This window comes from Bradyrhizobium archetypum (genome assembly GCF_013114835.1).
GTDB classification, from domain to species: Bacteria; Pseudomonadota; Alphaproteobacteria; order Rhizobiales; family Xanthobacteraceae; genus Bradyrhizobium; species Bradyrhizobium archetypum.
This window is the reverse complement of sequence record NZ_JAAVLW010000004.1, coordinates 564950-680292: the sequence shown is the minus strand read 5'-3', so window position 1 is coordinate 680292 and position 115343 is coordinate 564950. Positions and strand designations below refer to the sequence as shown.

Annotated in this window: 106 protein-coding genes and 5 pseudogenes (2 of these 111 running past the window's edge); 52 read left to right on the top strand and 59 right to left on the bottom strand. The window is 58.4% G+C overall.

Annotated elements, in window-relative coordinates; genetic code table 11:
• From HCN50_RS15945 to HCN50_RS15925, 5 genes are all read right to left on the bottom strand, one after another.
• Positions 1-399, bottom strand: partial view of an alpha-hydroxy acid oxidase gene (locus HCN50_RS15945; protein ID WP_171710582.1) — the 5' end (the start) only. Its footprint begins 735 nt before the window's first position; only the first 399 of its 1134 coding nucleotides appear in the window; the start codon lies at positions 397-399; its stop codon lies beyond the left edge, outside the window.
• Positions 400-542: 143 nt separating this feature from the next.
• The gene (locus HCN50_RS15940; RefSeq protein ID WP_171710581.1) at positions 543-1805 is read right to left on the bottom strand and encodes a CaiB/BaiF CoA transferase family protein; all 1263 of its coding nucleotides are present in this window, start codon (positions 1803-1805) and stop codon (positions 543-545) included.
• A 304-nt stretch (positions 1806-2109) separates the two neighbouring features.
• Positions 2110-2532 (bottom strand): GFA family protein, encoded by a 423-nt coding sequence (locus HCN50_RS15935; RefSeq protein WP_171710689.1) that lies wholly within the window; start codon positions 2530-2532, stop codon positions 2110-2112.
• Between the two features lie 36 nt (positions 2533-2568).
• Positions 2569-2949: a methyltransferase family protein gene (locus HCN50_RS15930; protein ID WP_376700284.1), complete on the bottom strand. Its 381-nt coding sequence runs from the start codon at positions 2947-2949 to the stop codon at positions 2569-2571.
• 257 nt (positions 2950-3206) lie between these two features.
• Complete coding sequence (locus HCN50_RS15925) at positions 3207-4259, bottom strand: hypothetical protein (RefSeq protein WP_171710580.1); 1053 nt, start codon at positions 4257-4259, stop codon at positions 3207-3209.
• A 326-nt stretch (positions 4260-4585) separates the two neighbouring features.
• On the opposite strand from HCN50_RS15925, the gene bamA reads away from it, so the two are divergent.
• The gene (gene bamA / locus HCN50_RS15920; RefSeq protein WP_311968059.1) at positions 4586-6841 is read left to right on the top strand and encodes an outer membrane protein assembly factor BamA; all 2256 of its coding nucleotides are present in this window, start codon (positions 4586-4588) and stop codon (positions 6839-6841) included.
• Here the strand turns inward: bamA and HCN50_RS15915 are convergent.
• Positions 6822-7397 carry a DUF6456 domain-containing protein gene (locus tag HCN50_RS15915; RefSeq protein ID WP_171710579.1) on the bottom strand — a complete coding sequence of 192 codons (576 nt, stop codon included), beginning with the start codon at positions 7395-7397 and terminating at the stop codon, positions 6822-6824. The genes bamA and HCN50_RS15915 overlap by 20 nt on opposite strands.
• 48 nt (positions 7398-7445) lie before the next feature.
• Positions 7446-8144 (bottom strand): GcrA family cell cycle regulator, encoded by a 699-nt coding sequence (locus tag HCN50_RS15910; protein WP_171710578.1) that lies wholly within the window; start codon positions 8142-8144, stop codon positions 7446-7448.
• Between the two features lie 131 nt (positions 8145-8275).
• Here HCN50_RS15910 and HCN50_RS15905 point away from each other — a divergent pair, with 131 nt between their 5' ends.
• From HCN50_RS15905 to HCN50_RS15895, 3 genes are all read left to right on the top strand, one after another.
• Positions 8276-8911: a S24 family peptidase gene (locus HCN50_RS15905; RefSeq protein WP_171710577.1), complete on the top strand. Its 636-nt coding sequence runs from the start codon at positions 8276-8278 to the stop codon at positions 8909-8911.
• Between the two features lie 162 nt (positions 8912-9073).
• Positions 9074-9349 (top strand): hypothetical protein, encoded by a 276-nt coding sequence (locus tag HCN50_RS15900; protein WP_171710576.1) that lies wholly within the window; start codon positions 9074-9076, stop codon positions 9347-9349.
• A 159-nt stretch (positions 9350-9508) separates the two neighbouring features.
• Positions 9509-10699 carry an OpgC domain-containing protein gene (locus HCN50_RS15895; protein ID WP_171710575.1) on the top strand — a complete coding sequence of 397 codons (1191 nt, stop codon included), beginning with the start codon at positions 9509-9511 and terminating at the stop codon, positions 10697-10699.
• A gap of 42 nt (positions 10700-10741) precedes the next feature.
• On the opposite strand, the gene HCN50_RS15890 is transcribed toward HCN50_RS15895, so the two are convergent.
• Together HCN50_RS15890 and HCN50_RS34475 are read right to left on the bottom strand one after the other, a co-directional pair.
• A complete protein-coding gene (locus HCN50_RS15890; RefSeq protein WP_311968055.1) occupies positions 10742-11743 on the bottom strand; it encodes a glycoside hydrolase family 3 N-terminal domain-containing protein in 1002 nt (333 codons plus the stop codon).
• A complete protein-coding gene (locus HCN50_RS34475) occupies positions 11689-12243 on the bottom strand; it encodes a hypothetical protein (protein WP_311968054.1) in 555 nt (184 codons plus the stop codon). The genes HCN50_RS15890 and HCN50_RS34475 overlap by 55 nt, the downstream gene beginning before the upstream one ends.
• Before the next feature lie 89 nt (positions 12244-12332).
• Between HCN50_RS34475 and HCN50_RS15885 the strand changes: the two genes are divergently transcribed.
• From HCN50_RS15885 to HCN50_RS15875, 3 genes are read left to right on the top strand one after another with little or no spacing between them, the layout of a single operon-like run.
• The gene (locus HCN50_RS15885) at positions 12333-13823 is read left to right on the top strand and encodes a DUF4153 domain-containing protein (protein WP_171710574.1); all 1491 of its coding nucleotides are present in this window, start codon (positions 12333-12335) and stop codon (positions 13821-13823) included.
• Positions 13824-13856: 33 nt separating this feature from the next.
• On the top strand, positions 13857-14561 hold the full coding sequence (locus tag HCN50_RS15880; protein ID WP_171710573.1) for a response regulator transcription factor: 705 nt from the start codon (positions 13857-13859) through the stop codon (positions 14559-14561).
• Positions 14558-16150: an ATP-binding protein gene (locus HCN50_RS15875; protein WP_171710572.1), complete on the top strand. Its 1593-nt coding sequence runs from the start codon at positions 14558-14560 to the stop codon at positions 16148-16150. The genes HCN50_RS15880 and HCN50_RS15875 overlap by 4 nt, the downstream gene beginning before the upstream one ends.
• Positions 16151-16197: 47 nt before the next feature.
• Here HCN50_RS15875 and HCN50_RS15870 read toward each other — a convergent pair whose 3' ends face one another.
• From HCN50_RS15870 to HCN50_RS15835, 8 genes are all read right to left on the bottom strand, one after another.
• Positions 16198-17055, bottom strand: a complete 858-nt coding sequence (locus HCN50_RS15870) for an HpcH/HpaI aldolase/citrate lyase family protein (RefSeq protein ID WP_171710571.1) — start codon at positions 17053-17055, stop codon at positions 16198-16200.
• A 5-nt stretch (positions 17056-17060) separates the two neighbouring features.
• On the bottom strand, positions 17061-17516 hold the full coding sequence (locus HCN50_RS15865) for a MaoC family dehydratase (RefSeq protein ID WP_171710570.1): 456 nt from the start codon (positions 17514-17516) through the stop codon (positions 17061-17063).
• Positions 17516-18292 (bottom strand): enoyl-CoA hydratase/isomerase family protein, encoded by a 777-nt coding sequence (locus HCN50_RS15860; RefSeq protein WP_171710569.1) that lies wholly within the window; start codon positions 18290-18292, stop codon positions 17516-17518. The genes HCN50_RS15865 and HCN50_RS15860 overlap by 1 nt, the downstream gene beginning before the upstream one ends.
• Before the next feature lie 79 nt (positions 18293-18371).
• On the bottom strand, positions 18372-19088 hold the full coding sequence (locus HCN50_RS15855; RefSeq protein WP_171710568.1) for an ABC transporter ATP-binding protein: 717 nt from the start codon (positions 19086-19088) through the stop codon (positions 18372-18374).
• On the bottom strand, positions 19085-19843 hold the full coding sequence (locus tag HCN50_RS15850; protein WP_171710567.1) for an ABC transporter ATP-binding protein: 759 nt from the start codon (positions 19841-19843) through the stop codon (positions 19085-19087). Before HCN50_RS15850 ends, HCN50_RS15855 begins: the two co-directional genes overlap by 4 nt.
• A gap of 2 nt (positions 19844-19845) precedes the next feature.
• On the bottom strand, positions 19846-20871 hold the full coding sequence (locus HCN50_RS15845; RefSeq protein ID WP_171710566.1) for a branched-chain amino acid ABC transporter permease: 1026 nt from the start codon (positions 20869-20871) through the stop codon (positions 19846-19848).
• Positions 20868-21770: a branched-chain amino acid ABC transporter permease gene (locus HCN50_RS15840; RefSeq protein WP_171710565.1), complete on the bottom strand. Its 903-nt coding sequence runs from the start codon at positions 21768-21770 to the stop codon at positions 20868-20870. The genes HCN50_RS15845 and HCN50_RS15840 overlap by 4 nt, the downstream gene beginning before the upstream one ends.
• A gap of 97 nt (positions 21771-21867) precedes the next feature.
• A complete protein-coding gene (locus tag HCN50_RS15835; RefSeq protein ID WP_171710564.1) occupies positions 21868-23127 on the bottom strand; it encodes an ABC transporter substrate-binding protein in 1260 nt (419 codons plus the stop codon).
• A gap of 166 nt (positions 23128-23293) precedes the next feature.
• Between HCN50_RS15835 and HCN50_RS15830 the strand changes: the two genes are divergently transcribed.
• The 5 genes from HCN50_RS15830 (at position 23294) to HCN50_RS15810 (ending at position 29290) form a co-directional block, all read left to right on the top strand.
• Entirely contained in the window at positions 23294-24790 is a 1497-nt protein-coding gene (locus tag HCN50_RS15830; protein ID WP_171710563.1) for an AMP-binding protein, read from the top strand.
• Positions 24787-25443, top strand: coding sequence for a TetR/AcrR family transcriptional regulator (locus tag HCN50_RS15825; protein WP_171710562.1), 657 nt, complete (start codon positions 24787-24789; stop codon positions 25441-25443). Before HCN50_RS15830 ends, HCN50_RS15825 begins: the two co-directional genes overlap by 4 nt.
• On the top strand, positions 25433-26206 hold the full coding sequence (locus HCN50_RS15820; RefSeq protein WP_171710561.1) for an SDR family NAD(P)-dependent oxidoreductase: 774 nt from the start codon (positions 25433-25435) through the stop codon (positions 26204-26206). The genes HCN50_RS15825 and HCN50_RS15820 overlap by 11 nt, the downstream gene beginning before the upstream one ends.
• 14 nt (positions 26207-26220) lie before the next feature.
• Positions 26221-28131 (top strand): flavin-containing monooxygenase, encoded by a 1911-nt coding sequence (locus HCN50_RS15815; protein ID WP_171710560.1) that lies wholly within the window; start codon positions 26221-26223, stop codon positions 28129-28131.
• A 529-nt stretch (positions 28132-28660) separates the two neighbouring features.
• Positions 28661-29290, top strand: a complete 630-nt coding sequence (locus HCN50_RS15810; RefSeq protein ID WP_171710559.1) for a 2-hydroxychromene-2-carboxylate isomerase — start codon at positions 28661-28663, stop codon at positions 29288-29290.
• A 60-nt stretch (positions 29291-29350) separates the two neighbouring features.
• Here HCN50_RS15810 and HCN50_RS15805 read toward each other — a convergent pair whose 3' ends face one another.
• Positions 29351-30505, bottom strand: coding sequence for an epoxide hydrolase family protein (locus tag HCN50_RS15805; RefSeq protein WP_171710558.1), 1155 nt, complete (start codon positions 30503-30505; stop codon positions 29351-29353).
• 2108 nt (positions 30506-32613) lie between these two features.
• On the opposite strand from HCN50_RS15805, the gene HCN50_RS33090 reads away from it, so the two are divergent.
• Together HCN50_RS33090 and HCN50_RS15795 are read left to right on the top strand one after the other, a co-directional pair.
• Positions 32614-33156 (top strand): hypothetical protein, encoded by a 543-nt coding sequence (locus tag HCN50_RS33090; protein WP_210264972.1) that lies wholly within the window; start codon positions 32614-32616, stop codon positions 33154-33156.
• 68 nt (positions 33157-33224) lie between these two features.
• The gene (locus HCN50_RS15795; protein WP_171710557.1) at positions 33225-34130 is read left to right on the top strand and encodes a hypothetical protein; all 906 of its coding nucleotides are present in this window, start codon (positions 33225-33227) and stop codon (positions 34128-34130) included.
• 86 nt (positions 34131-34216) lie between these two features.
• Here HCN50_RS15795 and HCN50_RS34785 read toward each other — a convergent pair whose 3' ends face one another.
• The 6 genes from HCN50_RS34785 to HCN50_RS15765 all read right to left on the bottom strand — a co-directional run bounded on the left by HCN50_RS34785 (position 34217) and on the right by HCN50_RS15765 (position 40690).
• Positions 34217-34765 carry a cold-shock protein gene (locus tag HCN50_RS34785; protein WP_171710556.1) on the bottom strand — a complete coding sequence of 183 codons (549 nt, stop codon included), beginning with the start codon at positions 34763-34765 and terminating at the stop codon, positions 34217-34219.
• Positions 34766-35170: 405 nt separating this feature from the next.
• Positions 35171-36304, bottom strand: coding sequence for an acyltransferase family protein (locus HCN50_RS15785; RefSeq protein ID WP_171710555.1), 1134 nt, complete (start codon positions 36302-36304; stop codon positions 35171-35173).
• Positions 36305-36417: 113 nt separating this feature from the next.
• Positions 36418-37728, bottom strand: coding sequence for a DUF4910 domain-containing protein (locus HCN50_RS15780; protein WP_171710554.1), 1311 nt, complete (start codon positions 37726-37728; stop codon positions 36418-36420).
• A gap of 15 nt (positions 37729-37743) precedes the next feature.
• Positions 37744-38286, bottom strand: coding sequence for a dTDP-4-dehydrorhamnose 3,5-epimerase family protein (locus tag HCN50_RS15775; RefSeq protein ID WP_171710553.1), 543 nt, complete (start codon positions 38284-38286; stop codon positions 37744-37746).
• A 71-nt stretch (positions 38287-38357) separates the two neighbouring features.
• Complete coding sequence (locus HCN50_RS15770; protein WP_171710686.1) at positions 38358-39620, bottom strand: class I SAM-dependent methyltransferase; 1263 nt, start codon at positions 39618-39620, stop codon at positions 38358-38360.
• 26 nt (positions 39621-39646) lie between these two features.
• Positions 39647-40690 carry an NAD-dependent epimerase/dehydratase family protein gene (locus tag HCN50_RS15765; RefSeq protein ID WP_171710552.1) on the bottom strand — a complete coding sequence of 348 codons (1044 nt, stop codon included), beginning with the start codon at positions 40688-40690 and terminating at the stop codon, positions 39647-39649.
• Between the two features lie 321 nt (positions 40691-41011).
• On the opposite strand from HCN50_RS15765, the gene HCN50_RS15760 reads away from it, so the two are divergent.
• Positions 41012-42349 carry a glutamate-1-semialdehyde 2,1-aminomutase gene (locus HCN50_RS15760; protein ID WP_283812082.1) on the top strand — a complete coding sequence of 446 codons (1338 nt, stop codon included), beginning with the start codon at positions 41012-41014 and terminating at the stop codon, positions 42347-42349.
• A 58-nt stretch (positions 42350-42407) separates the two neighbouring features.
• On the opposite strand, the gene HCN50_RS15755 is transcribed toward HCN50_RS15760, so the two are convergent.
• The gene (locus HCN50_RS15755) at positions 42408-43835 is read right to left on the bottom strand and encodes an apiosidase-like domain-containing protein (protein WP_171710550.1); all 1428 of its coding nucleotides are present in this window, start codon (positions 43833-43835) and stop codon (positions 42408-42410) included.
• Positions 43836-44618: 783 nt separating this feature from the next.
• Between HCN50_RS15755 and HCN50_RS33085 the strand changes: the two genes are divergently transcribed.
• Positions 44619-44954 carry a methyltransferase domain-containing protein gene (locus tag HCN50_RS33085; protein WP_210264933.1) on the top strand — a complete coding sequence of 112 codons (336 nt, stop codon included), beginning with the start codon at positions 44619-44621 and terminating at the stop codon, positions 44952-44954.
• Between the two features lie 160 nt (positions 44955-45114).
• Here the strand turns inward: HCN50_RS33085 and HCN50_RS15745 are convergent, their stop codons facing one another.
• Positions 45115-46347 carry a polysaccharide pyruvyl transferase family protein gene (locus tag HCN50_RS15745; protein WP_171710549.1) on the bottom strand — a complete coding sequence of 411 codons (1233 nt, stop codon included), beginning with the start codon at positions 46345-46347 and terminating at the stop codon, positions 45115-45117.
• A gap of 175 nt (positions 46348-46522) precedes the next feature.
• Here HCN50_RS15745 and HCN50_RS15740 point away from each other — a divergent pair, with 175 nt between their 5' ends.
• The 4 genes from HCN50_RS15740 to HCN50_RS15725 all read left to right on the top strand — a co-directional run bounded on the left by HCN50_RS15740 (position 46523) and on the right by HCN50_RS15725 (position 51533).
• Positions 46523-47455 (top strand): glycosyltransferase family 2 protein, encoded by a 933-nt coding sequence (locus HCN50_RS15740; RefSeq protein WP_171710548.1) that lies wholly within the window; start codon positions 46523-46525, stop codon positions 47453-47455.
• Between the two features lie 167 nt (positions 47456-47622).
• Positions 47623-49128 carry an oligosaccharide flippase family protein gene (locus HCN50_RS15735; protein WP_171710547.1) on the top strand — a complete coding sequence of 502 codons (1506 nt, stop codon included), beginning with the start codon at positions 47623-47625 and terminating at the stop codon, positions 49126-49128.
• Between the two features lie 120 nt (positions 49129-49248).
• Positions 49249-50379, top strand: coding sequence for a glycosyltransferase (locus HCN50_RS15730; RefSeq protein WP_171710546.1), 1131 nt, complete (start codon positions 49249-49251; stop codon positions 50377-50379).
• A gap of 293 nt (positions 50380-50672) precedes the next feature.
• Positions 50673-51533 (top strand): sugar phosphate nucleotidyltransferase, encoded by an 861-nt coding sequence (locus tag HCN50_RS15725; RefSeq protein ID WP_171710545.1) that lies wholly within the window; start codon positions 50673-50675, stop codon positions 51531-51533.
• 104 nt (positions 51534-51637) lie between these two features.
• On the opposite strand, the gene HCN50_RS15720 is transcribed toward HCN50_RS15725, so the two are convergent.
• The gene (locus HCN50_RS15720) at positions 51638-52903 is read right to left on the bottom strand and encodes a glycosyltransferase family 4 protein (protein WP_235976984.1); all 1266 of its coding nucleotides are present in this window, start codon (positions 52901-52903) and stop codon (positions 51638-51640) included.
• Positions 52904-52918: 15 nt separating this feature from the next.
• The gene (locus HCN50_RS15715; protein WP_171710544.1) at positions 52919-53560 is read right to left on the bottom strand and encodes a PIG-L deacetylase family protein; all 642 of its coding nucleotides are present in this window, start codon (positions 53558-53560) and stop codon (positions 52919-52921) included.
• A gap of 382 nt (positions 53561-53942) precedes the next feature.
• Here HCN50_RS15715 and HCN50_RS15710 point away from each other — a divergent pair, with 382 nt between their 5' ends.
• Positions 53943-54575, top strand: coding sequence for a methyltransferase domain-containing protein (locus HCN50_RS15710; RefSeq protein ID WP_171710543.1), 633 nt, complete (start codon positions 53943-53945; stop codon positions 54573-54575).
• A 73-nt stretch (positions 54576-54648) separates the two neighbouring features.
• Here the strand turns inward: HCN50_RS15710 and HCN50_RS15705 are convergent, their stop codons facing one another.
• Entirely contained in the window at positions 54649-56445 is a 1797-nt protein-coding gene (locus HCN50_RS15705; RefSeq protein WP_311968053.1) for a glycoside hydrolase 5 family protein, read from the bottom strand.
• Positions 56446-56502: 57 nt separating this feature from the next.
• Positions 56503-56741, bottom strand: a pseudogene (locus tag HCN50_RS15700) (transposase); the annotation flags it as partial.
• 719 nt (positions 56742-57460) lie between these two features.
• On the opposite strand from HCN50_RS15700, the gene HCN50_RS15695 reads away from it, so the two are divergent.
• Positions 57461-58438: a glycosyltransferase family 2 protein gene (locus HCN50_RS15695; RefSeq protein ID WP_171710542.1), complete on the top strand. Its 978-nt coding sequence runs from the start codon at positions 57461-57463 to the stop codon at positions 58436-58438.
• Positions 58439-58477: 39 nt separating this feature from the next.
• Here the strand turns inward: HCN50_RS15695 and HCN50_RS15690 are convergent.
• The 3 genes and pseudogenes from HCN50_RS15690 to HCN50_RS15680 all read right to left on the bottom strand — a co-directional run.
• Positions 58478-59168, bottom strand: a pseudogene (locus HCN50_RS15690) (IS630 family transposase); the annotation flags it as partial.
• A gap of 35 nt (positions 59169-59203) precedes the next feature.
• Positions 59204-60607 (bottom strand): hypothetical protein, encoded by a 1404-nt coding sequence (locus tag HCN50_RS15685; RefSeq protein WP_171710541.1) that lies wholly within the window; start codon positions 60605-60607, stop codon positions 59204-59206.
• Between the two features lie 67 nt (positions 60608-60674).
• Positions 60675-61667, bottom strand: coding sequence for a glycosyltransferase family 2 protein (locus HCN50_RS15680; protein ID WP_235976983.1), 993 nt, complete (start codon positions 61665-61667; stop codon positions 60675-60677).
• A gap of 295 nt (positions 61668-61962) precedes the next feature.
• On the opposite strand from HCN50_RS15680, the gene HCN50_RS15675 reads away from it, so the two are divergent.
• Entirely contained in the window at positions 61963-63066 is a 1104-nt protein-coding gene (locus HCN50_RS15675) for a glycosyltransferase (RefSeq protein ID WP_171710540.1), read from the top strand.
• A 44-nt stretch (positions 63067-63110) separates the two neighbouring features.
• Here HCN50_RS15675 and HCN50_RS15670 read toward each other — a convergent pair whose 3' ends face one another.
• A complete protein-coding gene (locus tag HCN50_RS15670) occupies positions 63111-63917 on the bottom strand; it encodes a metallophosphoesterase family protein (protein ID WP_311968052.1) in 807 nt (268 codons plus the stop codon).
• 291 nt (positions 63918-64208) lie between these two features.
• Here HCN50_RS15670 and HCN50_RS15665 point away from each other — a divergent pair, with 291 nt between their 5' ends.
• The 6 genes from HCN50_RS15665 to HCN50_RS15640 all read left to right on the top strand — a co-directional run bounded on the left by HCN50_RS15665 (position 64209) and on the right by HCN50_RS15640 (position 71071).
• Complete coding sequence (locus HCN50_RS15665) at positions 64209-64832, top strand: hypothetical protein (RefSeq protein ID WP_235976982.1); 624 nt, start codon at positions 64209-64211, stop codon at positions 64830-64832.
• A gap of 59 nt (positions 64833-64891) precedes the next feature.
• Positions 64892-67156: a polysaccharide biosynthesis tyrosine autokinase gene (locus HCN50_RS15660; RefSeq protein ID WP_171710539.1), complete on the top strand. Its 2265-nt coding sequence runs from the start codon at positions 64892-64894 to the stop codon at positions 67154-67156.
• 264 nt (positions 67157-67420) lie between these two features.
• A complete protein-coding gene (locus HCN50_RS15655) occupies positions 67421-67885 on the top strand; it encodes a hypothetical protein (RefSeq protein WP_171710538.1) in 465 nt (154 codons plus the stop codon).
• A 723-nt stretch (positions 67886-68608) separates the two neighbouring features.
• Positions 68609-69289: a sugar transferase gene (locus tag HCN50_RS15650; RefSeq protein ID WP_171710537.1), complete on the top strand. Its 681-nt coding sequence runs from the start codon at positions 68609-68611 to the stop codon at positions 69287-69289.
• Between the two features lie 325 nt (positions 69290-69614).
• Complete coding sequence (locus HCN50_RS15645) at positions 69615-69827, top strand: hypothetical protein (RefSeq protein ID WP_171710536.1); 213 nt, start codon at positions 69615-69617, stop codon at positions 69825-69827.
• 599 nt (positions 69828-70426) lie between these two features.
• A complete protein-coding gene (locus tag HCN50_RS15640) occupies positions 70427-71071 on the top strand; it encodes a transglutaminase-like cysteine peptidase (RefSeq protein ID WP_235976980.1) in 645 nt (214 codons plus the stop codon).
• A 14-nt stretch (positions 71072-71085) separates the two neighbouring features.
• Here HCN50_RS15640 and HCN50_RS15635 read toward each other — a convergent pair whose 3' ends face one another.
• A complete protein-coding gene (locus HCN50_RS15635; protein WP_235976979.1) occupies positions 71086-72474 on the bottom strand; it encodes an O-antigen ligase family protein in 1389 nt (462 codons plus the stop codon).
• Positions 72475-72583: 109 nt separating this feature from the next.
• Positions 72584-73876: a polysaccharide biosynthesis/export family protein gene (locus HCN50_RS15630; RefSeq protein WP_311968051.1), complete on the bottom strand. Its 1293-nt coding sequence runs from the start codon at positions 73874-73876 to the stop codon at positions 72584-72586.
• Positions 73877-74434: 558 nt separating this feature from the next.
• Here HCN50_RS15630 and HCN50_RS15625 point away from each other — a divergent pair.
• Positions 74435-74686, top strand: a complete 252-nt coding sequence (locus HCN50_RS15625; RefSeq protein ID WP_171710534.1) for a hypothetical protein — start codon at positions 74435-74437, stop codon at positions 74684-74686.
• A 473-nt stretch (positions 74687-75159) separates the two neighbouring features.
• A complete protein-coding gene (locus HCN50_RS15620) occupies positions 75160-75444 on the top strand; it encodes a hypothetical protein (protein ID WP_171710533.1) in 285 nt (94 codons plus the stop codon).
• Positions 75445-75491: 47 nt separating this feature from the next.
• Here HCN50_RS15620 and HCN50_RS15615 read toward each other — a convergent pair whose 3' ends face one another.
• A complete protein-coding gene (locus HCN50_RS15615; protein WP_171710532.1) occupies positions 75492-75719 on the bottom strand; it encodes a hypothetical protein in 228 nt (75 codons plus the stop codon).
• A gap of 1338 nt (positions 75720-77057) precedes the next feature.
• Here HCN50_RS15615 and HCN50_RS15610 point away from each other — a divergent pair.
• Complete coding sequence (locus tag HCN50_RS15610) at positions 77058-77324, top strand: hypothetical protein (RefSeq protein ID WP_171710531.1); 267 nt, start codon at positions 77058-77060, stop codon at positions 77322-77324.
• A gap of 947 nt (positions 77325-78271) precedes the next feature.
• Here the strand turns inward: HCN50_RS15610 and HCN50_RS15605 are convergent.
• The 3 genes and pseudogenes from HCN50_RS15605 to HCN50_RS15595 form a co-directional block, all read right to left on the bottom strand.
• Positions 78272-79387, bottom strand: coding sequence for an acyltransferase family protein (locus tag HCN50_RS15605; RefSeq protein WP_171710530.1), 1116 nt, complete (start codon positions 79385-79387; stop codon positions 78272-78274).
• Positions 79388-80349: 962 nt separating this feature from the next.
• Positions 80350-80418 (bottom strand): annotated as a pseudogene (locus HCN50_RS34780) (hypothetical protein); the annotation flags it as partial.
• A 262-nt stretch (positions 80419-80680) separates the two neighbouring features.
• Positions 80681-81568, bottom strand: a complete 888-nt coding sequence (locus HCN50_RS15595) for an invasion associated locus B family protein (protein WP_235976978.1) — start codon at positions 81566-81568, stop codon at positions 80681-80683.
• Between the two features lie 44 nt (positions 81569-81612).
• Here HCN50_RS15595 and HCN50_RS15590 point away from each other — a divergent pair, with 44 nt between their 5' ends.
• Positions 81613-81957 (top strand): curlin repeat-containing protein, encoded by a 345-nt coding sequence (locus tag HCN50_RS15590; RefSeq protein WP_171710529.1) that lies wholly within the window; start codon positions 81613-81615, stop codon positions 81955-81957.
• A gap of 23 nt (positions 81958-81980) precedes the next feature.
• On the opposite strand, the gene HCN50_RS15585 is transcribed toward HCN50_RS15590, so the two are convergent.
• From HCN50_RS15585 to HCN50_RS15575, 3 genes are read right to left on the bottom strand one after another with little or no spacing between them, the layout of a single operon-like run.
• On the bottom strand, positions 81981-82427 hold the full coding sequence (locus HCN50_RS15585; RefSeq protein WP_171710528.1) for a hypothetical protein: 447 nt from the start codon (positions 82425-82427) through the stop codon (positions 81981-81983).
• Positions 82424-82843 carry a helix-turn-helix domain-containing protein gene (locus HCN50_RS15580; protein ID WP_171710527.1) on the bottom strand — a complete coding sequence of 140 codons (420 nt, stop codon included), beginning with the start codon at positions 82841-82843 and terminating at the stop codon, positions 82424-82426. The genes HCN50_RS15585 and HCN50_RS15580 overlap by 4 nt, the downstream gene beginning before the upstream one ends.
• Positions 82824-83309, bottom strand: coding sequence for a hypothetical protein (locus HCN50_RS15575; RefSeq protein ID WP_171710526.1), 486 nt, complete (start codon positions 83307-83309; stop codon positions 82824-82826). The genes HCN50_RS15580 and HCN50_RS15575 overlap by 20 nt, the downstream gene beginning before the upstream one ends.
• An 834-nt stretch (positions 83310-84143) precedes the next feature.
• Here HCN50_RS15575 and HCN50_RS15570 point away from each other — a divergent pair.
• The 5 genes from HCN50_RS15570 to HCN50_RS15550 all read left to right on the top strand — a co-directional run bounded on the left by HCN50_RS15570 (position 84144) and on the right by HCN50_RS15550 (position 88375).
• A complete protein-coding gene (locus HCN50_RS15570) occupies positions 84144-85862 on the top strand; it encodes a beta strand repeat-containing protein (protein WP_171710525.1) in 1719 nt (572 codons plus the stop codon).
• A gap of 60 nt (positions 85863-85922) precedes the next feature.
• The gene (gene csgH / locus HCN50_RS15565; RefSeq protein ID WP_171710524.1) at positions 85923-86312 is read left to right on the top strand and encodes a curli-like amyloid fiber formation chaperone CsgH; all 390 of its coding nucleotides are present in this window, start codon (positions 85923-85925) and stop codon (positions 86310-86312) included.
• On the top strand, positions 86297-86797 hold the full coding sequence (locus HCN50_RS15560) for a hypothetical protein (RefSeq protein ID WP_171710523.1): 501 nt from the start codon (positions 86297-86299) through the stop codon (positions 86795-86797). The genes csgH and HCN50_RS15560 overlap by 16 nt, the downstream gene beginning before the upstream one ends.
• A 254-nt stretch (positions 86798-87051) precedes the next feature.
• Positions 87052-87348, top strand: a complete 297-nt coding sequence (locus HCN50_RS15555) for a curli assembly protein CsgF (protein ID WP_171710522.1) — start codon at positions 87052-87054, stop codon at positions 87346-87348.
• Positions 87349-87448: 100 nt separating this feature from the next.
• Positions 87449-88375 (top strand): CsgG/HfaB family protein, encoded by a 927-nt coding sequence (locus HCN50_RS15550; RefSeq protein ID WP_171710521.1) that lies wholly within the window; start codon positions 87449-87451, stop codon positions 88373-88375.
• A gap of 686 nt (positions 88376-89061) precedes the next feature.
• Here HCN50_RS15550 and HCN50_RS15545 read toward each other — a convergent pair.
• Positions 89062-89244, bottom strand: coding sequence for a hypothetical protein (locus HCN50_RS15545; RefSeq protein WP_171710520.1), 183 nt, complete (start codon positions 89242-89244; stop codon positions 89062-89064).
• A gap of 375 nt (positions 89245-89619) precedes the next feature.
• Here HCN50_RS15545 and HCN50_RS15540 point away from each other — a divergent pair, with 375 nt between their 5' ends.
• From HCN50_RS15540 to HCN50_RS15530, 3 genes are all read left to right on the top strand, one after another.
• On the top strand, positions 89620-90333 hold the full coding sequence (locus tag HCN50_RS15540; RefSeq protein ID WP_235976977.1) for a sugar transferase: 714 nt from the start codon (positions 89620-89622) through the stop codon (positions 90331-90333).
• A gap of 370 nt (positions 90334-90703) precedes the next feature.
• A complete protein-coding gene (locus tag HCN50_RS15535; RefSeq protein WP_171710519.1) occupies positions 90704-91123 on the top strand; it encodes a hypothetical protein in 420 nt (139 codons plus the stop codon).
• Between the two features lie 1123 nt (positions 91124-92246).
• Positions 92247-92513 (top strand): hypothetical protein, encoded by a 267-nt coding sequence (locus tag HCN50_RS15530; RefSeq protein ID WP_171710518.1) that lies wholly within the window; start codon positions 92247-92249, stop codon positions 92511-92513.
• Between the two features lie 173 nt (positions 92514-92686).
• Here the strand turns inward: HCN50_RS15530 and HCN50_RS15525 are convergent, their stop codons facing one another.
• Positions 92687-93064, bottom strand: a complete 378-nt coding sequence (locus tag HCN50_RS15525) for an H-NS histone family protein (RefSeq protein WP_171710676.1) — start codon at positions 93062-93064, stop codon at positions 92687-92689.
• Between the two features lie 536 nt (positions 93065-93600).
• Between HCN50_RS15525 and HCN50_RS15520 the strand changes: the two genes are divergently transcribed.
• Positions 93601-94056: a hypothetical protein gene (locus HCN50_RS15520; protein WP_171710014.1), complete on the top strand. Its 456-nt coding sequence runs from the start codon at positions 93601-93603 to the stop codon at positions 94054-94056.
• Between the two features lie 840 nt (positions 94057-94896).
• Here the strand turns inward: HCN50_RS15520 and HCN50_RS15515 are convergent.
• The gene (locus HCN50_RS15515; protein WP_171710517.1) at positions 94897-95184 is read right to left on the bottom strand and encodes an acyl-CoA dehydrogenase family protein; all 288 of its coding nucleotides are present in this window, start codon (positions 95182-95184) and stop codon (positions 94897-94899) included.
• Positions 95172-96248: a YeiH family protein gene (locus HCN50_RS15510; RefSeq protein ID WP_171710516.1), complete on the bottom strand. Its 1077-nt coding sequence runs from the start codon at positions 96246-96248 to the stop codon at positions 95172-95174. Before HCN50_RS15510 ends, HCN50_RS15515 begins: the two co-directional genes overlap by 13 nt.
• Before the next feature lie 86 nt (positions 96249-96334).
• Here HCN50_RS15510 and HCN50_RS15505 point away from each other — a divergent pair, with 86 nt between their 5' ends.
• A complete protein-coding gene (locus tag HCN50_RS15505; protein WP_171710515.1) occupies positions 96335-97243 on the top strand; it encodes a LysR substrate-binding domain-containing protein in 909 nt (302 codons plus the stop codon).
• Here HCN50_RS15505 and HCN50_RS15500 read toward each other — a convergent pair.
• From HCN50_RS15500 to HCN50_RS15490, 3 genes and pseudogenes are all read right to left on the bottom strand, one after another.
• Positions 97240-97458 carry a hypothetical protein gene (locus HCN50_RS15500; RefSeq protein WP_171710514.1) on the bottom strand — a complete coding sequence of 73 codons (219 nt, stop codon included), beginning with the start codon at positions 97456-97458 and terminating at the stop codon, positions 97240-97242. The genes HCN50_RS15505 and HCN50_RS15500 overlap by 4 nt on opposite strands.
• Before the next feature lie 213 nt (positions 97459-97671).
• Positions 97672-98435: pseudogene (locus HCN50_RS15495) on the bottom strand (SDR family oxidoreductase).
• Positions 98436-98599: 164 nt separating this feature from the next.
• The gene (locus HCN50_RS15490; protein ID WP_171710513.1) at positions 98600-98764 is read right to left on the bottom strand and encodes a hypothetical protein; all 165 of its coding nucleotides are present in this window, start codon (positions 98762-98764) and stop codon (positions 98600-98602) included.
• A 149-nt stretch (positions 98765-98913) separates the two neighbouring features.
• Here HCN50_RS15490 and HCN50_RS15485 point away from each other — a divergent pair, with 149 nt between their 5' ends.
• The 5 genes from HCN50_RS15485 to HCN50_RS15465 are packed head-to-tail and all read left to right on the top strand — an operon-like array spanning position 98914 to position 104644.
• Entirely contained in the window at positions 98914-99744 is an 831-nt protein-coding gene (locus HCN50_RS15485) for an alpha/beta fold hydrolase (RefSeq protein WP_171710512.1), read from the top strand.
• Entirely contained in the window at positions 99744-101033 is a 1290-nt protein-coding gene (locus tag HCN50_RS15480) for an acyl-CoA dehydrogenase family protein (protein WP_171710675.1), read from the top strand. Before HCN50_RS15485 ends, HCN50_RS15480 begins: the two co-directional genes overlap by 1 nt.
• Position 101034: 1 nt before the next feature.
• A complete protein-coding gene (locus HCN50_RS15475) occupies positions 101035-102570 on the top strand; it encodes a class I adenylate-forming enzyme family protein (RefSeq protein WP_171710674.1) in 1536 nt (511 codons plus the stop codon).
• Entirely contained in the window at positions 102567-103661 is a 1095-nt protein-coding gene (locus tag HCN50_RS15470) for an NAD/NADP-dependent octopine/nopaline dehydrogenase family protein (protein ID WP_171710511.1), read from the top strand. The genes HCN50_RS15475 and HCN50_RS15470 overlap by 4 nt, the downstream gene beginning before the upstream one ends.
• Positions 103658-104644 (top strand): 3-hydroxybutyryl-CoA dehydrogenase, encoded by a 987-nt coding sequence (locus HCN50_RS15465; RefSeq protein WP_171710510.1) that lies wholly within the window; start codon positions 103658-103660, stop codon positions 104642-104644. The genes HCN50_RS15470 and HCN50_RS15465 overlap by 4 nt, the downstream gene beginning before the upstream one ends.
• 125 nt (positions 104645-104769) lie before the next feature.
• Here HCN50_RS15465 and HCN50_RS15460 read toward each other — a convergent pair whose 3' ends face one another.
• The 6 genes from HCN50_RS15460 to HCN50_RS15435 all read right to left on the bottom strand — a co-directional run bounded on the left by HCN50_RS15460 (position 104770) and on the right by HCN50_RS15435 (position 110972).
• Entirely contained in the window at positions 104770-105816 is a 1047-nt protein-coding gene (locus HCN50_RS15460) for a 2,5-dihydroxypyridine 5,6-dioxygenase NicX family protein (protein WP_171710509.1), read from the bottom strand.
• A gap of 10 nt (positions 105817-105826) precedes the next feature.
• Positions 105827-106594, bottom strand: a complete 768-nt coding sequence (locus HCN50_RS15455) for an ABC transporter permease (RefSeq protein WP_171710508.1) — start codon at positions 106592-106594, stop codon at positions 105827-105829.
• Entirely contained in the window at positions 106591-107358 is a 768-nt protein-coding gene (locus HCN50_RS15450; RefSeq protein WP_171710507.1) for an ABC transporter permease, read from the bottom strand. The genes HCN50_RS15455 and HCN50_RS15450 overlap by 4 nt, the downstream gene beginning before the upstream one ends.
• 5 nt (positions 107359-107363) lie before the next feature.
• Positions 107364-108131 (bottom strand): ABC transporter ATP-binding protein, encoded by a 768-nt coding sequence (locus tag HCN50_RS15445; RefSeq protein WP_171710673.1) that lies wholly within the window; start codon positions 108129-108131, stop codon positions 107364-107366.
• Between the two features lie 147 nt (positions 108132-108278).
• Positions 108279-109988 (bottom strand): dihydroxy-acid dehydratase, encoded by a 1710-nt coding sequence (gene ilvD / locus HCN50_RS15440; RefSeq protein ID WP_171710506.1) that lies wholly within the window; start codon positions 109986-109988, stop codon positions 108279-108281.
• A 27-nt stretch (positions 109989-110015) separates the two neighbouring features.
• Positions 110016-110972, bottom strand: a complete 957-nt coding sequence (locus HCN50_RS15435; protein ID WP_376700292.1) for an ABC transporter substrate-binding protein — start codon at positions 110970-110972, stop codon at positions 110016-110018.
• A gap of 193 nt (positions 110973-111165) precedes the next feature.
• On the opposite strand from HCN50_RS15435, the gene HCN50_RS15430 reads away from it, so the two are divergent.
• Positions 111166-112371: an MFS transporter gene (locus HCN50_RS15430; protein WP_171710504.1), complete on the top strand. Its 1206-nt coding sequence runs from the start codon at positions 111166-111168 to the stop codon at positions 112369-112371.
• Positions 112372-112405: 34 nt separating this feature from the next.
• Here the strand turns inward: HCN50_RS15430 and HCN50_RS15425 are convergent, their stop codons facing one another.
• Positions 112406-112777, bottom strand: coding sequence for a hypothetical protein (locus HCN50_RS15425; protein ID WP_171710503.1), 372 nt, complete (start codon positions 112775-112777; stop codon positions 112406-112408).
• Positions 112778-112919: 142 nt separating this feature from the next.
• Between HCN50_RS15425 and HCN50_RS15420 the strand changes: the two genes are divergently transcribed.
• Positions 112920-113420 carry a 4'-phosphopantetheinyl transferase family protein gene (locus tag HCN50_RS15420; RefSeq protein ID WP_171710502.1) on the top strand — a complete coding sequence of 167 codons (501 nt, stop codon included), beginning with the start codon at positions 112920-112922 and terminating at the stop codon, positions 113418-113420.
• 2 nt (positions 113421-113422) lie between these two features.
• Complete coding sequence (locus HCN50_RS15415) at positions 113423-113740, top strand: 4'-phosphopantetheinyl transferase family protein (protein WP_171710501.1); 318 nt, start codon at positions 113423-113425, stop codon at positions 113738-113740.
• Here HCN50_RS15415 and HCN50_RS33635 read toward each other — a convergent pair.
• A pseudogene (locus tag HCN50_RS33635) lies at positions 113730-114606 on the bottom strand (SidA/IucD/PvdA family monooxygenase). The gene HCN50_RS15415 and the pseudogene HCN50_RS33635 overlap by 11 nt on opposite strands.
• Before the next feature lie 100 nt (positions 114607-114706).
• Positions 114707-114865: a SidA/IucD/PvdA family monooxygenase gene (locus HCN50_RS34260; protein ID WP_283812081.1), complete on the bottom strand. Its 159-nt coding sequence runs from the start codon at positions 114863-114865 to the stop codon at positions 114707-114709.
• Between the two features lie 71 nt (positions 114866-114936).
• Here HCN50_RS34260 and HCN50_RS15400 point away from each other — a divergent pair, with 71 nt between their 5' ends.
• Positions 114937-115343, top strand: the beginning of a protein-coding gene (locus tag HCN50_RS15400; protein WP_171710498.1) for an AMP nucleosidase. The gene runs 1093 nt beyond the window's last position; the window shows 407 of its 1500 coding nt (coding positions 1-407); its start codon is at positions 114937-114939; its stop codon lies beyond the right edge, outside the window.

Genomic DNA, 115343 nt, shown 5'->3' with positions numbered 1-115343 from the left:
CTCCAATCCTGGTTCGGACACCGAACTCAGCATGTGGGCGGCGCCGAACCGTCCCGCCCCGCGCGCCACCGCAGCACCCGACTGAGCGTCGAAAATCTCCAGCGCGCCGACCGGTGCGATCATGACCGGCAGACGCAAGCGGCGGCCGAAAACCTCAACCGAGGGATCGACGTCGACGACATTGCGCAGCACGCGGGGCCGGAATGCGATCTCATCGAGTGCCATGCGGTTACGGCGCATGGTGGTCTCCGTCTCCGAGGCGCCGACGATATAGTCCCAAGCGTTCTGGTTAAGGCGGGCGCGCGCTTTCCGGATAAATTCGTGGAGGTTCTGGAATTCTTCGCCGCTGGCGCCGAGTTCGACATTCCTCGCCGGCCGAATGGGCGTCCCGTCGTTCATGATGTTTCTCTCCCGCGTTGGCTGCACATTAGCCGTAGATGATCGGGAAAGGCTACTGCTTTGAACGAGTTAGGCGCCATGCAAACGCAGAGATGTTATTCGTTTACGCGATGCCCCGAGGCAAAGCCACTGCTCAGTACCACTCAGGCCGTATTGCCCGCCTTGCCAAAAGCTCCCGCCTCGGCCAGAGCCGCAATGCGCCGCTCATCGTACCCGAGCGTCTTTCGGAGCACCTCTCTGGTATGCTGGCCCAGCAGCGGCGCCGCGACAGGATCGACGGTCGGCGTCAAGCTCATCTGCAGCGGGGTTTCAATATTGGGAACGGCGCCCGCGGTCGGATGCGAAATCCGGCTGAGACGATGACGATCCCGCACCTCGGGCGCGTTGAAGCCTTCCTCTACGGTGCGCAGATAGCCGACCGGTATGTTGGCCTTCTTCATCTTTGTCATCCAGTTCTCGAGGCTATCGCCGGCAAAGACGCCCGCGATGATGGCGCGCAATTCTTCCCTGTTTGCGGTTCGGTTTTTCCTGTGGGCAAATCGGGGATCGGTGACGAGGTCCGGTCGATTGAGCACATCCACGACGAGCCGGCGGTACAAGCGGTCGTTGGCACAAGCCATATAGAGCGGGCCGTCGGATGCCTGATAGACGCCGACGGTGGGTGAGCCGTTCGGCGAATTTCCGAAGCGGCCCGGATTGGTGCCGCTGATCAGGTAGGCCATGCCATAAAAACCTGTCATCGCCACCGCGGTGTCGATCAGCGCGACCTCGACCTGCTGGCCGCGGCCGAGCCGATCGCGGGCGATCAGCGCCAGCAGGATCGCGTTACATGCCGACATGCCTGTCGCCATGTCGACAATCGGCGGGCCGGTCCGCACCGGCTCCCCATCCGGGAAACCGTTCAGCGACATGAAGCCGCTTTCAGCCTGTGTGATCGGATCGAAGCCCGGACGCAAGGCGAACTCGCCCTTGCGGCCATAGGCCGAGATCGAGCAATAGATCAGCCGTGGATTGGTCGGCGCGACGGAGGCATAGTCGAGACCAAACTTCTTCATCACACCGCCGGAGAAATTCTCCACGACGACGTCCGCTTTCGCGATCAGCTCGCGCGCGACTTCGAGCGCTGCAGGATTGTTGAAATCGAGCGTGATGCCGCTCTTGTTGCGATTGAGGCTGAGGAAGGCCGCGCTCTCGCCGCCGATTTCCGCGTGCTCATAATGTCGGGTATCGTCGCCCCCATCGGGGTTTTCGACCTTGATTACTTCGGCGCCGAAATCGGCCAGCGTTTGCGTGCAGGCCGGGCCGGCAACGACCCGGGTGAAGTCGACGACCAGCAGACCATCCAGCGCGGTCGGTTCGCCCTTTGCGCGCGGCGTTCGCTCCGGCAACAGGGGTTTGGCGGTCATCCGGCATTTCCTCTTTTTTATCTTGCCTGGCGAAATGAAGCTTTCCGCCGCGACTTCAAGGCTTTCTTAGCGGAACCGGATGGATAACGCCAAACCTCGATTTTGCAGGGCGGGACCTGCGGCCGACATAGCTTGAATGGCGCGCGCGGCCCTCGCATTCAGCAGGCCCAGACGCGAAAATGGCCGGCTGCAAAAAGACGCCGCCCACTCGCCGGGTGGTCCGGAAGTCGAGCAGTGCCCATATCGATTACCGGCGCCGCAAACGATGTCGCTGCATCGCAACTTCAGCGTAGACCCGCTTTTCCTACTCGGCGATCACCTCACCGGAGCCGCCAAGCTCGGCGGGAAAGTCCTTCAATTTAGGAAGCCCATCCCGCATCGGCAGCACCGTCTCGGCGTAATTAACGTGCACGCCGGGCGTGAAGGGGAGCGTCGGCAGGGTCGCGGCGAAGACGTCAACCAGTCCAAGCGTCGGATGATTGGTCATCAGATGACCGCCGCACTTAGCGCAGTACTTGCGCTGGCTCATCGGAGTCTTCTCGAAGGTCGCAACATGTTGCGCGCCCGCCGTGATCCGTACCGCTTCCGGTTTCCAAAGCGTGAACGCATTCACCGGTCCTCCCGACCACGAGCGGCAGGAACGGCAATGGCAATAACCCATTCCTTCCGGCGCGCCCGTGACCTGCACTTCGACCGCACCGCAAAAACAGCTTCCAGTATGCTTCATCATTTGTTCGTTTCCTCTCCGGCCATTGAAAAGTGGTTAGGTGGGTTTGTACCACGGGAACAGCACCGACACACGCTCCCGATAGCGGCGATACTGGTCGCCGAACATGGCGATCAGGTCGCGCTCTTCCAGCCTTGTCCCGACGAAGATATAGGTCGTGGTGACTGCGGCAAACAATAGATGCCCCGCGCTCATCGTCGGGGCCGCCCAGAAAGCGATGATGAAGCCAAGACAGATCGGATGCCGGACAAACCGGTAGAAGAGCGGGGTCCGGAAAACCGGCGCCGGCATCTCGCGGCCCACCAGATTGTTGGCAACCTGATGCAATCCGAACAGTTCGAAGTGATTGATCAAAAAGGTGCTTGTGAACACGATCAGCCAACCGACGAACGACACGGTCGCGATCACCATGGCCATCTCGGGCTCCTGGACGCTCCAGACAACGACTGGCATCGGACGCCATTGCTAGAATAGCAACAGAAGGGTCAGGCTTGCGTACAAAACATAGGTGCTGCGCTCGACAGACCTCGGAATAAACTGCGTCCACCAGTGTTTGAAAGATCGCTCGCCTGGATCGCGACACAGCTACCCTGGAAGCATCACGTCGACCGCGACCACTATCTCGAAGGCTTCGCCGCGCCGGGTTGGAATGAGCTGCGACGACTGGTCCCCGACTACTGTTGTTTTTCCCAGAACGATAGCAATCCCTGCGAGGCCGAGCCTCCGATCACGCACGGGATGCCGACAGCGACCTGCCCTAGCGCAGCGGCCGAGACGCAGCCGAGCGCGACCGCACCGACACCGACCTGCCCCCAGAAGCTGAGGTCGCGACGACTATCGGAGCCCTTCGTCTTGAGTTCATCCACGGCGGCCAGCGCATCTTTACGAAGCGCTGCAATCTGCACGGTGTCCGCCGCTTCGACCACCTCGGCAAGCGGCGCCTTGACCGCCGCTGGTTGCCTCGCAAGTTCGCTGCGCAGATATTCACGCAGACTTGCGTCGCGGATCGCATAGCTCGCTAGTGTATAGCGAGCCATGCTTCCGACCGTCAGCTTGTCGACCGTATCGCGGCTCTTGCTCCACGGTAGCATCTGGACGATGCGCTGGATCGGTGCATGCGAACCGGTCGCAAAGTAATAGCCCCACAGCGTATCCAGCAAATCCTGGTTGCTGGCAAAGGTAAGCGTCATGTTCAGCTTGCGCTCGTCCTTGGCGAAGGGGTTCCTGGTGAAGGCTCCGCGCAGCTTATCCATGATGCCGGGCTTGGCCTCCTCCAGCGGAATGTCGGTCAAGGTCGGCAGCTTGCCGGCCAGATAGCTGTCGATCATCACTCGCCGGCCCGGCATTCGTGGGCCGACGCGGCGCAAAACGTTTCTCCAGTCGGGAAGCCCCGAATAGGCGATGGCGCGAACGATCACCCATTCGTCCTCGGGCCGAACGGGAAAGAAGCTGGCAATGAGTTGTTCGGCCTTGGCCGGGTTCGAGCCGATCGCGCCGGCAACGAAGCCGAGATAGATTCCGGCGTTCTCCGGCTCCTTGAACGTCTGGGAATGAAACAGCACACGGACGGCCGCTGGGACATGGGCGTAGTCCGGCTTGGCACGGTAGTTGTAGATCCATCGCTGGACCACGCCGAGTGAGGCGCTCGGATCGACCTCCGGCGTCTTCTCTGCATGCGCGGGCTGAATCAGCACGAGCGCGGCGACAACGAAAGCTGCATAACGCATGTGAAGCTCCTGCGAGCGTCGACGCCTGCGCGATCCGCGCACGAGCGCCTTGGGCTCTCTTAGGCGAAGCATGAAGAGTGTATTGCGACAATTCTGAGAAAATCGGCCTTAACAAAAGACGCCAAAATTGTGGCGCACTCCGAGAAACTCGCCTGCAACTCACCTTATCCCAGACATTTTTTCGCCCAGCGTAGGCAATTCGATCCTAGCCGATCAACTGGGAGTCCTGCAGGGACGTGGAGATCAGGCGCATCACGCAACGCAACCGATCGCTTCGATCGGGGGCAGCGGTTTGTCGGCTTGCCGGCATCTTCGGCTTGATTTTCGTGACACCGGTCGTCGCCGACCCCGCATCGACTTCGCAACCATCGATCATTGTCGAAGGTAATCGCCGCGTCGATGCCGAGACCGTTCGCTCCTATTTTCGCACCTCCTCCGACGGGCATTTCGACGAGGCCGCGCGTGACTCCGCCTTGAAGGCGCTGATTGCAACGGGTCTGTTTGAGAAGGTTGCCATCGAGCGCGCCGGTGACCGACTCATCGTGCATCTGTCCGAAGCGCCCGTGCTCGACCGCGTCGCATTCGAAGGCAACAAGAAGGTCAAGGACAGCGATCTTGCCGCCGCCATAGAATCGAAGCCGCGCGGCTCGCTGCAACGCGCCGCCGTGCAGGCCGACGTTGGCCGCATCATCGAGGCATATCGGCGTGTCGGCCGAGCCGAGGTCCGCGTAGATCCGCAAATCATTGACCGCGGCAATGGTCGGGTCGACCTCATCTACGCCATCATGGAAGGAGCCAAGACTCCGGTGCGGCAGATCAGATTTACGGGTAACAAGGCCTTCGGCGAACGCCAGCTCCGCGCCGTGATCAAGACATCCGCCACCCATATACTGAGCTTTCTGACCGGCGGTAACGCCTACGACCCCGACCGCGTCGCGCAGGACCAGGAACAGCTACGGCTCTATTACCGCAGCAAGGGTTATGCGGATGTCAGCGTCGCATCGGCAAAGGCTGAGTATGATCCTGCGACGAAGGGCTTCACGCTGACCTTCGCAATCGACGAGGGGCCGCTCTATCACTTCCGCGAAGTCAGCGTCGGCTGTAACGTCCCGGGCATGGATTGCGACAAGCTTCGATCCCTCCCCACCGCGCACGCAGGCGCGGTGTTCGACGGCAACGCCCTGGACAAGTCCACTGAGCTCCTGGCAATCGAAATGGCAAAGCTCGGCTATCCTTTCGCTCAGGCGACTCCCCGCCTGACACGCGATGCCGCCGCGCAATGTATCGATGTCGCCTTCGTCATCGAACAAGGACCTCGCGCCTACGTCGAACGGATCGAGATTCACGGCAACACGCGCACCCGTGACTATGTGATCCGTCGCGAATTCGATATCGCTGAAGGCGATGCCTACAACAAGACGCTGATAGATCGGGCCGAACGCCGCCTGAAGAATTTGAACTACTTCAAGACCGTGAAAATATCGAACAGGCCAGGTTCGGCACCGGATCACGTCATCCTCGATGTCGAGGCGGTTGACCAGGCAACCGGCGATTTCAACGTCGCCGGCGGCTACTCGACCGTCGACGGCGCGCTGGTCGAGGTCAAAGTGGGCGAGCGCAATTTCTACGGCACGGGCAAAAATATCCAGGCCACCTTTACCTACGGCCAATATGCGCGCGGGATCAATCTGGCCGCATCCGAACCTTACTTTCTCGGTACCAAGGTAGCAGCCGGCATCGAACTCTTCGGCCGTCAGAGCGACACCAGCAGCTATCAATCCTATGGCAGCACCACCTATGGTGCGAGACTGCAGCTCGGTACGCCGGTTACCGAGGAAATCGGCGTGCAGTGGCGTTACTCGGTCTACAATCAGAACATCACGCTATCGCCGAACAGTTCGGGCCTGACGCCTTCGCTGGCCGTCCGGCAAGCGGCTGCAGCGGGTCCGACCTGGGTGTCTGCCCCGGGCAGCACTACAATCTACAGCACACTAGACAATACAAAGAGTCCGACGAGCGGAATCAGATCGCAGCTAAGCCAGGACTTGGCGGGATTGGGTGGCGACGTAAAGTTTCTGAAGACGACGGAAGACGTGCGGTACTACAAGTCGCTCGGCAGCGACCTCGTTGGCATGGTTCGCGCCCAGGGCGGCTATGTTACCGGGTGGGGTGGCCAGCAGGTGCCGCTGATGAACAATTTCTTCGGTGGCCCGACCATGGTGCGTGGATTTGCTCCTAACGGGTTCGGTCCACGCGACCTGACGCCGGGCACCACGATGGACAATGTCGGCGGCAGCGCCTATTGGGCAACTACCGCCGAACTGCAGAGCGCGATTCCCGGTGTGCCCAATGAATACGGCCTCAGGGCCACGACCTTCGTCGATGCCGGCAGCGTATTCCGCTACAGCGGATCGACGGCATCGCTTCAGGTTGCCAACAAGAACGTCGTACGCTCGTCGATCGGCGCGGGCTTGACCTGGGCCTCGCCGTTCGGCGCCTTGACCGTCGACTACGCCGTGCCGCTGACCAAGGCCGCCTATGACGTCGTGCAGCCTCTGCGGTTTAGCGCGGGAGGGTTTTGACGGGAACGGGATGCTCCGTCGCGAACCCGTACAACAGCGCCAACCGATCCAGGCATTCGCGGAATCGCCTTGAAAAATAGTCGTGCCATCGCTTGGTGCGCAGTCCCCTCCGTTCACCGACCTGTTCCATGGTCATTCCCTGGACCAGGACGTCATGCACCAGCGCCGAGCCGTCCGCGCCAAGCTCGCGTTCGGCCCGGTTCAACCGCAGCACGGCCTTGCGCTGACCTTCGGTGATCGGCTCACGTCCCTGCCCGCCATCAACATATTCGCGGGTTGGATCGACCGCACGCGGCCCGCGCTCGGCCTTCTCCCAATCGCTCTGGAATGCGCGGCCTGCTTGAAACTGCGCTTCATCAATCTGCCGGTGGGAATGCAATCGGGCTAGCGGGTCGTTGCGGATCGAGCGCAGGGCGACGATCTTTTCTCCGGGCTCCAGCGCCAGAGGATTGTCGACTTCGACGGTTGCGACCTCGGCATGTCGCGGCAAGTCGCGGGACCTTCGATCATGCACCTTGGCGGGATCGTACGGCTTTCGGCGTTTGGCTCTCGGCATCAGATGGTCTCCTTGAAAACGGTGGAATTTGGCTTTCGGCCGGAAGATCTATTCGATTGGTGCGTCCGACATTTCGTCGCGCAACAATTCGGACAATTCGTACCAGCGGCCGTAGCCCTTCGGCTGAAGCCCGATCAGCGCACGCAGATGAGCGATCCGATGGCGGCGCGGCAGCCGCCTCAGCCGGTTAGCTAGGCCCGCGACAGCGGGGTTCATCATATCGTCTCCACTACCTGCAACAGGGCCGTGCCCATCACTTTCAAGCGGCGCGACCGGATTGCGACTCAAGTGAAAATGCGGCGTGCAGTAAGCCGACCCCGGGCGGCGCGGATGGCCGCAGAAGGTAATGGTCTCGCCCTCTTCATCGCCGTCATATGGATAGCGGCAGTCACCGGCCTCCAGTTCGATTAGGGAGAGATGCCGTGGTTCGATGGCCACGCAGCGCAGCTTGACCGGCTTGGTTCCTCTGAACGGCGGCACCGGCCAGACCAACGCCGGTGTCCTGACATCATGGACACGAGGCTCTGCGATGTTCTGCAGGTCTGCCGGTTTGGTGGGCAGCGACGGTTGCAGCCGATCATCAGCCCCCAATCCGAGGCGCCGGGCGCGCCCGAGCGCGGCGCTGCGAGTATATGACGTATTGAATCGCGAATTGATCGCCTGCGCGGCTTCCGAAAAGCTCAAGCCTTTGGCAATAAATTCCCGCAGCGCGTCCGAATGCTCGGGCGCCCAGTTCGATAGTTCCATTTGCTGTCCTTGCTCTTGTCAACGCCGCCCGACGCCGGACCATTAATTTCTGATATTCCGAAATCGGAGTCAAGCTTGATTTCCGATAATCCGAACTGCTATGGTTTGCGAAATTCGAAAGGGATTCGACCATGCTGGATGTGAGATTGATCGAGCGGGGGCTGGAGAAGCCAGGCAAGACCAAAGGGGGGCTGGCCGCCGCAATGGGCGTTCGTCCCGGCGCCGTATCCGAAATCCTGTCGGGGTTACGCTTGATCAAGGCGTCCGAAATCGCGCCGATAATGGAATATCTCGAACTGAACTCGGTGCCGATCATGGGCCGCGTCGGCGCCGGCGCCTCGATCGAGCCGGAATACGAGCAGGTGCCGCCGGAAGGGCTCGGCGAAATCGAACTGCCCTTCCCGATCGCCGAAGAGACCATCGCCTTCGAGGTGGCCGGCGATTCCATGCTGCCCAAATATGAGAACGGCGACATCATCGTCGTTTATCGCGAGCAGCGCCACCCGTTGTCGAGTTTCTACGGCGAGGAGGCCGCCGTCCGCCTGAAGACGGGAGAGCGGTATCTGAAGACGATCGAGCGCGGAAAATCTCCGAGCTCCGTCAATCTCACGAGTTTCAACGCCAAACCAATCACCGGCGTGAAGCTGGAGTGGATCGGCGAGATCTGCGTTACCCTGCCGAGAGGACAGATCGAACGATTGCGCAGCAAGGCTGCAGCCCGGGCCCGCAAGGCAAAGGCGACGGGCGGACGTACGCTGGACAAATAGCGACCACTGTCCCTAATTTCCGAACTCCACCCTGCTCCATTGAGGCGCGGCGACGTTTCGACCCGCCGCCACTTCTGTTTTTCCGAATTCGCTTGACATATTTCTGATTTTCAGAAATACTCTTGCCGGTTCCGACACGCGGGATGAGGTAAGGTCTCCAGCATGCAGTATTTCGTCGTGATGATCGACTACGGCCGCCGTGGCCGCGAAGCCATTGTCGATCCGGAGATCACGAGGCGTGAGGTCATCTCCCGGGTCGCGTCGGGTGAATACAGCAATATCAGCTTCATCCATGAAGTCGCAGATTGCTCGGTCGAGGACATCACGTCCGAGATTCTCAGCGAGGCGGCGCTGCCGGAAATCGGTGCGACCGGAGCCGATCTGCAAGCCAGCCATTTCGATCATGTCCGCGACCTGCGTAAGCACGAGCGGGCATGACACCGGTCGTCGTCTCTCAAAACATTGTGATCGTTTGGCCTGCTTGATTTGCCGACGGCCTGATCAATTATTCTTCACGCAAACTCTATTCCAACGGTGCGGGCAATCGCGATATTGTCGCGATTCGCTTCCTCCGTTCTGCAAAGTTCTTAATCAACAATGTATCCGTCAATGAAGACTGAGCTCGCTGCGCGCGACGGCGACCTCCGACTCTGTCTGCTGCTTGGTATCGCGGCCTGGTTTCTCTTTCTGGATCACATTCCGCACAATGCGGTCAGCCTGCTGACCATGCGCAATTTCGGATTCAGCGGTGCCGCCGATCTGTTCGTGTTCATCGGCGGCTATACTGCCGCGATCCTCTACGGAAGGATGATGCTGGAGCGCGGGTTCGTCGTGACCGCAACCCGTATCTTCAAGCGGCTGTGGCAGCTTTACGCCGCCTATATCGTTTTGTTCGTGATCTATATCGATCTGATCGGATATGTCGCGCGCAAGTCCCACGCATCCGAGCTCATTGGTGATTTCAATGTCACGGGAATCGTCGATCACACGATCCGGACGCTGATTCACGGCCTGCTGCTGCAGGCCAAGCCGCTTAACCTCGATGTCCTGCAACTGTTCATTGTGTTGATCGCGATCTTTCCGTTCGTCCTGCTCGGCATGGTGCGCCGGCCGAACGTCACGATGGCAGGCTCGATCGGTCTCTACGCCGCGGCCCGCCATTTCGACTGGAATCTTTCTTCGTTTCCGGATGGCAAGTGGTATCTCAACCCGTTCTGCTGGCAGCTTCTGTTCGTGCTCGGTGCCTGGCTGGCGTTGAGCAGCGCGAGTCAAGTGCGCGCCCTCCGTTCACTACAGGAGATCCCGATCCTGCGTGCCGCGGCGTGGCTATACCTGCTCTTTGCCCTGGCGGTGACGTTGGCGGCGAAATTTTCCCACAGCGGCGGCATCGTTACCGACTTGCTTCGCGATGTCTTCCTAACCCACAACAAGGACAATCTTGCCCCACACAGGGTACTTCATTTTCTCGCGCTGGCTTTTCTCTTTGCCTACATCGTGCCACGAAACTGGCCCGGATTCCGATGGCGGGTGTTGCAGCCGGTTATCACATGCGGTCAGGAGTGGCTGACGGTCTTCTGTGCCGGTGTGTTTCTTTCGTTTGCCGGACACCTCGTTCTGATTACCGGGCCGGACTCACTCCTCATGCACATCTTGGTCAGCGTCGCCGGACTTTCGATCATGACGGGCGCAGCCTATTACGTGTCGTGGTCCAAGCGGCAGGACCACAGGCCCGCGTTCCGATCCCATGCCATGGCGGGACTGCCGGAAGAACGCCGGTTCGCAAAGTAAGCTCGCGCCGGTTTCTATTCCACGCCCTCGCCGGCCGTCCGCTCAATCCGCAGCGAATGCCCCCTTCAGCCGCATCTCACTCTCGCTCAACATGGTGGCGTCGAGCCTTTCCTCAGCCAACGCCGCCATGGCGCAGGTATAGATGCGATAGAACTGCGCTCCATCAAAGGCGACCAGCAGCAGATCGACACCGGCATTGAGCGCCTCGGTCACAGCCGTACAGACATTGCGTTGATAGATCGCCCCCATCACGAGGTCGTCGGTCATGACAACGCCTTGATAGTTCCACCTCTTGCGAATGATGCCGTCAACGATCCGCTTGGAATGCGACGCCGGGCGGTCTGGATCGACTGATGTCAGCGTCACATGCCCGATCATCAACTGCGCTTTCGAGCCGGCCAATACCTTCCTGAATGGAATCCAGTCGGAGGCTTCGAGTTCATCCAGGGACGTGTCCAGGTCAGCGCTGAAATGATGGGTATCCGCTCGCACGCGTCCGAGCCCCGGAAAATGCTTGACGGCCGCTCCAACGCCGGATGATTCGAGGCCGCTTACATAAGCCCGCGCAATGTCGATGACGACAGCCGGATCATCGGAAATCGCGCGTTGACCGATCAACGTGTTGAAGTCGAAGCGATTACGCTTCAATTCGGGTCGCAAATCCAGCACCGGCGCAAGGTTCAGGTTGATGCCGATCGCTGCCAGTTCCTGCCCATGCGTTCGGCCGAACGCCTCCGCCTTCTCGGCACGAAGATCCGGCTTCACGCTCGCAAGCGTCGATAGCGCCGGTAGCCTGGTCAAGGGTGGCGCCAGATGCGATACGATGCCGCCCTCCTGGTCGGCTGCGATGATCAGCGGCGGCAGGCCGGCGATGCGCCGTTTTTCCTGAAGCGCCGAGATCTCTTCCTTCAAACGGTCAACCGACGATCCCACGATGTTGTGCTTGGTGACATAGATGCCAGCGACAAAACCCTTCTCGGCAAGAACGGCTACCTCGGGGAATGACGAGTATCCGACGATAAAATGCCGACCGAGGGTTCGCACCTGCCGGGCATCGCTTGCAGTACGCGATGCTTGCGCCATTCAAACGAAGCATGTGCGCAGAGCATCGACAACAGTGGAAGGCACCACAGCAGAACGAGCGCACTCCCCGCAACACCCCTCCTCCAATAGCCGTAGCGGAGGAGGATCGCGGCAGCGACGATGCTCGCGGCGACCAGAACGATATTCCCCGGCCCACGCAGCGAAATCAGATAGGGATCGTTCTTGTTGGCTGCAGCGAACACGAAGATGACTCCGGCGAGCCAAATCAATACGAGAGCGATACGTCTGAGAATTTGCATGAGGATGGATGGGTCTTGCGGGAGGAAGTCGAGACCATCGCCCGTATCAAACTTGTCCGACCAGCGCGAGCGCATAAACAGGCCTGCACGGAAACTGCATAAAAATCCTGAACTCTTGCAGATGGCAATCCAACCAACTGCACAACGGCCACGGATAGTTCGTCCCGCGACCCAGGGGTGATCGTCGAATGCCGATTCCAACAAGACTGTCTAATGACGGTTGGTGGCTGTGCGAGCGTCCCGCGACGGCGCTGATTTGCAATTTCCCTTTCCAGACAGGTGGCGCAACAATGACCGACCTCTCCGCGCCGGCATCCGATGCAGGCTCCGATCCGGCGAACCTGTTTCCGATCAAACCCCCGATTGCGGTCGCGCTGGCGGCGTTGGCTGACTGGCTGTTCTATGGGCAACGGGTCGGAATTTCTGCAGTCGTCTTTGTACTCGCGCTAACTCTGGGCTCGCTCGTCGCCAACCTCACAAGGTTGAACAGAAGCCGGATGCTGCTGGCGGGCATCCTCGTGTTGGCCGGACTTGCACCCGCCATTGAGGAATTCAACGCCGCTTCCCTGGCCATCATGGCGATCGCGCTCGGTGTTGGTCTATTGCTGACGACCAACCAGCAAAAGAACGAACTCAGCGAGCAGGCAGCAGCGCTATGCGATCTGTTTCTGGTTGGCCCGTTCAGATTTTTGCGCGACACCGTTAGCCTATTCAATCTGCCGACCCTGAAGACCGGCCTGACCGTCTGGTTCATCCCGATGGCGCTTGGCGGCATTTTCGTTTTTCTCCTGATCTCGGCAAATCCGTTGCTTGAGAAGTGGGTCAGCCTCATGAACCCCGGCAATGCCGCCTCCTATGTCAGCCTGAGCCGAATATTGTTCTGGGCGCTGGCGCTGTCGATCGTATGGCCCTTCATCCATGTCTGGTGGCGCAGCAGGGTGACCGTTCCGTCCACGATGGTCGAAGTGGCGGCGCCGGATCAGGCGTCGCCGTCCGATCGCATGGAGTTTTTCGGTGTCGCGACGATCCTGCGGTCGCTGGTCCTGTTCAACCTCTTGTTCGCCGTTCAGACCATTCTCGATGCGGTCTATCTCTGGGGCAACGCGGCCTTGCCCGCCGATATCAGTTACGCATCCTACGCGCACCGCGGCGCCTATCCGCTCATTGTCACCGCGCTTCTAGCGGCAGGTTTCGTTCTGGCGGCGATAAGACCAGGTGGGCCGGCCGAGCAATCGAAGGTGATCCGGCCGCTGGTCTATCTGTGGGTAGCGCAGAATGTCCTCCTGGTGATGTCATCGATCCTGCGCCTCGATCTCTATGTTCAAATCTACCTGCTGACCTGGTGGCGCGTCGCGGCGTTCATCTGGATGATCCTGGTCGCGCTGGGCCTGCTGCTCATCGTTGCCCGCATCGTTCTGAATCGCTCGAACGATTGGCTGATCCGCGCCAATCTCATCACCCTGACGGCAACGCTCTACGTCTGCTCGCTGATCAATTTTGCGGCCATCATCGCTGACTACAATGTCAGCCACAGCCGCGAGGCCACCGGCAAGGGCGTATGGATCGACATGAACTATCTGTTGTCCCTCGGGCCGCAGGCGTTGCCCGCGATCGACCGGGCCATCGCCCTCCGCGGGTTCGATCCCACCCTTGTTTCCCGCCGTGGTTGCCTTGTAGAACAGCAAGTGAAAGAGACGGTTTCCTGGCGCTCCTGGGGCTTTCGGAGCTGGCGCCTTCAGCGCGCCCTGGGCGCCCAACCGAAGAATTCGACCACAGGCTAGTCGACTGAAAGCTGATTGTGCTGGGAGAGAAGTTTGACGCACCGCATTCTCATCGTTGATGATGATCTTCATATACGCGAGGTGATCCGTGTTGCACTGAAGAAGGCGGGAATGACCGTCTTCGAAGCGCGCGACGGCAGGGAAGCGTTGACCCGCTTTGCCGCCGACAAGCCCGACCTGATCGTTCTGGATATCGGCATGCCGGAATTCGACGGCCTCGACGTCTGCCGCGAAATCAGAAAGACCTCGGACGTCCCGATCCTGTTCCTTTCCGCGCGCGACGACGAGATCGATCGCGTGCTGGGCCTCGAGATCGGAGGCGACGACTATGTCACCAAGCCATTCAGCCCGCGCGAGCTCGTTGCCCGGGTGAACGTCATCCTGCGTCGCATCGCGTTGCGCGGCCAGGATGCGAGGACATCCACGGCGGCGCTCTCACAGGGCAGGCTGTCGGTCGATCCCGAGCAGCACGTCGCCGAATTCGCTGGCGCGCCGCTTCGCCTCACGGCTATCGAATTCGGAATCTTGAGGGCCTTTCTGACACGACCGACATTTGTCTTCAGCCGCGAACAGATTATGGGCGCGGCCTATCAGCTCAACATCCAGGTATCGGATCGCACCATCGACAGTCACATCCGCAACATCCGCGCCAAGCTCTCGGCCGTGAACTGCGACAACGTCATCGAAACCATCCACGGCGTCGGCTTCAAGCTCGGCCGATGCGAGCCGCAGGCATGAAGTCACGCGCACGCGAGAAGTGGCGACCATCATTGGGATTGGTCATTTTCACCATGCTCGCCTCCGTGGCGATGCTGCCTCTGGTCGGACTGTTCTTCTTCCGTCTCTATGACAACCAGCTCATCCACCAAACCCAAGCGGAATTGATCGCCCAAAGCCGCGTGCTGGCGGCGGTCTACGCGCGCGAGGTGGAAGGCCGCCTTCCTGCCGGCATCGCGCTCGGCGCAGAAATTCCGTCCGAAGCGCGCCCTGACCGAGAGGATCAGCTAACGCCGATCCGGCCCGCGCTCGATCTTGCCGCCGGCGGCGACCTGCTCCGGCGGCGACCCAATGCGCTGCCGGCGAACGCGCCAGCATCGCCCGCGTATCTCGAGATCGGCACGCGGTTGATGCCGATCATCCTGGAAACGCAGAAGGTCACGCTGGCCGGCTTTCGCATCCTCGATCCGCGCGGCGTCGTGATCGCCGGCCGTGACGAGGTCGGTCAATCGCTTGCCCATATTGAGGAGGTGACGACGGCGCTACGGGGACAATACCGGGCAGCCTTGCGAATTCGCAAGCCCGACAAGCCTCCGCCGCCGATCTACTCGATCAGCCGCGGCGTCGGAGTGCACGTATTTTCAGCGATGCCCGTGATCGTCAACAACCGCGTGGCCGGCGTCGTCTACACGTCGAGAACGCCGAGCAACATCTTTGATCATTTCTACCAGGAGCGTCGCAAATTCATTCTGGCGGGTCTTACCGTCGTCCTGGCGACCATGGTCATCGGCCTGATCTTCTCCCGCACTATCACCCGGCCGATGCGCGAGCTGGTCGATCGCGCCAGGCGGATCGGCCATGGCGATCGCGACGCATTCCAGCCGCTGGCCCATTACGGCACGCGCGAGTTCGCCCAATTGTCCGACAGCTTCCTCGATATGGCTGAGCAATTGTCGCGACGATCGGACTACATCGCGACGTTTTCGTCGCACCTTACCCACGAGCTGAAATCGCCGCTGACGTCAATCAAGGGCGCCGCCGAACTGCTGCTGGATTCGCTGCAAAGCAAGTCCGACAACCTCACCCGAATGGAGCAGAAGAATTTCATATCGAACATTCTGGGCGACACCGGCCGCCTTGAAGCCATGACCCAGCGCTTGCGCGAATTGGCACGTGCCGAAACGGCGCCGCAGAACGAGCACACCGAACTGTCGCAGGTGATCGGTGGATTGAAGAGCCGATTTCCGACGCGTGCGATCGACGCAAGCGGATGCCTTGAGCGCTCGATCGGCATGTCCAGCGAAAAAGCACTGATTGTTCTGTCGCATCTGACCGACAATGCCATCCGCCACAATGCGAAGAAGGTCCGGCTCGAGGCCATTGCGGAACAAGGATCTGTCAGGATGACCGTCAACAATGATGGCGATCCAATCTCCGAACCAAACCGGGAAAAGATCTTCGATGCCTTTTTCACCACCCGCCGCGATACCGGCGGTACGGGAATGGGCCTTTCGATCGTCAGGGCCGTCATGGCCAGCCACGGCGGATCGATCCGGCTATTGCCGAGCAGCGAAGGCGTGACCTTCGAGTTGCAGTTTCCGCTGGCTTGAGGCCCGTTGGATGCGCGCCTTGTTGCTCATCCGGTTACATCACATCGCTATCGTCCCTGCAGCGCCAAAATCTTCTCCGCGGCGCGCAGATGCGGCTTGTCGATCATCTTGCCGTCAATCTTTACGACGCCGGACGTTGGATTCTCGCTGAACGCCTTCACGATCTTCTCCGACCAGGCGATTTCCTCATCCGTCGGCATGAAGGCGGCATTGACGACGTCAACGTGCTTGGGATGGATCACCGCCTTGGCGAGGAATCCGTCCTGGCGCGCGGCAATGGATTCTTCCCTGAGTGCGTCGAGATCGTTGATATCGGTCGCAATCGTGTCGATGGCAACGACGCCCGCCGCGGCCGCGCTGATCAGGCAGAGGTCGCGCGCGAAGAGGAACGGACCATGAAAGCGGCCGCCGGTCCGATTGCGCGACGCGCCGAGCGACGCCGCAAGATCCTCAGCGCCCCACATCATGCCCCACAGCCGCGGGCTCATGTTCTCGAAATCGAGCAGCTTGAGAACCGCCCTCGCTGTCTCCGTCGCCACCGTGACGATTCTCGTCGATCCAGGTTCAATCCCGGCGGCTGCCTCGAAAGCCTCGAGATAGAGCGAAAGGCGGTTGACGTCGGCAGCGCCGGCGCATTTCGGCAGCACGATGCCGTCAGGCCGGCCCGGCATGACGGCCGCGAGATCACCAAGCGTCATGCCGGTGTCGAGCGCGTTGACGCGGACATACATCTTCTGGCTCGGATGCCTGGCATCGAGCATCTCGCGTACCGTTTGCCGCGCGCCGACCTTCTCCTCCGGCGCAATCGAATCCTCGAGATCGAGGATCAGCGCATCGGCCGCGGTCTTCTTCGCACTCTCGAATTTGCGCTGGCTGTCGCCGGGAACGAACAGGAAAGATCGCATCGGTTTTACGCCTTCGGCTTGCAGTGCATCAGGCCGGTCCGGCGGCAGCTTGCCACCACCTCGCCGCGTTGATTGGTCATGGTGTGTTCGAATTCCACGATGCCCTGGTTCGGCCGCGATTTGCTTTCGCGTTTGGAGATGATCCTGGTGTGCGCTTTGAGCGTATCGCCGTGAAATACCGGTTTTGGAAACTTGACGTCGGTCATGCCGAGGTTGCCGATCGTCGTTCCGAGCGTCGTATCGTAGACACTCATGCCGATCATGATGCCGAGCGTATAGATGCTGTTGAACAGCCGCTGGCCGAATTCGGTGCTTTCCGCGAAATGCGCATCGATATGCAGCGGTTGCGGGTTCATGGTCAGCAGGCTGAACAGCGTGTTATCCATCTCGGTGACGGTGCGACTGAATTCGTGATGGAATTCCTGGCCGACCTCGAACTCCTCGAAATACAATCCAGCCATCAGCGCCCCCTGTAGCTTGGCGTCCGCTTCTCGACGAACGCATTCAAGCCTTCCTGACAGTCCTCCGTCGTTGCAACGAGTGCAAAGCTCTCGGCGGCATTTTCGACTGAGCGGCGAAAATCGGCATCGACCGCCCGCATGAAGGCATCGCGCCCGATCTTCATGATGATGGGCGATTTGGCGGCGAGCTTGTCCGCAATCTCCCGCGCGCGTTCAAGCGCGGTGCCTTTCGGCACCACTTCGCTGAGCAGGCCCATCCGAAAGGCCGTCGCGGCATCGAAGGGCTCGCCGAGGAACAGCGGCCCGAAAGCCTGGTGCTTGCCGACCAGCCGAGGCAATTGCACGAAGTGAATGGCCGGGATCAGGCCGACATCGATCTCGGGATAGCCGAAGGTGCAGCCTTCGCCCGCGATGATCATGTCGCAGGAGATCGCAATCGTCATGCCGCCAGCCCGCACCGCGCCATCGACGGCTGCGATGGTCGGCTTTCCCATGCGATACTGGGTGTCGTTCAGCGCGAAGTACAGCCGTTCGAGGAATTTCTTAGTCTCAATCCCAGGCTTGCCGCGAATAATGTCGAGATCGAGCCCGGCGCAGAACACCTTGTGCGCACTGCCGATTATGACGACGCGCACAGCTTCGTCGTCTCTCGCCTTCGAAAGTGCCGCCAGCAACGCGTCGATCAGGTCCATGCTGAGTGCATTGACCGGTCCGCGATCCAGCATGATTTCGGCAATATTTCCCGAAACGGAATAACGAACGGGGTCGATGCTCATGTCTTGCCTCCATCGGCCCGACGTACCGCGCCGGCCTTTGCAATCGACGGTCATCCCGTCCCTCCGGATCGGCCGAAAGCTACAGCGCGAGGTAGCGCCGACGGATATTTTCGTTGGCTTTCAGCTCTTCGATCCCGGATGTGTAGACGATCTGGCCCTTGTCGATAACCGTCGCGTGGCTCGCAAGGCCAAGGCAAAAATGCATGTTCTGCTCGGCAATCAGCACCGTCGCGCCCGTACCGCGGAGTTGCCGCAACAGTTCACCGATCCGCTGCACGATGATCGGCGCCAGCCCTTCGCTAGGCTCGTCCAGCAGCAGCAGCGCGGGATTGCCCATCAGCGTGCGTGCAATCGCCAGCATCTGCTGTTCGCCACCGGACAGCCGTCCCGCGATCCGGTAACGCAGCGGCTCCAGCAGCGGAAACACGTCGAAAATGCGCCGGATCGGCCATTCGTCCTCGCCATTGGGACCCTTCTTGGCACCAATGACCAGGTTGTCCTCGACCGTGTGTTCGGGAAAGACCTGGCGATCCTCCGGTACGAAGCCGAGGCCGGCGCGCGCGATGTGATGCGGCTTCAGCCCAGAGACAACCCTGCCTTGCAAGGTGACCGTGCCGCGGCGGGCCGGCGCGAGCCCCATGATAGCTTTCATGGTGGTCGACTTGCCGGCGCCGTTGCGTCCGAGCAGCGCCATCGTCTCGCCTTGGCGCACCGACAGGCCGACGCCGAACAATATCTGGCTGGTACCATAATAGACGTCGAGATCCTCGACCTGCACCACCGGCGGCGTGCTCATGCGGCGGTTCCCGCGTGATGTTCGGTGCCGAGATAGGCGTCGATCACCGCCTCGTTGCGACGGATCGCATCCGGCTTGCCGGCCGCAAGAATGCGGCCGTAGCAGAGCACAACGATCTCGGGCGCGATCTTGAACACGATATCCATGTCGTGCTCGATGAACACCACCGTGATCTTCTGCCTCTCCCAGAGCTCCCTCACCTTGTCGATCATCCGCCAGCGCTCTTCGGTGCCCATGCCGGCAGTGGGCTCGTCGAGCAGCAGCACCTTCGGGTCGAGCACCAGCGCAAGTGCGATATCGAGCAGCTTCTGGTCGCCATGCGACAGCGTCGCTGCGGTCCGGTTCCGCTTGCTGGCCAGCCCCAGCAATTCCATCGCATGCTCGGCGCGGTCGCGGGTTTCAGCCAAAGGGAAACGCCGATGCAGGACGCTGGCCCGGCGCTGATCGGCGCAGACCGCGGCCAGCATTGTCTCCTGCACCGTCAACGACGGGAAGATGCTGGCGACCTGGAACGCCCGGCCGATGCCGTGGCGAACGATCTCTGGCGGCGTGCGCCCGGCCAAGTCGAGGCCGTTGAGCAAGATCTGACCTGCGTCGGGCGTCAGCGCGCCGGTGATCAGGTTGAAGAAGGTGCTCTTGCCGGCGCCGTTGGGGCCGATCACGGCGGTGAGCGAACCGTCCGCGAAATCCAGCGTGACATTGTCCGTCGCCTTGACGCCGCCGAATGACTTGGAAAGGGAGCGGATCTCCAGCATGGCTAGCCGCGCTCCCCGGCACTGTTACGGCGTTGCGCGTACCATTCGACGACGAAATCCATCAGGCCCTTCCGCAGGCCGATCGCAAAGAACAGGATCACGATGCCAAGCACAAGGCCATGATAGTCGGTCAGCCGGGTGACGGTGTCGTTGAGGATCAAGAGCAGCACGGCGCCGACCATCGGTCCCAGGAATGTCGTGACGCCCCCCAGCATGTTGATGAAGATGCCCTCGCCCGAGATGGTCCAATAGGCGAATTCCGGATAGGCCCCGGAGACGAATAGCGCCATGATGATCCCGCCGGTCGAGGCGAACAGCGCCGCGAGCACAAAGATGGTCAGCTTGGCGCGCCAGACGTCGATGCCGATGAAGCTCGCGCGTATGGCATTGTCGCGGATCATGCGCAGCGTGTAGCCGAACGGCGATTGTGCGATCTGATGCATCAAGAACAGCCCGATCACCAGCAGCGCGCAACTTGCGACGTAGAGATGCAATTGGTTCGATAGATCAATGCCGAAAAATGGCGGCCGTGGAATGCCGCCGCGCAATCCCTGATCGCCACCGGTTAGCGAGACCCAGGACAGGATGGTCGAGTGGATCAGCATCTGGAACGCCAGGGTCACGAAGGCGAAATAGATTTCCTTTAGCCGCACGCAGATGGCGCCGATGATAAGGGCGACGACAAACGTGATCGTCAGCGTTGCAGCGAAAGCCACCGGGATCGGCACGCCGGTCTTCTGCATCATCAACCCGAAGCCGTAGGCGCCCAGGCCGAAGAACATGCCGTGGCCAAACGAAATCAGGCCGGTATAGCCGACCAGAAGGTTGAGCGACGTGGCGAACAGCCCGTAGGCCGCGCAGCGGATCACGAAGTCGAGCAGCAATTTGCTGCTGAAGACCGCCGGCAACAGCGCCAGCACGACAAAGACGGCAAGCGCAATCAGAACTTCCCGGTTGCGCCGCGTTTTTGCCTGGGGATGGGGACCGTCGAGCGCCTGCGCGCCCTGCTCGGCCTGCAGCTCGGTCATGCGACCTCCTTGCCGAACAGGCCAGTCGGCCGCGACACCAGCACGATCACCATGAACAAATACATCAGCCCTTCCGTGAACAGGGGAAAGCCGAGCGATCCGAACGAGCGGATCAAGCCGATCAAGAGCGCACCGATCAGCGCGCCCAGGATCGAGCCCATGCCGCCGATCACGGTGACGATGAAGGATTCGATCAGGACGGAGAATCCCATGCCGGGCGTCAGCGACCGCACCGGCGCCGCAAGCGCCCCCGCAAGGCCCGCCAGCATGCCGCCCAGCGCGAACACGCCGCCGTAGATAAGCCCGGTGTTGATGCCGAGCGCCGACACCATGCCGGGATTATGCGCGGCCGCCCGGATCACCTTGCCTATCCGCGTGCGGGCCAGTCCGAGCCCGAGCACCACGGCAGCAGCCAGCGCAACGCCGATTAACAGTAGATAATACGGCGGCACCACGCCGCCGGCGATGAACAGCGGCGCCACCTGGAATGCCGCGGGCATGCCCATCGACTTGAACTCGGGCCCCCAGACCATCCGCACCACGTCGTCGAAAATCAGCACGAAAGCGTAGCAGACGAGCAGTTGCATCAGCACATCAGCGCCGTAGACCCGGCTCATGAATACGCGCTCGAAGATCAGGCCAAGGACGGCCGTGCCCGCCGCGCCGCAAAGCATCGCCAGCGCAAAACTTCCCGAGATCTGATAGGCCGTCATCGCGAAATAGGCGCCGAACATGTAGAAGGCGCCGTGGCTGAAATTGACGACCTTGAGCACGCCAAAGATCAGCGTCAGCCCGACGGCGACGAGGAACAGCAGCATGCCGATGATCAAGCCGCTGGTGGTTTGCGTCACCAGGCAGGCGGAACTGGCGAGACAGCCGGTAAGCGCGTCGAGATCCAAGGGAAGCATCCATTGCGGCGCGCCGGAATGAGGGCGCGCGAGAGAAATTTCGCAACGAGACGGAGGCGGCTTGCCGGCCTCCGTCATCGCCGATCGATCAGGTGTAACCCTTGCTCTTCTTCCACTCGGCTTCGAGCTCGAAGATCGTCTTCCAGTCGCCGGCCTGCACCTGCGGCACATAAGGCTCCTGCGGGATCGTCGTTCCCCAGCCGATGGCATAACCGACCAGTGTCTGGTCCTCGGCGCGCATCGTAACGGTGCCGTCGGCGCCGAATGGCGACTTGATCGTCAGACCGCGCAGCGCCTCCGCAATTTTCTTGCCGTCGGCGGAATTGGCTTTCTTCGCCGCCTCTGCCAACAGCATGATCGCCGTTGCGTTCTCCCAGGACCAGTTGGTGGGATACTCGCCATATTTTGCCTTGTAGGCGTCGCCCCAAGCAGCGTTCTCCGGCGTTGCGGGATAGGTCTTAATGTAGCGGTTGCCGGAGTGGATGCCCTTCGGCAGATTCTTTACCACCGTCAGGGCGGTGTAGTCGGCCATGTTGACCGCAAACACCTCCATCTGGCTGAACAGCGCATAAATATTGGCCTGGTCGATATAGGACGTCAGGTCGCCGCCCCACAGGCAGGTATACAGCGCCTGGGGCTTCGCCTGCAGGATCTTCGTCACCACCTCGGTGTAGTCAGGCTGGAACAGCTTTGGCCAGGATTCGCTGATGATCTCGACGTCTGGCGCGAAGCGCTTCAGGTACGTCACGTATTCGCCGGTGGTATCGCGGCCATAGGCATAGTCGGGCGAACACGTCGCCCATTTCTTCAGGCCCTTGGTCTTGGCGATCGCCGCCGCATAGCTGCCACCGACGATCGAGTCATGCACGCCCTGGCGGGCGGTGCGAAACGCGTTGGGAATGTGCTGCTTGGGATCGGCGGTCAGCGCCGAAGTTTCCGAATTGGTGTGAAGGCAGAGCACGCCGAGATCGCGCGCCACCTCGTGTACCGCGAAGGCCCCGGACGACGCTTCTGCGTCAATCAGGATCTCGCATCCATCGGTGTTGACGAGTTCGCGGGCGACGCGCGCCGCTTCCTGCGGTTGCCCTTTGGAGTCGCGGATCACCATCTCGATCTGCCGTCCGGCAAGGCCACCCGCAGCATTGACCTTTTCCACTTCCAGCATCACGCCGTTGCGCGAGGAGGTGCCGAGCTGCGCCACGCGCCCGGAGAGAATGGTCGGCATGCCGACCTTGATGGTCTTGGCTTGTGCGCGCGCTACCCGGGGCGTCGCGAATGTTACGGCACCGGCGCCCATCATCGCCAACGTCGCACGTCGGCTTACGCCCGGTTTGCGGGTTCTCGTCATTGCTTCCTCCTATGGGTCGGCGTTTCCCATCCCAGCCGGAGATCGTGTCGTCTCCGTACCGCTTTGAGGATTTCAGAGCAAAGGGGGTGACGTCAAGCCAAAGATGAATTACGAGTCAGAATTCATCACGCGGGAAAGCCGCGGAATTGGCCTCGCTGAACGGGAAATGATCAATCTTTCGAGCTTCATCGCGTTTCATGCCAGGCGAACGCCCAATCGCTGTGCGCTGAAATATCGCGGCGAGGACATCACCTATGGCCAGTTCGACGACCGTGTCCGGCGGGTCGGCGGATGGCTCGTCTCGCGCGGGATCGGTCCTGGCGATGTCGTCGCGGTGCTGATGAAGAACAGCGCCGCCTTCCTCGAACTGGCATTCGCAACCAGCCACATCGGCGCAGTGTTTCTGCCGATCAGCTACCGCCTGTCCGCCGATGAAGTCGGCTACATCGTCGGTAATTCCAGCGCGCGCATCCTGATTGCGGACGAAGAGTTTGCCGGCACAGCCGCCGGCGCCGGTCCGGTGGTCCTCCTCAACGAGGCTGCGCAATCGAATGCTTCCCTCCTCGCGCCCGATGTCGCTGCCGCCCCCATGCATGTGCGGCAATCGCGCGACCTGATGCGGCTGATGTACACATCAGGCACGACCGACCGCCCCAAAGGCGTGATGCTCAGCTACGAGAACATGTACTGGAAGTCGGCCGATCAGACGCTGACTCTGGGATTGAGCGCAGAGACGCGATTGCTGGTGGTCGGTCCGCTCTACCATGTGGGCGCGCTCGACCTGCCGGGGATTGCAGTGCTCTGGCACGGTGGCCTGCTTTCCGTTCACCGCAACTTCGAACCCGCGCAGGCGCTCGCCGCGATCGAGGCCGAGAAACTCAACGCCGCATGGTTCGCGCCGGTCATGACGACCGCGATCCTCGCCTGCCCGACCCGCGACCGCTACGATGTCTCGAGCCTGCGCTGGGCGATCGGCGGCGGCGAGAGAACCCCGGAAGCGCGCATCCGCGCCTTTTCCAATTATTTCAGGAATGCGCGCTACATCGACGCCTATGGCCTGACGGAAACCTGTGGCGGCGACACCTTCATGGAAGCCGGCCACGAGATCGAAAAGATCGGCTCGACCGGCCGTCCTGTCGCCCATGTCGAAATCGAAATCCGAGACGAGGCAGGCCATCGCCTGCCGCCCGGCCAGCATGGCGAGATCTGCCTGCGCGGACCGAAGGTCACGCAAGGCTACTGGAAGGATCCCAAGAGAACCGCCGCTGCATTCTTCGGCGATTGGTTCCGCAGCGGTGACGTCGGCTATCTCGACGAAGACGGCTTCCTCTATCTGACTGACCGCAAGAAGGACATGATCATTTCCGGTGGCGAGAATATCGCCTCCTCCGAGGTCGAGCGCATCATCTACGAATTGCCGCAGGTGCGCGAGGTCGCCGTGATCGGCATGCCCGACGAGCGCTGGGGCGAAAAGCCGGTCGCGATCGTGGTGCTTTCGGATGGCGCCACCCTGCAATTGCCCGATCTCACCGAGCACTGCCGCGCGCATCTCGCCAGTTTCAAGGTGCCGAAGCAGTTGATCATTCGCGACAGCCTGCCCCGTAACCCTTCCGGCAAAGTCCTCAAGCGCGTGCTGCGCGCCGAACTGGAAGCCCACGCATGACGCAATCATCGCAAGCCGCATCGGGCAAGGTGACCAAGCTCAACCGGGTCGAGCGTAACGCCTGGACTAAGCGCAAGATCTTCGACGCCGCCACCAAGGTCGTCGGCAAGTATGGTTACGCGGAAGCTTCCGTCGCCCGCATCACCGAAAAAGCCGGCGTCGCCCAGGGCACGTTCTACAATCACTTCGAGAACCGCCAGGAATTGCTCGACCAGTTGCTGCCGAAGATCGGCATCGACATGGTTCACTTCATCCGCGAGCGCACGGGAACAGCGCATGCGGCCAGGCAGGAGATCGAACGGTTCGGCGCCTTCTTCGATTTCATCCGCGAGGTGCCGGAATTCTTGCGCATCCTCAACGAGGCCGAATATTTCGCACCCGTTGGCTACCAGAAACATCTCGATAATATCGCGACCGCCTATGTGCGCATCCTCAAGCGTGCGCGTCAGGCCGGCGCGATCATGGATTATAGCGACGAGGAGTTCGAAGCCATCGTTCACATGCTGATGGGCGCGCGCGGTTACCTGAGCCGCCGCTACTCCTATGTCGGCGACAGCGTCACGGCCGCGCCTGAGCATGTTATTTCCGCCTACCGGAAGCTGGTTACCCGCGGCCTGTTCACACCGGATAAGGGAAACAGCCATGACCGCTGAAGGCATCGTCCTCGTTACCGGCGGCAGCCGCGGCATTGGCGCGGCGACCGCAACGCTTCTCGCCGAACAAGGCCAAAAGGTCGTGATTGTCGATATTGCGCCGGAACCGTTGGCTGGAACGCGAGTCATCCTGTGGCCTGCGCCTTTCGATGTCGCGAACGAAAGCGCCGTCGTCAGCAGCATTGCTGACATTGAGGCAGCGCATGGCCCGATCACCGGCCTCGTCAATGCTGCCGGCGTGTTCGGCAAGATGCACCGGATCGAGCACGTGCGGATGGAGCAATGGGACCGCGAGGTCAATATCGACCTTCGCGGCACCTTTCTCGTGAGCCGCAGCGTCGGCGTGAAGATGGCCGAGCGCCGTCACGGCGCGATTGTCAATGTCGCCTCGGTTGCCGGCATGACCTCAGGTCCGATTCATGCCTACACCGCCGCGAAAGCCGGCGTGATTCAGATCACGCAGACCATGGCTGCCGAATGGGGCCGTCGCGGCGTCCGTATCAACGCGGTCTCGCCGGGCTTCACCCGCACCGCGGCGCTGGAAGCCGCCATCGCCTCGGGCGCGCTGAACAGAAAATCGGCCGAGAGTCCGACCGCGATGAACCGGTTGGTCGAGCCGATAGAGGTGGCACAGGCTATCGCATGGCTGCTTTCGCCGATGAGCAGCGGCGTCACTGGAATCAATCTTCCCGTCGATGCCGGCTATATCGCCGGCACCACCTGGGCCGCCTATGGCGGTCTGCCGGAAGTATCAGGCGCGTAAACGAGGACACCAGCATGAATATCGGGCTGCCGCGCAAGAAACTCGATCTATCGTCGGCAATCGCCGAGGGTGATATCCGTGTGCTGCTGATGGTGCTGGTGCACATGACCGGCGACGAACGCTGGCTGGAACCGCCTTACAAGCCGAAGCGCGACGTGCGCCTGATACCGGACCCGCATGCCGGCGTGTCCCCGGAAATCCAGGCCGAGATCCGCGCGGCCATCTTGAAGCTGTTTGCGAACGGCGAACCGAAGCCTGTCATCAACGATCCCGGTGACGAACTGATGCTGAAGATGATGCGCGCCACGCTCGGCGAGAACGTCGCGCCGGAATATGCACCGCTGATGCGCGAGGAAATGGGCTTTATTCCCCGTGATGCGCGCTGGAGCAAACCGCCGTCGGACGAGAAGCTGGCGCGGCAGCACGTGCTGATCGTCGGCGCTGGCGTCTGCGCCATCGCGCTCGGCGTCGCTCTTGGCCGGCTCGGCATTCCCTACACCATCGTCGAGAAGAATAACGAGCTCGGCGGCACTTGGTATGTTAATCGGTATCCCGGTTGCGGCGTCGACACGCCGAACCATTCGTACTCCTTTTCATTCGGCCGCCGGAATCAGTGGACGCGCCATTTCGCCCAGCGCCAGGAGTTGCTCGACTATCTCAGGAAAGTCGCGCTCGAATACGACATTCGAAAACATCTGCGGCTCAACACCGAACTGACATCATCGCGCTGGGATGAAACCAAGCAGCGGTGGATATCGACATTGACGACCGCCAGTGGCGAGGAGATATTTGAATCGACCATTCTTGTCAGCGCGATCGGTCAGCTTAACGACCCTCACCCCGCACACTTCAACGGCGAGAAGGATTTCAAGGGCCTGGTTCTGCACTCCGCACTATGGTCGGATGACATCAAGCTCGACGGCAGGCGCGTCGCCGTCATCGGCACCGGTGCTACCGCCATGCAACTAGTGCCGACGATCGCGGATCGGGTAGCCTCGGTCACCGTCTATCAGCGGACTGCACAATGGGCGCGTCCGGTTGCAGGCTACTCCGACCCCATCACCGAAGGAGCGCGGTGGCTGCTAGCGCATCTTCCGTTCTATGTGCAGTGGTATCGCTTCAACATGTTCTGGCGTTATGGCGACGGCCTGCTGCCCTTCCTTCGCAAGGATCCGAACTGGCCGCATCCCGAACGCGCGGTCAATAAAGGCAATGACCGGCATCGCGAGGAGCTGACCGATTTCATCCTGTCGGAATTGAAGGACCGTCCGGATCTGATTGAGAAATGCGTGCCGACCTATCCGCCCTATGGCAAGCGCATCCTGCTCGACAACAACTGGTTCAAGACGCTGACGAAGCCGAATGTCGAACTGGTCACCGACAAGATCGATCATTTCGCACGTGATGGCATTGTCGCTTCAGACGGAAAGTTGCGGCCGGCGGATATCATCGTCATCTCGACCGGCTTCAAGGTCACGGAGATGGCCGCCCGCCTCAACGTCACCGGACGTGGTGGAAAAAATCTGAGGGCGGCCTGGGCCGGCGACAATCCGACCGCTTATCTCGGACTCACCGTACCTGACTTTCCAAATCTTTTCGTGATGCTCGGTCCCAATTCAGGTCCTGCGCATGGCGGCAGCGTAATCTTCCAGTCGGAATGCCAGAGCCGCTACATCTCGGCTTGCCTCATCGAGATGATCGAACAGGACATCGCTGCGATCGACGTCCGTTCGGAAGCGCACGATGAGTACGTCAAGAAAGTGGACGCCGAGCATGAGCAATTAATCTGGACTCATCCAGGCATGACGACCTATTACCGTAACAAGCAGGGGCGGGTTTTCTCGGCGATGCCATGGCGGTTTGTGGATTACTGGGCGATGACTCACGATCCCGACCTACGCGACTACCGCCAAACAAAGCTATGACGCTGTTCCCGGGAACCGGCCATGCCACTTACCGTTGAGGACGGCTTGACACCGGCGAGCATCTGCCGCAGCATTTCACACGCTGCACCTGCCGGAGTCACGGAGCGTTCGGCTCCCTGTTTCGCAGGTATTGGCGCCCCGGTTAAATGATCGAGACGACACGCAGCGAGAGCGGACATGAGGTCCGTTGGCCAACTCTTGGAGAGGAGCATGACGCCACCGGGTCAGACCGGTGACCTTGCTCAGCGCAAGGTCCGGGTGCGGTCGAGGTCATAAGCAGCTGCCAGCCTCATCGCGCCTTCCACAATTCGAATCGATCCGCGGGACTGGAGCGCAAAGGCCACGCGCTGCCGGATCCTGAGACCAAACTGGTGTGTACCAGAAATCCTTCGCCTATAACGAAGATGTAGGGCCCCGCGATGCTCACATGCACCGGGGCCCATTCGTTTTTGAATCAATCAAATGTGTCGCATGGTTCCCTGCGTCGTTCGCATCGCAGATAATGATCCGATCGAAACAGGATCACCCGATGGAAAAACTACGCGTACGAATCTATACCGATTACAAAAGCCCCTACGCCTTTGTTGCCAACAAGCGGCTGTTCGAGCTCGAGGAAATTTGCAGTGTCGAACTCGAATGGCTGCCCTACACGCTGCGCATTCCCGAATTCATGGGAACGGTGGAGGAGCGCACGCCGCATTTCTGGCGCAAGGTGCGCTACGCCTATATGGACGCGCGCCGCTACGCCAACGCGCAGGGCCTAATCATGAAAGGCCCGCGGCGCATCTATGATGCCTTCTATGCCAGCGCCGGCATGTTGTTCGCCCAGCGCCACGGATTATTCCGCCCCTATCACGACACGGTGTTCCGACGGTTCTGGAGCCATGATCTCGAAATCGACGAGCTGTCAGCCATTTCCGGCGTGATTGCATCGCTCGGCGGCTCAGCCGAAGAATTCGAAGCGTACGTCCGCGGTCCCGCACGGCCTGAGCACGACCGCATCATCATTGACGCGGAAGCGCTCGGTGTGTTCGGCGTGCCGACCATGGTCTTCAACGGTGAACTGTTCTGGGGTGGCGATCGCATCGACATGTTGACCGAGCGCATCAGGAATCCGGAATCGATCGCGTCGGCGCTGGGCAGCCGCCATCGGACGTGAGGCGACAGGCCTCGTGCTCTCTTGGCTGGTTTCGCCAACCACCGCGGGAGCGTGCAGCGCCTATGCGGAAGGCTTTCGCAACGTCCGGAAATAATCCCGAATTTCCCGCACGAACAGGTCCGGCTGCTCGAAAGCCGCAAAGTGCCCGCCTTTCGGCATTTCGTTCCAGTGCTGGATATTCGTGTAACTCGCTTCCATCCACTTCCGCACTGGGGTCACGATCTCCTTGGGAAAGACGGCAACACCGGTCGGCACCGTCACCTTGTGCGCGGTCCGGCGTTTTGGGCCGAAGCTCTCCCAATACAAGCGCGCCGATGAAGCGGCGGTCGCCGTCACCCAATAGAGCATGACATTGTCGAGCAGCTCGTCGCGGTCAAAGATATTCTCGGGATGACCGTCGCAATCGGTCCAGGCCCAGAACTTTTCGAGGATCCATGCCGCCTGCCCGCTCGGCGAATCCGTCAATCCGTAACCAAGCGTCTGCGGCCGGGTCGATTGCTGCTTGGAATAGCCGGAATCCCAGTCGGCGTAATGCTGGATGCCCTGCAACGCGCGCGCTTCCTCAGACGTCGGTTGTCCCTCCACATTGGGGCGGATTGACATCGCAAGCGTGATGTGGATGCCGGCACAATGTTCCGGATCTTGCGCGCCGAGCGCGGTGGTGATCGCCGATCCCCAATCGCCGCCCTGCGCGCCGTATCGCGCGTATTCAAGGCGGTCCATCAGCATGGCCCAGCTCGACGCAATGCGATCGACGCCCCAGCCCGTTGTTTTCGGCTTGGCCGAAAAGCCGAAGCCGGGTAGCGACGGGCAGACAACGTGAAACGCGTCGGCGGCGTTGCCGCCATGCGCGGTTGGGTCAGTCAACGGTTCAATCACCTTGTGAAACTCGACCACCGAGCCCGGCCAGCCATGCGTGATGATCAGCGGCATTGCGTCCGAATGCGGCGAACGGACGTGCAGGAAATGAATATCGAGCCCGTCGATCTCGGTCATGAACTGAGCAAAGCGGTTGAGCCGCGCCTCGCGCCCGCGCCAATCGTACTCTTCTGCCCAGTAGCGACAGATGTCCCTGATCCATTTCAGCGGCGCACCTTGGCTCCAGCCGGGCACCAGCTCGGCTTCCGGCCAGCGCGTGCTGCGCAGCCGCAATTTGAGATCGTCGAGGACATCGTCGCCGACGGAAATGCGATAGGGTCTGATTTCAGCGGCCATAGCGATTGATGATGTTTTACCGGGGCGCCTGCCGGCGATATGATCGCGGTGTATCGGACTGATATCAAGTCGCAGGAAGGGACGCCACGTCCGGACAGGCCGGCGGCCGAGCGAGCATGATCCGACACCACACCATAGCTTGCGGCATCTGATGCAATACGGCTATCGTGAACCGGCGCGTCGAGAAAATAGGAGAAAACAATGCGAAGTCTTCGTGCGAGTTTGTATGCAACAGCGCTTTGTGCGACCAGTATCGCGCTGGTTAATTCCGCCGAGGCTCGGCATGTTCGCAGCGACTACGCGACGATTGCTTTTGTCTGCGGAACCGTGCCTTCCCTCGGACCCTATATTTTTCCTGTCGCAAATTGGGAGCCATTCTTTCGACGTCACGTGTACCGTTACGGGCCTATCGCGGCATGCGAAGCGAGAATAGAGGCGCCCAGCGTAATCTCGGTACGCTACTGAGATCTTACGCTACTGAGATCTATTGCCGCTTGCTCGGGATGCCCACACAAGTCGTTGTACCATCCGTTTCGCGGGCGGCCGTGCTGCACGGCCTAGCGGGAACCACCTTCGTGGAAACTCCGTCCGCCGCAGTCGTTACCAGTCCGGTAGTCGAGGCCGGCGGGCTCTCAGCCATGCCGCGAACCGCGGCTGGGGCGGTCGAGGGTTTAGCTTGGCCTGTGACCGGTGGAGACCCCGCTTGGTCGACAACAGCATTGCTGTTGGTGCCGGGCGGGTTGCCGACCCCCGTGTAGCCCCCGATCACGCCACCCGTGGTGGGCGGATTGGTCGCTGGCGAGTTTGCAATAGCCGGATTTGCTCCTGGAGGTGCGGCAGCGCTGTTCGAGGCGGCGTTGTTAGCGGGGGCACCTCCACCGACCGCTCCAGCGGGTGCCCCGCCGCCGACCGGTCCGGCAGGGGCGCCGCCCCCGACGGCTGCGCCACCCGATACAGCCGATGTGCCGATGCCGCCACGTCCGCCACCAGTTCCAGCCGCCCCTGCACCGGCAGCGCCGGAACCTGTTGCGCCGGCGCTTCCACCTCCGGCCGCACCCTGGCCCCAGGCGATTCCGACCGGGAGTGAGGCAATACAGATGGCCAATACGAGTGAACGAGGAAAATGCATCTCAGGCTCCCTTGGCTGGACCTAACAACGGAAGCTGAAGCGACTTTGTTCCAGATTTGCGGCGATTACACGTGCGGCTTTCTGTTGTTACGCACTCAGGAAAACACGTGAATCCGGGATCGTCGCGGCACAATGCATTGCGTAAGGTTGACCGGTTAAGTTAATTCGCAACGATCATTGGCTGCGTCATATTTGTGGGCCATCATCGACACAACGGTATTTCCCAGCAGATCCCCCGCAGCAACGCCATCGGTTTGAACTTCATCTGGCGACTTTGCCTTACAACGAGTGCGCGAATGCCCATCCGCCCCGCCTTTCAGCTGATCTGTGTCCATTGCAATGCGCTCGGAATCATCTTGGACCATGTGGAGAATGCCCCGTCATCTACCCAGATCAGATGTCGTCACTGTGGGGCTCCACGCGGAACCCTTGGAGACCTGCGCAACCTCGCTCAGTCCTACCGGCATGATCTCTATGAGGCGATGGAGCAACGCTGACCGGTTATTCTCGTGCAATCGTTTCTCGATATGGCGGTCGACCCAAAAGAGCTTGGCTGATTTCATTAATAGCGAGCGAGGCTCCTCTAAATCCAATCAAATAACTTTTTAAATCGCCTCGAATATGGTTTAATGCTAAAAATGGCTGCCCGCTTATGGGGCCTATTAGCTATTTGCCCGCCAAATTGACGCTTTGGCGAACTGGGCACCTGTTTACTGCAGGACTGATGTCGAACGGACGGGTTTCGAAGATACCGCTACGATTGGCTGTCACCGCCACTCGATCATTCGTTTCCCGCTCTAGCTTCAACAGGCTTGAACGTTTGGTCTTACGATGCCTGGCTTGATGTGGTCGAAATTCAAAGGCGCTTCTACATCAAACGCCGTCGCTGTTCCGGAATACGTCCGCGGCTTTGTTGAAGCTACGCGGGGCCGGCGGTGCAGCGCTCTGCGCGGCCGAGCCAGCCACGGAGGAAGTGGGCATGGAAGTTGTCGGCTTGATTAATTGGACCATCCAAAAAGCCCAAGGCTTGAAAACCAAATCGAACGATCACGACCGCGGACCTTCTCGCGAATGGTTGCTCTCAATCCTCGAACCCCAACCTGCGGCGTCAACCAAGCTGGAAGGGCGCTCAAACGACAATCTTGCCAATTCACGAAACACTCCTGTCGCCGCTGGGGACAGGATGGAACGCCGATCTTGCGAGGTCGCACCCATCGCGGACCATATGTCAAGCGTTCCCTTTACTACGTCAGAAGGATTCGCGGCGACTCCGGAGGCCCAGAATGAGGGATCAAAATCCAGCCTTCTAAGGGCAATTCTAGAGCCGCGCATCCACACTGCCCCGGAAATTCGCGATCGAGCGATCGTACTTCGGTGGGTATTGAGGGACATCAAGAGCGACCGCGCAAAGCTATCGCCGATCAGTCCGGAAGATCTGCGCGCGTTGATCGAGCTAGATCTCGTCGAAACGCGTGGTGATGGGATCGTGCTCACCACGAGGGGCGCATCCGCCGTTTCCTGATCATTCTGCCGGAGTTCACTGTGCCAACTTCCCGAGTCCTCGTCCGCTCCCCCGCCAGAAAGCGACTGATGCGCAACTTTTTGACGCTCTCAAAAATGCGATCTGGTTCGTCAACAGTGGCTCGGCCGAAGGGCACCAAAAAGCGCCCGTTCCAGAAACCTCCCGCACGACCCATCGACGCCATGGCTGTGGCAAGCAAGAATCGGCTCTCCCCGGCAAAGCTTCGGTCGAAAAAGGTCAAGAAGCTCGCCAATGGCAACTCGGGTCGTTCGGACAAATTCAAGCAACCGCGCGCGAAGGCCGCAGGGGTGCCAGGAACAAGCTGTGCGCCCCACAGGGGTCCCTTCCACGTCCGGGCACTGCGGGCGCATCGTAGGGTCGCGCAACGGGGCCAATCGCAGATGGATGGCGGCAGGAGCCATGATCCTTCCGTCGAGAAACCCGCTGCAGCACTGAATGATGTGATCGCCAAGAGTTTGGAGATCATCGACCAAGTCATGATAGAGACTCAGCAACTTGCGCAAAAGCCCACCGAAGTGAGTTCGCAGGGTGACGCATCAACGCAGCCAGCGCCCATCGAGCCCGCATTCGAAGTTATTTGCCCGCCAGCTCAGTCAATTGAAATTGCGGACGCAGCCAAAAGGCAGGATTGGTTTGCAGGGTCGGCGCAATCCAGTGCACCAGTGATCGACGTGACGGATGCGATGCCGGCGAAGGAAGCGCAACCGGACCAAGTTCGAATTACTGCACCACAGCTCGAACTAGCGATCGCAGAAGCGACGAAGATGGCTGGGCCGAGTTGCGCGGAATTCGTTGGCGTGGTTGTCCGGCACGTGAAACCGAAATCACCCGTTGATCCTAATTGGGCGCTGCGGGGGGTCAAGTTCGGCAGATCTGATCGAGCGGCAGTCAATGAGGCATTGACAACTATCCTCGAGCGGATGCAACGAGAGTTCAGGCTGTCCGACGAGTGATCTTCGCGCTAGGCTCAGCGGCGCTGGTCCCCAGTCGACTGATTGCGGATCTCGGTGTCTTCCTTCGGCGCTCCTTTGGTATCTGCTCAGTCCATGAGTTGGTACTCACGCTGCAGTTCATTCAGACAATTGGAGAGCGCGACAGAGCACTTGGTGCGGTCGGCATTTCCATATCTTACACCTTTGACAGCCCAACCCGCTTCACTACGTGAATTCGAAATAATCTTTTCGATGATTACGCCCACGAAGGGTTTGCACTCCGAATGGCTGGTCCTGACAGCCTCGGCCAGCACCTGTTCCAAATCAGCGCGAGAAATCCTCTTGCGGCTCACAGCCGATCGATTGGAGTCCGCAGGACTCGAGCCAGGGGACACATCCTTTGGGGTTTGTTCCTCCTGAGATTGAAATCGATCCTGCTCCTCCAGTGCGTCTTCTTGAACCCGCAGGTTCCTTGCCGCCGGCCTCCCTTGATTGTCGTAGATCTCAAAGTGGACCTTCTGGCCTTTCCGCAATCTCTTGAGACCTGCCATTCTCAGCACTGAAGCGTGCACGAAGACGTCCTCTCCTCCAGATTCTTGCTGGATGAAGCCGTAGCGCTTCGCAGGATGAAATAACCGTACGAAACCCGTAGCCATGCTCCTGCCCCAAATCAACTGCGCAGCAGCGCTGTTTCCGCAGAACACAACGCAATGCGGCCGGCATACTGCGGGAGCGGTACGCCGGCGTACTTCGAAAACGACGGCTATGACTTGTGGCGATTTCGAGCGCGATTCCACCGCTTGTCTGGTTGCTTTTTGCGCTCACCGACCGCGGTGGAATTCTGAACTTCAAGAAAAGTTCTCGAATCTCGTCCGAGATCGTCAACCAACTAATTGAGTTATTAATGTTTTCCCTAGTTGCCAGCACTCACCAACCATAGTCCGACTGCAATCATATTAGACGATCACACGCGAGGGTGGAACTGCCAAAATTTAATTGTATTGTCTTTTAATCGTCGAAGCGCTGCTTCTGGTTTTGTGTCCTGCAAATTCGGCGCCTATTCAAGGCCCCTTTGCCACGATCATTCTCGCCATCCGCGGTCTGCGCTGTCGGTCGATACACCGCATCAAAGGACGCTCGATCGCGGCGTAGACCACCATCCCCAGCGCCCAAGCCGCTCCAAGGAAGACAATTCTCGCGCCCGGCACCCCGAGTGTGGGGAATAATCGAAGCCCGCGCAGAATGCTCGCCACCAATGCAAGGGCGAACAAATGGGACACGAACACCGAATAGGATGCATCACCTAGCTTGCTGAGTAAGCGACATTCCGGCCACCCCCACTGCTTCTCGATGGAGACACATACGAATAGCAATGCCGCGTCGGCCAAACCCCAAAAAAGTGCCCGCTCCGCGCCCTCTGAAACGTTCTGCAGAACACCCGTAGCAAAGATCGACACGCCGACGAGGAACACCGCGGCGATGATCCACGGCGTCTCATTTCTTGCAAGGAATATCCAAGCAACGATCATGCCCAGCACGAAATCCAGCGCCACTGTCGCACCGTAGAAATTGAGCAGATGACTCTGATCTCGGAACAAAGCCTTCAATACCACCAGTGCACAAAGTACCGCGCTCACCGCAAAGACACGCTTTCCGCTCGTCAGGAACAACAGTGAGCCAAACAACAGATAGAAGAATGCAAAATGGTTGAGCACCCAACCCGGAAAGAGAAATGGTCGGTCAATCCCAAGAACCGGATGCGGATATGGAATGAAAACCAGTGAGAGCAGAAAGTGCCAGAAATCGCCCTTCGTCGTCAGCAGGTAGCTGGGCGCGACCAAAAGAATGCCCAGCATGAGAAACGTGAATAACCAGTAGAGAGGCGCGATGCGAGCGAAGCGGCGGTACAAGAATGCGCCGAGCGTGTCTTTCCGATTGTGGCTTGTATAGACCAGAACGAAGCCGCCGATAGCAAAGAATAGGTCTGTCCCTGCGGCACCAAAACCCAGCGAATGCTGGTGAATCCCGTCCGTCAGCCGTGTGATCTGCAGCTCTGTGTGATAGAGCACGATGAGAGAAGCAGCGACGACCCGCAGATGTTGCAGGCTTTGAAGGGTGCGGCCGACATGGACAAGCTCGATTCTTTCGGGACTATCAATAGCCGGCCTGCTCTCAGCAGACCCATCGGTACTCATTATACGCTTCCTAATTCGTTGAAGCTTGCAACTATTAATGCACTTCCCAGAATTACTTTGGCCGGTCATTCAGCGAGCCGGCCATGTGCCTGCTCGCCACCAAGGTCAAGTCATCAAATAGTTTCTCGAACGAGCGAGGCCTCCAGTGCGAGCCGCGCGGCCGTTTCAAGGCGCGCAAACGGAACGTCGGCGCGGATCGCCATGTCGAGTAGACTGTGCTTGCCGTCTGCAAGGTTCAGGAACCACAAGAGATCCATTTGTGTGGCCCCGCCGGCCTCGCGCTGCCCTGCGACGGCCCTGTAAAGCCCGCGACGTCCGAGCTGAGGTTCGCCCCGACCATCCACACGTTCAAACGTGCGATTCTGATCAAGAAGATCTAGGATCGACTCAATCAGAGCGTAGGATTGGTCGAGAGCTTCCGGCCTTACGAAATCAAGATTGTCGGCTGAAGTGTGATATTCGGGGAAAGTCCCATGTACGCCGCGCATTAGGCAGCCAACGGGCAGGTCAAAGCCGGGGGAGCAAAACTGCCGCTCGTCATATCCATAGGGATTGAACGGCATCACCTCGTACTGATGGCCGGAATGGCGCAGGACATGCGCTACGGCGCGATCGATGATCGCCCCGCTCCGGCTCTGCTTGTAGTGGAATCCGCTGGAGTCGCCGAGGCAGGTCAGAACCAGGCCATGTCGGATCCTGTCGAGTTTCGACTGATTTCGATCCAGCCATATAATGGCACCGATGGTGGCCGGAAGAAAGAGAAAGCGATATCCTAACCGATGCGTTCGTCGCGCCTGCCGCATGGCGAGGGCGGTCATCACCGCAATTCCCGATAGATTGTCGTTGGCGAGACTTGGATGGCAGATATGGCAAGTGATCAGCACTTCTTGAGTGCTTTGACCAGGCAGAAACAGTTCACCATAAGTCAGCGATCCCGACGATAACTCACTATCGATTTCGACGCGATAGTGCTCGTCGGTCATGGACTGCCAAAGCTTGTGGGAAAGGCAGAAGCCCCAGTCGTCGGCAAAATACCCGGTGCGGTACGGGATGAGGTCAGGCTGATCAGGTAATGTATGAACGTGCTGCGCAAGCTCGGCGCGGCTTATTACACCTTGCACCGGCTTGCTATAACCCAAGACGTGAAGATTATTGTCGGCAAAGTCGACCAGACGACGCCCGGACACGGTAGAGATCGAGCCGCTGCGAATATTCCACTCCATGGGCACGGTCCAGTCGAGCACCGCAGTCCCGGTCGCAACCTCATTGATCTTCAGATCGATATGGCGAGCGACAACACCAAGCGTCTCGCGAACGCCTGCGCCCGTAAGACTGCGATTGATCGGAAACAGCTCCGTGACGAGACCATGGAGGTCGATCGCGGGCTTTCGATCCGATACCGATGATTCCAGTCTATCCGGCATCCTGCTTTCAGCACCTCACCACAGCTTGCGTTCTGAGAGGAATGGCCAGGCGGCATCCCTGGCTGACAGCATCGTTACCGGCTCTGGCCACTTAATGCCGACCATAGGGTCGTCGTGCCGAAATCCATCAGAAAGCGCCTCGACATATTCCGTTCCCATCAGGTATTCGACCGTCGAGTTGTCCTCCAACGTCTGGAACCCATGAGCGAAGCCTGCCGGGATGTAGAGCATCGTTGCGGAAGATGGTGCGAGTTCGCTGACGAAAATCTGTCCCCGCGTCGGAGACTTCGAACGCACGTCAACGATGACATCGTAAATGCGACCCGCCGTGCATCGAACGATCTTCGCATCGGCCTTCGGGTCTCGCTGGAAATGCATTCCGCGAATGGTTCCTCGAACTCGGGTGAGCGAGCTATTGCCCTGGATGGGGCGGAAGTCGATCCCCTGCGCCGCAAAGCTATCGGCACACCAGATTCGCGTGAAGCTGCCGCGCTCGTCAACACGAGGCGTCAATTCAATCAATCGCGCATCCGATTCACCAAGGGCAATGAACTTCACGGCTCGGAACCTCGCCATAAGATAAACAATGAGTGATCCTGACACGCTCCGCGAGAAGAGCTCTGCAGCAGTCAGCTTTCAATGGTTGCTTTTGGAACAGGTACGATAAACCGCCCTCCCCACGAACGGATTTTCTCCATCTGCGCTTTGATTTCCTGCTTGATATTCCATGGCAGAATAAGAACGTAGTCCGGCTTGGCCTCGAAGATTGCTTCGGGAGGCATGATCGGAATGCGGACGCCTGGAAGATAGCGACCCTGCTTGGAGGGCGCGCGATCGACAGTAAAGTCGATGAAATCGATTCCAACGCCGCAATAATTCAGCAGCGTCACAGCCTTCGCAGGCGCCCCGTATCCGACGATGGTCTTCGACTGCCGCTTGAGCGAAACCAGCAGTTCCAGGAGGTCGCGCTTTGTCTCCTTCACCGACTCGTTCCAGGCGATGTATATGTCGTCCTTATCCAGGCCGTAGGCGCGCTCTTTCGCCAGCACTTCCGCTACCCGCTGGCTCTCGGGGTGCGATGCGCCGTCGTGGCAGACGAAGAACCTGATCGAGCCGCCGTGCGTCTCGGGCAACTCGACGTCAAACACTCGAAGGCCTGCCTTGGCGAAGATGCGCTGGCCTGCGATCAGAGACAAATATGAGAAATGCTCGTGGTAGATGGTGTCAAACTGGTGCCGCTGCATGAGCGTCAACAGATGCTGTACCTCAAACGTAGCCACGCCACTGGGCGCGAGCAACACCCTGGTGCCTGCGACGAAATCATTGATGTCGGGCACGTGCGCCAGCACGTTATTAGCGGTGATCAGGTCCGCGACCCAACCCTCACCGCGCAGAGTTTCGGCATACTTCTGTCCGAAAAATTCAATGCGCGTTTCGATGCCCTTCTGGCGCGCAGCGACCGCCACGCTTTCGCACGGCTCGATCCCCAGGCAGTTGATACCCTTTGCGATCGAATACTGCAGCAGATAGCCATCGTTTGAAGCGATCTCGACGTGCCGCGAGCCGGCGCCAAGATGAAATCGCTCGGACATATAATCGACGTATCTGCTGGCGTGGCCCAGCCAAGAGGACGAGTGCGACGAGAAATAGGCATAGTCCGCGCGGAAGATGTCCGAGGCCGCCAGCAAGTCGCGGGTCTGTACCAGGCGGCACTCGTTGCAGACGAACGCCTCAAGCGGATAGAACGGCTCCGCCTTCATGTAGTCAGCCGGCTCGACGTAGTCGTTGGCGACCGGTGATAGCCCAAGACTGATAAGCTTGAGCACCAGGTCGTGTCCGCAGTGACGGCATTTCGGCGCAACGCCGGGCGTGGCGGGGATACTTATATTCATTGGTACTTCCAGTCTGCGAACCGTCGTCAGATTTTGTTCCATTCCAGGTTTTCACTGAGACGTCCACTGTCGATGTGGTCTTGCAACACCTTCAGGCGCATCAGGTCCGATGACCGAAATTCACCGTCTTTGAAGTTCATTTTGTTCAGGCCGGCGATCAGGTTCTGGATCGATTGATCAAGGCTCACGACGGGCTGATGACTCGGCGCCAGGGAACGAAAGAGCCCAAAATCGACCTTGTAGGACCGACTATCGACCGGCGCCGAAGTATTGATCGACACCTCGGTGCCCGGTACCGCCTTTGCGACCGCATTGGCCAGATCCCTGACCTGATAGTTGCGATCATCCGATCCCGCGTTGACGGCCAGATATCGACCTCCACTACCGGCAGGTCTATCGATTGCCCATTCAATAGCGCGCGCCATGTCGGCGACATCAATCAGCGGACGCCACGGCGAACCATCGGATAATACGCTAATCAGTCGCCTGCTGATTGCGCAAGCGACGAAGTCATTCAGAACAAGGTCAAGCCGAAGCCGGTCCGACATACCACAAGCGGTTGCGAAGCGAAGACAGGTCACGGTCATGTCGCTGTCAATGGCAGCGAGCTCTTGTTCGGCACCGATCTTCGATTTGGCGTAAGCCGTGATCGGATTGAGCTGATCAGTCTCCTTGCGAGGTGGACCGTCGGCGATCCCGTAGACACTGCAGCTCGATGCAAACACGAAGTTCTTCACACCGGCGGCCGCGGCCGCCTGCGCGATCGACACTGTCGTCTTTTGATTGATATCGAGCGTCACCGTCTGGAATTTATTTCCCATCGGATCGTTGGAAATGGCGGCGAGTTGGACGACGGCGTCATATCCGGTCAAATCCAGGGAGACGTTGCGCACGTCGCCGTAAAATTGTTCGTCAAGGTATCGTTCGGGGACAACGGAAGAGCCGGTCAAGCAATGCGCGAAATAGGCATTGTCGAATCCGTGAAGCGTCGCATTCGGGCGGTGTGACCGCAGGTACTTCGCAACCGCGGGACCCACGTAACCCATGTTGCCGGTAATCAGGATTTTCAATGGACTTACCTCTAACAACAGGGATGGAAATCCGAAGCCATCTCTTAGCTATTTCTTTTACGCCATTTCCGGCCCGGATCGCACCTTTTGTCCGATTCAGGTTAATTGGCACCAATATGCATGGCGCCCAGTTCCACATTGTAAGTCCTGCTTTTTGGACGTAAAATAAAGATATTAATTGAAAGGCCGGCTGCGGCAAGCACGTCATTCTACGGAGACTGCTGATCTCCTCCATCGGTCGATCACGTGCCAATTACAGGCGACTAGGTCGCGGACTGGCAATATAATAGCGCGAAATGAAATTATCCGAGAGGGATTTCCTTGAATTTACCAACCAAGCCCCCCTTTGCGCAAATCTTCGCAACCTCGTCCAAAATGCAGGCCCGAGCTCATGCCGTGATTCCGGGCGGCGCCCACACCTATGCCAAGGGCGACGACCAGTACCCCGTGCTTGCGCCCGGATTTCTGGCGCGAGGCCAAGGCTGTCACGTTTGGGACGTCGATGGAAACGAGTTCATTGAATACGGGATGGGCCTGCGCGCGGTGACACTGGGGCATGCTTACGCGCCCGTCATCGAAGCAGCCCATCGCCAGATGCTCCTCGGTGAAAACTATACGCGCCCTGCCGCCATCGAACTGGACTGCGCCGAACAGTTCCTGAGCCTGATCGAAGGCTTCGATATGGTGAAATTCGCCAAGAACGGATCGGATGCGACCACCGCGGCGGTGCGATTGGCGCGGGCCTATACGGGGCGCGATCTGATTGCCAGATGCGCCGATCAGCCGTTCTTTTCGGTCGATGACTGGTTCATCGGAGACACCGCAATGTCGGCGGGCATTCCGAAAGCCATCCAGGAACTCACCGTTCAGTTCCGCTACAACAATATCGATAGCCTTCGCTCGCTGTTCGAACAGAACCCTGGCCGGATTGCCTGTGTCGTTCTCGAGGCAGCGACAGCCGTAGAGCCGGAGCCTGACTTTCTCCGGTCGGTGCAAGAGCTCTGTCGCTGCGAGGGCGCCGTATTCATTCTCGATGAAATGATCACCGGCTTCCGATGGCATAACGCTGGCGCCAAGAAAGTCTATGGCATCTCGCCCGATCTCTCGACATTCGGCAAGGGCATGGGCAATGGCTTCTCGGTTTCGGCTCTGGCCGGCCGCAGGGATATCATGGAACTCGGAGGTTTGCAGCACGACCGGGAGCGCGTCTTCCTGCTGTCCACGACACATGGTGCCGAGACCCACTCTCTCGCCGCTGCGATCGAGACGATGCAGATCTATCGTCGCGACAACGTCATCGAGTTTCTCTACCGGCAGGGAGAGCGGCTGCGAACCGGCATTAATCGCGCAATCGACTCGCTCGGCCTCAAGCGAAGCTTTGAGGTACTTGGCCGCCCCTCGAACATGGTCTACGCGACGCGCGACCAGTCGCAGCAGCCTTCACAGGCATTCAGGGCGCTTTTCCTTCAGGAAACAATTCGGCGTGGCTTGATCATGCCTTCCCTAGTCGTGAGCTTCTCGCACAGCGACGCAGACATCGATCGAACCATTGAAGCGATCGGAGAAGCACTCCAGGTGTACCGGCGGGCGCTGGAAGACGGCGTTGAACGCTACCTGATCGGTCGGCCGGTCAAACCAGTGTTCCGAAAATTCAACTGAACGCGCCGGGCAATCGACCACGGCACGTTCCTACCCGCCGCCAGGCCGCGTGACCTGCTCACGTGCCCGGTGCCCGAAACCTCGCTTCTGCGGAATCGATAACTAGCACCCAGTCGCCTGTATCAGGCGACTTGAAGCTACGCATTCCGGAGTTCGCGAAATCTCCCCCCGCCGTCACCGTTCCCGTGCCGGGATTGTACCAGTTGCAGGTGGCGAGATTGGTCGCATCTGTAATCTTGCCCATGTCGATCGTGACAGACCGGCCACCTGATATCAGTCTCTCCCAGAACCTCTCGCGCGACGGCAGATAGACAATAATCGTTCGCCCGTCGCTGGTGCGCGCGCAGACGGATCCGCTATCGGCGCCCGCTGTCATCACCACATTCGACGTGTCCGGCACCAACAATTGAAAGCTTCTTGATCGAAACAGCTTGCCAAGCAGTTGCTGTCCGACCGAGCCAGCGGAATTCAACTGGCTCTGCCAAGTCGGCGGGCCGGCATTGATGCCATTGCCCGCGTTTGGCGAATTGAACGGCCAGATTGCACCGTTGCCGAACAAGCGTCCCAGCGTGCACCCGCCAAGGACGGCGCCGTAACCTTCGGCGCGCGACCGTACACCCGTGGTGGAATGCTCGAGTTCATACCAGTCCTCCCCCAGCAGGCACGGCAAGCCTTGCGAGTAGCAGCGCTGCGCCCCTGACACCACGGTTGCCAGCGGTTCATAGACCCAATTGATATCAAGCCACGGCCTGATGGAGCCATAAGCAATCGTGTGCGCATCGACGCTCGAATAACCGCCATTCGGCGTCGGGCCCCCGGTCTCGAGGACATAGTTGGCTTCCATCGTCATCAGATGAAGGGGATCCGCAGCCTTGATGGCCATCGCAAGCTTGTCGAGCTTGCCATAGACCACCGCATTATTCGGATCGGCATCCCCGCCGATCAGCCAGATCAGGTTCGGAAAGCCCTTGTAGCGCTCAGCAAGAAATGTTCCATAGCCCTCAATTACTGTATCGCTGGTGTCCCTCACGCTGGTCAGGTACCCCTCAGTCCCTTTGAGGCCGACGAACAGCGGCATCAATAGGACTGTAATGCCGTAGGCCAAGCATCGCCGCATTACGTGGTCAACATGAGCCCAGTATGGTTCATTGAAGTTGGTGAAATCGGCGCCGCTGAAGGGTGCATCGCCAGCCAGATTGTTTGGTGGATTGCTCTGGTAGACTTTGTCGGCAGCAATCATCCAAAGAACGTTAATGCCACGCGCCGCGCGATCAAATAGATACGTCTCCATGTCTGGCTTTGAGAGCTGCTGAATCAGATATTGCGGCGCGTCACCGCAGGCAAAACAGGGGTTGCCATCTTGGTCGACAAATGTGGAGCGTTCAGAATTTAGCGCAACCGGAAACCGCAAGGGCAGAGGCAATGCGCCTTGATCGGCCAGAGCAACCATTCCCGACAGCGCGCGCGGCAGAAGATACCGCGGCATATCAGCACCTACCGCTGTGCAACCGACCAAAAATGATCGCCGATCTATGGCGCGGAGTAATGACATCGCCTCGCCAGAACCACCCTTATCCGCCGCCTGCACAAGCAAGAATAGCGATACCGCTGCCCACACACCACACGTTGGTGCAGCCGGCTTCCGGACCGATTGCCTATCGTACGTCGAGCATATAGGCTTTCCGCCAAGTTATGAAATGTCTAGTCGGTTCTTGATTTTTTGCGCCAAGTTAATGGGTCAGCACTTCGACGTGCTTGAGTAAAAATGGGCTCCTCCATCGTTTGCGCGATGCGCGGCCAAGTCGCCCGCACGGCACAACTGAACGAAGCTCACTCTAGGCCGCTCTCATTGTCGTACCGCTGCCAGCTTACATTTCTTGAAAGGCCTGTCCATGACATTGCCTTCTCTCAAGATGAATATCATATCCAGGACGATGGTCAGGACTGCCAATCTTGTCCTGGCTCCGATTGGATTGAAGCTCTCGCGCAGCCGTCACGATTGGGCCGACGTCAGCACGTTCATTCCCTTCAACGAGACGATGGCCGAGGCGGAGAAATCTGGGCTTCCGCTCGGCGAGTATATTGATGCACGCCAGGGCATCGCCGGCGCGACGCAGAGCGTCGTCAATGAAATGAAGAGCCTTGGAGTATTCCAGCAGCCGATACGTGCTGTTCTCGAAGTAGGGTCCGGATCCGGCCGTTACCTCGAAAGAACGCTGCGTGAGTGTTCGCCCGAACGGTATGAATATACGAGACCGCTGCGGACTGGGTGGCATATCTCACCAAAAAATATCCGGTGCTGTCCCAGCCCACCGACGGCACCTCGCTGCAAGCGACTCCGACGTCATCAATCGATCTCCTGCAGGCTCACAAGGTGCTTTCCACCGTCACTTTCGTGACTACCGCTGGTTATTGGTGTGAGATGGATCGGGTGCTCAAGCCAGGCGGGTATATTGTCTTCGACGCAATGACCGAAAGGTGTTTGTCTCCTGCAACCATCGAAGCCTGGGCCCGCCGCGGCATACCCAGCCGTTCCTCCTATCCGGCAGCCATGCCTTCTGAAACAATTACCATTTTTTCACCGCTCGGAAGTGCGGCCTCGTAGGCTCCTTTCTGTCACCGATGCCGCCCGGCCAGACCGAGGTATTTGTGTTCAGGAAATCCGCAACCGTCTAACCTGCCTCGGCGGGCAGGCCAATTACATTGCGAACTGTTTCGGCCCTGCCCGCAAGCAGCCATCGCGCACGCGAGCACTAGGATCCCGGCTATTGCCTGCCCACGCAAGATCCAATGAAATTGGAAGAAAACAGTTTCTCCTGGTCAGCGAGCGCTTCCCTGGCCGAGCGTACGCGTTCCCGAATTTGCGCTTCATAGCGACTTCTGTTCGAAGCCAATTCCGTAAACTGAGTAATCAGCGTTTCGACTCTAAAATCGTCGCTGTGCTGACAAAATGCACCCAAGCCCAACACCTCCATGAGTTCTGCGTGATAGTCCGAATAGCCGATCGATACCGTTGGCTTACCGAGCATCAGCGCAAAGACGATGCTGTGAAAGCGTGTCGAGATCACTACGTCGGCGTCGTTCATTTGACGCATGACGTCTTCACGCGAACGCGAAGGCTCTGCGATCAGTCTGCCTTCAAGCAAAGACGGACGCTCCGCCAGAATGGCGCGCCGAAGGTCGGCAACCGCCTTTTCGTCGCGCTCATCGCCCATGACCAATCGAACAGAATTGTTCCGATCCAGCAGCCATAGTGCGAACTCTTTTAGCTTTCCCAGGTAGTTTTCATAAATTTTCGCATCGGCTTCCAGATGGCCCCGCCAGCCCTGGTAATGCATCGCGCCGATACAGACCTTAAGAGGCTCCGTGCCGGCGCTTTGAGGATTCGATGGCGCAGGTGCGGGCAAGGCGAATGCCAAGTCGGGATAAACCGGGTCGTTCTCGGTGTTCAGGCCCAACCCCTTGAGATAGTCCTTTGAGAATCTGTTCCTGTACGACCGGTACCCGGCCATGGATGCGGCGAGCTTGACGAACCATCGTGTGAGTGGATGATGCAAAGGACCCGCGCCGATGCTGACAAACGCAATTTTTGCGCCGGATACCTTGGCCGCAAGACACCACCTGAACAGAGTGTAGGGCATCCCAAACGGCGGAGAGCAGTAGTCGTTAAGAATCCCCGTCCCAGGAATGATCAAGAGATCGAGCATCCTCATCGTCTGGATCGCATAGGAAATATTGGTAAGCTTTCTTACCAGAGATGGGCCCGCCCGATTCAACGGAATTGCCGAAATCCCGTGCTCAATTTGCACTCGTTTCGGATCCGTGCAGATACAGGTTAATTCGAATTCAGCCGCCCCTCGCTTCAGGAAATTAAGCATGGCCTCGAGCGTCGCCTCGTTGCCAAAATTGCCGATACCAAAATTACCGAAAATCCCTATTTTCACGGGCCGTTCTGGCATTTTCTTAATACCCCTAAAGAACTCCGAAAAATCAACCATGATGCCCGCAATGAGGAGCAAAGCGTCTAGTATTCAGAGAACATTGTAATATGATGATATGCAAGCGCGAAAGCTTGCGATAGCTAATTGCATTTTCTCGGTCTTTTTTGCGTGGGAACATGGCGTTGGCGCCGGCCACTTCGTCAAATTTGCGTGCCAAAGCAGGAGTTTTCAGGTGCCCAGCATCGATATCCTTATCCCATCGTACCAGTACGGTCGTTACTTGCGTGACTGTGTAAACAGTATTCTGGGCCAGGGCATCGAGGATCTGCGCATTCTAATTCTCGATAACGCGTCGACCGACGACAGCGTTGAAATAGCACGTCAGATCGCCGCCGAGGATGCCAGGATCGAAGTAAGAACGCGAGAGAGCAACCTTGGTCTGATGGCGAGCTTCAACGAAGGCATCGACTGGGCGTCGTCCCCATACTTCATGATAATCTGCGCTGATGATTTATCGGCTCCGGGAGCGCTGGAACGCGCGATCAGCTTCATGGATCAAAATCCTAGCGTTGCTTTCATTACCGGACGGGAACTTGAGCATCGACAAGGCGAGCCGCTTCCAAGCATTGATGCGTCAGCCCAGCCGCAATGGCGGGCTTCATCCGGCCATGACTTTATCCGGGAACGGTGCCGTAGACCTGCGAGCTTCCTGGCCCTGGGAACCATGGTGACACGCACATCTGTGCAAAAGAGAGCGGGGCACTACAAAGCTCATCTCACCTACACGGAGGATGTTGAAATGATGCTGCGGCTCGCCTGCTTTGGCGACGTCGCTGAAACAAGCGCCGTGCAGGGAATCCGGCGACTGCACGGACTGAACCTCTCCGGGCAGCATCTGACGGATCGAAAATCAGATCTGGTCCATCGCAAAGCGGCCTTCGACAGCTTTCTCGATGATCAAGGCAGGCTACTCCACGACGCCGAGCAACTGCGCAGATCTGTCAACCGAAACATTGCGCTTCGCGCATTAGCTTGGGGAGCGCGCGCGCTCCAATCCGGCGAGCTCCGCGAAGGATGGAACCTCGTTAAGTACGCTGCGGGTTTATCGCCAATGCTCCTCCCTTCCTCTTCGGGGATCGGCAGCCCCAATCAACAGGGCAACTGACGAGAGGCCGGACTACGCGCCCACGACAATCGAGCATGCAAAGCATCTTGAAAACGCGACGGGGCTGCAATCGGAGGCACTGAGAGGTGGCCTTCTTGAAGAAAGTAACGTAGATAAGCCGTGGGAGCCGACAGTTCCCTTTTGCGACTAACACACGAATGCGATCCTTGAGCTCACAAGCAAACAAACTCAGGAATCGTACCACTGTAGGCGCAATTATTCTCGTTGCGTCGCGATTAATTGCCCGCGGCCTCGATCTGATCACACTGGTCGTTCTTGGCCGCCTTCTCTCGCCGGCCGATTTTGGAATAGTCGCCATCGCGATGGCGGTCGTTCAGATTGTTGAAGCAATAATGGAGCTGCCACTGAGCCTGGCGCTCGTTGCATTGCCGACGCGGACGAAGCTCCACTATGACAGCGCCTTTACGCTCCAACTCATAAGAGGGCTGTCGCTCGCGGCAATCTTGTTGATTCTGGCCTGGCCTATCGCACAAATTTACAATGATCATAGGCTGATCTGGCTTGTTTGCGCACTCGGCATTGCTCCAGCCTCGCGGGGCCTTATCAGTCCGCGCACCGTCGAATACGCGCTGAACTTTAACTACCTGCCGAGCCTTACGATCGAGGTCGCAGGCAAACTGGCCGCCCTCATATCGTCCGTCGTCGTTGCGTGGCTGACCGCGAGCTATTGGTCGATCGCGATCGCCACGATCGCTTCTCCCATCACGATGCTGGTGGTATCGTATTGTTTTGCACCCTACCTGCCTGCCCTCTCGCTAAGGGAGTGGCGAACCTTCTCGAAGTACCTCCGCTTCACCACGGCATCGCAGGCCGTGGTCGCCCTGGTCTGGCAAATGGACCAGTTGATGCTCGGTCGCTTCGTCGACCGCTTCGAGCTGGGGCGATTTTCGATGGCGGCAAACCTTGCTGCTCTTCCCGCCCAGATATTGATCGGCCAGACCACGAGTCCGCTCGCTGTGGCATTCTCCTCAGTCCGGGGTGATCTCGAAAGATTGAAGGCAGCTTACCACAAGAGCACCCTCAGCCTCGCCGCCATTGGGTTGCCCGCCATGGTGTGGATCAGCATGAACGCTGAACCGGTCGTTCGCCTGATCCTGGGGCAAAAATGGGTGAGCGCAGCGTCTATTCTGGGCTGGCTTTCGCTGGCGATGATCCCGCCACTTTTTGCAGGATCACTCACTCCCCTCGCGACGACCGTGAACAAGACAAATGTGTTCCTGCGGCTCAGCTTGATCGAACTCTTTATCAAGACGCCGCTGATGCTGGTTGGGCTCGTCTACTATGGAATTCCCGGTATCATTGCCGTCCGACTTATAATCGCAGTGGCGATCTCGGGCTGCACGATGTTCGTCGTCCGAGAGTTGATCGGCTTACGATTGAGGGATCAGCTGCTTGGCCCATGGCGCGCGACGCTGAGCACCGCGATCATGGCGGCCGCGATCGCACCTCTTCAGGGCCGCTTTGCAGATCCGCAGAGCCTTGTTCAGCTCATACTGGACCTGACGATTGTCGGCGGCGTCGGCGCGACCGTCTATGTCGCGTCGATGTTCCTGCTATGGCGCGCGGTCGGCTTTCCAGATGGCGTTGAACTTCATGTGGCGAAACTGCTCGCCAGCGGTGTGCGGCGGGTTCGCAATATTCGCGCCGGGTAGACCGGCCGGGATGGTAACAATTAATGTAAACTACTGCCGTTCCTGCCTATCCGTCAAACCCTGCGACGCACCGTCACCAGAACGTTATATTTGGATAGTTTTTTGGGTGATGAGGATTGAATGAATCGCATCGACCAACCCTTTGATTGCGAGTTCACGCTGGCGCTCAATAATCGCACCGGGAAATACTTCTTCTGCAAGGAAATGATCCAGTCGTCTGAGGATCTGATCGCGACCTGTCTTTACTGGAGGGTGCCCCTGAAGCAGCTCCCGTCGCGAACCTTCTCTCGGATCCTTGGCAGGATTGCACGTTGGGAAGTCGATTTCAGATCCGGAACCGGGCTGATCAATCGTCTCCTGTCACCATCGCCTCACCATCGCCCGCTGATCTTCACCGACCCGCGGGAAGTGCTTCTTTATCGATTGAAACCATGTGACATCGTCGTATGTCACGACATGGGGCCGATTACCCATCCAAGGCTCTATCATCCCGGCGTGAGCCGGATCTATCGGCAGGCCTTCGAACGAATTCGAGACGCCCGGCCCTTCTTGATCTTCGTCAGCGCCGCTTCCCGGCAGGAATTTGTCGCAAGATATGGCGATGATTATCCCACGATGCGAGTGGTCTCTCCCCCACTCCGGATGGACATGCAACAGAGCGACCTGCACCCTGTTGCAGGCATTCCGGACAAGTTCTTCCTCACTGTCGGTGCCGTCGGCGAACGGAAGAATCAATTGCGCGCCATACGGGCATTCGACGCATCCGGCCTCGCCAAGGCTGGATACGCCTACGTCATTTGTGGCGGCCTGCATGAGTCAGGCGCGGACCTGGTCGCCGAGCAAGCCAAGCGCACGCCGGGTGTTGTCCTGCCCGGGTATGTCAACGAGGCCGAGCTTCGCTGGCTATACCGGAACGCAGCCGGCTTTGTCCTTCCGAGCTTGCTGGAAGGTTTCGGGCTGCCGGCAGCAGAAGCCGTCCACTACGACCTGATACCCTTGCTTTCCCACGGCGGAGCCTTGCAGGAGGTCGCCGGCGAAGGCGCCATCTATGTCGATCCACTGAACGAGGGTGATATTGCCGCCGGGATGCGTTTGCTCGCCGATCTCACTCCGGAAGAGCGGAGGAAACGCCTCGATCAACTCCACCACAACGTCAGTCGTTTTTCGCTGGAGAACGAGGCCGGCAAATGGCGTGAGACCCTGATGCTCGCGGCAGCGGCGTGGTCAGCGGGCGCGGCCAGCCGGCACTAGGCTCTTGCAAAACTCCGAAAATCTACGGGGTTCAGCACGTGACGGCGCAATTCATGACATTGCCGGGCAATCTGCACAACTTGCCACCAAGCCACCGTGGGCAGGCCTCGCTGAGCCGGGCCTGAACGCGCAAGATGGCGCCTGCGCCTTTAACCATGCAAGGAGATCACTAGCTCCGCTGGAACTGTGCGGCTATAACCTCATTCATTCGATATTGCGGCGCCGCACGTATCGTGCAAAATCGGCTCATTTCGCTGACATCAATTATTGGCCCCTTGCTTGAGGACACTCAAATGAAAGTCGTCATTTTCTGCGGTGGAAAGGGCCTCCGGCTACGCGAGTTTTCGGAAAACACTCCGAAGCCAATGGTGCCCGTTGGTTCGAGGCCCATCGTTTGGCACACGATGAAGTACTTTGCGCATTATGGACACAAGGAGTTCATCCTGGCGCTCGGTTACAAATCCGAATTCATCAAAGACTTTTTTCTCAACTACAGCGAAGCGATGAGCAACGACTTCGTCATCACAAATGGCGGCAAGACGGTCAAGTTGCTCTCATCTGACATCGACGATTGGACCATTACATTCGTTGATACGGGAATCGAGTCCAATATCGGTGAGAGATTGGTCAAGGTCCGAGATCACGTCGCTTCCGACGAATATTTCATGTGCAGTTATGCCGACTGTCTCACCGATGCACCGCTCGATGATATGATCGATACCCTCAAGCGGTCGAAGAAGACGATGAGCTTTGTCGCCGTAAAGCCGAGCTCGAGCTTCCACGCCGTGCAATACGATGCCGCCGGCAAGATGATCGGAATTAAACCGGCTGATCAACTCGGCCTCTATATCAATGGCGGCTACTGGATCATGCGCCAGGAAGTATTCGATTACATCAAGCCCGGCGAAGAGATGGTCGAAGAACCTATGAAACGCCTTATCGCAGCCGATCAGCTTGCGCCCTACCGATATGACGGCTTTTGGGCGTGCATGGATACGTTCAAAGAGAAGATGATGCTTGATGATATGGTGAACGCTGGAAAGGCCAAGTGGCAGGTCTGGACGAGGCCAGCGCCGCGGTTGGCACAGCCGGTGATAGGTCCGGCTGTCAGCGCGGCTGGCACCACGCGCGATATCAACGACAGCCTTCAGTAGCCTGCACCAGCAAAGCCTGATCCAACGCGCGCGGCCGTTCCAAGATCCGCAGATAGTCGACCAGCCGGACGTCGGCATTGCCCAAAGATATGGCTGTGGCTTGATCAAAAGCGGCCGTCACCACCTGATCTTTGACTGGCGACGACGCGCCTTATTACTTCGACAAGCTTTTCCCCTGCCCGGTCCCAGGAAAACAACCGGGCGCGTTCCCGGCCTGCAAGAGAAAATCGTTCCCAAACATTGGAATCGGTTGCTAGCTGGCCAATGGCCTCAACCCATTTTCTCGGATCATCGGCGGCTGCGAACATTGCCGCATCGCCTCCCACTTCCGGCAGCGCGCCGCATGGTGCAAGCACCGCCGGACACCCAACCGTCATGCCCTCCAGAGGCGGAAGACCAAATCCTTCAGTCGTCGAAGGGAAAGCCAAACAGAGAGCGGCTTCGAGAAGCGCGCGGAGCTCACCGTCTTCGATCCGGCCGGTGAAAACCGCGCCTTGCGGAATCGAATGGCCCAACGCCTCAAATTCCTTCGCGCCGGCAGCCCCCACCAGCACCAGCTTTATTCCAGCGAGTGCGGGGTCTGCGAATGCTCTCAGCAACAGGCCGACATTCTTGTGCGCCTGGACATTGGCAAGTGCGACGACAAATTTGCGCCGGTTCAACTGCAGCCGATCAACGATCTTGGTAAGCGGCTCGTGAGCGAGGAGATGATCGACGCCGTTTGAGATCACCGAAATCTGCTCGGGTCGAGCGACGCCGAACCGGACCAGTTGGGCGGCGGAGAACTCAGAAACCGCGAGTATCCTGACATGTCTGTGCCCGATTACCGGCAGCACATTACGATACCACTTCGCGAAGGCCCAACTATACGATTCCGGAGTAATGAATACCTGCGCATCGTGGATCATCGTGATCGCAGCCGTGCTCGCCATCGGTCCCAGATTGCAGAGATTGAGAAGCAGGTCCCTCCTCGCCAACCTGGGAAGATCGAGTTGCTCCCAAAGTTGGCCGCGGACAAGGCCACCTCGCTCGAGCGCGAATGACGACTGGTCACTGTCGCGAACATTCCGGGGGGCGATTATGCCTGGTGCTTCGTGGAACAGATCCCTGAGCTCATCGCGGCGACAAAACAGCTGACGAATGAGCTGTTCGGCCACGCGGTGCACACCGGTCGGCTTGGCTCCAAGGAATTTTCCGTTAATGGATAGCCTTCGAAAACTCACTGCACCTCGCATAAGGCGCCGGGCACCTGAAAACAGCTTTCCGGACTTGGTCTGCCGGCAATACGCCCGGCGCGCGTCGAATATCACCAAATGGCGGTTGACGACGATGACAGGCCGCCAAACGGCCGGGAAAAACTCCGTTGCCATATCAGGTCGCCGAACTCAGGCAACCACGAACTTTCGCGCGAAAAATGCCTCTGCATAACGCGTATTGCTTTCCAGTCCCCGAATCCGCATCAATCCCCGGAAGGTCTCTTCGTCGAACCAATGCTTGTTTCGCTGACTGGAGAACACGTCGCGCAACACCGCGATCTTAGCCGCGACGTCCTCTGGATCGAGCGGAACAAAGAGATTGGGCCGCATCAAATCTCCGTCCCACTTCGGGATCTCATACTCCCAGATCTGATGCGATCGAAACGTGTTCCAGGTCAGCTCGTTGACCATGCGATGATCCTGATGCGCGTCGCCGCACGCATGAGTGAGGATCAGACCTGGATCGATCGATTTCAAATTCTGTTCGAAGAACTCCTTGATCTGCTCGCGATACGCGGGGAAGCGTGAATCGGTGAAATTCTGCAGCAGGATGCGCCGCGAGGCGGTAAGTCCCAGAATTCGCTCGGCGCCGCGTCGAGCCTCCTCGTGACGCACCTCGTTCCCGGAAAGCACGCACCATGTCACTTCGACGTCAGGATTTTCCCGGACCAGCCGCAACACCGTTGCGCCTGCGCCAATTTCGATGTCGTCAGAGTGAGCCCCAATGCACAAAAGCCGCTTGATTTGCCTGAAACCACCAAAAGCTATCATCAAAACTCCTCGGACTATCTGCGCTCATTCCGTCGCGATCCCCACGCCGGCATTTTCACCTGTCGGATCGAGCGCGCTCAAGGAACTCGCCAAAACTAGGAAATCGCTGGCAACTGCACAACGTGAATCCTCGGATAGGCTAAACGACCGACACCGCAAAGCCTGCCATTTCACCATTTGCGCAAAAGCCTTGGAGGGTTGTGCCTGGACTCCAAATTAACCTTTCTTCGATGGATCAGAGCAGAAGAAACGACAGGCCCTGTATAAAGATGGACTACCCAGTCTCCGAGGGATAGCTTCCCGACATTTCCAAGGGCCGGATAATGTAACGGCCGCCGGTCTGTTGGTCGTGATTTTTTTGCCACACCTGAGAGCGCCCGCAATGCTCATGAAATCGTTGCTTCAGCCATATCTGAAAGACGACTCGTTTCGGCAAAAGGTAAAGAATGCGGCAGCTCGAGTTGGCTTCGATACGACCGATTGGCTGCGCGTGGTCATGTACCGGGAATGCTTCGCATTCATTAACAGCATTGACCCGGAAACACTCGACGTCCTTGAAATCTCCGGAGGCCCACAATGGAGGCGGAACTTCAAGTTCGGGTCGTACACCTCCACTGACTTTCCCGATTTCGACATTTGTTCCGAAACCCTCGATCGCCAATTCGACCTGATTATTGCCGACCAGGTGTTTGAACATCTGCCCTGGCCGATACGCGCCGGTCGAAATGTTCATGCGATGCTGCGGCCGGGCGGCCATTTTGTCATTGCGACACCATTCCTGGTTCGCGTTCATGAAGTTCCCATTGATTGCAGTCGCTGGACCGAGCAAGGTTTATCTTACCTGCTGCAGGAGTGCGGGTTTGAGGCGAGCGACATCAAAACCGCGTCCTGGGGAAACCGAAAATGCCTCAATGCCAATCTATTCAGGTGGCGTCGATATGGATTTTATCGTTCGCTCGCCAATGAACCCAATTTTCCGGTGATGGTGTGGGCGTTTGCCCGCAAGCACGCCTAATACATTAGAGGACGATACGGGCTTGTAAGCGCGGTTTTTCGCAAAACCAGGCGAAGGCTGTCACGCTGAATACCTATTGAGCCCTTCGGACCCTGACTTCCTTAATTAAAAACTCGTTTGGCGAAGAAATCCCGTTCAGTCGAAAGTTCCAGCCCCAGGCGCCGACGAAATTGGCATCCTTTATGGTCCAGGTTATCTCCTGCCAGGCGTCACTTGCGGCGATGCTTCGATAATCCGAACCGACATAACCACGAGTTGATTCATAGTCGATGGTCATTCCTGCAACCTTCTCGGTGGCGACGCGCCGAACCACCGCCGTTATCTCGAGGGCCCTAGCCTCGAAAGGCGTGAACTGCGGGTCGACCCAGAAATAGGCATAGTGCCCTTCCTTGTCAGGTCTTGAAAAGTTGGTTCGTCGTCCGTCACGGTCCGCAACGGTCGTATCGCGATTGATCTGGCGGACTCCGTTTTCGGTGTTCCGCTCCCCCAGCAATGCAATCGCCTGCGCAGTCCCGAAATGTCCGGCGTTCCAGGGGTAAGGCTTATCCGCCTGGGCCCGCGCCTTCTCGACCAATGCAGCCGGCAGATCCTCGATCAGGATCGGGGCTTCACTCAGCATCAGCGGCTCACCGGCGCGCAATGTCCTGCTCTCCCCCTTCTTCAGGCTCAAGAGACGTACGTCGCCATCAAACACAATATTGGCTTCGCGCTTTGCGCCTGCCCAGGCCCCCAGAACCGCCTTTCCCTCGTTATCAAAGACAAAACCATAGGCCCCTTCGCCAAAATCCAGCCAGCCTGCCGAGGCTGGCTCCGGGCCAAGCGTGGCGGCCAAGATCCCCAGGGCATCCAATGACGGACGGCCCGTCATGTCGGAGCGGATGAGCCCAAAGTCCTTGCCGTTTCCGTAGGACGGGCCCCGTGCTTCGAACCAAAACACCCGCTGGAACCCTGCCGCAATCGACAGCAGATAGGCCTTCGCTAGTGCGACCACCTGCGCCTGATCCTCCACATCGTCTCGCTTCACTGGCGCGAGCGAGCCGATCTCGGTGATCCAGAGCGGCGTACCGGCGGGTTGCTTGTTCGCGTCCAGCATTTTCCGCAACGTCGTTGTCATGTTGAGGAATGTTGGCTCTCCCCCGTCCCGAAGTCCGGCCAGGATCTCGTAGGGATGCACGCAGATGTAATCGAAGTGGCCAGCCGCGCCTGCCTTGATCGCAGCGTCAAGAAAGCGAACATCGAAGTTCGCTACGCTCATGCCGATCTTTGTCGTTGGATCGACTTTTTTCGCGGAGATTGATGCCTCGCGGACAAGCTCGGCGTAGATTTCGGGTGATCCGTCCACAGCGAAGCTGCCGTTGAATTCGTTCCAGACTTCCCAGTATTTTATGTCGGAATGATATCTCGCCACCATGCCTGCAACATATTCACGCCAGAACCGGATATCCTTTATCGGGAATTTTCGCGTACCGCCGTCCGCAGACGCCCAGGGCGCGAAATACGCAAACACGCCGGCCAAGCGAAGTCCGTTTGCACGTGCGTTTTCCACGAGCCGGTCAGACGCGGCAAAATTCCATTCACCCGGCCTGGGCTGAATCGTTTGCCACTCGTAGAAGCCGCGGAGCCACCTAACGCCCGCCTGCTTGAGCATCGGATTGAATCTGGGATAATCGCCCAGCCATTCCGCCCCCGTCGCCACCCCCCATGGATTCCGATCGTCTCGCGGATCACCAGCCACCGTCCGCGCATTCCCGGTCGACGGCGCGGAACAAGGCGCACAAAACGCAAGGGCCATCAACAGAACAATGGAACGGGCTACGCGCGGGTACGCTGATGGTCGCGCCTGAAACAACAATCGTCCCGGCTTGAACACGGCTGCTTTCTCCCCGAAGCGGAACTCTGGTCCTTCCTAGGCTACTAGTACCCGGAATCAGGGCCGAGTGATACGGCGGTTTTTGAACCGTCGCTGTCGGACCCTTTTCTTGGTCCATGCGAATGGCTCGGCTGTCTCGTTATATGCATGAACGCATCGATGTGCCGTTGCAATTGCTCAACGGCAGTGAAGGAAGTGCCACTCAGTGACTGGCGTCGCAGCATCGAAAACCATGTTTCGATCTGATTGAGCCACGATGACCGGGTCGGGGTGAAGTGGAAATGGACCTTGGGATAGCGTCACATTACGGCACCGCCATTCTGCCGGCGAGGCCGAGACCCCAAGGGATAAGGCGAGTGCTTCATACTGCACCTCATTTCTTGATGGCGCGATGATGGCGGTGAGCTGCGTCCGCGCTACGCCGGCGCTTTTGCGTATGGCCGAACGCGCATGCGACACCGGCCGATGGTGGCACCAGTATCGTCGAGGTTACCAGGGCCGATTGGCAGTTCATGCCGGGAATGCATCAGGGTTACGTCGACTGGGAGCGCTTCGAAGCTAACCAGCGGCGGCTCGCCGACAACGCCCGTGCCTTCGGTGGCGAGCGGCGGTCGGGGCCGGCGCTCCTCCAAACTCGCGTGGTCTGTGGTCTGTGTGGCGAACGCATGGGTGTGCGCTACAGCCAGGAGCGACGTAACCTTGATCAAGTCGCAAACAATCACGGCCCATGAGCACGCCAATTCCTCTGCGCCCAGGGAGGCCAAGTTCATATAGACGCGGCTTTTCGTGCCGCTGGAGCAGTGGCAGCCCTTCGGACAAGCTAGAGACCCTCTTAGTGGGTGGGCTGCAATTCCCCGAAGCATCTGCGATGGCGCGGGCCGTTTAACCAAATTTTGGAAGAAGCTTTCCTGTCGTTAAGTCGCCTCGAGATTTGGCGTCGAGTCCCTGCTGACTTCCTGGTAGAAGGTGGGACCTTGAGTCAAATTATATCACCAGTTGGATTGGGATTTGAGCGATGGTTTCAGTTTCATGCGTGCTCCCGGTCTTTAACGGCGCCAATTTCTTAGGTGAGGCAATTAGATCAGTTCTGGACCAGACATTTAGCGACTTCGAATTGATTGTTGTCGACGATGGCAGCACCGACAACAGCGCCGAGATAGCCGCGTCTTTTCAAGATTCGCGTATCACAATTCTAAAGCGGACAAATGCCGGCATTGTGGCCGCGCTCAACGCTGGTTTGCAGGTTGCGCGGGGAAAATACATCGCGCGCATGGATGCGGACGACATCAGTGTTCCAAATCGTTTCGAGAAGCAGGTTGAGTATCTTGAGCTCCATCCTGCTTGCGTTCTAGTCGGAGGTTTAGCTCAAGGATTCGATGAACAGGGCAAAGAAGGTTTCACGACCGGCGGGCGGCATACACAAACGGACCTATCGTGCTTCCCTCCTAAGGTCGCGGTCTCGCTGCATCCGCTCATTATGATACGAGCCGACATATTGCGATCGATCGGCGGTTATCGTGCACACTTCAAACACGCCGAAGATTATGACCTGTACCTCAGGCTCGCAATATACGGCTCGATCGATAATCCGTCCGAATTGATGCTGTTCTATCGCCGCCACGCCTCGGCCATGTCTATTCAAAATCTCGCGGAGCAAGAACGCAATGCCGCTCTGTCAGAGGCAATCGCAATCGCAGAGCTTCGTCATGGCAGCGTTTTGCTTGAAGATGTGGAGGGTACCGCGAGGGCCGTCTGGCCGGCATCTTTATTCGAGCCGTACGTGCGCTTTCGAATCTGGCGACGTAATCTTGTCGCTGGCGGCGAAATCAATTGGCGAGTTTTTCTCGGTGTCGTTCTTAATCTTAGCCCCGGCACTATTTTTTCATCTTCCTATTTTGGATTGCGTGTTCGGGCCTGCGGATCGCTAATAAAACTTCTGGTCGGCCGGTACAAAGTGCAGTTGCAAAAGGGGCGTGGTCGCAGGCCGAGTTAACACCGTTGCCATAGTACCCGGAATCAGAGCTGAGTGATACCGGCGTTTTTTGAACCGTCGCTGTCGGCCTTTTTTCTTGGTCCATGCGAATGGCTCGGCTGTCTCGTTACATGCAGCGATGAACGCATCGATGTGCAGTTGCAATTGCTCAACGGTGGTGAAGGAAGCGCCGCCAGTGACTGGCCTTGGGATCGAAAACCATGCTTCGATCTGATTGAGCCACGACGACCGGATAGGGGTGAAGTGGAATGGACCTTGGCGTGCTTTTTTAGCCAGCGCTCGTTCTTCTTGTGCGTCTTGAGATTGTCGAGGATGACGTGAAGCTCGCGATCAGGGAATGCGGCAACGAGGCTGTTCATGAAGCCAAGGAGCTCGACCCGCCGGCGCCGCTTGGAGTGCGCCGCGATGATCTTCTCGGTGCGACTTCGAGCGCGGCGAGCAAGGTTGTGGTCCCATGCCGCCTGTAGTCGTGGCTCTGGCCCGTCAGGGTGCGTCCATTCGGCAGCTTCAAGTAACCTTGCGCCCGCTCCAAGGTTTGGATCGACGGTTTCTCGTCAACACAGAGCACGATCGCGTTGGCCGGCGGATCGATATAGAGGCCCACCACGTCGGCGGCTTTCGCGGCAAACTACGGGTCGTGGCTCTCGCACCACGACTTGCGCACCACAAGGTCGATCTTGTGCTCGCGCAGGATGCGCCAGACATACTGAACATCAACGTCGCTCAAGGAAGCAGATGGGATCGAACAAATAAACGCCCTCGGATCTAGCGATACGAAACGGCCGCGTGAGTGCTCGACAGTTGGGTCCGCACCCTCGGTGAGTCCAGGCAGCCCAGCGCGGCAAAAGCGAAAAACGGCAAGCCGAGATCAATGAAGCCGCCAGACGTCGTCGCGGCAATCAGCCACGCCAAGCAAGCCGACCGTGCAGCGATCTGCATGGCAGGGACGCTGGAGGGCACAATGTTCTTCTTTCTGAACCAGATCGAGAGCAGGAACAGGGCATAATTCGTGGCGCCCAGAATTCCGAGGCTGCCGATGACCGCAACCGGAAAGCTCGATGCTCGCACGCTTCCGTTACCTGCTCCAAATCCGAATGTATCGATGAAATTCTGTATGGCCTGGCTGTTCCATCTCGACCGCTCAATACCCGAGGAAGTCGACATCTTGTTGAGAACGAACGTGTTCAGCAGCTCCGAGAAATAGGCGAATGAGGCATCGTGGAGGCAGATCGCGATACCAACAACGACAAGCACAAAGGGTGTGCACATCATGAAGATGACCATCTCCCGCCGAATTCTTCCGAAGATGAAATTGACGGTTATAATCACGAATTCCACGACAAGATATCCGGCTAGTCCGACGTATGCCGTGGTCGAAGTTGAGAACAATAGCGCGAGAAACGATAGGATACTCAATGACAACATCAGACGCGCTCCGATCCCGTGGAGCCAAAGCGAAGTCGAAAACGCAAAATATCCCAGCGTCCAATATCCAAAGCTTGATGCTTCGACGAAAGAACCGACGATTCGCTTGAAACCAGCCGATTCCGTATCGCTCATGATGGAATATGTCGAATTGCGAATGAACGATAACAGTTCACCGGTATTCGTGGCGTATGTGACCAGGTCGAGCAAGCCGAAGGCCAGGTTCAGGATCACGCACATCAACGCTGCGCGTCCCAGACATTTTCTTCCAGCTTCGCTGGCTCCGAATCCGGCCAGGACGAGAAAGCAAACGCAGTCCCCGATGAAATAAATCGATTGCGTCAAATTCGAAGTGGTGGGGCCAAGCGGAGAGAGATAGTTTTCTCCACCCTGCGCGCGAACCGCGTATGCGAGCGTTTGTCCCTGAAAGAGACGTGGCATCAGATATGCGGTTATTGTCGAATAGCCCACCGTCACGAGCAACCAAAAGCCCGGGCTGCCCGGGTATACCGCCTGAAGCGCTCCGATCCGGATGTCGCGGTCAGCAAGCAGCTTTACCGCCAGGAAGCCAAGCAGCAAGTGCGCCGGCTGGATCGTGGCCCCGCCCAGGGAAGTCAGGATGAAGGCGGCGGCGGCCCCCAGCAGCGTCGACCCGAAGAACGCATAAACAATGAAGCTTGGCCGCGCAAACAGACCAATCAGTCCAACAACAAGAGCGATCGCGCCAATCAGTTCAACCGTCATTCGAACATTCGCTTTTCAAGCGGCCTGTTCCGCTTACCCCGGTCCAGCGTCGTCAACTCGGCATCCATCAACCTAATTCGAGTATCCGTTGCGGCGCGATGCGCCCCGTGACCAGATCACGCAAGGCCAGATAATTTCCTTTTAATCGCCCTCTACGGTCGATCCAGGGCTCCGGTCTGACACTCCTGGCCAAATTTGCCAACACATTCCGAAAAAGGAGTGGCCCTGCGAACGAAAGAGACAGAGTGCCCTTTCGAATGAGATAGACGGGGTTTGCGATTTGCGAATAACCGAACCGCACACCTGAAGTACGACCACCCTTCGCACCTAAATGCACGCCGCGCAGGGCTTTCGCATCGACGATACGGCCAGCCCCCGAAAGCTGGCGGGAAAAGTCGATGTCCTCCTGCCATCCGTAGAGTGGCAGATTTTCGTCGAACTTCAGTCCTTTCTCGCGGATTGGCGCCATTCGAAAAGCCATGTTGCAGCCATACGTGCCGTAGGTAGGCACGATGGTACGGTCGCCCGGAGCCGACCTGTCATCCGAGATCAATTTTAACGCTGCTTCTGCTTCCAGGCCAGGACCGTTGGCACCGTCTACGATCGGTCGGCCGGTTATCGCGACCACATCTACGCATTCTAGAAACAGCCTCTCGATTTCCTCGAGATAGTTTAGCTGGGGAAAGAAATCATCGTCAAAAAACACGATCACGTCGGAGCCATTTGCGGCCGCTAATATCTGATTGCGTTGAGCAGTGAGCCCGCGCTTGCCCAATTGAACTGACGTAGTGCACGGAAAGCGCAGAAGCAGTTCCGCGTGCAAATCTTCGGGAGTTGCTGGACAAACAATTAGCGCGTCCGGTGCACGAGTCTGCCGGGCGATCAGGTCCAACGTGTAACTGAGAATTGCTCTTCGACCGGCCGTTGCGATGCCGACCGCGATCCTGAGCTTCCCCTCTTCCATAATATTTTCAGAGGTATGATCCGGATAATTGCTTCTCATTGCCAATGTTCTGTTCAAAAGGATCGCCGTTGCAAGGTCTTTTTGAAGTTCGATCAAATGTTCTAATCTCAAGACGACGCCGGCGTCGCAACAGATGGAGGGCACCGCGAGCGTAATTCTGTGGACTTAGTTAAACCCAGCGCAGGACGGCCTCGAACCGCGCGCAGCAGGGTTAATGTCCTGCGAAGATCTTCCGACTTCATGCAAACGGTGTACTTGGGCAACCGGAACCCCGCGGGTTAACATTACCTGATTGAAGCTTGGTGGCGATATTGGCCCCATTGAGGTACCGAGCTAAAGAAAGCGCAATGCAGCAAACACTACATACATAACCCGGTCTAAGGCGTCTCCAATGAAGGTAGCAATTATTCACTACTGGCTCGTTGGCATGCGGGGCGGAGAGAAGGTGATCGAGGCCCTCTGCGAGATGTACCCGCAGGCCGATATTTTCACGCATGTTTATGTTCCCGAGCTGGTGTCAGACAGAATTCGTCGGCATCGGATCATCCCAAGTTATATTAATTCGCTCCCGCGGGCCGCACGGATGTATAAAAGCTACCTTCCATTGATGCCGCTAGCACTCGAGCAGCTCGATCTCCGTGGATATGATCTTGTCATCAGCAGTGAGTCCGGACCGTCCAAAGGCGTCATACCGTCCCCGGGCGCACTTCATGTCTGCTACTGTCACACGCCAATGCGCTACATCTGGAACATGTATCATGACTATCGCGATAGCGCAGGCAGGATGACCCGATTGCTTATGCCGCCGCTGTCGCATTACCTGCGAATGTGGGACGTGTCGTCCGCCTCGCGGGTCGACAGCTTCGTCGCAAACTCGGCTACCGTCGCTAACCGCATCCAGCGGTATTATGGACGCGAATCCGTAGTTATTCACCCTCCGGTCGATACCGACGCGTTTTCGATTGCTGCGCCGTCCGAACTAGGCGACTACTACCTAATGGCCGGCGAGCTGGTTTCTTACAAACGACCGGATCTGGCAGTTCGTGCATTCAATGAGATGGGATTGAAACTTGTTGTGATCGGCAGCGGTGAGATGCTCGATGAAATCCGCCGCATCGCAGGGCCAACCATCTCCGTGATGGGATCCCAGCCGTTCGACGTGCTCAAAAAGCATTATTCGCGGTGCCGCGCCCTGATCTTTCCCGGGGAAGAGGATTTTGGGATGGTGCCGGTGGAGGCGATGGCGAGCGGACGTCCCGTCGTCGCATTCGCCCGCGGTGGCGCCACCGAGACAGTGGCGAAAGGTGTATCAGGCGTGTTCTTCGGCGAGCAGACGGTCGAAGCGATCTGCAAGGCGGTCGCCAGCCTGGCAGATTTGGAATGTGACCCCTACAAGATCGCGACGCACGCGCGGCAGTTCGGCCGTGAGCAGTTCTTCAATAAAATGCGAACCCACATCGACACCCTGTTGGCCAAGCGACTTGCGGCGTATTGAGGTGGACGGAAAAGGCATCTCGCAGCCATTGGCCGCCGACGTTGCTATGTGCTGATCACCGCTAGCGATGCTCCCTCGATCACAAGACATGTAAGGCGCCCCGTTGCATAGGCGCCTGTATCAATATTGATCCTGTTCGAGCTGACGTCGACTTCGCAAACAGGGGTATGTCCGTGAACGACAATCTTGCCGAAATCAACATTTGAGGAAAGGAACTCTTCCCTGATCCAGAGCAGATCGCTCTCCTTTTGACTGGCAAGGTCGGCATTCGGGTTCACACCCGCGTGCGCGAAGAAAAAGTCGCCCAGCGTAAATGAGGCTTGTAAATCTCGAAGAAACCGAAAATGCGCTTGAGGTAGTGCCTGGTGAAAGGCACTCTGCAGTTCCACAATTCTTTTCCCATTCCTCACGCCTTGCGCCGGGATCTTGTAGGAGTTGAGGGTTTCCATCCCGCCTAGTCGCATCCACTGATCGAACCAGCTGCGATCGCTAAGGCACTTGATGGCAATCAATTCATGGTTGCCCTTCAGGAATACGCATTTGTTCTTTTCACCGTGTTCGATCAGTCGGTCGATTGTCTCGCGCGACGAGGGCCCCCGATCGATATAATCACCCAGGAAAACGTAAACCGGCTGCACGGCGGGGCGCAGTCCGATATCCATTTCAATCCTGGCAAGCAGTTCATCCAGGAGATCAAGGCGCCCGTGAATATCGCCTATGGCGTAGATCTTTAGGCCGGCCGGCAGCGAAGGTCGTCGCCCCAATACCTGTAGCCGGTCAACGCCTGGAAGCGCCAGCGCCGTCAACTCACCCTCGCCAAGGACTTCGCCGATTTGCGGTAAATAGGACACTCGATTTTCGCCGGGCCGACTAAAACAACCATTAATACCGCTCGATCCGCCTTCAACCTAGCGCTCCAGTCGAGCTAACTGTATCCTGCAACCCTCCGCAAATCCAATATCGAAGCGCGTTGGAATAGGCCACATCCGGAAAAACCATGTATATTCAGATATTAAGCCTAAGGAAGTCGGTTTAAGGCGGCCAATCAACCATAGCCAATAAGCACCGTTGATACAGCCCGGCCAGTCGTTGTAGAGTTAGAGCTGCATTTTTTAATCGAAATCAAGTAGTTGGAGCGGGTAATGCGTGCAGGTTTAATCGTAAAAATACTACTCGCACAGCTAGCGCTGGCATTTTCGATCAGTCAGGGAATAGCCAGTCCTTGTGTCCCCAGTCCGCTGACCGAACAAGCTATCAGCCGGTTCAAATCAGATCCGAAGGCGATCCTTTCTCCGAATTCCGACACGCGCACGATCGAAGGTGTTGTAGCCGACCTCGCGTCGACTGACGCGTCTGTCGCCCCCGATCTCGTTCGCCTTGCGGCAGAAGTTTCACCGGCACTTCGACTTGCAATTGCCGCGGGTCTAGCCCGAGCCGCCACGGCCTGTTCAACGGTCGACCAGCATGCGGCCCTGATCATCCAGCAAGCTGTCGCCGGCTTCGACGATGGCGCGTTCCAGAGCGCCTTCGCTTCGGTTGCAGAAGATCTGTCAACTGCAGCGACGAGCGCGGCCTTGTCTTCCGCAACAAGTTCTGTCGGTAGCGTCGTCATCGTCAACCCGAATCGATCGCCGGGATCTCCTAAGAATCCTGGCGGTGGCGGCAGAACGGCGATTTTCCAGATCAATTCCGGGGGAGTGGCTGCTGCGAGCAGGCCGGGTACAAGCTCGTCGACTGCAGCAAGTCCAGTAAGCGCGACTCGTTGAATGTCCGGGACGATGTGCATCAAGTTTGCTGACGCCGGCGTCGTTTTCAGGAGTTGCGAATGAACGTAGCCGGACAATTTCCGCGATACACCCCGGCAGTGGAAAGCGATGCCCACGCCGGAACACTATCATTGCTGCAGGCACGCGATTTTGTGATTCGGCAATGGCGTTTCATTGCTCTTGTTACGGGCTTGGTGCTGATCGTCGGCTTAGCGTACCTTGCCGTCACGCCAGCCAGATATACCGCCCAGGCCGACATGATCATCGACACCAAGCGGATTACCTGGTCGCAGTCCGAGCTGGCCACGGAGAACCGTTCGGTTGAAGATCCCGCGGTGGAGAGCGAGATTGAGACCACCAAATCAGAAAAGGTAGCCCTGAACGTTATCCGTCGATTGCGTTTGAATGAAGATCCTGAATTTGTTGGAGCCGGCCAAGGCCTGAAGCAGCGAATTCTTGCGCTTGTGAAACTGAGTTCGGGGCCGACGGTCGAGCGCTCCGATGAAGAGATAATGCGCGGGGTTCTCGCGACGCTAAAGGCCAATCTGCGTGTCACTCGATTGGGACGCAGCTACATCGAACAGATCGCATACACCTCGCTTAGCCGCGATAAGGCTGCGCAAATAGCAAATGCATTTGCCGACGCCTATATCGAGGATCAATTGCAAGCGAAGTTCGAGGCTACCCGTCGCGCCAGTATCTGGCTGGAGCAGCGAATAGGGGAATTGCGGCAACAGGCGAGCGACGCGTACAAGGAAGTTCAAGACTTCAAGTCGAAGAACAGCATCATCATCGGGGTCGAAGGCAAGTTGGCGAGCGAGGTCGAGCTTGATCAGCTTGGCGTCGCCCTCGCAAAAGCGCGCGCGGACACCAGCCAAGCTCGTGCGAAACTTGACCGCATAACACGCGTAATTGAACAGCGACCATACAAGGAGGATTCAGCAATCCCCGATCCGGTCGTGACGGATGCGCTTAGCAATCCGGTGATCACCAAGCTCCGGCAGCAATTTCTAGACGATCAAAACAAGGAATCGGAGTGGAGCAGCCGCTATGGGCCCGACCATCAGGCGGCAAGAAATTTGCGGACTCAGATGGCCGCTTCCCGACGAGCGATCTGGGACGAGATCTCCCGCATTGCGGAGAGCTACAAAAGCGAACTGCAGATCGCCAAGACCCAGGAAGAGTCTATCGATAGACGTATGCTGGAGGTTTTTCAGCAATCCGGTGCGACTCGACAATCGCAGGTTCGTTTGCGCGAACTCGAAACTGCTGCGAACACCTATCGCGGGATTTATGAAACTTTCCTCTCCAGGTTCACTCAATCGGTACAGCAACAATCGTTTCCTTCGACCGAGGCACGCGTCGTAAGTGCCGCGTCTCCGCCCTCTCTGCCGAGCTCACCGAAAACCGGCCTCACTCTGGCGCTCGCTGCAGTCTGCGGATTGGGCCTTGGCGTCATGCTGGCGTTCGCCCGTGAACAAATGAACCGCCAGATTCATACACGTGCGCAGCTTGAGGAGCTTGTAGGAAGCAGCTGCCTGGCTGTTCTACCGACCCTTACCGCAAAAGCGTCCAGCGTCGGCAAGGGTTGGAAGAAGAAAGACGTGGGTGCATTTCAACAGATCAGTGAAATTGAGCCGTTCTCCGAAACCGCAGAAGCCCTGCGATACATCAAGGTGGCGATCGATCTGCATCCGGCCGGGGGCAAGGTCATCGGAATTGTTTCCTCGCTGCCCGGCGAGGGAAAAACCACCGTTGCTGCGGGTTTTGCCGCGTTTGTAGCAAGGAGCGGCGGTCGCACCCTGCTGATTGATGCCGATTTGCGCAACCCGACAATGACAAACAGTCTCGGCTACGCGGATACGCCGGGGCTGCTCGACATGGTTGCAAATAAGGCGACATTTGACGAGCTTGTCATCACCGACACGAAACACAAATTCGATTTCCTGCCGTCCTCGACACGTATTAGGCCTTCCAACAGCTCGGATATCCTGACCTCTCCGGCTGTAAAGCAAATGTTGAAGACGGCCCGGAATAGCTATGATTACATCCTCGTCGACCTGCCTCCTATCCTACCGTTGGTCGATGTTAAAGCAGCGGCAATGTTGTTCGACGCGTTCGTTCTGGTTGTCGAATGGGGTAGCACATCGACCGACGAGATTCGCAAGGCGGTCGCGACCTCCCCTGTTCTGTCAGAACGACTGCTTGGCACAGTTCTCAACAAAGCAGACGCGGCCGTTATGCGTCGCTTCGAAGGGTATTCAGATCGGCTCCACAGTTACTATGGGAACTACTATAAGAAAACTCCCGCTGAGCTTGTATAGGCTTCGCCCCTCGTGGAAAAACAAGGACGATCTCTCCGACCACTTTCCGTGCGAGCATTGACGCTCATCTTCGGTTGCCTGGGACTCGCCTGGGGAATTTCGAACCTCGAACAGAGCACTGTTGCGGCCGACTTTTGGGACGTGGAGGCTCAACTCCTGCGATTCGAAAATTTCAGCCAGGCTGCTTCTGTCAGAACTTTGGAGAGTGCTGCAGCGCAGTCGGTGAGTCCATGCGACACTCACTCGCAGAGGGCGCTCTTGCTCATGGAATTGCCCCTCGCAGATGCCACTCTTCGGTCCGGGACCGCCTCTGAATTCGACCGGCACGTCCAGTCTCTCGAGGCGCGCAGCCGCCGAATCCTCAGCTGTACGCCGCGCGATTCGTTTGCCTGGCTCGTGGCATTTGGACTGGAAGTTGAACGCGGGGTGAGCGTACACGCGTTCGACCTGCTTGCAGCATCCTACGAGACCTCGCCAAATGAAGCATGGGTGGGGCTTCGTCGGATCATCGTTGCGACGCCTCTGGCGCTTGCAGCACCCGAGCACATTCGGCGAATGATCCTGGATGAGTTCCAGAATCTCGTACGACATCGATTTGTCGAGATCCCGGCTCGTGTGTACTTCAATGCCCCTGTGGACATCCGTGCCCTACTCGAGTCGCGGATCGAACAGCTGAACCCTTCCAGTAAGAAGCTCTTTTCCGAAGAGTTAGGCAAACTTCGCTCATAAGACCGCATTGCGCGGCTCATTTCTTCCTACGACTGTTGGAATGCTCCAGGCCGGCGGAATCCTGCCGAAGGGATTCCATGGTATCTCGGATCGCGGCATTTCTGATAGCGGCCTCGCTCGCAGCCCTGCCCGCGCGCTGTTTTGGTCAAGAATATGACGAGTTGCCCTGACGCGCGAACAGTGGCCACAGCCTGGAGCAAGCACGTCAACGATCCGAGGAATTTGTTGCCAACGCACGCGCGCGGAGGCCTGCACCTATGCAAGCTGATCAGAAGGACGCCGAGGCCTCAGAACGCGCAACAAATGATCCCACTCTCCAGCACGGCGACATCATAGCCACTGGCAAAGGCTTCTTTATCTTTACCGGGAAGGATGAGGAGCGCCGGCCCCACGACTTCAGGTTAGTGCCCGCCCTGCTTACCAGTATTGTTCGGGAAGCCGCTCGCCTGCGATTGCGGCTCTCTGCGGTTGCGCGAGACCTGCGGGGCGATCGCTGGCTGGCAGCTACTTTTTAGCCTCTGGGCGCTTAATTTCTATCACACCTTTTCCAAATTACTCATTAATCTAATAACTTAACCGGTTCACCTTACCGAAAATTTTGGGCACAAAATGAACTTCTCAAATTGTGCGATGCCCATTAATTTGCTAAAAATCAGTAAACGAAAAGCCATAAATTAAAATATTGAAGACCCGTTTTTCGAGCAGTTTTTGTGGAGTACCCCTATGAATAGTTTGGCAGAAGCAGGTTCGCCTAGAGTTCTGCGACTTGCCTCGGAGGTGTTCGCAGTTGCTGTCGGAACAACTCCAAAGAGGATTGTCGATATCGTATTGGCGCTTTCCGGAATCGTATTGTTGGCGCCATTGCTAATCATTTGTTTTGTTCTGACTCGCGCTACCTCCCCTGGCCCTGCAGTATTTCGCCACCGCCGGGTCGGATTTAATGGAAAGCAGTTCGACTGCCTGAAATTCCGTACCATGGTTGTCGACGCGCCAGAGCGTTTGCGTCGCCTTCTTGAGTCCGATCCGATCGCCGCCGCCGAATGGACGGCAAACCGCAAGTTACGCCACGATCCGAGGATCACCATGATTGGTGATATCTTGCGGAAATCCAGCCTTGACGAACTTCCCCAGCTATTCAATGTGCTGCGCGGAGATATGAGTATTGTGGGTCCGCGTCCGGTCACTGAGGAAGAACTCGAGCGCTACGGAAATTCGATAGACAGCTATCTTGCATGCAGGCCGGGGATTACCGGGCTTTGGCAAGTAAGCCGCCAGAGCAGCACGACATATGAGCAACGCGTCTCCTATGACGCGTTTTATGCGCACAACTGGTCAATGGCTCTCGACATCAAAATCATCGTTGTCACTCTGCCTTCACTCATGCTTTCGGACTGCGCTGTCTGAAGATGATATGAGAATTGCCAATTTGCTTCCCGGGCGATTTCTATTGCTTCGGGAACGAAATTTCCGCCGTCCATGTGCAATTCAAGTAATAAGCTGATGATTTCGCGGCAGTCAGCGCGGGCCACCCAATCCCATATCCATATGTATCCTGGAAGGCTTAACGATTCGAGGCGCCTCTTTTTCTCTCACGAGAATTGTAATAGTAGTGAACAGGGCTTGTTAGGACATAAAATATACCATGACCCTTTACGTTAATTTGTTCTAGCGATTGATCGTTTCATTCGTTTTCGTTTACTCATCACTCGAAAAGATGGTGAAGACGCGAATGAACAATCTCAGCCCCGTTCACCTGCCGGATCCTGACGTCAAGCCGCGTTCGCATTCGCGCCGGAAGACCAGAAGAATTGTTATTGGATTGCTCGTTGCACTCATCGCTGCGGCAATGATTGGTTGGCTTGGTTTCTTGGGCTGGGGAGTGGTTGAACTATTGCGAGCCGTGGCAAATTTCATCGACACAATTCGGCGAACCTTCATTTAACCAGCTTTCGTGCTCGAGCAATGCCTGCCTTGGCTCCGGACACTTGGCACGAACTGGGTCGATTCAGAGCCGAGCCCTGATCATCCAGGTTGATGCCGGCAAATGAAATTGCCGAATCGCGCTCCCGACAGTCACTATTTCTGCGTCCAGACCATTTCATGAAAGCCATACGAAGGCGCAATCCGCACGGCCCATATCAGAGCAGAAGCGCCGTTGCCGAAAGTGAGCTGATCCAGCCTGGTTTCGGTGAGGCGCTGATTGTCGATGAAGACAATGTCCCGGAGCATTGTCCCGCGATTGGGCTTAGCTGACAACGATCACGCCTCGGGATTTCGCCTTGCGATTTCTCCACGTGTTCGATCTCGCCGGCGCGGGTACCCGAGCCGTCGGACATGACGGTGTCTCGCATGCAGATCGATAGAACTGCCACTCCGACAAATCCTCAACGATGCCCCATTGCAGCGGCAGACCCAAAGCCCAGAGCGCAGCCGTTCCGCGACGTTCGCTTGTTAGCGAAGATTTAACTTGGTGCGAGGACAATCAGCCGGTTGATTGCGCGCCTTCCGGCGATCGCATTTTGCTGGTCAGGCGGTTGTCACATGATGCGACCTCTTCGAATCGTGTCGCTACTTTCGGCGATCGCGGTATGTCTCTTGCCGCGCAATGCAGATGCTCGCGATCGTGCTTATCAGGACGTTAATCAAACGGCGATTGTCGAAGCGTCTCCCACATTGGCGCCGTTCCAACATGTTCGCTTTTGCCTGAACTATCCATCTGACTGCAAATCGAATCCGACGGAACTCGAACGGATCGATCTGAACGCGGAGACTCTCGAGCTCCTTCGTCGCGTGAACAGCAGCGTCAACATGGCGATCGCTCCCAGGCTCAAGGGCTATGGTCCGGAACTTCAAGACGGCTGGAGGATTGCACCGACCAGTGGCGACTGCAACGACTATGCGAGCACCAAGCGACATACCTTGCTGGAGAGCGGCTTGCCGTCGAGAGCGCTGAGACTATCGGTGGTCAAGACATCGTCGGGAATTGGCCATCTAGTCCTGGTAGTCGCAACAACAAGAGGCGACCTGGTACTGGATAATCTGACCGATTCCATCCACGACTGGCAGAATACTGACTATCAATGGTTGAAGATTCAGTCAGCCGCGGATGCCAGATTCTGGTACGAGATTCGAACGCCCACGCGGATTTCGCGATCCAGCCGACATGTTCGTTTGGCGGATCGTTAACAAACCACAGCGAGCTAGCTTTTGAGGTCGCTACTGCGGCCGATTGCATCGCTCCGCGGCAACGGTATATCTGCAATTTGTGCTGGCGCTCGCGACTGTATTTTGCCGGAAATTTTTCGATCCGAGGTCGCTCTAGCCAGCCCGCAACCCAGAATAACTCCGAACACGATAAGGTAGCCAGGCACTTGCAGAGAAAAATCGATTGTCGCATGCAGGTAGCTGAGGACCGCAATTCCGGTAATCGCTGACAGTGAGCTCCGATTCGAGTCCCTTGGTCTCAGCGCGCTCCTGCCGAGTATGAACAGCGATGCAGCAGCCGCCATCACGACTGCGGCGGCGATCGGAATACCCATCTCGACAGCGATTTCGAGCAAAGTCGAGTGAGCATAGTCCCATACTCCCCAGCTGCTCAGATCGTTCGTTCGCAACGAAGGAAACAGATCTGCAAATGTGCCCGCGCCGGTGCCTAGTAGCGGTCGCTCCCGAATTAGTTTGAGACAGCTTTCGTATACGAACCATCGGCCGCCGTCGAAGAGTCCTTGACTTCCTATTCTGCCCACACCGCTCAACCAAAACGACAACAACGCGAATGCAGCGATGGCCGATCCGAAAACATGCCAGAGCCCAACCTTGATCTTGCCGGAGACCATCAGGCCGATCGCCACAAGCAAACCTACACAAGTACTGATCAGCCCACCGCGCGATCCTGTCAGCAACACGGCAAAGAAACAGGCAAGTCCGGCCGCCGAGCGAAACATGAGCTTGAAAGCCAACTTCTCGTTCGACGGAACGAGGAGGAGCAGGCGGATCGATGAAGTATTCAGCGATTGAAACGAAAGATATGCGGAGCAGAGCCACAGGATTGTGCCGGCTCCCATAAAGGTGGCTGCGGTGTTGTGGTTGATGAAGGTAGTGGTCAGAAATCCAAAATACGCACGTTTGGGTGCCCACAACACCATATTTGGCGTCAACGTAAGCGCAGCCAAACCGTAGATGGCGTATAACAAAATGGAATATCTTGCGAACTCGATGACAATATCACTGTTGCGTCGCGATGTTCCGACGAACATGCCACTCAAGAAAGAAGTTACCAGCAGCAAAAAGTGTCCGATCACGGCCGGCGATATTTCAGCGCGACTCGAAATCCTAGCCGCAAGCTCGAGTCTCAGAAGGTCGCTAGCCCGTTGCCATATCGGATCGGCCAACGGTCCAATCAGATTGGGGACAACTTGGATGATCGCGACAAGCGCGTAGGCGCCACAAATGGCAAGAAAGATCAGTATTATGCGCTTTTGGCCAATTCCGACCGGAATCACCAGACCGCAAAGAGTGCTGATCGAAAGCACAAGGCTCCAAATCACCACCCAGAGCGGATCAACGGATCCAAAAAACAGCGGCGCCAAAGTTAGCGCCGAAATTGTCAGCCAAAGCTGGATTGATCTGAGAGTCTCTGACAGAAACTTCAAATGAGGTCCGCGATCAGAGTTACGACAGCGAGCGCTAAGCTTGGACCTACCACCTCGTCTTGACTGCCGTGTTCACGTTCGTGACCGCGTTTGCCGTGGCGGAAGTCGTGTTGGCTGTATTGCTGATGAGTGTCAGCAGCTTGTAGTAATCCACGACTCTAGCATTCGCTACGTACATGACGTCTTTGGTTCGCATCTGGAAGCCAGCGGCGAGCAGCATACCCCCGGGATCGCGCAGATTGAGGTGATAAATCGTCGGTATCCGGTCGTAGGAAAATCTCTTGGTGTCGACGCCCAGCTTCTCAAGAAACGGGCGGTCCTCGTACCTATAGACGTAGACCTCGGCCGGGTCAGACTGCTGATCATTGAGACCGCCTGCCTTGCCGATCGCCTGCGCAAGCGTCAGGGATTCCACGTCAAATGGAATTTCCGAATTGAAGCCGAAAACGTTCTGATTGAGTGCACCCAAAGCGGTAAACGTGGGCGATTCACGGGTGATGAAGATTACGTCGTTTGGTCGGATGAAGATGTTTTCGCGCGGGTCATGCACCACGCGGCTTAGCAGCACCTTGACGCGCCGGCCGTCGCGCTGAAGCGTCACATAGCTCTCGATAGCTTCGAATTTAGGGCCGCCTGCACGGGCGATCAGCGCCAACAGACGCTCGCCCACGCTGTTAAGCGCAAGAACGCCCGGCGTGTTCACGTCACCAAGAACACTTACAACGCTCGAATGCTGCTGGTTTAAGCTGACGACGACCTGTGGCTCAATGGCACGGTTGCGCAGACGAGCGACAATCGCTTGTTGGATTTCCGGCAAGGTGCGAGCCGCAGCCGGAATCTCGCCTGCGTAAGGAACGTAGATAGCGCCCTTCTGATCGACAGCCTGCGCGGGCAGATCAACGAAGTTGCCGGGCCGCGCGCCTGCGGCAGTTGGGGGTGTGAACAATCCTCCCGGCGCTGCCTCAAAGATTGAGATATTCAAGACATCGCCGACGCCGACAACCTGCTGCGGCTTGGGGCGTTTGTCAGGAAATACGCCCTGGAACGTAATCAGATTGGGCTGCGACAGAAAACCAATCGTGTCAGCACTGATATCGACTAGCGCATAAGGGAGAGCCGCATTGGAACGCAAACCGGCGGTCGCATTTCCGTGCACGGCATCACTCTTTGGACCGGTACCTGGCAGCTCCGAACAGGCTGGCAACAATGCCGCGGCAACCAGAGCAAGGGCGGGCATTCCAATACGCTTTACGGTCGCCGCCCGACGGCCGAGAACTGACAATCCCAAGTTCGTGACCAAGTCGCCCATCCCCAATAGCGTGGTAAACTGAAACTGCACGGATGCCTTCTTCGTAGTCAAAATTCTGCGACTTGTTGACGATATTTGGCCGCGAACTGGCCTGTAAAACGCCACGCATCCCGACAGTACAAGGCGACTCCCCTCCCACAAAGGCCTGAGTGCTCGTAAAGCCGCGTTTTAGGCGGCAAGTTGCAATCAAGCCACACTGCCCCTGCCACCGACTTTTCACAGTTTCTCTTTAAATTGAACCCGTTACGCCATCTTTGGGGACTAGCGTTCAGCGTCGCGGCCGCCGGCTAGGCATTCGAGCCATAGCGGCGAGTGTGTGAGCCGGACGCGGAAAATTGTTGAGCCGATCCCCTTAAGTTTACCGGCATCACCTGATCGAGCTGATATTTGCAGTCTTTCGTGGTTTACTTCACGGGCGATTCGTCACAGCCGCGTGGGCCTACTCGATGTGAGTTGCGGGAGGCGTTGTTTGGCGATGAGAATCGCAACAAGTAGCAAGATCAAAACCCTTTCTCAGTCGGCATAAACCGCCGTCCCAAGGGTTGCGTGTTCGCGTCAACTACATTCGCTGAACATATGGAACATGGCATGGTATATGCCGCAACGATATTAGCCCTGATAGGATTTGCTTCAGGCTTGTGGCTTCGCCTGAGATTCCTGCTGGCGATTCTCGCGCTTCTTCTGCTGCTATCGATCTTCTTTTCGATCAGCAGCGGTTTCGGTTTTCTCGATACTGCATTGACGATCATGGCCGCGCAAACGATCACTCAGGCCGGCTATTTCCTGGGATTGGTCGTTCGGGCATTTCTTACAGCTAATGGCGTGCGCCACATTCTCTGATTCATTTGGATCCGCTGGGCGTCACGCCGCTAGCCTAGGGCTTCTGACATTCTAAAGCGATGTCGTTCGATCGGCTCAGGACGTATCAATGGTCAGCCCGGCCCAGCAAATTCGTAGGCGATCAAGCGCAACTGCGCTGGATCATTATCCCCGAGAGCATCAGCGCGTATTCGATCTCCTGCGCATGGCGACTCCATCTCGTCCGGATCGGTCTTGTGGAATGGCCCAGCAAATGTCCACCAGAGTCACCATAAACCCTTGTAAATAGTTGAAATATAAGGATTTTTATTGACCAACGTGTCTCAAAGGCAGGAGATGATTCACAAAGGGACCGGGAGCCGAGACAATCGTGCAGCAGCGCGCAGCATTTTTCCGAATGGTTTGGACGTGCGTAGCTTGGCGAAATCGCAAATTGCGGGCTATTGTCCCGTTCCTAACATCGCCGCCTAAAGACCCTATCCAAGGATCAGAATATGCCGGACGTTTTCAAGATCGCTGTTGCCCTGGTCGTTGCTGTATTTGCCGGCGTATCGACTCCGGCATCAGCTCGCGAGCGCCTGTATCCCCTCACCCGCTGTGGTCCGGATCTCGCCTATCTTTGCCCAATCCATGGTTACTTCGATGGCCCGCCGTTTCACTACAATCTCGCCATCTACCCGGGCTGCATCAAAACGGTAGCGACCCAAACTCCGCACGGGATCGAGCGCCGCCGTGCGATTGTTTGCGGAGCCCCCGAAAGACCGATGGTTTGGTGGTGATGAGCTGAGTGGCGGCTGAACATCGGCTCAAGAAGCTAGAAGCCACGCTACCTCTTCGAACCTTTGGCAGAGGTCGCGTTCGTCAATGACGGCTGGGCAGGCGCGTGCCTGATCGGTCCATTGTTGACCGGCCCCTGGTTTATTCCCGTCGGCGAATATGTCCCGCTATCGCGCACAATATTGCCGTACATGTTCCGCTGGTTGGAGATGCCAGACTGCGCCAGTGCCGGATTGCCGAAGGCGATCAGACAGAGAATGGTGAGCCGGAATTTCATGGACAGTCCTCGTTTCGCTTTGGGTACGCGAGCTGGATTAGCCCGAAAACCCCGATTGTGGGAGATAAATATCGATTGGGTTCGTCTCTTCGCAATGGATTGTATTTGAAAGTCCAACTCAAAGCCACCTCGCAGCAAATTCAGTTCAGAAGAGCTTTGCAACGCAACTGCCGAAGCGCGTGTCGTTTGCATGCTATGGAAATACAAGTAGTCGGCAGCAAATCCTACCGAGCCAACGCGCCGGCTCCAGGACAAGCGCTGGTCTCCGGCACACCGATGCAAGCTCTCAGGACCTACGCTCGCTACAGCCTCGGCTGACTGCGGTTCCAGATTTAACCTTGGTTGCAGACATCAAGCTTAACGAATGCCGCTCGTTGCGCCGGCATCCGGAAACGCTAGGCTATTCTGTCTCAATTTTCCTGGTCGGATCTGCCCATTGAGAGGGGCCACCGTCCATATTCCAACCGCTTGCTTTTTGAAAAGTGCCACAAATGATTGCCAAGAGAAAAAGAAACACATCTTTGGACCTGAGGCCTCCGACGGCATGGAGAGAGGCCTGGCATCTTTGGACCGTCTTCTTTCCGCGACGGTCAATCACTGGACGGCTTGTCTTTGGCAGGGTGTGGCGGCGCCACGATGGACGCCATTGGATATACAAGCGGTTTCTCGAGTATCCACTTGATGACCATGAGGGATAGACGATCCATCAATAGAACCAGAATAAGCAAAGGCGCACTGCTGTCTTTCGCCGGTAGACCTGGCGTCTTTTCCTGCACTGTTTACGATATAACCAAAAGCGGCGCCGGAATTCGGCTGCACGATCTTCGAATAATTCCGCTGGAATTCGCGTTAACGTTCGACAATCTTAGGTCACTGCGCAAGTGCCGTTTGATATGGCGTGAGGGCGATTTTTCCGGCGTCGCATTTGACCCCTGATTGAGCGAAAGCCCGAAATGGCGTTTGCAAGGGTTCGCTTCACTGGACTCATCTGATACCGAAATCGCAAGCGCTGTTGCCAAAGCCGGCAGGTAGCGCGTCTCGGCATCTCAGGTTTGCCATCCTCGAGGAACGGATCTGGGAACGACAACAGCGGTATCTGTGTGAAATTCACCTCGGCAGGCATCGAGGTATCCTCGAGAATTCTGATCCAAGCTTGGCACCCCTCCCTCTCACCGACCTAAGTTCGGCAGACAAATTTGATGCGCCGCCAATGCAGTGCATCGCCCCGCGGATCCCCGTCGAAAGCACGATTAACTTTGGCAAGCTTCTTGCGAGGGGCTCACCGACGCCTCGGCGATATTTGTACCTGTGCCAAAACTGGAGCTTTTTGGAGACACAATGAAACATCCGCCTTATTCCGGGAATGCGCAAATCGATGCGTCGCGGCTCGAAACATTGATCAGCGATCTGAGTCACCTTGTTCAGCTGCTCAGTCACGATATCGAACGATACAGAGAAACCGCGCGCGCAACAGGTTCAACCCGTTTCGCGTATCCGATTGCGGTGAGGACAATGACGGCGCGTCGCGACAACTTGATACTAACCGTCGCGGCACTCGAACGGAGATTATCCGAATCCAAACACGCGGTGGCGGCTGTACGATAAGCAGCGAGAAGGCCCACGTCCGGCGCTATCGCATTTCATGATCAGACCACCTTGTCGGATGCCAGAAGGCCAGAGTTCACAACAAGACCGAGTTTGTACGGCATCCGCCATGTCGCGTGATTGACGTCGAATGGGTTTCCCGGTTCATGCCGGGGCAGAACGTAGATCAGTCGCGCAATGAGTTGCGGCGCATTCGCCGAACCAGACCTACCGCCATCAATATGGTAACCAGGGCAAGTAACGCCAATATAAAAATCTCTAGTCGCGTGAAGCCGGCATGAACATGAAGTGTATGGCGGAGGACGGCCGCGGCAATCACCGCAGCGACAAAAATACAGACTAAGTATCTCATCCGTATTTTAGTTGGATCCATCGCAGATCAACAGTGCACAGGGCGGCACCTAACAGGTCCGCGATTTAGTGGAGTCTCGGCAACGCCGCCGGCGTTGGTTTGGCGCTTGGCTGCGCGCCCATTGTGAAGCCACCCATCGAACATTACCCCATATGCTTCCCCCATTCGAACTCCTTCCGATGTGCTTGTCTTGTCCTTTGTTGCCTACCTCCGATGCTTCGCGCGTTCTCGCAAGCCGCGCGATAGGTAATGCAAGAACACCCCAAGCCGTCCGTCGGCACGCCTCTTCAAGAAAGCCAAGCCCAGTAGCCCCCATTTCCGCCCTCTTCGAAGGCGATTGGTTCGAACTTAGGTAAAGTATTGTCGGCTTACAGAAAAGAAAACACTTAAAATCGTGGCGGTGAAACGGGATAGAGCGGACGAAAGACCTGATCGGATGTGAGAATGCGCCTGCGGAAGCCTCGCTGCGCAACAAGTCCAAAAAACCCATCTGCCGCAGACCGATAAAAATTGCACGACAGTGGCGGCCCCATTGCGCAGCGCAGCGAAATGATGCGATGCGCCAAGAGCCGACATCGTGTCCCTGTTTGCGTAGCTAGGACCTGCTCAGATCACCAGGTGGGTCATTGCACGATCTTTTCAGCTGACATGTTGAGCCCGGGGCATTGTCCGCAGGCTTCCGGCGCTCCAGCAATGACATGACGGGACGCTCGAAAACGCGATACACACCAATACCGAAAATTGCTGTTAGTGGAATCGCTATCACCGCGAGCGATGTTCGCAGAGTCGGCGAAAGATGGGCGTAGTTTGCGAAGGCGATCAGCACGCCGACGACAAAGAAATGCGTCAGGTAGATCGAATAGCTTGCATTGCCGACCTCCTGCAAGAACTGCCAAGGTTGTCCGCGCGTTTTCACATCGTCAAATCCGACTGCCGCCATGACGATCAGCGCCGCCGGAACCCCAAACGTCAGCAATGTGTTGGTTGGTGGATCGTATACGGACGAGGTAATTGGCAGAAATGAAAAGGCAACCAATAAGCCCAAGCCAAGCGACAGAGTTAGCCACGGTAACCCCGACATTCGATGCATGGTGGCTGAGATCCGATCGCGAAACAACGCGAGGATCATACCTAAAGAAAAATCAAGCATGATCGGTTGGCTGTAGAAGTGCAGGATGACATTGCCTGGGCTGGGGATGTAAAGCCCGAAAAGAACGAGACCCAGTATTATCGTCGCACACAGCGCGACTCTCATCTCATACCATATCGATAAGCTTAGTGCGAAAATCAGATAGAAAAACATCTCATAGTTGAGCGTCCACCCCAGGTAGTAGATTGGATAGATGCGGCCGGGTGACTTCTCAAACGGTACGAATGCTAAGGATTTTAGCAGCGCACCAAAATCGGGAGAAGAGCTACGAAGAAAGAAAGGAACGGAGATCGCGATCACGAAGACGAAAAATGTTGTCAAATAATACAGAGGAACAATCCGCTTCACCCTGTTGAGTACAAACTCGCTCGCAGATACTTTCCTTCGCGACGTCGTATACACCATGATGAAGCCACTGATTACAAAAAATAGATCTACGCCGCTGTAGCCTTTATCGTGCAGTGCAGTGGTGACAGAAGTCTCTGGCAGTAGCGGCCTTAAATGGACAAACACCACGAGGTAAGCTGCAACAGCTCGCAGAATCTGGATGTTCGTTAGCATCACAGAGCACCCATTTCTCGTCCCGATGCGGCGCACCTTTTGGACGTGTGGTTCTCGCGAATGGCTCACTGTGCCCACAAGCCGACTGACATGCACAAGCGACGGCGCAGCGAAATCGAACATCATGACAGCGCAGTAGGGTGCGACCCTTCATGTGGAAGGCGAAGCGAAGCTGACCGGCGCCCCAATAGACCACGAAAGGTCTCAATAAGCATTCGCTCAACGAAGAAATGAAGTAGGAGACCGAGGCTCACGCTCAGCAGAACGACAATTGCTTCGGGCTGCACGAAACTAGCTCCTGCACGTCTGATTCAGAGCCCAGTCCACCACTGTCGAAAAAGTGCGCCAAATATTAACGGCATTTAGTCGTGAATGATCGACGGAGGCTTCAGCGCATTCGAGCGGCGACTGCAGCGGTACCCGGCGGCGGATGTCGCGGGTTATTCCCACGCATCTGACGTGTTTTGGCCCCGATGGCGCCCCTTGTAAAGCAGGAAAACTACGGAGCTCGTGTCCGGAACCAAGACTGAGCCTGCAGATCGAGTTGTCGGAGTAGTCGATCGAAGGAACGCAGGCCGCAACAGGCGGCGAGACGGGGGTTAGGAGAAGCCAGACGAGCCATCCTGCCTAGACAGGCATCTTTGGCTCCGCTCAGCGAACTTCCACGGGCCCTTAGCTCCAGCGGTGCATCAGACGCCGGAGAAAATGGCGGCATCCCGGACGTGACAATCTTCTCAAAAGCCGCCTTAGCATGCCTCGCTTCGACTTACACAACTGGCGGCATTCGCCACGCAGCTCGCCTCAAGATGGGGACGTCCATGGCCGTCGCAATCAAGGTAATGATGAGCATCGCGCCGAGCGGTTTCGTCAGCAATCTCCGAATATGTCGGTCAAAAATCCCCAGCCGCTCAGACACGCTGTTGGCGAGCGTTTTTGTCTCAGCTTTGCTGATCGTGAACTTTCTATCCTGCGGCCGGTCCTGAGAGTGGCCCCAGCCAACGCGGTTGCTTGCCGCGATCTGACCAGGTTTCTGAAAGCCCGCTGAGATTTCGATATTTCGGTTAAAGCGCGCGTATCTACGTCTTTCGCGAAGCACAGCCGTCGATTCAGTCGAACATCGCGCGTCCTATTCTCGCGCCGAAGCTGCAAGGCGCTTCCCCAGCTCACGCATCTCAGATGAAAAACAGATTAACCCTGTCTCTGACCATCATGCTGCAGGTGTCCTGTGCGGCGGTATCGGTAATCTCGCCTGAACCACAGGCCTGCTTCCAACCATTCTGCTTCTGACAACTATCAGCTCGCTAGCTGAATGGCGCGATCGACCGCAACCGCAAAACCATTGAGAGATACATTGAACGTAACAGCTTGACCATTGCTCACACTGAGTGCGCCTACCGCGAAGGCCTTGGCGTTCCGTATTGCATTCATGCCAGCACTCGGAAAGGTGATGGGAAGCAGGCAGCCTTGCGCCACACAAGTCGAGAAGCGCAGCCCGTGCCCCAAATCCTTGTCATCCAGTTTGAGGATAACCCCGGCATCCAGCTTGAGCCCGAACGGCATCAAGATCGTTCCCTCGCTCGCGCCTTCTTTTGCAATCCGCAGCTCGATCGCAAAGGCTCGCTGTCCCTCTTTATTGACCTGCGCCTGGCTCAGCGTGCAAACCTTCGCTCCCTTGTCGGTGCTGCAATTCAAGGTCCAGTCGCCATATATTTCGCTGATTGCGGAAGCACCATTCGGCAATGCGCCGACTCGCGCACCAGGTGCCGCTACGGTCGCTTGTGCCTGGTCTTGCCCGGCTGCTTTTGGCGCAGGCCGGCGCGCAGGCGCCGTCGCGCTCTTGGCTTGCCTTGGTTGCGCCTGCGGAATGAAAACGGCGTTGGGCTCAACCGGACCAGCCCTGTCTTGGGCATGAAGCGGCGCCGCATCGCAAAAGACGGCGGCAAATGCAACAAGAAGGATGTGAGCCTTGATATGAGTCTTAATGCAAGCCTTGGGCATTACGAATTCGCGCATAACACAAAAGCCTTTGATCCGTTGCTCGGCCAATTGCAAAAACGCTGAGCGGATATGACTACAAAAGAAGCCTAAGATATCGCCGGCCCAACGCAGGCGCCAGCCCCCGGCTTCCCTGCTCCTGCAAAGTTTGTCGAACCGATCGGCGGCTGCGGGGTCACGGGTCATTAAGAAGAATACGGTAGAAAATACGCATTCTTCAGGTGAGTAGAATGCGCACACATATTGTCGTTCTCGCGACCCTTCTGACCGCGGCCAACACGCCCAGCTTGGCGGGTGAAGCCTTTGTTTCACAGATTGGGGGAGCCCGGCAGCCAGCCGGCAATTTCGAATGGCCGAAAGAGCCGGTCTCGTCCGCGAAGATTGCTGTGCCCGTCAAGGTTAACGCATTTGCTGCTGCTGGGCCGACGACATTGCCGCCCAACGCCAACGTTTCTTCCGTCACACAGGTTGGGACGAACAACTTTGCAATGGTTGCGCAGACCGGCGGAAACAACTTGTCCACAATCGTCCAGCAGGGCACGGGAAATCAGGCCATCGTAAATCAGCGACGCTGATCCTTCGAGCTCCTCATTCTTCGCTACGTCGAGGCGGATACCACCTGCAGCGAGCCCAGATGCAATTCGTCCGGCCCTGCATTGATCACAACACGAATATGAATCAGGCCCGGCTCCCGAATCTCCAGCGGCGAGAACACCAGGCTCGACGCCACGACGATATAGGGCGGGACAGAGATATCTTTCGGCAGACTATCCAGCAGGTTCTGCTGGTCCAACAGTCCGGGCACCTCGATCGGCTCTTCGGCAATCGGCTCCGGCTCGCCGGGCACATAGCATCGAGCCGTCACAGATGTGTAGGGCTGCGTTGCCGGCGAGAATACGTGGAAATGAATGCAGAACTTGGATAGGACCAGCGGGAATTTCTGCTCCGTCATCATGACCGCATTGTAACAGCCGATGAAACTGAGCTTGCCACCAGCTTCACTTCGAATGTCGTCGCAGAAAATGGAATAGCCGTAACGTCTCATCTTAGAGATTTCGTTGCCTCGCCCGGCACAAGCGAAGATGCGACGAGCTTCTGACAAAGTGACGTGCCTCGCCGGCCGCCATCGATATATTTGATCTGGCCGTGGCCGATCGTCGACGTGGTCACCGGCTGATTCTGCCCCGCCTCGGCCACCGGCTTCTTGAGCTCGAATGAGATTTCCATATCCATCGCCCACGCGAGATCCGCCAGTGACCTCAGTGTCAGATTTGCTTCTCCGGAGAGCTGCCGGTTAATGAGCGAGCGATGAACCTCGAGCTTCTTCGCAAGCTCCTGCTGCGAAAGCCTCCGATCTTTTTTCCGCTCTGAGAGCGCTCTCAGCAATTCGTTCCTGACGCGACCAATGAATCGACCGGCATTACGCGCCCGGCTTCCAATATCAAACTGAAAGGACGTCACCTGGATCTACCCCCTGAACACATAAAGTATTATCAACGCCCAATTGCCGACGGATTCTTCTTATTGCAATTCGATAGCCACGATAAAGCTCGTGGTCTTTAACTCTATCAGCCCAATCACCAAAAACGCAAACGAAGCAATCTCGCTTCATGAACCAGCCGAAGATGCGTATATCCGGCGTCTTCAATTCCCATACAGCATTTTCTTCGGCGCGAATATATCGAAATTGGCGGGTATGGATAAGAGGTCCGCCGCTTAGAAATAGGTGGAAGAGTTGGTCGATTTGCTCTGCCGCTGTCGCTTGCCCGAGGCGGCCTTCGGCTTCAGAGCCGTTTACCAGTTTACGAAGCCACTCAATAAAATCAGGCGTTCCATACAGCAGGCGCTGCGCTTGTTCGCGGCCGTCCAATTCCACTTCGATTCTTGAAATGGCCCCCGCAGCGACGAGATCTTCGATCGTTGACATACTAAGTCTACAACCGCTCTGAGGTCATAAATTGATTGATCCATCGAGGCTGGTATGCGGCTCGAAGTGTATTCCCGAACGTCACAATGGTATTCGGCCCGGCCGCGCGCAACCCTAAAATTTCGCACCTGAGGCACTGAAGACACAGATTCCGGGTTTGACGGGAGCATCTGCCGCACTGCAACCAGTCAGGCGCACAGCGTCTGGCCGCGTGAAATGGGTTCACGGCCACCGGGACGGCCTAGACCATTACTACAGCCGAGATCGGTCATCGCCGATCTCGAAGAGAGCACAGAACCGAAGCCAAGACTGAGGGCCGGCGTTCACATGCGATGCGTGCTAGGAGAAGCAATGTGCTTCTCGCCTCCTCTCCACGGCAGGCCAAAACAGAAATCCTGAATTGGCGACTCCTGAAGAGCAGATCGACGATAGCAATCCACGCGCGGTGATTTCTCAGATGGGCAAGCGAACCGGTCGGTAGCCGGACGATGATTCGGCACACCGCAACTTTCGTCGGCATCGACGATCGATTCCCGGATATCCATTGGAGATGAGCACATCCTTGCTTGTCGACATTAATGTCAACAAACCGCGCCCTTCGCGCCAACGGCAGTTATGTCGACATATAAGTCAACAAATCGAAATTCATTAATTCCAACTGAAGGTTGAATGGCATCCCCAGCGACTGAACATGGCCATCACAGAATTTAAACGACGAACATTAGGGTAAAATTTGCCTTAGCACTTGCGGAGCATACTTAAGAAAGGGTTAAGTCCCGCCCAGGAGGGCAGCGATGGTCGCTGTGCCACCAATGGGAAACGAGGGATTTCCAAATGCGAAATTTAACAACCATTGCATTTCTGATGGCGACGACGTCGCTCGCTTCTGCGGCGAGCAACGAATCTTTTGTCGCGCAGATCGGCGCATCGAATAGCGCCGTTGTCGGCCAGACCAACGGCAACAACAAGCAGGCCACGATTCAGGCCGGCAAGAAGAACACCGCGATCACCTCGCAGAACAACCCGTCCTCACCCTCGAAGACCAACCAGTCCGGCATTGGCCAGTTCGGCGCGCACAACAACGCGCTCGTCGGCCAGGACGGCGGCAACAACACGCAGGGCACGCTTCAGGTTGGCGTCGGCAACAACGCCGTCACCTCACAGGGCGGCGCCACCGGCAACAAGACCAACAATTCGGGCACTGCGCAGTTCGGCTACAAGAACGACTCGCTTGTAGGACAGAACGGCGGCAACAATGATTCGACCACGCTGCAGGTCGGCGGCAAGAACGCGTCGATCACGGGTCAGCAGACCAACCAGCACAACTCGGGTAAGAACGATTCGACCACCGCGCAGTTCGGCTGGGGCAACAACGCGGCCACGTCGCAGAACTCGGCGGGCTCGACGGACGGGTCCAACGGCAAGAAGGGTGGCACCGGCGGTGACAACACCTCAGGCATCCTGCAGAACGGCTACGGCAACACTGCTCTCGTCGGTCAGAACTCGGTTGGCAGCGGACAGACAGGAAACAACGGCCAGGGTGGCAATCCCAAAGCTGGCGTGGACAACAACTCCGGAGTCGTTCAGTTCGGCGGCAAGAATTTTGCCAGCGTTTCGCAGGACGGCCAGCGCAAAGGCGTGAACACCAACCTGTCGAACGACTCGTTCGTCGGTCAGTTCGGCTGGTACAATCAGGCCCTGGTCGGTCAACTCGGAGGTAACAACACGCAGGGCACGCTGCAGTTTGGCGCCCACAACAATGCCATCACAGGCCAGTCGGCCACTGATACCGGCGGCACCAACGGCGCGTTCACTCTGCAGGGCGGCTACGGCAACCAGGCCCTGACCTCGCAGACCACAACGGGCTCAACCGGTTGGTTCAACTCGGCGTCGGGCGGCGACAACTCGGCTGCTACGCTCCAGTTTGGTAAGGGCAACAAGGCCACGACCGGGCAGGATGCGAGCGGGATCGTTGTGCCTGGACCGTTCAATATACCGTTCGCACTTGGCGGCGTCGACAACAATGCGCTGACGCTGCAGGTCGGCAAGGGCAACAGCGCGTTGACGGCTCAGTCTGGTGGTAGCTTGTTCCCCTCCTCCAACAACTCGGCGATCGCGCAGTTCGGCGGTGGCAACGACGCGATCGTTGGCCAGGTCAACGGTGGCAACGTTCAGGGCACCTTGCAGGCCGGCTACAAGAACACCGCTGCGACCGGTCAGACGGGCTCCAAGTCTGGTCTGGGCACGAACGCTTCGCTCACGATTCAGGCCGGTGCGAAGAATTCCGCCGTCACCAGCCAGTCGATTGCCAACCCGCTTAACGTTGGCGTGAACGGGTCGTTGATTGCCCAGTTCGGCGCCAACAACAAGGCAATCGTGGGCCAGAGCGATACTGGTCTGCAGCCGATGATCGGCGCCAACCTGCAGACAACTGTCCAGGTCGGCAACGGCAACTCCGCGCTGACCTCGCAGGTTGCGAGCGCGGCCGTGTCGAACACGTCGGTGACGGCGCAGTTCGGTTCGCACAACACGGCGATCACCGTCCAGAAGTAAGCCCAGAGAGGGCGACGGGATTTCATCCCCCGTTGCCCTTTCATTCAGGGGATGACGAGCATGTCGGGCCTGCGCACGACCTTCGTCACCGGATCTGCAATTGCCGTTGCTGTTTTTTTCAACTGTACGCGGGCGCAGCTTTCGTCCGGGGCTGGGCCGACAATGACAATTGGCTGTCAGATCCGGGTGACACCGCAGAACGATATGCTTCGGCTTGAGGCGGTGGCGAACGGTCGGGAATCTGCGACCGGGACCTATCGCTTCGAGATCCTCAAGCAGAGCTCGACCGGCACCAGCCAGAACGTCCAGAGCGGAGCGTTTGCGCTGGATACCGATCGGGATGCCATACTGACCACAGTTGTTTTGGACGGATCTGCCCGCGGTCACTACCGAGCCCGGCTGACACTGGACACAAAGGAATTCGGGAGCGTTTCATGCGTCTCGCCCTAAAATCTATTGCCACCTACCTAGCCATTTTGATCCTGCCCAGCCCCGGTGCGCTTGCTGAAGGCGCTTTCGTTCAGCAGGCGACCGCGGCTTACCAGGGGCGCAATCTCGCCCTCCCCGTCGCGCCGAACCCGGCGCCGACCGGCGGCGCGCCGACTTGGACGGCTCCGAAGACCGGCAGCCTGCGGGCCGCGCCTGAACTAGCCGCGCCAGCCAGCGGCGGCAATTTCGCCAGCACGCTCGAAATCGGCGCCTACAACAAGGTGCTCCAGGCGCAGCTCGGCGCCGGCAACGTTTCGAACGTCGGCATCATCAAGGGTTACGCTAACAGCGTCGGCGTCCTGCAGGCCGGCAACAATCTGAAGTCCAACGTCGGCCTGATCAACACGCAGGGCCTCTCGGTGGGCGTGATCCAGCCGAACGGATCGGCGCCGGTCAACGTGCTGATCGCGCGGCTTCCCAATGGCGCGCTGCTGATCAAGCGATAATCCATTCGAATTTCTCTGGAGGAGATGCAACATGGGTCAATTCAGTTTTCCTGCAGCCAGGCTTTCTGTCCGGATTGATAATGATCGCCCAACTGCCGGAGAGCCCTGCATTCGGGAAAAATCCAGGCTTTAGAGATTAGTGAGGCCGTCGAGATAACATCGCAGTGTTGCCGGTGGGCAATAGCCTTACATGCAGGCCTTTGCTACTTTTAGGCAGGTTTTTGATCGATTTAATTTTTTGGTGGGAGATTGCCGTGAGTAGATTATTGATTTCCATAACCGGCTTGGTCGCGAGCATCGTCCTTTCGGCTCCCGCTTCTGCAACGGAGCAGGTTTATCGCCCGGTGAGCCCCACCTTCGGCGGCAACCCGTTGAATGGTAACTTCCTGCTCTCCACCGCCCAGGCTCAGGGTAATGGCACCAAGTCCGGTCAGCAGAGTCCCGATCTTTCGGGGCTTACCAACGCTCTAAGCGGGATCGGCAACGGCGGCGGGCAGCCCATCATCATTATCGGCGGCAATGGTCAGACGACCATTCCGACGAATCCATAAGTCCGGTCATTTCGCGGTCTTCCTTTCGCCATTGCTTCGTTCACTTGCGGAATAGCCTCGGTTGAGCCGTTCCTGTTGGCGCGCGGGTCCAGTTCCGTGCATGGGGGTTAACTTGATTTGTCTCGGTGCCAGGCTGGCTTTGGCGTCGCTCCTTGCCTTAGCGGGGGGCGGCTGTGCGCTTACCGGTACGGCCAAGGATCCCGTGACTCCGGCTGCAACCCTTGTGCCTGCGACCAAGACTGGCCTGGTCCTGGAATCGCTTCCGCCCCCAAAACAGAAGCTCGACGTGGCGGTCTACAATTTTCCAGATTTGACCGGCCAGAATAAATCGAATGACAATTTCGCCGAGTTTTCGCGTGCCGTAACTCAAGGCGGCAGCTCCATCCTCACCGATGTTCTGGTCAAGGCCGGCGGTGGGGCGTGGTTCGATGTCGCCGAACGCGCCGACCTTCAATCGCTGCTGCAGGAACGGCAAATCATTCAGAATACGCGCACCGCACTGATGGGGAGCAAGGCCCAAAGCCTGCCGCCGCTGCGGTTTGCTGGCGTGCTTCTTGATGGCGGCGTGATCGGATTCGATACTAACGAAACCACAGGCGGCATAGGTGCGAACTATCTCGGCATTGGCGGCAACGTCTCATATCGCCAGGATATCGTCACCGTGGCGCTTAGGGCCGTCAGTGTGCAGACTGGGCGCGTGTTGGCGTCAGTTACCACCACGAAGATCATCTATTCCGTGAACGTCGGCGGCAATGCCTTCCAGTTCGCAGCAGTCGACGCACTGCTGCAAGCCGATATTGGCGTTACGAAGAACTCCCCCGCCACGCTCGCCGTTCGCGAAGGTGTTCAGCTCGCCGTTTACTCCCTCATCTTCGAAGGCGTGAAGAATAACCTCTGGGAGTTCAGGGATCCGGCGGCCGGTGCCGCGTTTATGCGCGAACTCGATATCCACCAGAAGGCCCTGGCGCCTGTCAATGTGGTCGCAGCGGCTCCGGTAGCCGAGCCGGTGGTGGTTACGAAAAACTGACCCTGAGCAGGCTCATCGCGCAATAGGACGTGCTTGCTGGGTCGCGCTATAGCAAGCCGGCGAGGATGCGTTTTGCTGATTGCAGGTTACCGGCGCCGTAGGACCTGTCTTTGTGGCAGCACCGGCACCGGTTCCGCCTTCCGGCGCGCCCTTCAGCGGTTTGCCTCCGCCATCGATCGTTTTTGCGCCCGGCGGCAAGTTTCCATGCGCTTGCTCGACCCTCGCTTCCGAGCCAAGCCTTCGCTCGCGAGCGTCCGCCGATCCCCACTGAGATAAAACTCCAAGAACGGCCAGTACGCAGACCGCTAACTGCCCTGTTTTCATCCTAAGCTCCCTTTCCCCTACTGACGTTGGATATCAAACCTGAGCAACCAAGAAGGCGCACGTACGAAACAAATTTCCAAAGCAAAATCATGTGCGCTGCCGAAGCAAGCGACAGCATGCGAATAACCGCTGTCGACGCGACTCCATAGTTCACGTCGCTGCATGCCTTCTTAGCACGCCCGGGCCGTGAATTCACACTCGAAGTGCTGGAGCTCGAGAACGCCTATAAGGCGCGCTACGTGGTGGAGCAGCACGATCTACGGCCGCTATCGCTGAAAGCCAATCAAGCGGATCAAAATTTATCCATCCGGCATAGACCGGCTGACATCGCAGCGAGTTCACGCGACTCGAGCATGCGAACGTCATTTGTGTTTGGTTAGATCGACGCCAGGATGTTTCCGAACGGTACGCCGACGGGGAAAGCTTTTTCGCGCCAATTCCGCCCACCGGACCCGGCTTCTTAGACGCAGGATTTCAGCATACTGCTCGGCAAGACCACAATCGATCCCGGCATCTTCGGCCTTCTTGGAAATGATCTGTTGCATCTGATCCATCCGGTTCGGACACCAAAGTTGGCGACCTAAGCCGTTAGTAAGCTTAAGTTTGTTTTAGGTTCAGATATCGGCTCTTCGTCTGCAGATGAACGCTCCGCTGCCCTAGCTTGAGCCGGCCAAGATAGTCGAGTGTCGTGACGGGCATATGAATCAATTCACGTCCGGGGCCAGATGACCACGCCGGCATGTCGACTTCTTCGTCGACACTCCTCTCCGGCAAACGCAAGAGCTTCGCGCCGAGCCAAGACAAGACGCCTGTACGCCTTATAATCGCCTTGCCCAAATGATGCGATGCGATAAGGTATTCAACCTGATCGCACATTTAAATCATTTGACGGCCAATACTTTTGAGTGGGGCGACTTTTAATGTCGGAAATGGCCAAACGAACCTCCGACGCGAGTGTCAGGATGGCGAGCGTTGCGCCTGTAGGGGGAGCGATCAAACGGTTGATTGACATCATTGTCGCGGCAGGCGGGATCGGGCTTTTGCTACCGCTCCTTGTTTTCTGTGCGGCCGGAACATTCCTGGCCTCAGGAGGATCAATTATCGCTCGCTATCGGAGGGTCGGCTTCCGCGGTCGTGCTTTTGATTGTTTGAAATTCGAGACCTCGGCATCGAAATCAACTCGCCGGCTACACCGTTGCTTGAGCGCGGATTCCGCTGCCCGCGAACTAAGTGAAACCGAAAAAAGACCGGATGAACCGCGCGTCACACGTTTAGGGGCCGTATTTCGCAAGGCTGGTCTCGATGAACTGCCGCAGATCTTCAACGTGCTGCGGGGTGACATGAGCATCGTGGGCCCGCAGCCCATCAGCGATGACGAAATCGATCATTATGCCGATGAAGCAGCGGCCTATCTGGCGTGCAGGCCAGGCATTACTGGACTTTGGCGGGTTACCGGCCAGGCGAGGTATAGCGAGCGAGTTAGCTGCGATTGCGCTTATGCCAAGGGCTGGTCGCTGTTGTTGGACGCCAGGATCACGATTTCAACCTTGTTCGCCATGCTGGAGCCGACATCGGTGCGGCCAGGAGCGATTTTCTTCGACAGATTCTTCACGCACAAAGAAGAGCAGAAGTGATAAAATCCATCGAAGCTTGGATTTGGCAATCAGGTGCGATCTAAGACAACGATGGATTGCTTGCCTCATCGCGCCGCGAGAACCTGATAACATCAATGAAGCGGGTCTGAAGGCGACCAATTTTCTTTACCCCCGCAACGAGCGTTTCGGAACGGATAGCGGAGCTTCAAGCTGCCTTCCGGGAGCGGCTTCTAGTGATCACGCCGCTTGCGTGATGTCGCCGCGCAGCGACCTGGCATCCTCGGCGGCGATGACCCGTTTCTTTGCCGTGAAGGTACCGACCTTTTCTGCTATAGCTTCGTGGTACTTTACTCTGGTCGAATCGGCGAGAGTTCGTCGATCCCCTCAGAATATCCGAGGATCTGCGACAATGTTTCGATTTTTCACGCGTGCGCCAGCCATCAACTTCAAGGCGCGGTCTCCAGAGCGGGACCTCGAAGTGGATCGTCTCAGAGCTGGAGCGATCTTTCGTGCGATCGAAGATGCACTTCAGGCAGCCAAGGCCGAGCACGCTGGCCTAACCGCACGCGTCGACGAAGTACTCGCACTAGCTGCGGTTACTTTTGGGAATGACACGGACGAATATCTCACGCGTGACGCTGAAGATAGCCGGAATCAGGACAACCTCGGTGCCGAGATTGCTAACGGGCAGCGACGGTTAAGCGAGCTTGCGCAAACCATCGGCCACTTCCAGTTCTTAAGAACGGCACTCCTCACCAGGTTCCCCGATTTCAACCTGGCAAACACGACACCGGCTCAATCGCGCGACCGACAGCCTAAGTCTCACTAGCGCTGTTCTCAAAAGCGAATGCCGCGATGGATTGGATTCTCCCCCATGTCTATCGCCGCGCAGCCAGCATCACAGTGGGAACGACTGGACTGATCTGCCGCCGAAAAAACTGGATTGGGTTGGACTGCTTTTTGGCTCCATCTCGGTCGGGCTTGGGATCAAGGAATTGAAAAGGTGGCAGCTACCTGCGTTTCGTTTTTGGCTGCTTTTCAGGGATCCCGATGCAGGTCGTAAATCCGTCAGTCTCGCGTGCGACAAGTCCGCACGGCACGGCCTTTACGATCTTGGTTGAAACGCCATCCGGACCTACCGTGGCTAATCCTGGACCGCTACTCACCGTCGGCAATGTGCCGGCAGAATATGGAGCTGGCGGAGTACTAGGCGGCGCGTGTGCCCCGTTGGGCGGCGATTGGCTTGCCTGGGGTGCTGGAGCGGCGTTGAATGGCGCCGCCGTCGGCTGTGGTTCAGTTGCGGGCGGAAGACCGGGAAGCGGCGGGGGATGGCCTATTACGCCGCCTGGCGTCACGGGCGACTGCTGCGCCAACACCGCCGGTGATGACAGGGCCACCGCCAGGGCCGCAACAAAGCCCCTCCGCATTGAAGCCTCCTGAGCTTTCTAAATGCCGATCCTAGCTTCAGGCCTTTTCTGAGACAATGACAAGTTAGACTGCCTTTGCCGTTTGCCTCAAATCGGAGCCGGCTTGGGCGCGTTATCTTGGCTGGCCGGGTGCAGGTTTGCGCTTGGCTTTCAACGCAGACAAGGCGAGCGTGACCCGCGTCTGGTGCCACGTCCCTGCACTCTCGGGCTGTAACGTCCGCCGCTGTCCTGACGGGCCTATCGTGACGAAGCAAAGCCATGGTCGAAAGAAGGTTGGAACTGCCCCGCAGGGAAACGCCAGGCAATCACCGCTAACGGTCCCTCTACGTCACGCTCATGCGCCTGACATCGGATCCTAGCGGGAGGCATTCCCGTCCGTTATGGCCAGCCTCACTGCGTCAAAGGGTACGGAGCACCTAAAAAGCCATTCGTTAAATAACCCTTCGTTAATGGCTGCCAGATTAAATTCGCCTGTATCGCAGTGCAACAATTCTGGGCACCGCGATCAGGCTCCAGGGGGCTCAGGTGGAACTGCTAATCGCTGCCTTTCTGGTCGGGGTTTTCTTTGGTGTTTACTGCAACGTCTTGATCCTGGTCCCCGTCACGCTGGCCACAATCATTGCCGGCGGTGTTGCCGCCGCGTCGCACGGCCAAACCCTGTCCGGGGCGCTGTTGGCCATTCTCGTTCCGCCGATCGCCCTTCAGGGCGGCTACATGATGGGGCTGACCAGCCGCGACCTCCTGAGCCAGCTTCTTTCGCGGCTGCACCTCGTACCCTCCAAACGTGTTTAGGCTCAAAGCCGTTAGGCAGCCGGTAGCGCCAAGCACGCTCGCCAAAACGCTTAGGGACCGGCCGGGCAGCCCGCCTAACCGCCAAAACTGCAAGTTAAAATAGGAGCCGGAAGGTCTTCGCGCTCTGCTAGAGATTTGATGTCCGAGGCCGAAGTGACTTTCCTAGGCTCGGGTCAACGCAGCGCTCTCACCTTGCCCTGCTGTGCACTGGGGATCTTGAAATCCTCGATCCTGCCACCGGCCTTCAAAGCGGAAACCAGCCATCGGGGCTGTTTACCGCGTCCGGACCAGGTTTCGGATGGCACCGCCGGATTCCGGTATTTTGGGAAAACCCTGGGATAGTGGCGCCGAGGAGTCTTGCGACCTGCTTTGGTTGATTTTACATCGACGGCAACCGATGCCTGCGCGATTTTTCCGCGATTGAGTTGGACCAGCCGGTTTTCAAGCTGGCGCTTCTCCGCAATAATCCGCTTGGACAGGATTGCGGTGAGTTGCTCGTGGAGAGACCACAGATCATCAAGAGGCATCGCCTCAAGTTCCAACTTTTCCATGGGTTCCAACAATTTTTCCGATTCGCGTTTACGATAACATATAATCTATTATCCGACGTTCAACCGCGTTCGCACCCTCCCTGTCAGCGCAGTCTGCGCCTTTGGATGCGACAGGGTCAAGCCGGTAACGACCGGGCCGGCAGCTATTTCTGGTTGCAGACCGGGCCACGGCGCTGTGATCGTAGTGTTTCGCGCGATCCAGAAAGAGCCAAGTTCGTTCTGAAGCCCCTCGACGGCCAATTTTGACTCGCACCCTCTGCGACTATGGTCGGCGCGCGCCCGATCCCTTTGTTGCTGAGTGCGTGTAGGTTCTTGCGCCGCGCCGGCCGGCTACCAGAACAGGTTGAGCGATGCGCCAGAAGTTCATCCAGGTGCTGACAAAGATAAAACCGAACCCGCCGCAGGTTGTTCAGGAGCCGGACTCGAATATCAATCTGAGATTGAAGCCGATCGCTGGTAGGTAGATCGGCTAACAACGAGCGATAGCCAGATCGTGTGGATCGAAGCTGACCACTTGATCAGGACTCAGCAAAACTGTGCTGCCAGATTCCAATCGGCCGGTCGCCGCAAGAATAGCAACATTAATCTCGATCACCCATTATCCTCGCCAAATCCATGAAAAATTTACGGTTTCTTCACCAGCGCGCCAAACAGACGTTGAAATTTACGCTTTTGATAGTTCCGCAATATTGAATCTAATTATTAGATCGAGGTGGGACATGCCCCGGCGCAAAGCTCCAGGTTTCGTTGAACTGGACCACATGCATTGTCGCGCGATTTGCGACGAGATCGGTGAACGGCTCGGTCAAATATTGAAGCCCGAAGTATCGGCGCTACCACCGCGTCTGCTTGCTCTCTTGGACGAGCTCAAGCAGATGGAAACGGGCAACTACGGCCAGTTGCAGCACGCGCCCTCAATCGTACCCTCCATCGACGATCTCTCTTCCCAGCAAGACCGTCCGGCCGTTCGTCCTTACGAAGCCTTGAACTGAGCTGGTGCTACCTGCCACCAATCCCCTATCAGCCTATGGCGTCGCTGGAGTTGAGTTGAGAGATCGTCGAACGGCCTCCTTCGAAGGAATTGCGCTCTCGATCTTGCTTACTGCCATTGCGCCATTCCGCGCGTCAGCCTCGCCGCAAAATCGGTAAATCGATGCGGATTGTTCCTGGCGCGGGCGCTTTCCTTCGCACTCCCGCTGCGTGTCCACTGATCCAGCAGGCCTCGCCGATGGCATCGCCCAATACCCACAATTGAGCGTGATACCGTTTCGCGAGGCCCCTCTCTTGTTGCCAAGATCCGCTGGCGACCTCCTTTAGTCTTTCCAAAGCTTTTGCGACACGCTCAGGCGCCGCTTGATCTTTAAGCTGGTAGTGGGAGTTGAATCCCTGGTGAGCTCACGGGTGGCTTCCTCAGTGCCAGCTCGACGGCCTTTCTCAAAATACGATCTGGCGCTGCAAAACACCGCGACGATGAGCGCCACGTTTAAACCACCCACCACTACGAGGAATTCCACAGCCAATCCCTGAGGACGTTGAATACGCCAAATAAATTTAACATGACACGGTCAATGAAATCGTAAGTTCTTCGATGCAGCTCAACAGATCGAGCAACCGAGCCGCTAGCTTTAAGCGGATTAAATACCCTTCTATTCGGACCCTCGTAGTTGTGCCGCAAATTGCACAGGCCAAGTAAGCGCGATCCGGTGGCTCGGATTTTCTGATTGTACAATTCTCCTGATACCGACGAGGGCACCACTTAAGGTTGACAATCGCCGAATCTAACCGCAAAATGCGGCCGGTTGATTATTGTTGCAACCTAACTCTGATTTAAATTACCCCTGACTGCTGTAGTTTTTAGTGTTCGTGAACATTCGGGCATCTCGAACCATGCGTTCGAGCGGATAGTCTCGCGAGCACCCCCTGGCGCCGAACATTTGGAGCGCCTGGTTCGTGACCGTGTTGGCCGTCTCGGACGCGATGATCTTTGCCTGCGCGGCGAGAAGTGGATCCGGAAACGGATCCGCGCTGACCGCAGCCTGATGAAGCGACAGCCGCGCTGCGTTGAGCGCCACCGCCATGTCGGCCAGCATCCACTGCAGGGACTGCGTCAGTCGAACCAATGAATCAGGCTGATGCTGATCGCGAGCAGGAGCATGAGCGACAGCGTTACAGCCGCCGTCACCCGACTCCCGACAGTGGCGAGAACCCGAATGTCGACGTTAAGACCGAGCGCAGCCATTGAAACGACGGTGAGGAAGCCGGTGATGGCGGTCAGCGGGCCGATCACCGGCGCCGGCACGACATCGAGCGAACGGAGGGCGGCGAGCACGAGGAAGCCGAGGATGAACCAGGGTACAAGTCGGAAGAAGCCGATCTTGGGCTCACTGCGGATGGTCTTACTGCGGACGCCGCCCTGCAAACGCGGGGCGAGCAACGAAAGTCCCACCACGACCGGCCCCAGCATCAGCACGCGCACCAACTTCACCAACGTACCGATCTGCGTGCTCACGAGCCCCGCAGGTACGGTTGCGGCAAGCACCTGCGGAACCGCGTAGACCGTAAGGCCCGCCAGAATTCCATATTGCGTCGCCGACAATTGCAGCAGCGGGATAAGCAGCGGAAGTCCGAGCACCATCATCACACCGAGTATCGCGGTAAAAGAGATCGATGATGCAATATCGTCGCCATCGGCTCCGATGACCGGCGCGACCGCTGCAATCGCCGAATTCCCGCAGATGGAATTGCCGCAGGCGATCAGGATCGAGAGCCGCGTCGACAGACCGAGCAATCGGCCGAGCCCGAAGCTGAGGCCCAAGGTCGCGACGACAGTGGCCGCAATCGCGCCAAGCAAAGCGACGCCGGAGGCCGTGATCGCGGCAAAGCTGACGGACGCTCCAAGCAGCATCACGGCCACTTCGAGTAGCTGCTTGGCGCTGAAGGCAATGCCCGCCTGCCAGCGCTCGGGCGGCCGCCAAAAGTTGCGCACGGCCATGCCGAGCAGGATCGCCAGTACCAACGCCTCCACATAGGGGTGAGCGAACAACCCCCGTTCGGCGGCTTCAAGAGCGGCTGAGATGCCGGCGACGGCGATGCAAAGCAGAACGCCGGGAACGAGAGCTGCAAGACGGGTTACGCTGATCGCCGATCGATTTCCGGGAGCGGTGGATTCCTCGTCCTGCGGCACGAATTTCTCCTGAGGGAGAAGAATTCATGCGTCAGACCGCGATAATTGGGTAATATATTTTCGATCTGACCCAATAGAGGGAAGTTATGTCCTTGAACCTGCACTTGCTGCGCCTGTTCACCACGGTGGTGAGAACCGGAAGCTTCTCGCGCGCAGCCGATGCGCTCCACATCAGCCAACCGGCGATCTCGAAGGGCGTGCGGGATTTCGAGCTTCAGGTCGGCTGCCGTCTGCTCGACCGGACGCCGAAGGGCGTACGGCCGACGCGAGAGGGACAGGCGCTGGCGCGGCATGCGGAGGCGTTGTTTGCGGCCGAGCGCGCCGCTGAGGATGAATTGTTGTCGCTGCGCAATCTCGACGGCGGATCGTTGCGCATCGGCGCATCCACCACGATTGCGACCTACATGATATCGGATTATCTCGGGACGTTTCACCGGAAACACCCCGGGATCGATCTGCATCTCGTGATCGCGAACACCAGGGATATCGCCGATCTCATGCTGGCGCATGATATCGAGATCGCGCTGGTCGAGGGCCCGGTCGAAGATGATGAACTCGAGAGCCGTGCCTGGCGCACCGACGTGATGAGCCTGATCGTCGATCCACCGCACCGCTTCGCAGGCGCCAAGCGCGGGATCGAGGGCGCGGCGCTCTGCGACGAGACCCTGATCGTGCGAGAGCCCGGCTCCGGATCGCGCGAGGTGGTGGCGCAGGCAATGGCTGCTGAAGGAATCGAACCCAGGCGCACGCTGGAGATCGGCAGCACCGAGGCGATCAAGCAGGCGGTCGCCGCCGGCCTTGGCGTCGCTATCGTCTCCAGCGCCACCATTTCCGATCAAGTTACGCTTGGCCGGCTCAAGGTCGTGCAGATGCGCGACCTGCAGATTGAGCGCACGCTGTGGCAACTGAAGGTACCGGGGCGAATAGAAATCCCCGCAGCAGCCGCGTTCGAACGGATCATCTGGCAGGACAAGCCGTTTGCGGAGGTGGCCTAGAAGATCAGGGCTTTGGCGACGGCCGCGACGCGGCTGAAACCGTCAAAAACGCCCGGCTCGAAGAAGATCGCGCGGGCGAGTACAATGGCCCCGACCAGCGACCAGAACAGGCCGGTGCCCGTCCACAACAGATATTTGGACGCACGCGAAACCGGCCTCGCCTCCCCTCCGGGGGCCAAGCGCTCGCCAAACGGCTCATATCGCAAGCGTTCCATTCCGTGGCCAATGCATTGATCTCAGGACAAATGTCGTCCGTTCGGACGGCTGGCGCAATGGAAGTGATTTGCTTTTTCGGACCATGGAGGGAAAGCATATTTCCGTCGGGAGCGGCTGCGGAATGAGCTTTTTCTGCGTTGGGTCTACCGACGTCGAAGCGTCAATCCAGGCCTCCGATCAGGACGCCTGCGGTGCCCTGGAAGGCGCCATAACTACAAGCACGTGGTAATGCCGCCATCGACGTACAGCGTATGCCCGTTGACGAAGGACGATGCGTCGCCCGACAGAAAAACGGCCGCGCCAATCAGCTCGTCCACATTGCCCCAGCGGCCGGCCGGAGTCCGATTTTCCAGCCATGCCGAAAAGGTAGCATCGTCGGCCAATGCCTGGTTCAAGTCTTGAAGTAACCCGGCGCGATCGCATTGATCTGCAGGCCGTGCTTCGCCCAATCGGCGCACATGCCGCGGGTCAGGTTCTTGATCGCTCCCTTGGTTGCGGTATAGGGCGCAATGCCGGGACGAGCCAGTTCGCTCTGGACCGATGCGATGTTGATGATCTTGCCCCTGCCGCGCGGGATCATGTGCTTTGCAACGGCCTGACCGACGTAGAAGGCGCTCGAGACGTTGGTCCTGAGCAATTGCTCCCACTTCTCTGCGGGAAAATCCTCCAGGGAGGTGCGAAACTGCATGCCGGCGTTGTTGACGAGAATGTCGATCGCGCCGACCGTTCGCTCGATCGTGGCGACGCCCTCGCGAACATCCTCGGCGACCGTCACGTCGAAACCGGCCACCGAAACCGTGTGCCCGCCAGCGGTCAGGCTCGCTGCGGCAGCCTCCAGCTTGTTGCGCTCGCGCCCGTTCAGGACCACGGAGGCGCCATGCCCGGCGAGCCCTCGCGCGATGGCAAGCCCGATCCCCTGGGACGATCCAGTGACAAGCGCGCGCTTGCCGGCGAGGTTGAACAGTTCAAATGCCACGGCGTGATCTTCCCCATGCGTGCGGTTTGAAGCTACCGTCCGAGCCTCTTCCTGCCATTTGCCAGTCGGACGCGAAGGAGCGGATTCGAAATGGACGTAGAAGTACCCTACCCCACGCCGGAGCCAAAATGATATTCGATACCTTCCGCTACGTTCGCCCTCGTTTACCGAACCTTCATTTGCGCCGCCGGAGTCCGGTCAACCTCGGAGGCAACATCGGCAATGATCTCGCGTAACCACAGAAGTGCACGATCCAGGTGAAAGGACGCCGGCCACTGAAGGGCTTCTCGGAAGGCGGGAATGCGAACCGGCGCACGCACCAGCTTCATCGGAAAGTTTCCCGCAAAGATCACAACGAGGCGACGATGCATTGTCGCAAAATCATCTGTTCATCGGGCTGGTTGCGTCATCTCAAATTTCGCTTCCTATCCGATGTGCGCCTGCTAACATCGGCACAAACAGCAACGGAACTCGGCGCATGGCGATTGCAAAGCCGCTGAAGACCAGCGATGGCCGCTTTGCCTACGAAGCGGCCGGCACACCGGGTGGAACGCCGCTGGTCTTTCTTCACGGTATCGGCGGCGCGGCGCGCGCATGGCGGCATCAACTGAATTTTTTTGGTGATCGCTACTACGCGATTGCCTGGGACATGCCCGGCTATGGCGGCTCTGCACCGCTGACGAGCGTGAGTATCGCGACCCTCGCCGGCGCCCTGAACCAATTCCTGGGCGAGTTTAACAGCAGCGCCAAACCGGTCCTGGTGGGACACTCGATCGGAGGCATGATCGTTCAGCAATGGCTTTGGGACAATCCCGTCGCGGCTCAAGCTGCCGTCCTGGCTCAGACCAGCCCCGCCTTTGGCAAGCCCGATGGCGACTGGCAAAAATCCTTCATCGACGCCCGTCTCGGCCCATTGGATCGTGGTCAAACCTTGGCCTCGCTTGCTCGATCGCTCGTCAGCGAACTGATCGGAGATCATCCGGATCCAGCCGGCATAGACCTCGCGCACGACTGTATGGCGAGTGTTCCCGACGCGACCTATCGCGCCACTGTACGCGCCTTGATCGGATTTGACCTCCGTCACGCCTTGAAGAAGATCGTAATACCGACCCTTGTGCTATCCGGCTCCAAGGACAACAACGCGCCTGCCCCGATGATGGCGAAGACGGCCACCTATGTGCCGTCCTCTACCTATGTTGAGATCGAAGGAGCCGGACATCTCGTCAACCTCGAGCAGCCGGACAAGTTCAACGCCGCGCTCGACGGGTTTCTGAGCACAATCGGCATGGCGGAACGGAAGTCAGCATGATGACGGCACAGGTCAGCAAGAATGGCGCAGGACTGAACGGGGTCAAGCTCGATGCGCCGATCTTTGATCCGATCGCGTTTCGATTGAGCGACGAGCAAGCCGCCATCATCGCCCGCGCCCGCGAGCTCGGACAGTCCGTGTTTGCACAGCGGGCCACAGCGTACGATCGCGAGGCCACCTTCCCGACCGAAAATTACCGGGATCTGCATCGTGCCGGCCTGCTTGGCATCTCGATCCCGAAGGCGCATGGCGGGCTCGGCGCCGACTACCAGACCTACGCGCTCGCCGCGGCTGAGATCGGCCGCTATTGTGGCGCGACGGCGCTGACCTGGAACATGCATGTATGCTCGACATTGTGGTCCGGCCCGCTCGCCGACGATCTCGACATGGATGCTCAAACGCGCACCGAGCATGAACGCCGGCGTGCCATCCACTACAAGCGCATCGTCGAGGATGGCGCGATCTATTCGCAGCCATTTTCGGAAGGCGGCGCGGCTGCGGCTGGCGGCGTGGCATTTGGCACTGAGGCGAAGCCGGTCAAGGGCGGCTGGGTCGTCAACGGCAAGAAGATCTTTGCCTCACTCTCCGGTCATGCCGACTATTATGGTGTGCTCTGCACCGAGATCGCGGAAGGCGAAAAGGCCTCGCGACGCAATACGCTCTACCTCGCGCTTCCTGCCGGAGCCGATGGCGTCTCGGTGGTTGGCGATTGGGACCCGCTTGGCATGCGCGGCACGGTATCGCGTACCCTGCTGTTCAAGGACGTGTTCGTCGACGAGGGCGCTGCGCTGATGCCGCGCGGCGTCTACTTCCAGGCGGCGCAGCGCTGGCCCCACATGTTTCTGACGCTGTCGCCGACCTATATGGGTCTGGCCCAAGCGGCCTATGATTTCACCGTACGCTATTTGCGCGGCGAGATGCCCGGGACGCCGCCGGTGAAGCGGCGGATGTATCCGACCAAGCAGATTGCGGTTGCGCAGATGCAGATCAAGCTGGAGCAGATCAAGGCAATCTGGTTTCAGGCGATCACCGAAGCCTGCGCCAACCCCAGCAAGGAGCAGGTGCTGCGCGCCTATGCCGCGCAATACTCGGTCATGGAGGGCGCCAACGAGATCGCAACTCTGGCGATCCGCACCTGCGGCGGCCAGGCGATGCTGAAATCTTTGCCGCTCGAGCGTATCTATCGCGACAGCCGCTGCGGCTCGCTGATGCTGCCCTGGACAGCCGAGCTTTGCCTCGACCGAATTGGTCGCGAGGCGCTTTACGAGGCCGGTGAAACGGACGACTGATGTGGACCTCTCAAGCCTGATCGAGCGCAATGCGGCCTTTGCGCCGGACAAGCCCGCGCTTCACTTTGAAGACACGACGCTGAGCTATTCCGCTTTGGTGGCACGCATCGAACAGGCCGCTCGCGCCATGAAATCCGCGCTTGGGGTCGGCCGCGGCGATCGCGTTGCGATCCTGAGCCTGAACCGGCCCGACTACCTTGTGCTGCTCTACGCCTGCGCGCGGTTGGGCGCAATGTTGGTGCCGCTGAATTGGCGGCTCGCGGTCGCAGAGCAGCAGTTCATCCTGTCGGATGCCGCGGCAAAGGTGCTGGTGCTGGAACAGGCCTTTGCCGCAGTCTTGCCGACGCTTGAAAAGAACCTGCCGAAGATGGCGGTCGTCGGCTTTGACTTCAAACCGCAACGTGGCAGCACTTTGGATGCGCTGCTGGCGCAAGCTGGCGGCGACGGACGCAACCCGCACGTTGGCCTCACCTGCCCGCTGCTGGTCGTCTATACGTCAGGGACCACGGGCCGGCCGAAAGGCGCCGTGCTGCGTCAGGAGGCGCTGCTGTGGAACGGAGTTATGAGCCAGCACATGCACGGCCTCACCTCCGACGATCACATCCTGACGGTGCTCCCTTTCTTCCATGTTGGCGGCCTCAATATCCAGACTACGCCGGCGCTGCAGCACGGCGCAACGGTGACGATCCATTCGCGCTTTACGCCCGACGCGACGCTGGCCTGCTTCGCGCACGAGCGGCCGACGCTGACCGTGCTGGTCCCGGCAACCATTCAGGCCGTGACCGAGCATCCCGGCTGGGCAACCACCGATTTGTCGTCGCTGAAAGCGATCTCGACCGGCTCCACCATCGTGCCGCCACATCTGATTGAACGCTTTGTCGCGCGCGGCGTACCGGTGCTCCAGGTCTATGGCTCGACTGAGACATGCCCGATCGCCATCTATACCCGCCTCGGCGGCGATCTCTCCCGGCAAGGCTCGACCGGCCTGCCTGGCCTGTGCTGCGAAGCCGCCATCATCGACGACAGCGGCAATGAACTGCCGGCGGAAACGACGGGCGAGATCGCAGTGCGCGGTCTGAACGTCTTCTTCGAATACTGGGGAAACCAGGAAGCCACGCGCGAGGCGCTTCATGACGGCTGGTATCGCACCGGCGATATCGGCCGCCGCGATGCGGACGGCTATTTCTGGGTGCACGACCGCAAGAAGAACCTGATCATCTCAGGCGGCGAGAACGTCTATCCGGCCGAGGTCGAACGCGTGCTGCTGGAGCACCCCGATGTCGCCGAATGCGGGGTGATTGGCCGCGCCGATGCGCGCTGGGATGAGGTGCCTGTCGCCTACGTGATCCGTCGAAAAGACAGTTCTGTCGATGCGGCCGCCTTGCAGGCGCATGTCCAATTGCAGCTCGCGCGCTTCAAAGTGCCGCGCGAGATCGTCTTCGTCGAGGATCTGCCGCGAACCGCACTTGGCAAAGTTCAGCATTTCAGGCTGAAGCAGATCGACGCAGAAGCGCACACGCGGGGAGATGTCGCTTGAAGGTCGCAGTGTTGGGCGGAGGCAATGGGTCGTTTGCCGCGGCGGGCGACTTCGCGCTGCAGAACCATGAAGTGCGCTTGTGGCGACGTGATGCGAGCCAGGTCGCGGCGCAACGCGCCGAAGGTTCGCGCATACTCGTCAAGGACGTGAATGGTCGGCACGACGTAAAACTGGCGCTGGTGACGACGGACCTTGCCGAGGCGGTACGCGATGCCGAGCTGATCCTCTGCCCCACACCGGCGTTCGCGCAAGCGGACATCGCTAGACAATTAGGGCCGCATCTTCGCGATGGACAAGTGGTGTTCCTGCCGCCGGCTACCTTCGGCTCAATGATCTTTGCGCGCGCCGCCTACGACGCCGGCAATCGCGCCGACGTCAGCTTTGCCGAGACCGGCACCTTGCCCTGGTTGACGCGCAAGCACGGCCCGTTCGAAGTCGCGATCACCATCCGTGCCAAGCGATTGCCGGTCGGGGTATTTCCACTGGCCAATGCCGATCATGCCCTTGCTGTGATCAGCCGCGCATTTCCCGGCGTAATCGAGCCGTGTGGCGATGCGCTGTCGGGCGCGCTGATGAATGCCGGCCCGATCATTCATCCGCCCCTGATCGTCATGAACGCCGGCCCCATCGAGCACTTCGAGCGCTGGGACATTCACAAGGAGGGAACGCAGCGCGCGATCCGTCGTGTGACGGACGCCCTTGACGCCGAACGCATCGCCGTCCGCGAGGCTCTGGGCTACGGCGCTCCGCATTTCCCCCTGGCGCACCATTATGCCAAGGAAGGCGAGATTTGGATGTACGGCCGCGGCTCGCACGACCGCCTCACCGATTCCGGCGACTGGCGCGAGCAACTGATGCTGACCGAGCACCGCTACATGCGAGAAGATTTGCGGTTGGGACTATCCTTTCTGATCTCGGTTGCAGAGCTCGCCGGTGTCGCTACTCCGCTCGCGAGATCCTTTCTTGCGATTGGCGGAGCGATCTGCGGTGAGGATTTCATGAAGACCGGTCGTACGCTGACAAGCCTCGGCCTGGGCAGCCTGCACCGCGCAGAGCTGCAGACCTTGTTGCGGAAAGGGTTTGGCGGATGACAGCAAGCCCCACCATCGCTTGCCTCGGGGCCGGACGCATGGGGCGCGGAATTGCGATTGCCTTTGCCTATGCCGGCCACACCGTCGCCATGGTCGATGTCAAGGCGGGACGGTCTACCGAGCAGTTCCAGAAGCTCAAAGCCGAGGCGCTCAATGAAGTCAGCAAGACACTCGCAAGTCTGACCCGGATCGGAATGCTGAAGGAAGGCGAGGCGAACACCGTAATTTCGCGTGTCTCGGTCGTCCCTGCGAGCGCCGGTGTGGCTGCGCTCGCCGAGGCTGGCATCGTGTTCGAGGGTGTGCCGGAGGTGGTCGACCTCAAACGCGAGGTGTTGGGTACGGCCTCCAAGGCCGTTGGCCCCAACGTCATCATCGCTTCGACCACGTCGACCATCCTGGTCGATGATCTCTCGGGCGCTATTGAACACCCTGGCCGTTTCCTCAATGTGCATTGGCTCAATCCGGCCTATCTGATCCCGCTGGTCGAGATTTCTCCGGGAAAAGCTACCGAGTCCGACACCACCGCGCGCGTCAAGGCCCTGCTGGAAGGCATCGGCAAGGTGCCGGTGGTATGCGCGGCAACACCTGGTTTTATCGTGCCGCGCATCCAGGCGCTCGCCATGAACGAGGCCGCGCGCATGGTGGAGGAAGGCGTCGCCAGCGCGGAAGACATCGACAAGGCGATCCGCTACGGCTTCGGCTTTCGCTATGCGGTGCTGGGACTGCTCGAGTTTATTGACTGGGGCGGCGGCGACATTCTGTATTACGCCAGCCGCTATCTCGAAGGTGCACTCGGAAGCGACCGTTACCGTGCGCCGGAGATCATCTCGAACAATATGCGCGACGGCCGGATCGGCCTGCGCACCGGCGCGGGCTTCCTCGACTACTCCGGTCTCGATGTAGACGAGTATCGCGAGAAGCGCCTGGCGGAATTGGCCGACATGCTGCGGCATTTCCGCTTGGCGCGGCCACCGGTGCTCTAGCTCATTATTTGATCAGGTTCGGCCCGATGCTGCGTTGACCAAAATATCGAAAACAACCCCATGCAAAGTAGCCGTCAACGGCCGGCGTAGCAGGCGATCGACTGAACTTAATCTCATTGGACCCCCTAGCCGAAAACGTCCTGCAGCACGCCTTCGCGTACGACCGCGACACCATCGAGTTCGATCGTCGTGCCCATGATCGGCAGGTCGAAATGACCTGCGGTATAGCGTCCCGCAAACTCGTTGGCTCCCGTCGAAAACAGGAAATTGCCGGAGACGGCACGTAGCTCGGTACCGTTGGTGTCGCGCTGGTCGTACATCGACAGCGCCTCATAGCGGGCGCCGGGGTTCATGCCGAAGCCGACATGCGATACGGCATAGGCCTCCCGATCACCCCACGCCGCGAGGTAGGCCCGCATCATAGCGGCATCGGCGCCCTCGCCTTCAAGATCGACGACGTAGTCGTCCTTCAATGTCATTTTGACGGGCGACGCCAGATAGCGCTTGAACGTGAGATTGATGTCGCCAGCCGCCATCACCAGCGTGCCATTGACGGTACCGCTTTTCGGAAAGCTGACGACGATGCCGCCCGGCCAGTGGGCAAGCGTGCCGGGCTTGTCGGTCCACCCCCAAACGCCCACGGTCGAGGCGCCGACCATGTCGACATCGAGCGCAGTGCCTGCCTTCGACGTGACACGCATCCGCTTGGTTCCGCGCAGCATCTTAGCCGCCGCGCGCACGCGCTTCTCAAGCGCGGTGTCCGGCACCATGCGCTCCAGCGCCTCGGGATGTTCGTTGGATATCACCAGAATGCGCGCGCCAGCTTTCAGGATTTCTGGCGTCTCCGGTGCATGCATCAAGCCTTCGATGGTGCAGTCGACCACAAAACCTGCCTGCTGTAGCGCCGTCACGACCGGAACCAGCCGTTGGATTGCCTCGCTCGCACCGGTGGACCGGATCGGCACGACCTGCTTGTTGCGCGGCGTCGGCACCACCACATGGAACGGCCGCGCGCCCATGCGCAACAGCGACAACTCCGCCAGGTGCACATTGAGCGCACGGGATTGGCTTTCCGACAGGATCGCAGCCGTGTCGCCGGCCTTCACCGCGCAGCGTTCAAACACCTGGCAAAACGCGTCGATCCATTTCGCTTCGATGCGGTCGGCGAACATACTGTTTCTCCTAGGCTTCAGGGAATCCGCGCAACAGATAGGATCGCACCAGTTCAAGTAGACCGTTCAGGATCAGGCCGACAAGCGAAATCGTGATCAGCGGCACGAACATATCGACGGCCTGGAAGGTCCGCGCCGCGGTCACGAGCGCATGACCGAGGCCGTCGGTCGAGGTGATCATCTCGGCGAGGAACACGACGATGCAGGAGATGACGAGACCGATGCGGCAACCGGTCAGGATCGAGGGCGCTGCGGCTGGCAGCACCACTTTGAATAGGATCTCGCGGGGCGGCGTACCCGCTGCCATCGCCGACCAGATCAGCTTCTGTTCGACAGTCGAAGCGCCGTAATAGGTGGCAAGCAGGATCGGAAACAAGGCATCGAACGTCACCAGCAGGATCTTGGACTGGTGGCCGAAGCCGACCAGCAGCAGCAGGGCTGGATACAGCGCGACCTTCGGTAGCGGTGCCAACACCCGCACGATCGGCCGCACCACGGCGTTGACGGCCGGGTTGACCGCCGCCGCAAGGCCGATCGTCACGCCGAGGACAGTTGCAATCGAGAATCCCGCAAACAGCCGAAACAAGGTGGCCGCGATCTCCTGCTGGAACGTCGTGCTCAACAATTGCTGCGCCATCCGCGAGAACACCTGGCCGGGCGGCGGCAGCAGCGTGACCGGTGCGTAACCGAACGAGACCAGCGCCTGCCACAGCGCGACCAGCAGCACGATCGGAATCATGCCGAGAAGCAGGTCCGAGGTAATGGCGCGCCCATTCATGAAAAGCTCAGCGGGATATCGAACTGCGGCTCCGACCAACGCACGAGGCGAGCGCGCAGCCGCTCGAACAGGGCATCGAGGACAATGCCCATCGCGCCAACGATGATAATCATCGCAAACACGGTGTCGTACTGCCCCATGTCGAGCGCGTTGAACAGGATGTTGCCCGCGCCAGACTGGCGGGCGATCATTTCGCTGGTGATCATGGTAATCAGCGCCAATACCAGCCCGGTGCGGCAGCCAGTCAAAATCTCCGGCAACGCCGCGGGCAGCACGATGCGCACAAGGCGCTGCACGGCCGAAAGACCCATCGCAGCGCCGGACCACAGCATCTTCTCCTCAACGGCCTTGGCACCTTCAAAGCTGTGATAGATCACGGGCAGACTGACACCGAGAAAGATTACCAGCGTTTTCGAGAGGTCACCGACACCGAGCCACAGCATGATGATCGGCATCAGCGCGGCCTTCGGCACCGGATAGATCACCATCAGCAGGGGATTGAAGAACGACGCGACCGCGCGGCTGCGACCCATCAAAAGTCCGAGCGGGATCGAGATCACCACCGCAGCGGCAAACCCGATCGCCATGCGGCGGAGCGATGCGCCAAAATTGACCAGCGAATCCTTGTCACCGAGGACAGCGGGGATTGCACGTATCGCTTCAAGTGCCGTCGGAAAACTGTCATTCTTCAGCGCCAGCGACGCCAGTTGCCAGGCGACAAGCAGACCGAGGCAGGCCAATAATGGTGCGATCCGCCGGATCATCACCGCTACTCACCTTCGCCGGAATCGTCGAACATACGCTCGATCTCCACGATGTATTTCTGATAGCGCGGATCGAGCAGCAGTTCGGTGCGGCGGCGCGGACGCGGCAGATCGATCTCGATGATCTCGCGGATACGGCCGGGCGAACGCGTCATCATCACGACCTTGTCGGAGAGGAACACCGCCTCCTCGACCGAATGGGTGACGAACAGCACGGTCTTGCGGTCGCGTTCCCAGATATTGAGCAGGTCGTTCTGCAACCGCGTGCGCGTGTGCGCGTCAAGCGCGCCGAATGGCTCATCCATCAGGAGCACCTCGGGATGGTAGGCCAGCGTGCGTGCCAATGCGACGCGCTGCTTCATGCCGCCGGACAGTTCCTTCGGATAGAAATCCTCAAAACCCTTCAACCCGACCATCTCGATGAGGGCCCGGCTCTGCGCCTCGGCCTCAGCATGCTTGATCCCCTGCTGCCGTGGACCATACATCACGTTGCCAAGCACGCTCTTCCAGGGGAATAGCGCGAATTCCTGGAACACCGGCCCGCGGTCGGGACCGGGACCGGTAATCGCCCGACCCTTCATCTTTGCGGCGCCCCTGGTCGGCCGCACGAAACCACCGACGATATAAAGCAGCGTCGATTTTCCGCAGCCGGAGGGACCGAGGATAGAAACGAAGGCACCATCCTGGATCGTCAGTGAGATATCCGACAGCGCCAGATGATCCTGACGCGCCGAGGTCTGGAACACCTGCGAAACCTGATTGATTTCGATCATGGTACCGGGTGGATTGTACGCTGCCACTCCACCGCGCGGTTCCGATCCTGATGGCAAAAACGTCACTCCAGCATCTCTCGCCGGTCTGGCATCGTGGATGCTGCTAGCATAGCCGAAGACCGAGGCACATGGCGATGCGGCGTCTGGTCAACGGTGGGGACTCTCGTCAAACCACGGCCATTCCGCCGCACCATCATGGGTCACCGCGCCGCCCGGTGCCTGGCCAACCAGCTTTGCATATTTTGCGAGCGCTCCTGCCCGATGCCGCGGCGGACGGGGTCTCCAGGCTCGACGTCGCTCCGCAAGTTCGCGCTCGTCGACCAATAGATCCATGCACCGCGCGGCAGCGTCGATCCTGATGCGGTCGCCGTCGTGCACCAGCGCCAAAGGACCTCCCACGAAGGATTCCGGCGAGACATAGCCGATGCACATACCGCGCGTGGCGCCGGAAAACCGGCCATCGGTGATGAGCGCCACCTTCTCGCCCATGCCCTGGCCATAGATCAACGCGGTGACGCCGAGCATCTCGCGCATGCCGGGACCACCAGCCGGACCTTCGTTGCGGATGACGAGTACCTCGCCCGCCGCGTAGCTCCGGTTACGAACCGCCTCAACGCAACTCTCCTCGTCCTCGAACACGCGAGCGGCGCCTTCGAACACGAGGCTCTTCAAGCCGGCAACCTTGATGACCGCGCCATCGGGACAGAGATTGCCCTTCAATACGGCAACGCCGCCATCGGGCATGATCGGCTTGCTTGGCGAAAAAATGATCTCGCCATCCGGAGCATTTGCGCTGCCATATTCTTCGGTCAGGGTCCGTCCGGTGACGGTCAGGCAACTTCCGTCGATATGGCCGCTTTCGACTAGGGCGCGGATAACCACCGCGGTGCCGCCAATATCATAGACGTCCTTCGCCGTATATTTGCCACCCGGACGCAGATTGCCGATCAACGGGGTACGCGCGAACACCTTACCGACATCATCCATGGTGAAGGCAATTCCAGCCTCGTTCGCAATGGCCGGCAAATGCAGCGCAGCGTTGGTCGAGCCTCCCGTCGCGGCCACAATGGCCGCGCCATTCTCCAGTGAACTGCGCGTCACGATTTCGCGCGGCGTCGGGCCGCCGCGCTCCAGCATTTGCATCACGAGCCTGCCGGCCCCGCGCGCGACATGCGCCCGTTCCGGGTAGATGCCGGGGATCATCGAGACATTTGGAATCGTCAGTCCCATCGCTTCCGACACCATCGCCATGGTGTTGGCGGTGAACTGCCCCGCACAGGCTCCGATGGTCGGAAGGCAAGTGCGCTCGATGCCTTCGAGAGTAGCCTTGTCCACTTCTCCCGTCATGTAGCCGCCCACCGCCTCATAGGAATCCAGCACAGTGAGCGTCCGCCCCGCGAAGCGGCCAGGCAGCGCGCTGCCGCCATAGATGAAAATCGACGGGACGTTGCAACGGACCATTCCCATCATGACGCCGGGGAGCGTCTTGTCGCAACCACCGAATCCAATCAGGCCGTCATAGGCAAGCCCATGCACAACCGCCTCGATCGAGTCAGCGATCAATTCGCGGGAGAACAGCGAGAACTTCATACCCTCATGGTTCATGCTGATGCCGTCGGAGACCGAGACGGTGGTAAACTCCCGTGGCGTGCCGCCGGCCGTGGCAATCCCCTCCTTCGCGGCCGCGACCTGGAAATCATGCGTCATGTTGCAGGGTGTCTGCTCGCCCTTCATGCTGACCACTCCGATCATAGGCCTGGCGATGGCCTCGTCATCGAGCCCCATTGCACGCATGAAGGCACGGTGCGGCGCCCGATCGAGACCTTCGACGGTCACGCGAGAGCGCCACCTCTTCATACGACTGCTCCCTTTTGCGGCCGGAGGCTACTCCAGCGGCGCAACGATGGTCGGATGCTTGAATTGGCCCGCATCAAGTTTTGGCAGCATTCCGGTCTCGGCATAGATGTCGAGCATCTTCTGGATCGCCGGGAAATTCGGCGCCGCGCCGGGATCGCGACCGAAGTCGTTGTCCTTGAGCAGATAGCTATCGAGCACCGCGACCGGCGCCTTCAGCACCTCGGAAACGACTTTGAGCGTTTCCTCGCGGTTGGCCAGCGCCTTCTTCATGCCGGAGGTGATGTCCCGCACATAGGCTTTTACAGCTTCCGGATTCTTGTCCACGAAATCGGCACGGCAAGCTTCCAGGATATGTACAATGTTGGGCATGGCCTGCGAGAGCGAGAACAGCTTGCGCGTGCCCCCCTTGGCTTCTGCCCGCGCCGCGAAGGGCTGGTTCAGGTTGACGGCATCAACCCTGCCCTGCCGCAGCGCGTCCTCCGATACGGCGAAACCGACCTCGACCAGCTTGATATCCTTGGCCGGATCTACGCCGTTCTGTTTCAGCAGCATGTTAAACGGCCCCTGCGTGCCGCCGCCGATCACGGAAATCCCGACGGTCTTCCCCTTGAGATCGGCGATCGACTTGATCGGCGAATCGTCCTTGACAGCCCAGTAGACCGAGAAACCGCCCGGCTTCTCGAAGACGTGCTGAGCGATGATGTAGGCCTTTAAATTGCCGCCGACGACGCCATTGGACAGCGACAGGGGCGCCTGCGTCGCACAGTCGAGCGCGCCCGCCGCCAGTGCCTGCGTCATCGGCGCCGTTCCCTGGAATTGGGTCCATTCAATGTTGTAGGTCTTGCCGAGATTCGGAAATTCGGTGGGCCGCCGCATCATCCAGTATTTCGATTCCTCCGCGGGAATCGTCCAGCCGACGCGGATGGTCTGCTGCGCCTGCGCGGCATTCGCGGTTGCGAGCAGGCAGGATGCCCCGGCAACCATCAGCAACGTGAAGTGACGCATATTACCTCCGTTACAAGACCATCTGTCCTGCAAATGTTTCACGGTTCAAATGATGAGACAAGTGCTCCGCAATCGTAGATTTTGGCGGCCTCATCACGTAGAGAGGACACAGATCTCAGGAAGCCGCAGGGAAATCGAGGGAAAGCACGGGCGAGATGGACGGATCGGCACCATGACGGCGCGGATATCCGAGCAGCAGCGGCAAGGCATGCCGGGCGCCATCTGGGCCATCGGCTTCGTCTCGATGCTGATGGATATTTCTTCGGAGATGATCCACGCGCTTCTGCCCATTTACATGATGACGGTCCTCGGGACATCGGCACTTGCGGTCGGCTTCATCGAAGGCATCGCTGAAGCGACGGCGGCGATCACCAAGGTGTTTTCCGGAGCGCTCAGTGACTGGCTCGGCAAACGAAAATTTCTTGCCGTACTGGGCTACGGCCTTGCTGCGCTGACGAAGCCGGTGTTTCCGCTTGCCGCTTCGCTCGAATGGTTGATCGCCGCGCGCTTCGTCGATCGCGTGGGCAAGGGTATACGCGGCGCGCCGCGCGATGCACTCGTCGCCGATATCGCGCCGCCGCATTTGCGTGGCGCCAGCTTCGGCCTGCGCCAGTCGCTGGATACCGTGGGCGCCTTCACCGGCCCGCTCCTCGCCATCGGCCTGATGTGGCTGACGGCCAATCATTTCCAGGCCGTGTTCTGGGTGGCTACCCTGCCCGCATTCCTGGCGGTCGTCGTGCTGGTCATCGCGGTCAAGGAGCCAAAGCGGCCGGAGGGCATGCGTGATGTCCGCATGCCCCTGCAGTATTCCGAGATCGCACGCCTGGGCAGCGGCTATGGCCGGGTCCTCGCCGTAGCGACGGTCTTTACGCTCGCCCGCTTCAGTGAAGCATTCCTGGTTCTGCGCGCCCAACCGGACGGCCTCGCTCTCATGCTCATTCCGGCCGTTCTCGTCGTCATGAACATTGCCTACGCGCTGTCGGCCTATCCGGTTGGCGCCTTGTCGGACCGGGTCGACCGGGTCACGGTTCTGCTGGCGGGCATCCTGCTGCTCATCGCCGCCGACGTCGTTCTCGCGCTCCTGCCGGGCGTCGACGGCCTGATGATCGGGACTGTATTATGGGGCCTGCATATGGGGTTCACCCAAGGTTCATTCGCGGCATTGATCGCCGATACAGCGCCGCCGGAATTGCGCGGCACGGCTTTCGGCGTATTCAATCTCGTCACGGGACTGGCCCTGCTGCTCGCCAGCATCGTGGCCGGGCTATTGTGGGACAGGATCGGCCCGCAAGGCACCTTCCTCGCCGGCGCCGCCTTTGCACTCGTCGCGCTGCTCGGCTTGATGGCGATGCAATCCAGGGAGCGCACCGATTCCTGAAGCAAAGCCAGCGGTTGGCCTGACTTACTATCCATCACGCCACTTCACGCACGGATAATTTCGGCTCGAAGATGGTCTCGGATGCCACGAAGCTTGAGTGCCTTTTCGTCTCGTTGCCGGCAATAGTTGTTCCGGCGTTTTGGCGTCGCACGGCAGCGGTCCTGGCGGTCCCTCTGCGATAGGCGAAGCGACATGTCACGCTATCAAGGTTTTCATCCGTGCGGCGAAAACGCCGCCCGCGGAACTCGAGCCATTTTTCGATCCGGAGCATCGTCAAACGTCCCAGGCCATGTTGTCGTAGCAGATCGCGCGTCGTGCGAAGCGAACGTTCGGGCAAATGCGGTTCCGTCACGCCGTCCGTTCTTTGGCGGACATGAAGATCTTGCGAGCTCGGGAGGATGGGCATGCGACAGTTTCTTTCTCGAACGCGATGGACGCGGAGGCGGGCAGAACCGTCATCGCCGTCAAGCTCGGCTCGGGCGCCGAAACATGAAATGCGATCGGCTTTTTCCGTTGAACGGACACAACTTTTACGTTAGCCAGCCGTCATGGGAGAAGCCGGCTACAGCGGGCGGGATGGCTTTGCTTCGTCACTGTCCGTGTCACGGGCGGCATCGGAAGCAGCCTGGGCAATTGCGGTAAAGTGCGTTGCACCGGATGAAGAACCGCGAACACGATGGCTGCCTCATCCAGATTTCGCGCCGCTGAAGGACGGACTATCGTCCGGAGAGATCGCAATCTGGCTGGCGGCGGTCACCCCGCCCCTGAAAGGCCTTGCGTCCGGACCAACTGCGCTTGTCCTCGAGCAAGCTGCAACGGTGCTTGACAGGCACGAGAATGACCGCCTGACGCGGCTGGTGCATGCTGCCGATCGACGCAGTTATCTGGCCGCGCATGCAGGAGCTCGCCTGATGCTTGGGCGCGCGCTGGATCGCTCCCCGGACGAGTTGCGGTTCAGCTCGGTCACGAACCACAAACCCGCCCTCCTTGCCGACACGGAGGAGCAAATCGACTTCAGCCTCAGCCATGCCAGGGTATTGTGGCGGTAGCAATGGCGCGCACGCCAATCGGCGTAGACGTCGAGCCGCTGCGCGAGATCGAGCATCTCGACTCGATGTACGATCTGGTTCTGGCCGCAGAGGAGCAGGCGATCCTGCGGAAAACTCCGAGAGAATTTCACTCACGGCTGTTTCTTCGCTACTGGACCCTGAAGGAAGCCTTGCTCAAGGCAGCCGGACTGGGCTTCGCCGTTTCACCGAATACGGTGGTGATCGATGCGGGTCCAGCGCCGGCGGTGCTGGCCGTCCCCGCCGCGCTCGGATCCGTCACGCAGTGGCGGCTGATCGCTTCGCTCAGGCCTACGCAATAAGCTCGCGCCGCGAGATCGTCCGAACCAGAGCCTCGGCAATTTCCTGAGAACGTATGGCGAGAACGGAGAGCAACGTGTCGATCACCTCGTGAGATGCTTCCGAATAACCCTGCAGATGGATCTGCGGGCGAAACAAAGGGCTGGTTATCAGTCGGTAGTTGCGGTCCAACCTGCCGTCGAGAATGTAGCGCCGAATCGGCGCCAGGAAAGCGTGCGGGCTCTCCCTGTCATAGCCGGTCGCGAGGATGATGGCATCATAGGTGCAACGACGTTCACTGCCGCCGAATTCATCTACGGTTCGGAAATCGATACCATCCGGCGCGCAGTGTTGAACATCCGCGATCTGGCTTCTCGGATAGAGCGAGATCTCGGCCGTGCCGGCAACGCGCTGCTGGTAGAGCAGCCGATACAACTGATCGAGCAGGTCGGTGTCGATGACGGCATAGTTGGTATTTCGGAAGTTGCGAACGATTGCGCCACTCGTCAGGCTGCGCGAAAATGAAGTCCGTGTAGTCCGGGTTGAAAATCTCGTTCACAAACGGGCTGCTGTCGGACGGCTTCAAGGCATGGCCGCGAAAGATCAGATCAATTCTCGCATCCGAAAATCGACGTCGTAGGTCGACCGTTACCTCTGTCGCGCTCTGCCCTCTCCCGATCACGGCAACGCGCGCCGCCTTTGCTTCGAGGCCGACGGTCTCGATCTCGTCGAGATAGCGGATTGAATGAATCACCTCTGAGTCGCCGGCAGCGCCCTGAAAGATCGGCGGAACATAAGGTGACCCGCCTGCCGCCACCACCAGATTTTTCGCAAGGCGGATTGTTTCGCCGCCGGCAAGCGTTCGCGAATGGACCCGCAACGACGTCACCGCCTGCCCGGCCGTCACCGCTCAACCGCCGTGATGGTCTCGCCGTAAGCAGCCATGGATTTAAAAATGACCGGCCACCCGACGCAGGTAGTCGTTGAACTCAAGCCGGCTTGGATAGAACGTCCGGTAATTGATGAAATCCTGCAAAACGGCCGCGCTTGTGCAGATAGTTGAGGAAGGTAAACGGACTGGTCGGATCACGCAGCGAGACAAGATCCTTGAGAAACGATATCTGCATGTCGCTGCCGGGCAGAAGCATGCCGCCAGCGTAAGGCTGACAAAGGCTTGTTGGGCCTCCCCATAGCGGGTCCAACATACTAGGTTAGGGTCATGAAGAATCACGGCCAGCCCCAAGCCATATCAATAGCCACGCCCGAACCGTTCGTGCGGCAAAGCTTTGACGACGCACGCAAGGCGGTCGCAGCTTTGCGATCACTGTATGCTCGAAATACCCTGTTCCTGCGCGAGTCCTTCGCCTCGCTCGCGGCTGGCGGCGACAGTAACCGGCGCTATAGGGCGTTCTATCCGGAAATCAGTGTCACCACGAGTTCGTACACCCAGGTCGATTCCCGTCAGTCCTATGGCCACATGCCGACGCCCGGGCACTACTCGACCACGATTACCCAGCCCGACCTGTTCGAAACCTATCTCATTGAGCAGATCGATCTGATCATGCGCAACCATGGCGTTCCGGTCGTCGTATCGGAGTCGGACACACCCATCCCACTGCATTTTGC

Excerpts from the sequence above, each read along its gene's own strand:
- HCN50_RS15625 (WP_171710534.1), top strand. The coding sequence starts at position 74,435 with ATGGTATATGCCGCAACGATATTAGCCCTGATAGGATTTGCTTCAGGC.
- HCN50_RS15935 (WP_171710689.1), bottom strand. The coding sequence starts at position 2,532 with ATGAAGCATACTGGAAGCTGTTTTTGCGGTGCGGTCGAAGTGCAGGTC.
- HCN50_RS15450 (WP_171710507.1), bottom strand. The coding sequence starts at position 107,358 with ATGATCCGGCGGATCGCACCATTATTGGCCTGCCTCGGTCTGCTTGTC.
- HCN50_RS15810 (WP_171710559.1), top strand. The coding sequence starts at position 28,661 with ATGGAAAAACTACGCGTACGAATCTATACCGATTACAAAAGCCCCTAC.
- HCN50_RS15560 (WP_171710523.1), top strand. The coding sequence starts at position 86,297 with ATGCGTCTCGCCCTAAAATCTATTGCCACCTACCTAGCCATTTTGATC.
- HCN50_RS15430 (WP_171710504.1), top strand. The coding sequence starts at position 111,166 with ATGACGGCGCGGATATCCGAGCAGCAGCGGCAAGGCATGCCGGGCGCC.
- HCN50_RS15485 (WP_171710512.1), top strand. The coding sequence starts at position 98,914 with ATGGCGATTGCAAAGCCGCTGAAGACCAGCGATGGCCGCTTTGCCTAC.
- HCN50_RS15500 (WP_171710514.1), bottom strand. The coding sequence starts at position 97,458 with ATGGAACGCTTGCGATATGAGCCGTTTGGCGAGCGCTTGGCCCCCGGA.
- HCN50_RS15925 (WP_171710580.1), bottom strand. The coding sequence starts at position 4,259 with ATGCGTTATGCAGCTTTCGTTGTCGCCGCGCTCGTGCTGATTCAGCCC.
- HCN50_RS15715 (WP_171710544.1), bottom strand. The coding sequence starts at position 53,560 with ATGATAGCTTTTGGTGGTTTCAGGCAAATCAAGCGGCTTTTGTGCATT.
- HCN50_RS15570 (WP_171710525.1), top strand. The coding sequence starts at position 84,144 with ATGCGAAATTTAACAACCATTGCATTTCTGATGGCGACGACGTCGCTC.
- HCN50_RS15540 (WP_235976977.1), top strand. The coding sequence starts at position 89,620 with ATGTCGGAAATGGCCAAACGAACCTCCGACGCGAGTGTCAGGATGGCG.
- HCN50_RS15685 (WP_171710541.1), bottom strand. The coding sequence starts at position 60,607 with ATGACGGTTGAACTGATTGGCGCGATCGCTCTTGTTGTTGGACTGATT.
- HCN50_RS15940 (WP_171710581.1), bottom strand. The coding sequence starts at position 1,805 with ATGACCGCCAAACCCCTGTTGCCGGAGCGAACGCCGCGCGCAAAGGGC.
- HCN50_RS15550 (WP_171710521.1), top strand. The coding sequence starts at position 87,449 with ATGGGGGTTAACTTGATTTGTCTCGGTGCCAGGCTGGCTTTGGCGTCG.
- HCN50_RS15455 (WP_171710508.1), bottom strand. The coding sequence starts at position 106,594 with ATGAATGGGCGCGCCATTACCTCGGACCTGCTTCTCGGCATGATTCCG.
- HCN50_RS15780 (WP_171710554.1), bottom strand. The coding sequence starts at position 37,728 with ATGCCGGATAGACTGGAATCATCGGTATCGGATCGAAAGCCCGCGATC.
- HCN50_RS15855 (WP_171710568.1), bottom strand. The coding sequence starts at position 19,088 with ATGAGCACGCCGCCGGTGGTGCAGGTCGAGGATCTCGACGTCTATTAT.
- HCN50_RS15435 (WP_376700292.1), bottom strand. The coding sequence starts at position 110,972 with ATGGTTGCCGGGGCATCCTGCCTGCTCGCAACCGCGAATGCCGCGCAG.
- HCN50_RS15610 (WP_171710531.1), top strand. The coding sequence starts at position 77,058 with ATGAAACATCCGCCTTATTCCGGGAATGCGCAAATCGATGCGTCGCGG.
- HCN50_RS15770 (WP_171710686.1), bottom strand. The coding sequence starts at position 39,620 with ATGAATATAAGTATCCCCGCCACGCCCGGCGTTGCGCCGAAATGCCGT.
- HCN50_RS15465 (WP_171710510.1), top strand. The coding sequence starts at position 103,658 with ATGACAGCAAGCCCCACCATCGCTTGCCTCGGGGCCGGACGCATGGGG.
- HCN50_RS15655 (WP_171710538.1), top strand. The coding sequence starts at position 67,421 with ATGGAATTGCCCCTCGCAGATGCCACTCTTCGGTCCGGGACCGCCTCT.
- HCN50_RS15895 (WP_171710575.1), top strand. The coding sequence starts at position 9,509 with ATGTATCCGTCAATGAAGACTGAGCTCGCTGCGCGCGACGGCGACCTC.
- HCN50_RS15650 (WP_171710537.1), top strand. The coding sequence starts at position 68,609 with ATGAATAGTTTGGCAGAAGCAGGTTCGCCTAGAGTTCTGCGACTTGCC.
- HCN50_RS15820 (WP_171710561.1), top strand. The coding sequence starts at position 25,433 with ATGACCGCTGAAGGCATCGTCCTCGTTACCGGCGGCAGCCGCGGCATT.
- HCN50_RS15785 (WP_171710555.1), bottom strand. The coding sequence starts at position 36,304 with ATGAGTACCGATGGGTCTGCTGAGAGCAGGCCGGCTATTGATAGTCCC.
- HCN50_RS15835 (WP_171710564.1), bottom strand. The coding sequence starts at position 23,127 with ATGACGAGAACCCGCAAACCGGGCGTAAGCCGACGTGCGACGTTGGCG.
- HCN50_RS34785 (WP_171710556.1), bottom strand. The coding sequence starts at position 34,765 with ATGGCTACGGGTTTCGTACGGTTATTTCATCCTGCGAAGCGCTACGGC.
- HCN50_RS15815 (WP_171710560.1), top strand. The coding sequence starts at position 26,221 with ATGAATATCGGGCTGCCGCGCAAGAAACTCGATCTATCGTCGGCAATC.
- HCN50_RS15745 (WP_171710549.1), bottom strand. The coding sequence starts at position 46,347 with ATGGTTGATTTTTCGGAGTTCTTTAGGGGTATTAAGAAAATGCCAGAA.
- HCN50_RS15860 (WP_171710569.1), bottom strand. The coding sequence starts at position 18,292 with ATGAGCATCGACCCCGTTCGTTATTCCGTTTCGGGAAATATTGCCGAA.
- HCN50_RS15795 (WP_171710557.1), top strand. The coding sequence starts at position 33,225 with ATGCGCAACTTTTTGACGCTCTCAAAAATGCGATCTGGTTCGTCAACA.
- HCN50_RS15575 (WP_171710526.1), bottom strand. The coding sequence starts at position 83,309 with ATGTCAACGATCGAAGATCTCGTCGCTGCGGGGGCCATTTCAAGAATC.
- HCN50_RS15725 (WP_171710545.1), top strand. The coding sequence starts at position 50,673 with ATGAAAGTCGTCATTTTCTGCGGTGGAAAGGGCCTCCGGCTACGCGAG.
- HCN50_RS15660 (WP_171710539.1), top strand. The coding sequence starts at position 64,892 with ATGAACGTAGCCGGACAATTTCCGCGATACACCCCGGCAGTGGAAAGC.
- HCN50_RS15885 (WP_171710574.1), top strand. The coding sequence starts at position 12,333 with ATGACCGACCTCTCCGCGCCGGCATCCGATGCAGGCTCCGATCCGGCG.
- HCN50_RS15640 (WP_235976980.1), top strand. The coding sequence starts at position 70,427 with ATGATGCGACCTCTTCGAATCGTGTCGCTACTTTCGGCGATCGCGGTA.
- HCN50_RS15720 (WP_235976984.1), bottom strand. The coding sequence starts at position 52,903 with ATGGCAACGGAGTTTTTCCCGGCCGTTTGGCGGCCTGTCATCGTCGTC.
- HCN50_RS15695 (WP_171710542.1), top strand. The coding sequence starts at position 57,461 with ATGGTTTCAGTTTCATGCGTGCTCCCGGTCTTTAACGGCGCCAATTTC.
- HCN50_RS15665 (WP_235976982.1), top strand. The coding sequence starts at position 64,209 with ATGCGTGCAGGTTTAATCGTAAAAATACTACTCGCACAGCTAGCGCTG.
- HCN50_RS15480 (WP_171710675.1), top strand. The coding sequence starts at position 99,744 with ATGACGGCACAGGTCAGCAAGAATGGCGCAGGACTGAACGGGGTCAAG.
- HCN50_RS15535 (WP_171710519.1), top strand. The coding sequence starts at position 90,704 with ATGTTTCGATTTTTCACGCGTGCGCCAGCCATCAACTTCAAGGCGCGG.
- HCN50_RS33090 (WP_210264972.1), top strand. The coding sequence starts at position 32,614 with ATGGAAGTTGTCGGCTTGATTAATTGGACCATCCAAAAAGCCCAAGGC.
- csgH (WP_171710524.1), top strand. The coding sequence starts at position 85,923 with ATGTCGGGCCTGCGCACGACCTTCGTCACCGGATCTGCAATTGCCGTT.
- HCN50_RS15910 (WP_171710578.1), bottom strand. The coding sequence starts at position 8,144 with ATGGAACTATCGAACTGGGCGCCCGAGCATTCGGACGCGCTGCGGGAA.
- ilvD (WP_171710506.1), bottom strand. The coding sequence starts at position 109,988 with ATGAAGAGGTGGCGCTCTCGCGTGACCGTCGAAGGTCTCGATCGGGCG.
- HCN50_RS15460 (WP_171710509.1), bottom strand. The coding sequence starts at position 105,816 with ATGTTCGCCGACCGCATCGAAGCGAAATGGATCGACGCGTTTTGCCAG.
- HCN50_RS15730 (WP_171710546.1), top strand. The coding sequence starts at position 49,249 with ATGAATCGCATCGACCAACCCTTTGATTGCGAGTTCACGCTGGCGCTC.
- HCN50_RS15645 (WP_171710536.1), top strand. The coding sequence starts at position 69,615 with ATGAACAATCTCAGCCCCGTTCACCTGCCGGATCCTGACGTCAAGCCG.
- HCN50_RS15805 (WP_171710558.1), bottom strand. The coding sequence starts at position 30,505 with ATGGCCGCTGAAATCAGACCCTATCGCATTTCCGTCGGCGACGATGTC.
- HCN50_RS15845 (WP_171710566.1), bottom strand. The coding sequence starts at position 20,871 with ATGACCGAGCTGCAGGCCGAGCAGGGCGCGCAGGCGCTCGACGGTCCC.
- HCN50_RS15915 (WP_171710579.1), bottom strand. The coding sequence starts at position 7,397 with ATGCCGAGAGCCAAACGCCGAAAGCCGTACGATCCCGCCAAGGTGCAT.
- HCN50_RS34260 (WP_283812081.1), bottom strand. The coding sequence starts at position 114,865 with ATGCTTCTGCCCGGCAGCGACATGCAGATATCGTTTCTCAAGGATCTT.
- HCN50_RS15905 (WP_171710577.1), top strand. The coding sequence starts at position 8,276 with ATGCTGGATGTGAGATTGATCGAGCGGGGGCTGGAGAAGCCAGGCAAG.
- HCN50_RS15870 (WP_171710571.1), bottom strand. The coding sequence starts at position 17,055 with ATGCGATCTTTCCTGTTCGTTCCCGGCGACAGCCAGCGCAAATTCGAG.
- HCN50_RS15590 (WP_171710529.1), top strand. The coding sequence starts at position 81,613 with ATGCGCACACATATTGTCGTTCTCGCGACCCTTCTGACCGCGGCCAAC.
- HCN50_RS15900 (WP_171710576.1), top strand. The coding sequence starts at position 9,074 with ATGCAGTATTTCGTCGTGATGATCGACTACGGCCGCCGTGGCCGCGAA.
- HCN50_RS15675 (WP_171710540.1), top strand. The coding sequence starts at position 61,963 with ATGAAGGTAGCAATTATTCACTACTGGCTCGTTGGCATGCGGGGCGGA.
- HCN50_RS15445 (WP_171710673.1), bottom strand. The coding sequence starts at position 108,131 with ATGATCGAAATCAATCAGGTTTCGCAGGTGTTCCAGACCTCGGCGCGT.
- HCN50_RS15930 (WP_376700284.1), bottom strand. The coding sequence starts at position 2,949 with ATGGCCATGGTGATCGCGACCGTGTCGTTCGTCGGTTGGCTGATCGTG.
- HCN50_RS15425 (WP_171710503.1), bottom strand. The coding sequence starts at position 112,777 with ATGCCCATCCTCCCGAGCTCGCAAGATCTTCATGTCCGCCAAAGAACG.
- HCN50_RS15415 (WP_171710501.1), top strand. The coding sequence starts at position 113,423 with ATGGCGCGCACGCCAATCGGCGTAGACGTCGAGCCGCTGCGCGAGATC.
- HCN50_RS15595 (WP_235976978.1), bottom strand. The coding sequence starts at position 81,568 with ATGACCCGTGACCCCGCAGCCGCCGATCGGTTCGACAAACTTTGCAGG.
- HCN50_RS15605 (WP_171710530.1), bottom strand. The coding sequence starts at position 79,387 with ATGCTAACGAACATCCAGATTCTGCGAGCTGTTGCAGCTTACCTCGTG.
- HCN50_RS15875 (WP_171710572.1), top strand. The coding sequence starts at position 14,558 with ATGAAGTCACGCGCACGCGAGAAGTGGCGACCATCATTGGGATTGGTC.
- HCN50_RS15505 (WP_171710515.1), top strand. The coding sequence starts at position 96,335 with ATGTCCTTGAACCTGCACTTGCTGCGCCTGTTCACCACGGTGGTGAGA.
- HCN50_RS15830 (WP_171710563.1), top strand. The coding sequence starts at position 23,294 with ATGATCAATCTTTCGAGCTTCATCGCGTTTCATGCCAGGCGAACGCCC.
- HCN50_RS15865 (WP_171710570.1), bottom strand. The coding sequence starts at position 17,516 with ATGGCTGGATTGTATTTCGAGGAGTTCGAGGTCGGCCAGGAATTCCAT.
- HCN50_RS15525 (WP_171710676.1), bottom strand. The coding sequence starts at position 93,064 with ATGGAAAAGTTGGAACTTGAGGCGATGCCTCTTGATGATCTGTGGTCT.
- HCN50_RS15755 (WP_171710550.1), bottom strand. The coding sequence starts at position 43,835 with ATGCCGCGGTATCTTCTGCCGCGCGCGCTGTCGGGAATGGTTGCTCTG.
- HCN50_RS15850 (WP_171710567.1), bottom strand. The coding sequence starts at position 19,843 with ATGCTGGAGATCCGCTCCCTTTCCAAGTCATTCGGCGGCGTCAAGGCG.
- HCN50_RS15490 (WP_171710513.1), bottom strand. The coding sequence starts at position 98,764 with ATGAAGCTGGTGCGTGCGCCGGTTCGCATTCCCGCCTTCCGAGAAGCC.
- HCN50_RS15710 (WP_171710543.1), top strand. The coding sequence starts at position 53,943 with ATGCTCATGAAATCGTTGCTTCAGCCATATCTGAAAGACGACTCGTTT.
- HCN50_RS15420 (WP_171710502.1), top strand. The coding sequence starts at position 112,920 with ATGGGAGAAGCCGGCTACAGCGGGCGGGATGGCTTTGCTTCGTCACTG.
- HCN50_RS15615 (WP_171710532.1), bottom strand. The coding sequence starts at position 75,719 with ATGAAATTCCGGCTCACCATTCTCTGTCTGATCGCCTTCGGCAATCCG.
- HCN50_RS15825 (WP_171710562.1), top strand. The coding sequence starts at position 24,787 with ATGACGCAATCATCGCAAGCCGCATCGGGCAAGGTGACCAAGCTCAAC.
- HCN50_RS15585 (WP_171710528.1), bottom strand. The coding sequence starts at position 82,427 with ATGAGACGTTACGGCTATTCCATTTTCTGCGACGACATTCGAAGTGAA.
- HCN50_RS15545 (WP_171710520.1), bottom strand. The coding sequence starts at position 89,244 with ATGCAACAGATCATTTCCAAGAAGGCCGAAGATGCCGGGATCGATTGT.
- HCN50_RS15620 (WP_171710533.1), top strand. The coding sequence starts at position 75,160 with ATGCCGGACGTTTTCAAGATCGCTGTTGCCCTGGTCGTTGCTGTATTT.